This is a genomic window from Paenibacillus sp. FSL M7-1414, from assembly GCF_038003195.1.
Taxonomy (GTDB): domain Bacteria; phylum Bacillota; class Bacilli; order Paenibacillales; family Paenibacillaceae; genus Paenibacillus; species Paenibacillus amylolyticus.
On record NZ_JBBOOS010000001.1, the window covers coordinates 3,402,619 to 3,517,961 of the forward strand.

Here is a 115,343-nt window from a genome sequence, read left to right on the forward strand (position 1 = left end):
AAAAAGATTGGCATGAGGCTGCGAGTTGGTCTTCCGGCACATTGCAAGATCTGTGTGTTCGACTGTCCAAGCAACTTTCCCAGTCTGAATTGAAGCAAAAGACGGGTACGGGAGGGCTGGTTTCAGAAGCAGTGAATGAATTGAAGCAGCACTATCGAAGTAAAATTAAATTACAAGATGTAGCTAATCGTATTCACGTGAATTCTGCCTACCTGGGTCAACAGTTCAAGCGGGAGATGGGGGTCAGTTTCAGTGACTATGTGCACCAGCTTCGTGTTGAGGAGGCCCGTAAACTCCTGCGACGTACCAATATGAAGATCACTGACATTGCATTCAGGCTAGGATATCATGATGCTGAATATTTCACCCAAAAGTTCAGAGCGCATACAGGGGAGCTTCCGTCAGTCTATAAAAACAAAAACCAAGGGTGATTATATGCGTCATAAATTCTGGATGTTCAGTAAGGTTAATGATATTCCCCTCCGATCCAAATTTCTGCTTATTTATGTACTTAGTATTCTCCTTCCTGTAATAACGATTAATATCTTCTTTTATGAACGAACCTCTGCGGATATCAAGATTAGAGAACAGGAAAATCTACGTAAATCCATCGACAGGGCTGCGGGGGAACTGCTAGGAATGATTGATGAGAGCGTTGCCCTGAGCCGGATTATTGCAGCAGACGATTCGCTCTATGAGGCACTGGATCGGACCTATCACTCCCCCGTGGATTATTACAACGTCTACCATGCATTCCTGCGAGATAAATTAACACGGTACATGTCAGCGAATATTCTGGAGGTGCGTATCTATACGGATAACGATACCATTCAGACGGGTAGTCATTATATCGTGATGAAAGACAAGAATGTACTCCCTGGATTGAAACAGCTGAAATCCACCAGTGGAGGCATTCTAGTGGTTGATTATATTGAGCCATCCGGATTTAACGCGGGAAGAAGAATCAGTGTGATTGGCAAAATGGATACCTATACTTCCTATGCCAATTACAACAAGTATTCCAAGATTGATCTGGAACTTAGCCGGGTGTACAGCATTTTAAATCGTGAATCAGACAGTCTTCAGTTGCGTCTGGTGGACAGCAACAATCGAACTGTCGTTTCAAGTGGGGAGTTCAGCGAAACCGACTTATCCCCCCTTGATAATGAATCAATGCTCAAGGAATCTGGAGATTCTGCTTACACGCTCGAAAAATCGTTGGGGAATCTAGCCTACCTAAAGGGTTGGAAATTGATTGGAGTTGCCGATACGCGTCACCTTGACCACCTTTTGCAAGAAGCCTTTAAATCAATTCTGGGGTTGCTCGCATTAAGTATCGTGGTCCCCTCTGTATTGATCTACATTATTTTGCGTTCCTACCACTATCGGATTCGCAAGTTGTCCAGACATATGGAGAAGGTTCGTAACGAACGATTCGATCTGATTGAAATTCACGAAGGCCGCGACGAAATTGGCGGGCTTATTCGTACATTTAACATCATGATTGGTAAAATTCATACGCTGATTAATGACGTATATAAACTGGAAATCCGTCAAAAAGATCTGGAGCTGGATCAAGTGAGGACTGAATTGTCCATGCTCCAGAGTCAGATGAATCCCCATTTTTTATTTAACACATTGAATGCCTTGCTGGTCGTTAGTACGAAGAATGGATATACGGAAGTAATTGAGATTATTAAAAGTCTGTCCAAACTGATGCGACAGTTGCTCAGTCATTCTGACAATCTGATTCCTTTGCAAGAAGAGCTGCAATTTACGAATCTTTATCTCCAGATTGAGAAGTTTCGCTTTGGAGAGCTGTTTGATTACACCTTCGAGGTTGATTCTGATGCAGCTTCGTTGCTTATTCCCCGCATGAGTATTCAACCGCTCGTCGAAAATGCCTGCAAACACGGCTTGCAGGCGCGAAAAAATGGAAGACAGATCAAGATAACGGCGAGTCGAAACGCTTCTGAACTGGTTATTCAGGTGATCGATAATGGAATCGGTATGGATGCAGGGAGATTAACCGAGCTCCTGCGAGATATTCGTTCTGAAAGACCCAGGAACGGCGAGCATGTAGGACTCCGCAATGTCTACCGCAGGTTGGAACTCTTTTATGAAGGAAATGCGATATTTGATCTAAGCAGTGTACCTGGAAAGGAAACCATTGCAGGGTACCGTATACCGATCTCTAAGCTGGAACAGAGGAAATAGGAGGTAAACTCTCATGTATAAAGTGCTATTAGTCGATGATGAACCTTATGCCATTGAAGGGTTACAGCTTCTGATCAATTGGGAAAAATATGGTTTTGAAATCAGAGGTGTGTGCGCCAACGGTGAGGAAGCCATTCGGATCATGGAACAAGATCGACCTGATCTCGTGGTGACAGATATTCGTATGCCTGTGATGAATGGGCTGGAACTTGTAGAAGAAGCACGACGATTGGAACATGAGTCTGTGCTGTTTGTCATCACGAGTGGATACAGTGACTTTAATTATGCCAGACAAGCTATTCGATTAGGTGTCTCCAACTATTTAACCAAACCGGTTGATAGTACAGAAGCAGAGGATATGTTGGTCCGTCTCCGTATGCAATTGCAGGAGCGTGAAAACCAGGAGCGTATAAGGGAACATGCAAACGAGCAAAGGATCAAAGCGTTTTTGTCTGCACTGATTAAGGATAAGCAAAATATATCGGAGGAGGAGATGTCAGAGATACTTCCTCGTTTAAACAAGTCCCATTGGGCATACCTGCGGATAGCCTTTCAGGGAGATATTCAGGAAGTCTGTTCAGTAGTCGAACAAACGGCTGAAGAATCAACTTGCTGTTATGTGATTGACAGAACAAGAGACTCATTGGGACTTGTATGGGGGGAGGAAACGAATGATAGAAATGAGACATTTGAAGCAATTAAAGCTTTTACCCAGCGGTTGATGAACAATATGCAACATAACGGCTGCGAAGAAATTCATATCGCGGTTGGATTAACGGTCAACAAACTGGAGCATTTATCTGAATCCTTCCGCTCCGCTCAGGAAGTTGGGCGTTATTTGTTTTTTAATCAAGAGCGTCTTTTGTTTGCCGAAGATATTCAGCTGGAGAATTGGCAGTTTGATCCGGAAACGCTGTCAGAGGTGGACCATATTTGCGATTTACTTGAAAACGGTTCTGTGGAGGAACTCTCGTCTGCGATTCGGAGTGCTTTTGAACTGTTTATACAGATGAAGGCTGCGCCAGAGATTGTACATATTTTCTCTACCCATATTATATTCCGCGGATTGTCCCTGTGCAGAGAATTAGGAGGAGAACCTAATGCTCTAATGAACGAATTGGCGAGCGGAATTCTGGAGAAGGGCCATCGAAATATAGAAGAGGTTGCTAACAATCTGGAACATTTCTGTTTGCAATGCAAGTCAGAACTGGCAATTTTCCGGGAGAGGCAAATGGGTGGCATTCAGGCGACGGTTGCTGAATATGTGCAGATGCATTACAGAGAGACATTTACGATCCAGGAGCTCGCAGAACGATTTTACGTGAATCCTGTCCATTTAGGGCAATCCTTTTTGCGAAAGTATGGTAAGGGTGTAATCGAGGTAGTACATGATCTAAGAATGGAAGAAGCGAAGCGTCTGCTCCAGCAGACGAATCAAACATCAAGTGCGATTGCAGAGCAAGTTGGGTACCGCAGTTACCAGCATTTTCTCAGACACTTCGAAAAACGAACAGCCATGAAACCAGTAGAATACAGGCAAAAGTATGCGAATTGATCCATGAAAAAGAAGAACCCCTCCTGAATAAGACCTACAATTACAGGGGGGTAGACCTTAAATGTATATATTTTGTAACCGCATACATTTATTCATACTAAAAACAGTAAGACATACCACTTCCAAGGAGGGCAAGTACATGGGGGGACTTAAGAAAAAGAAGCTTTGGGGTTCCGTATCACTCGTTCTGGCTTTGAGTTTGGCACTGGCAGGATGCAGCGGTGACAATGAGAAAGCAACTACAAAGGATGGGAAAGAGGTACTGAACATCTCGGCCTTTATCGGAACGCCAAATCAGGCGCCAGCTAAAGATAACCGAATCTACAAGAAGATTCAGGATGAACTCGGCGTTAATCTTGAGATGGAGTTTCTAGTAGGTGATCTTCAACAGAAGTTGGGCGTTATGATTGCCGGGGGCGATTTCCCGGATCTGATCACAGCAGACACCAAGTTGGTCTCAGCGGGTGCGGTTATTCCGCTCGAAGATCTCATTGAAGAGCATGCACCTAATCTGAAGAAACATTTCGGTAAAGACTGGAACCGGATGAAAGATTCCAGTGACGGACATATTTACTGGTTGCCTAACTATGGAGTGTATACAGGAGAGTTCATTAGTAACTATTATTCTGGTCCTGCATTCTGGATCCAAAAGTCCATACTGAAGGATGCCGGGTACCCAACTCCTAAAACGTTGGATGATTTCACAAAGTTGGTCCGTGATTATGCAGCCAAGAATCCAACTATCGATGGTCAACCAACGATTGGTTTCACTACATTGGCTTCAGACTGGCGGACGTTCCCTTTGCTTAACCCACCTGAACATCTTACAGGTCACCCCAATGACGGGGGCGTAGTCGTAGATGATAGTGGAGTCGCAACCGTTTTTGCCGACAAAGATATCTCCAAACGGTATTATAAGGAACTAAACAATCTGTACAACGAGGGATTGCTGGATAAAGAAGCCTTTGTTCAGAACTACGATCAATATCTGGCCAAAATTTCTTCAGGACGTGTGCTTAGTATGTTCGACCAGCACTGGAATTTCCAAGCCGGCGAAGACCCACTCGTAGCACAGGGGAAAATTGGCCAGACATACGTAGGCTTCCCGCTTGTCTATGATACAAGTATCACAGATCATTATCTGGATCGTCCGGTCATTAACTTGAACAATGGTTTTGGTATCAGTAAAGATGCCGAAGACCCTGTCGCACTCATCAAATTCCTCGATAAGCTTATGGACGAGAAGTACCAGAAGCTCTTGTCATGGGGTGAAGAGGGTGTAGACTATCAAGTGAATGAAGAGGGAAGATTCTATCGTACACCAGAGCAACGGACAGAGCAGGATGATCCAGCATGGAGATTGGTTAACAAAGCTGAAGGTTTCTACGCTGCTGCACCGAAGCTCGAAGGAACATTTGAAGATGGCAATGCAATTGGAGCGATCAACCAACCTGAGGAATTCTATGACAACCTCAAACCGGAAGATAAAGAACTTCTGGATGCATACGGCTTCAAAACGTGGAGTGATTTCTTCTCTCCTGCACCAGAAAATCCAGTGTACTATCCAGCATGGCAGGTCGATCTGAAAGAAGGCTCTGATGCTGCGGTAGCGAACAAACAAATGACAGACACTTCATTGAAATTCTTGCCTAAAGCAATCATGTCAAAACCAAATGAGTTCGATAACATTTGGACTGAATACGTAGACGCTTACAAGAAGATCGATGTTAAATCCTATGAAGATCGGATTAATGAACAACTGAAATGGAGAATCGAGAACTGGTCTGTTAAATAAAAAAATGCGGCAATGATTCTCTCGGAAGGTATCAACCAAGGGATTACTCAGGCGAGTGCCTTCCGGGGACATCATGCTTAAAGTCGCTGCAAGCCAATAGGAGGAGTGAAAGATGGCGAACACGCCTGGAGCCATACCAGAGCAAACCACCCGTACAGTCGTTCCCAAAGCACCACTGTTAAAACGATTGCGCGGACAAAGACAACTCATGTTCATGTCATTGCCCATCGTTGCGTACATTCTCGTATTCTCGTATTATCCCATTTGGGGCTGGGTTATGGCCTTTCAGAATTACAGTCCTGCGAAGAGTTTCACGCAGCAGGAATGGGTCGGGCTCAAACACTTTAAGTTTTTGTTAACAGATGATGCATTTCTTAACGTGCTTCGTAATACCATTGCGATGAGCGTCATCAATATGGTGCTCGGATTTGCGACAGCAATTATATTTGCCATTTTACTTAATGAGATCAAACATAAGTTATATAAACGAACCATTCAAACAATATCGTATTTACCTCACTTTCTCTCATGGATTATTGTGACAGGTATCGTAGCAAGTTCACTATCTGTAGATGGTGGTATTGTGAATGTGGTACTCATGAAGCTGCATATCATTCAAGAACCTATCATGTGGCTTAGCGTTCCGGAATACTTCTGGGGCATTGTAGGCGCATCCCATGTATGGAAAGAAGTTGGCTGGAATGCCATTATTTATTTGGCGGCCATCACGTCTATCGATCCTTCCCTCTATGAAGCGGCAGAGATTGATGGTGCGAACCGATATAAGAAAATGCTGTATGTGACCTTACCCGGAATCAAATCCATTGTTATCATTTTGCTGATCATGAATATGGGCTGGATTTTGGAAGCTGGATTCGAGGTTCAGTATCTGTTAGGTAATGGTGTGGTTGTCGACTGGTCACAGACGATAGATATATTTGTCCTGAAGTACGGACTACAGATCGGGAATTATTCTTTGGCTACTGCGGCAGGTATCTTCAAAACAGTAGTTAGTATCACGCTGATCTTTGCGGCGAATTCAATTTCCAAACGGCTCGGGGAAGACCGATTAATATAAGGGGGACTAGAGATGGGAATCAATAAATCTCGGCTTGAACCGATTGTCTTCCATACGTTAAATGGTATACTGATGATCGCAATCGCGATTGTTACCCTGTATCCGTTTGTGAATACACTCGCCGTATCATTCAATGCCGGTAATGACACCATCCGGGGTGGGATTTATCTGTGGCCTCGGGTATGGACAGATCAAAACTACAGAGCAGTATTTGCAGGAGGGACCATCTTCAGCGCCTTTGGTATATCTGTGGCGAGAACGGTTTTGGGGACAGTTTTAAGTCTATTCTTAACCTCCATGCTGGCTTACACACTAAGCCGAAAAGATTATATATTACGAAAGCCCATTACCATTACAGTTGTTCTTACGATGTATTTTAGTGCAGGTCTTATTCCAACTTACTTCCTAATGAAAGATTTGCATTTGTTAAACAACTTCCTGGTGTACATTATTCCTGGGCTGATCAGTGCTTTTAATATGATTGTTATTAGAACTTATATCCAGACACTACCCGAGGGATTGATCGAATCCGCCAAAATCGATGGTGCTGGAGATTTCAGAACATTCATTTCCATTATTCTACCGCTGTGCCAACCGGTTCTTGCTACTGTTGCACTGTTCATTGCAGTCGGTCAATGGAATTCTTGGTTTGATACGTTTCTGTATGCATCTTCCAAACAAAACCTAAGCACGCTGCAATATGAGTTGATGAAACTATTATCATCTTCTATGAATTCCAACAGCAGTGCAGCCGTTGCCAATGGTGCAGATCTTGGTGCTGCGCGTAACATGGTCACACCTGTATCTATTCGGGCAGCGATTACGATTGTTGCGGCATTACCCATCTTAGTCGTATATCCATTTTTGCAGAAGTATTTCGTTCATGGCTTGCAGCTTGGAGGGGTAAAAGAGTAAACTTAATGCAGTTCCAGATAACCGATCAAAAACGGTCACTAGGTGACCGTTTTTTTATGTTTTTTTAAACGGCGGGCCGTAGTATGTCAATTGCACACGAATCTAACTTATTCAATAATGTTGTTGACAATTAAATTAAAGTTACTATAATTTATATTTACTTGATTCACCAGTCAGTCTCTTTTCAGGGTGCCACTGCGCGCGAAAGCCCTATATCAAGAACTGTCCACAGCGCCTGACCATCCCGAGCCCTTACCACTTTATCAAGGAGACTGAAGAGAAAATGAAAGTATTAATCGTGGAAGACTCCATTTTTGTACAGAAATTGCTTACAAAGCTGATTGTTGATCATATTCCAGAATGCGAGATTCAGATTGCCAATAATGGAGAGCAAGGATACAACCTATTCAAGGAATTTCAACCTGATTTTATAACCACCGACCTGCTAATGCCTGGTTTGAACGGACAAGAAATGCTTCGAATGATTCGAGAAACGGATAGCAATGTCAAAATTATTATCTTATCCGCAGATATTCAGAAGACAACTAGGGATGAAGTTGAAATGTTAGGCATTTCTGGTTTTTTGAATAAACCGTTAACCGCAGAGAAGGCAACTACCATGATTCAACTGATTCAGGCGGCCTATCATGCTGAATGATTTACAGAAGGATTTGCTTACTGAACTAGTGAACGTTTACGTGGGACAAGCGGCTAACATGTTGTCAGAGATTGTAGACAAGCGTATCGTTTTGAATATTCCGGAAGTGGAACTAATCTCCATATCCGATGTTGATCCTGGAGATCGAAGATACAACATTTTCTTTAGTGAAGGTCACCTGTTTAGGTCATCCTTACAGTTTGGATACGAATTTCAGGGAAAAGCATTTCTGATGTTTCCTGTTGAGCAGGCTAAAGTATTGGCAAACATCTGTCTTGGAGAACTGGGTGAGAGCGTTATACCGAACGATCCGAACCTGATGGATACGGATTTGGACGTTTTGAAGGAAGTTAGCAATGTCCTGCTTAACGCCATTATTGGAGAATTCGGTAATTTCCTGGAGATCAAACTGGAATACGTCCTGCCTGATATTGAACTGATCTATGTCACCAATTCCGATCAACAAATATTGCTTCAGAATGAAGTCTATGTTCTGGTTTTACATACCTCGTTTTTACTTGCTGATACGGATGTGACAGGTATCATTGTCATAGCATTAAGTATGAATTCCATATCAAGCCTGCTGGCCAAAATGGACGCTTTGTTGGAGGCGGACAATGGATAATCTTATTTCACAAGCTTTGAACAAAGCCCATATGGGAATAATGATCGTGGACAGGCATTTGAAAATTGTTGTGTGGAATGCCTGGTTGGAGCGCTTTACTGGCAAGAATGTAGAAGAGGTAGTAGGCTTGAATCTGCTTGAGGTCTGCCCACGGTTTAAGTCGAACATGTATTTAAATATTTTGCAAAATGCGCTGTATCATGGACAGAGCAGATTTTGCTCAAGCACGTTACATAAGGCATTCATTCTTCCTAATGAAGGAGAGGATGAACAATTATTCAGACAAAATATGCATGTTGAACCGCTCTATCATGAAGATCGGAGTTATGCCCTTATTCAGATTACTGACATGACTAACACCAATACCAGGGTATATAAACTTAAAAATCTGATCAAAGAACTGGAGACGGAGTACGCCAAAATCAAAATCTCCGAGAAAATCAGCAAGCATTTGTCTTTGCATGATCCACTTACAGGTCTGCCTAATCGTCTTGCTTATAATGACCGTCTTGCCTGGGCCATCAGTAATGCCAAAAGAAACCATAACAAACTAGCCGTCATGTTTGTGGATGCTGATGGGTTTAAACAAGTGAATGATACATATGGACACCATGTTGGCGATCAAGTGTTGCTGGAAATGGCAAAGCGATTAAGTGAAACAATTCCAAGTGCGGACACTGTAGCTCGGCTTGGCGGGGACGAATTCATCATTTTAAGCCATCTGAAAGATGATCACGATGCTGAAGTCATCGCCAAAAGATTGGAAGCTGCATTCAGTACCCATTTCAAAATTGCCGGAAACTATATCAACCTTTCGATGAGTATTGGTATCAGCCTATTTCCCAAGCATGGACAGGAGCCTTCCGAACTTCTGAGACATGCGGATGGAGCCATGTACAAGATTAAAAAGAATGGCAAGAATGGTTACGGAATCTATGAACCTGAAAATGCTTAAGAAATCTAAGAGTGTCATTTAATAAAGTTGCTATAATAGCAACTTTATTTGTCTATACAATTAACATAAGAAAAAATATGTTTTTTCTATGAATAATATTTTTTTACATATGAAGATGAGAGAGTAGTTATTGAGTAATGTAGTAATCATTCAGCCAGTAATACTTATAAAGGAGTGTGCATATTGAATGGAATAGATGGGTCGATAATCGTACTTTTGCTGTTCAGTTTCTATATTCTATTACTGTACGGAATGCCGATTATCTTAATCATAGTGGGGTATTTCATATTTAAAGGGTACAAAAAGCGCAGGGGTGTGAAGACGAACGATAAGTCGGTGGCTCCTGATGGTCAGCAAGCTAATATTAAACCATAGATTAATGGTTGATACCACGATATTGAGCGGGACCAGAGTAAGGCCCGATGGAGAGCCGCTATATTAGCGGCTTTTTTGGATTTTATTAAATAAGAAGAAGTCTGAAAGAGGCAATAGTCAACACAACAATAGGGATCACAAAACCTAATGTCACATTCAACAAGATAGAATTAATCACTCCCTTGTGGATGGTTTCACTATTGTTGACTGAAATACATCTTATAAATATGTCTTTGATGTTAAGGCAAGAAAACTAGCGAATCTATTTCAAAAAAACTGGAATAGTGCTATGATATAAAAGGAAAATAAATCTAAATATTACAATAAATTTAATATATTTACAGAGAGGGATTAAAGATTGAAACTATAATCCAAATATTTTTTATTATGAGGAGGATAAACTATGAATAAGAGAAAAACGAAGAAAGTTAGTACGGTAATGATTTGTATTCTATCGTTATTTTTGGCATCTTCAACAGTCCTGGCTAATACTGCATCTTCACCGTATAGTACACCCAAAATTAAGGGACACACGTACACTTTCACATCTGAAGTATGGACTCGGAATTTTACTACAGGTACGACTGCTGAAGCCGTTGCATCAGTGAAGGCTTCAGCAAGTGTTCCAAATGGATATATGGGAGCTATGGCTAGATTGTACACATCTGGCGGAAGCTTAAAAGCTTCAAGTTCCATGACATATAATACGTCGAAAACCTCTAGTTTTTTTGTCTACTCTCCAAGAATAACGACTAAAACGACGTATTATGCTCAGAACGTTGGTGAATTCTATAATGGGAATGGATACACTCGGTATACTGGATACAAATCGCCACACTTAAAGTTATCGAACGTAAATTCATCAAATGTTTTATTTGAAAACAACACTGAAACATCGGAAACGATTCACGAATTATTGCTTCAAACTAAATATTATGTCAATTCACAGGGCGATACCTATGGATCAGCATTATCTGAACCAATCATTGGGGTTGAACCCGATTTGATTGCTGCAATTGGCACCAATGGAATCGAGGGTTATCTAAAAGCTGAAGATCTTACACCTAAAATCACTACCATCGAAGAAGCCTTGGCACAAACACAAGTGAATGGTACTGTTCGAACGATTCATTTGTATGATGTAGAAGGAGACAATATTATTGGAGAATTTGATGTAGTTACTGATTATAAAGTAGAATAGAAATTTTTCAGAGTAAAAAAGCCGCTAAATTGCGGCTTTTTTGGGTTAAGCTATCCATTTCAATTAAGTTGCTTAGCCGTATTCTTTTCCAAAGTCCTCCATCTTGTCAAGGATCGGTAGTAACTTCATTCCCTTGTCTGTTAACGAATACTCAACTCGCGGAGGAACTTCCGGATATACATCACGTTGAATAACACCATCATTCTCCAACTCTTTAAGCTGCTTTGTGAGGGAGCCTTGAGACAAATCTCCAAGGAATTTTTTGATATCCGTATATCGACGTGTTTCGTCTTTCAGGTACCATAAGATAAAATATTTCCAACGCCCAGAAAGGACATTCTGAGTAAAAGCTATGGCGTACATGTCACTTTTTCCATCTATAAACTCTTGTTCAAATCCTTCGTTGCAAACTCTCATTCATATCACTCCTGATCCAAAGGTACAAAAAGATGTACTATGTTCATTTAAATTGCCCTCTTTGCTAATAAAACAAATACACCTATGATGGTGTCAACACCAAAACAATTTTAGTTTACCTAAAGTGTGAAAGAATAATTAATGTTATCTCGATTGAATAGTTAGCAAGCTAAATAAATATATCATAGAAATGAGTGACTGATAAGGGCTGGAGACAAACCGATATTCGATCATACTGTAAATTTTAACAAGGGAGATGTTTAACAATGAGTAAAAAAATTCGTACAGGTATCATAGGGGCATCCATTAATAACGGGTGGGCGAGTGGAACACATATTCCAGCTATTCAGCATTTGGATGAGTTCGAGCTTACAGCGGTTGGGACAAGTAATATGGTGAGTGCAAAGGCAAGCGCAGAAGCTTTCAATGCAGATCACGGCTTTGATAATATGGAGGAGTTGGCTCAGCATCCTGATGTGGATATGGTCGTTGTCAGTATTAATGTCAAGGAACATTATAACGCCGTTAAAGCCGTCGTGCCTGCTGGCAAACCAATTTATTGTGAATGGCCACTGGGGTCGAATACAGAGGAAGCGCTTGAAATGCAGGAATGGATAACGTCCGCACAACTGCCAAATGCGATTGGATTACAGGCTAGACAAGCCCCGGCCGTTCAATATGTTAAAGATTTATTGGCAGAAGGTTATGTCGGTAAAGTGTTGTCTGCCAACCTGAAGATCTCCATTGATGGCATGGGTGGCGTTGGTGACAAGTCGAGTGCGTACTTGTATGACCGGAAAGTTGGAGGGAACTTGCTGACCATTGTAGGTGGACATAATCTGGATGCCTTCACTTACATGCTTGGGGACTTTACAGAATTGTCTGCCACCACAGCTCAACAGTTTCCAGAAGTTGAATTGGTAGATATTCAGAAAGTCATCAAGAAAACAACGGATGATCAGATCATGATTACAGGAAGATTGACTAATGATGCAGCAGCCAGCGTTCATATTCAAGGTGGAGTCAAACATCAGACAGGACTCACACTTGAAATTTTCGGAGACAATGGCACGATTGTGCTGAGCGCCCCGGCATCCATTCAATTCGGATCACACCAATTACGCGGTGCAGGATCTACGGACAACGAGCTTTGTGAACTACCCATTCCCGATGCCTATTACTCGGCTCCACATTCTTTATATAACGACTCCGGAATTGTTCTGAACATGGCTCAGGCTTATCGTAAGTTTGCCAAAGATATTCAAGAAGGTACTACCTTAGCACCTAATTTCGCGGATGCGGTGAAACTACATCAGTTACTGGATGCCGTCGAGAAATCAGCCCAGACCGGTGAACGTCAATATCTATAACCCTCACTCAACGGAACAAAATCCGATCCATCCAGATACTTAGCATGCTAAATATATTCGCATTATTGTAAGGGCACACATATCTGTGCCTGTCCAGAACGAAGGAGAAAATCGTATGAAAAAAAGAAGTGAAATGCAACTGGCTTTACAGATGGTTTCGGGTTATGGAGCCGAATTTAGCGCATGGAGAATGCCTGGCACGGATCCTGCAGCTTACACCAATATGGATAGTTATGTAGAACGGGCTAAATTAGCTGAACAAGGAAAATTTCAAATGATTTTCATCGCTGACACTCCAGGCTTATCCAATAATTTAGGCCCACAGACACCTATGTTTCCTATGGACCCCATGTTGGCACTGATGGCAGTAGCAAGAGAGACACAACACATCGGGCTTGTGGCTACCCTCTCTACAACATTTAATTATCCCTACAACATTGCACGTCAGTTCAAAGCACTGGATGTTATCAGTCATGGACGTGTGGGATGGAATGCGGTTACCACATCCGACCCCCTAGCGGCGGCTAATTTCGGTGCCCGGGTTGAAAATCGCCAAGAGCGCTATGACAAGGCACATGAAAGCATACAAATTGTTCAGGCCTTGTGGGGGAGTTGGGAACCAGACGCTTGGACGTTAGATGTAGAAGGAGGGGAATTTGCGGATATGGACAAAATCCAGCCTATTAACCTTCAGGGTCAATATTATGCATCTCGTGGTCCTTTGCCCATTCCGCCCTCTGAGCAAGGGCAGCCAGTGATTTTCCAGGCAGGGGGAGGAGGTGAAGGATTAGAATTAGCTGGGAAATATGCTTCGGGAGTGTACGCCAATCCTTATGATATTACGTCTGCCCGTGAACACAGACAAGCCATAAGGCAAAGTGCTGCCCGTTTTGGTCGAAACCCCGATGATATCAAAATGTTTGCAGGTTTTATGTTTTCTCTGGCTTCAACGGAGGAAGAAGCTCTGGATCGTCGGAAACAGCTTATGAGCTTTAATCCCCAGGAAATCCCCAGCAGGGTAAGTTACCTCGGATCCATGGTTGGTTTACCCTTATCGGTAAACTCCGTAGATATAGATCAACCTTTAGCGGCAGACTTGTTGAAAAATGCATATGCCAACCCCATGGACCCACGTTCTCCGAGAGCCTTAAAGTTATTAAAAGAAGGACTCTCTGTAAGGGATGTTCTCGCTCACGGGGTCATCAACTATCATCCGGTTGTTGCAGGCACCCCGACACAGGTTGCTGACTTCTTGGAAGAATGGTTTTTGGCGGAAGCATGTGACGGATTCTCAGTCGTGCCCGATGTATCTTTTGATGGCGTTGCAGATTTTGTGAATCAGGTAGTACCTATCTTGCAGGAACGCGGTTTGTTCCATAAGGAATATGAAGGAAAAACACTACGCGAGAATATGGGCGTTCCTTACGAATACGGATTGCAGGAACATGGAATCAACGAATAAAGGAGAGCGTTTAATGAATAACACACTCGAATTGCTTCATAACCATACATCGTTTCGTTCTTACACATCTCAACCCCTAACTGAGGAACAAATAGATGCAATATTTCAGGCAGCAAATCAAACTTCATCGTTCAGTCTTCTGCAGGCGGTATCCATTATACGCATCACAGATCCAGTACTTCGAAAAAAACTCAGACATCTGTGTGTCGATCAACCCTATATTGAAGAAGCGGCCGAATTCTGGATCTTCTGTGCAGATTTCAACCGAAATCATGAAATCGCTCCGGATGTGGATATTGAATATATTGAATTTCTGTTGATTGGTTCTTTCGATGCTGGCCTGATGGCACAAAATGCGTTAACTGCGGCTGAATCGATGGGACTTGGCGGAGTGTTCATTGGTGGGGTCAGAGCCAATATAAGCGAACTATCTGACGCATTGGACTTACCTAAATATGTTATCCCTCTGGTGGGGCTATGTATCGGTAATCCAGCGGGAGATAAGCCGGAACTGAAACCTCGACTCCCTCAATCCATGGTATTGCTTGATAATCAATACCAACCAATGGATCAAGAGAAATTAGCAATCTATGATGAGACCATGCTGAAGTACTATGAAAATCGTCCGACGAGAGCCCCTTTCACCGTAAAAAAAGTAAAAGGATGGAGTGACCATATCCAGGATCACCTCGAGAGAAGTATTCAACCGCAAATGATGGCCTATTTGAACAAGCAAGGTTTTGCCAAAAAATAAGGACTAAACCAATCTTTCGGGTGAACCTTGGATAGGAAAAGGCCCTTAAAGACGATACTAAGGTGAATTGACACCTATATATCTCCATGATACATTTAGTCTGCTAAATATAATTCGGATGTAGGGAGGGATCGTTCATGACAGATACAGTAGATTGTGAAATTCGACAGTCTTTAGATCGAATTTCCTCCCAAATGCGTCGAAATTATAGTGAATCTCTACGGGAACTTAATCTCTATGTAGGACAAGATAATTTGTTGTATCGGCTGTGGTTGGGTGATGGGGTAACCCAGATGCAACTAAGTGAACATATGAAATGCGAACCACCAACGGTTACAAACATGGTCAAATCACTGGAACAGAACGGATTTATATATCGCAAACGTGATGTACAGGATGCAAGGATCATGCGTATCTTTCTAACCGATAAGGGCAAAGAATTAGAAAAACCGGTTGAGCATAAATGGAGAGAGCAACAAGAGAAACTACTTCAATCCATTTCTTCGGAAGATCGGCTGATATTGAGGCAATTCATGCAACAAATGGAGCGAAATATCTTATAAATTACTCCAAGCTTCATGTAAACTAAATGAAATGAACGAAACAAAGCCGCTATTATAGCGGCTTTTTTTATTGCCAATAGCTATGCTTCCTTGCCCAGAACAAGAATTTGTACTGTCCGTTTCAGAATTTACGATTACACCTCTAATGCTGGGATAAGATTGTGATAATTCAAGTTAACTTTGTTCATTTAGATGCTTAAGAGATTACAGTACACTGAAAGAACATACAACCGGAACACACTAAACATGAAAATGTGAGGAATTATAATTCGTTGGAGGTTTTAACGTGAAGACCAAAAATATCTGGTTTAATCAACCTGCTGGAACATGGGAAGAGGCATTGCCTATCGGAAATGGAACTCTTGGAGGCATGATTTTTGGAAAAACACAGATCGAGAGAATTCAGCTTAATGAAGATAGTCTGTGGTATGGTGGTCCGATGCAGCGGAATAATCCTCAAGCACTTGAATCTTTATCTCAGATCAGAAGCCTGATTTTTGACGGTAAGATTAGGGAAGCAGAAGAACTCGCAGCAGATACTTTGGTAGGTGTTCCTGATGGGCAAAGGCATTATGAGCCATTAGGGGACTTCTATATCGCTATGGATCACAGTGAACATGAACCAAATGAATATCAAAGACATCTCGATCTGGAACAAGGCAAGGTAAACGTGCATTATACCGCAGATCAATCCATTTACAGCCGTGATTATTTTGCTAGCTACCCGGATCAAGTGCTCGTTGTTCATCTCAAATCTAGCGTGCCTGGAAAGTTATCATTCTCCACTGTTTTTGGCAGGGGAGCTGTTCTGGAATCAACATCCTATTCCGATATTCTTAAGCATCCTGTTGGTTTCCAATCCTATCTGGACCGGATCGAGAAGCGTGGAACGAATGACTTGATCATCCGGGGAAGAAGTGGGGGAGAAGAAGGAATCCGATTTTGTTGTGCGATTCGCCTTATATCTGAAGGAGGGCAGGTTCATTATTCAAGCGGTCAGCTTTCTCTGAAGAATGGTGATTCAGCGACTATTCTAATCACGGCTCGCACGGATTTCCGAGTACCTAAGGAACAACTCGAAGTGGAGTGCCTCCGCAGGATTGATACTGCTTCCGCAAAACCATATAGCGAACTGCTCGCCGATCATGTCTCGGACTATCAATCCTTATTCGAAAAGATGGATATACATCTCGAAGATGAAAATAAAGATGTGATATGTTCCGAACTTCCAATCGATCAGCGCCTTGAGCGGCTTAGAGCTGGTCAGCATGATCCGGAACTGCTGAGTCTATACTTTCAATTTGGTCGCTATCTGCTTATCTCAAGTAGTCGTCCAGGTTCTTTACCGGCAAATCTTCAAGGGATATGGAATAAAGACATGCTTCCTGTATGGGATAGCAAATATACGATTAATATTAATACACAGATGAACTACTGGCCTGCAGAAAGCTGCAATCTGTCTGAATGTCACGTTCCATTATTTGATTTTATAGATCGACTGCAAGTCCGGGGAAAGGAAACCGCTAGAACCATGTATGGATGCAAAGGGTTCGTTGCTCATCACAATTCGGATATCTGGGCAGACGCTGCTCCGCAGGATGTATGCATGACATCGACCTTTTGGACTATGGGAGGAGCATGGCTTTCATTACATCTATGGGACCACTACGAATACAATAAGGATGTTCAATTTCTCAAAAAAGTTTACGCCACGATGAAAGATGCGGCTATGTTTATTCTGGATTATCTAATAGAGGATCCTACCGGCAATTGGGTGATATGTCCTTCGTCCTCACCGGAAAATCGCTATATATTAGATAATGGAGAGTCGGGGGCTTTATGTTTTGGTGCTTCAATGGACAATCAGATTATTAGAGAACTCTTCACGCGTTGCATTGAAAGTACCCGAATATTGCAAGAGGATCAGGAATTTGGAGAATTACTCCGTGGTGCTTTAACCAAAATACCGGAGACCTCCATTGGCAAACATGGCCAGATCCAAGAGTGGAGTAACGATTATGATGAATTGGAACCTGGTCACAGACATATTTCCCATTTATTCGCTTTGCATCCTGGAACGCAAATTACGTTGCAATCAACACCTGACCTGGCCAAGGCAGCTCGTGTAACACTCGACAGAAGACTGGAACACGGTGGTGGACACACAGGATGGAGCCGGGCGTGGATTCTCAACATGTGGGCACGATTAGAGGAGTCGGAACTTGCACACGATAACATCGTGGAACTTCTACGTTCCTCCACGTTACCCAATCTGTTTTGTGACCATCCTCCATTTCAAATTGATGGGAACTTTGGAGGTACTGCAGGGATAGCAGAGATGCTTCTTCAGAGTCATAACGAAGTAATCAGATTGTTACCTGCTTTGCCATCAGCTTGGCCAAAAGGATATATTCGTGGTATTCGGGCTTGTGGCGGATTTGAAATAGATCTGGAATGGAATAATGGTCGTCTATTCAATACCAGAATTCGCTCTATTGCAGAATCAAGAGTAACCGTATCCTATCTGGACCAAAAGATAGAATTAACCTTTCCTGGCCCCAATTCAATAATTGAACTAAGAGGATACGACTGGAATAACAAATAAGAACTTACTGATTACCTGAGCGAATGCCGGCTGACAAAACTGCCGGTCTTCGCTCTTTTTTTTGGCTGAGATAATATAAGATATAGGCAAGAGTTGGCGTGTTTTGCTTAATGCAATGTTTAAAGAAGACTTCCATATTTAACAAATTTACCAGGTGAAGTGCCTACCTGCTTGGTGAAGCTGCGAATAAAATTGGCATAATCTCCAAAACCGGATTGATAACAGGCCTCTGTAATACTTAAACCTTCGATTAAATAAGATTTCGACAGCTCTATACGGCGACTAAGAATGTATGCTCGAATCGTGAGTCCGGTATGCTTTTTAAATTGCCGACTAATATAGCTGCTATTCGTGAACATAGCCTCTGACAATTGTTCGAGCGTCAGTTGCCTCGTCAGATTACATTCAATGTAATCCATCGTGTTTCGAACTAGTTCAGGCATAATATCCGTTGCAACAAAATCCGTATTTTGAAAAGTTAGATTCGTTAGAAGAAGTAGCTGTGTAATCAAAATATTCCTCAGAATATCCGCTCCATAGTCACTTGATGAGAGACACTGTTCAAGCTCGCCAGCTAATTGTAGCACTCGTTGAAGTTCGTCCTCTTCAAGATGTACGATATTACCCTTACCCTTGGGACGGTAGTCGAAACATGCGGATAAGTTGGTGCTTGAAGTAGACAAGCGGTTCAGATATGACTTTTTCAGATTTATGGTGATTCTCTCATATTCGTTTTTGTCCAAGGCAAAGGAACGGTGCATCTCCTCCGGGTTAAGAACGAGCAGATCTCCACGTTGCAAATGGTAACAACGGTTCTCAATATAGAAGTTTACATTGCCACGAAGAAATAAGTAGAGTTCGTATGCATTATGTCGATGATAAAACGTTCCCATATTATACGTGGTGGTGCGATGAAGGTACAACAGCTCATTCTGGATTGGATCAAACAGGTATTCTGAAGTCTCATTCATATCAGATATATGACCTCCTTGTCGTTTCGCGCAATAAATATAGCCGTTTGTGCAATGAAATTGCAGACGTGAACCTATAAAATGTAACCATCCTAGCATGATGGATACATAATTGCAAGCGTTTCCACTCAGGTGTGTACAACGCGATTGGAGGAAAAGATGGATCTGATTTTCACGGCTAGAAGTAAAGTGCAGGACACCGTAGAATACACGGCACTGGACAAGCATGCTCTCAAAGCTAGCGTAAAAGTAATAAGCGGAAACGGCAGTGCAGAAGCTCCATGGCAAGCCGACATTCAGATTTACAACGAGGGACAGAATGCCTGGGCAGGGGTTATTCATGTGGAAATGCCGTTGGACAAACAGAATCCGAGGTTTTTTTTACCTGCATTTATGTATGGCCGCAACCGGGGCGAAGCACCCCAGAATGTCCCAAATGAGTTCCCTAGACTAAGGGAGGGCAGTCCTTCTCGCCCTTCATCACCCTGGTGGATGGTCCGAAGCGATCGTCTGTCTCATCCGGCTGCACTTATCTATGATGAAGGTCGGATTGTTGGTCTAAGCGCAAGTCCCTACTGGATCAATACGGGAAACCAGAAGCAGCAATGGTATCCAGGAATGGAAGGAACGTTCGTGCAATATGGGGGATTCACATGTTCTATTGAAAAGGGTACGGTCGGATATACGCTGGGATATGAGAATGCTCCGTTGTTATTTATCAAATCCAGACTTGTCCATGAGCGAGCTGCCCTTGGAGAAAATTGTTTTGAACTTGCGGCAGGTGAATCGGTTGGGCTCACACTTGAACTATATAACTACGAGTCTGAATCAGAACTGGGCATCAATCCAGCACTGGAAACAATCTATAAGAGGTATCACGAAAAACCAAGAGAAGGAAGTGACATTCAGACAACGGTAACGGATTTGTCCAATGCCATCTATGAATATGCCTGGCTTCCGGAGGATCGTCATTATTCAACATTTGTATACGAAGATGCTGCTGAAACTGATGGCTACCGATACAACAAAATTATCTCAATCAGTTGGACAAATGGTATGACCATCGCTGCTCCAATGCTTATGGCCGCACTGCGCCTGAATAATGAGCCTATGCGACAGCAGGCGTTATCCTGCATTACCAATATTATCGAGAATGCCATGAATTCCGAATCCGGACTTCCATACGATGCCTATCAGGATGGGATATGGAGTGTTAAAGGCTGGTGGTTCGACGGTATGCGTACCCCAGGACATTCCTCTTACCTTGTAGCTCAAGCGATGTTCTACATTCTGAAAAGCTACGATTATGAGAAGCGCATTCGAAATGTGAGACACGATGATTGGCTGGGTTACGTCAAGCAAGTGCTTGATCGTCTGGAGTGCACGAAAAATACGGATGGAGAATATCCCACCATTTTGTCAGAGCAGACAGGAGCAGGTCTTGAATATGATGCCTTTAGCGGGGTCTGGTGTCTTGCCGCCAAGGCATATTACAGTTGGTTAACCCATGATGCCTCTTCTCTGGATGAGCTCAGACGAAGTGAAGCCCACTATTACAGCACCTATGTCCAACACATGGAATGTTACGGCGCTCCGTTGGATGCGGATAAAGCTGTTGATTCGGAAGGCATTCTGGCTTACATCAAAGCTGTTCGGTTTCTGCACGCGTTGACCGGTGACGAGCTGCATCTAGATCACATGAGAGATGCGATCAGTTATGAATTCAGCTTCAAATTTTGTTACAACTCACCTATTAAGATTCCGCCACTCAGTACATTAGGCTGGTCCAGTTCCGGGGGAAGTGTTACTTCTGTAGCTAATCCGCATATTCACCCCATGTCCAGCAATCTAGTGGACGAGCTGTTGTATTATGTTGGACAGCGGGACGAGAATTATATTCGTCAACGTATGATGGATACCATCGAGTGGGGTTGTCAGACCTATAATCGTTATGATCAAGAATTCGGCTATGGCAAAAAAGGATGGATGTCTGAACGCTTCTGTCATTCGGAAGGACTGGTCACTGAAAAATATGCGGATGGTACGCCAGCCAGCACCTGGTTTTGCCTGATGCCATGGGCCAGTGGATCGATCATTGAAGGCCTCGTTGGCGACTATTGGGATTATGCACGACATGAATGAATGTATTACGCAATAACTACAACAGTCACCATATTAGATTCATTCCGCCGATAGGGAGAGACGCTACCGGCGGTTTATTTTCGTTGGAGGAAAGGGGACACACGGATGTTAAAAGTATTACTGGTAGATGACGAGATGTATGTACGAAAGGGGCTGTATGAACTCATAAATTGGATTGATCTTAACATGGAGATTATCGGAGAGGCAGAGAACGGTGCAGAGGCATTAAATCTGATTGAATGCCTGCAACCAGACGTGATTATAACAGATATCCGTATGCCAATCCTGGATGGACTGGAACTGATACGTGCCGTAGAGAAAATACCACATCTGGAACCTGTGTTCATTATCATCAGTGGTTATCATGACTTCAAATATGCACAGCAGGCAATCAGGTACGGCGTTCATGACTATATCCTGAAGCCTATTGATGATGAAGAACTGACGGCGACGTTGCAGAAGTCAGCTAATCTGATTTGCAATAAAAGAAAACATATTCTTTTGGCTGAGGGACAGGCCAGTAACATCATGCTGGAGGATGTGATCAAGGGCCATGTACAGATGGAAGATGAACATCGATATGCCGAGATGCTTGGGATCAATCGTAACTCCAGTCTGCTCATGACTTTGATCGAACTTCAGACCGGATTAGATGCAATTAAAATTACCATTGAACAGCTACGTGAAGCAGTACATTCTCTGGAGAGTAATTTATGCAAAATGTTCATCAGTGAGCAACAACGCGGCATGTTTGCATTATTACTGTTGTGGCCTGATCATCATCAAGGGGGCTCGGCGTTACAGGATAAACTGCATAATATTCATATAACACTGAGCAAAAGGTTTAACCTGGATATCGGTCTTTACGCAGGAACACTTGTCAAAGAGATTGGTGATGTCACACAATCCCTTATGGCGGCTGAAGAAGCAGCCAAGCATAAGTATGCTGAAACTGGAGGTATCGTACGTTATACGGAGATCAAGGACAAACCGCTGTTTGTTTTCAATGTATATCAAGACGAGGTGGATCAATTAATTTTGAGCCTGGAAGAGGGGAATAGGTCAGCTTATCACAAGATTGTAGAAGAGAAATTCAAATTGTTTCATATGAATCGATTTTCTCCTCAGGCTGTATCGGGTTCTCTTTTGCGTTATATAACGGGTATTCTCGCTGTGGTCCATGAAATGGGTGGTAATGATGAAGGGTTACAGCAGCTGAAGAAGCTAGCACAACAAAGTCATGACGGTTGGAATTTACGACTATTGAAGAATGCATTTCTCACCGCGCTGGAGGAAGCCGAGGATTATGTCTCTCATCTGCGGATGGAACGATCCAAAGGGGATATCAGCAAGATCAAACGATATATTGATGCAAATTATACCGAGAACATCAATCTCAAAAGCATTGCTGCGCTCTTCTACATGAATCCCGTTTATCTAGGGCGATTATTCCGCAAAAGTTACAATCAATACTTCAATGACTATCTGCTGAACCTGCGGATTCATGAGGCGAAGAAGTTACTGCGCCAAACGGATCTGAGAATGTACGAGGTCGCTGCACGTGTAGGATTTCAGAATGCGGATTATTTTGTAACCCAGTTTGAGAAATTGGTTAAGTTATCGCCTACAGAGTATCGCAATCTCCTTATGGGAAATGAGCAGCGAGGTGCACAATGCCAAGATGGAACCTGAATTACATGAAGCTTCGAGATAAGCTACTGCTCATGTATGTCTTATCTGTGTTTATTCCCATCGTTGTCACCAATGTGGTGTTTTACAATGTCACATCCGCCAATATTCGTAGTCAGAAAACTCGTGATGCCGGCATGGCCTTGAACAATCTGAAGAACGACCTTCGGGTAACCATTGATCAGGGCGTCGGACTCTCTTATTCGTTATATACTGACCCTGTATTCAATGACACTATTTCCCGTTCATTTCAAAGTCATTTTGAGTATATTGACGCTTATAATTCCTATCTAAAAGGGCAATTCTCCGGTCAAATGAATCAGGGAATTCGCTGGTATCAAGTGTATACCGATAATTCTACCATTTTATCTTCCGGTTATATTGATCGTTTAACTGACGATGTCCGCAACTCGGACTGGTACGTTCAATTTCAGGCATACTCCGCCCCTTATCCGGCATTGATCTCATCGGATCAGATGTTAAGTCTGGTTCAAAGGCTCGACAATCTGGACACTGGGGGGAGAGAGCAGTTACTTAAAATTGACCTGAATATGGATATGATCAAGCAGTATTTCCACAACAGCGGATTTGATGGAAAAGTGTATCTTCTTGATCCGGGGGGACACATCCAATTTTCAAATGATCCTACAGCAGAAGAAGCTCAGATAGGGAAACGTTACAGCGAGATCCAGTTTCCGAACAAAATGATTCCCTTTGAACTTACGTATACAGGTATTAACTATCTGGAAGGGTGGTCCCTGCATGGAGTGATGGATGAAGAAATTGTGTTGAAGGAGGTGCGGAAGTCCCGTTCTTTCGTCGTATGGCTGGCTTGCATTAATTTTGTCCTGCCTTCTATTATCATCGCGGCGATGTCCAGATCCATCCATGTCAGGCTGGTGCGTATTCTAAAACATATGAAAAAAGTAAAAACACAGAATTTCCAGACGATTCCGCCTGAAGATGCAAGAGATGAAATAGGTCAACTCACGATGGAATTTAATCGAATGACCGAGACGATCCATAACCTGATTCATGAGGTATATCTCGCCGACATCCAAAAGAAAGACCTGGAGTTGAAGCAGCAGGAAGCACAACTTCATGCGCTCCATAGTCAGATCAACCCACATTTTTTGTTTAATACGCTGGAGTCGGTACGTATGCGGAGCCTCATCAAAGGTGAGAAAGAGACTGCCAAAATCGTGCATAATATGGCCAAGATGTTCCGCAAGTCGATTAGTTGGAATCAGAATGATGTGACAGTGAAGGAAGAATTGGAACTCATCGAGAGTTTTTTGCAAATTCAAAAATACCGCTTTGGAGAAAAACTCCAATATACCATTGAGGCAGATCCTGCGGTACTGATGTACCGAATCCCCAAGATGGTTATCCTTCCCTTTGTTGAGAATGCAAGTATTCATGGAATTGAGTCATCTCCGGGAGTAGGCATCATTCAACTCTTCGTTTCAATGGAAAATGACCAGCTCCATATCAGACTAACGGATAACGGTATAGGGATGTCACAAGCAAAATTGGAAGAGTTGTTAAGTTACCTGGATCAAAACACCGATATGGGAGAGCATGTTGGCATGAAAAATGCGTATAGTCGCTTAAAACTTTGTTATAAAAATGACTTTACATTCGACATCCAGACATGGGAAGGAGAAGGTACGCATATCCAAATTAAGCTCCCACTTGATCCATCAGCCATGCCAGGCGACTAAATACGAGGGATATACTTTTCAAAGTAGGAGGTACACTTTCATGGGTAACTTTGAAAGCGCTATCTTGATATATTGAGAAGGCTTAAAGACACAAACAATACTTTAAGGGGGCATTTGCTACATGTTTAGAAAAAAAAACATTATAACAGGTCTGGCCATTTTACTGGCTGTAACCCTGGCAGGTTGTAATAAAGCCAGCCCGGAAGCCTCTTATCCTGACAGTAATGACAACACCCCGGTCACCTTTAAATATTTCACGTTTGGCGGTGGCAAGAAGGACATTCTGGCAAGCAACACGACCATTGGTAAGAAGCTACAGGAACAAACAGGCGTTGACTGGAAGATGGAATATCTGGTCGGTGACGGTGCAACCAAGGCAGGTGTAATGATTGCGAGTGGGGATTACCCCGACATCATCGACTCCAGTGGTGAAATGGCCAAATTGATGGATGCAGGATCTTTTATCCCGCTGGATGAACTGATCGATCAATACGGGCCTAACATCAAGCGGGTATACGGGTCTTATATGGACAAATTCAGACAGGAGGATGGAAAGATATACTTCTTGCCATACACTGCCAACATCGGTTATGTGTCAGAGCCTAATTTTCAGACCGGCTTTTATATTCAGCGTGCTGTGTTAAAAGAGTTTAACTATCCCAAGATCAAAACGCTGGACGAATATTTTGACTTGATTGAGCAATACAAGCAAAAGCATCCGCAGATCGATGGAAAAGAAACCATCGGCTTCGCCACACTTGCTGGTGAATCGGGCAGCTTTTTCACCCTGCTAAATCCGGCTATGCATCTGGCAGGTTATCCAAACGATGGCAGTGTGATGGTGGATATGCAGAGTCATGAAGCCAAACTGGTAGCCGGATCTGATTATCAGAAACAATGGATTCAGAAGTTGAACGAGGTTAACGCACAGGGGATGTTTGATCCAGAATCCTTCACAATGAACCAGGATCAGTATCTCGCCAAGTTGACGTCCGGTCGGGTGCTGGGATATTTCAGTTACTCCTGGCAAGTTGGAGATGCAACGAACAACCTCAAGAAGGCTGGTATTGACGATAAACGATACGTATCTCTCCCGATCGTATTTGATGACAGTGTCAAAGACCAGTATGTGGACCCGCCAGGTTTTGTGAACAACTACGGTGTCGGAATTACCGTAAATGCTAAAGATCCCGTGCGAATTATTAAATATTTTGATAATTTGCTCAAGGAAGAAAACCAGATTCTGGTTCAATGGGGTGTTGAGAACGAGACGTATAGTGTGAATGATGAGGGTCGCTTTTACTTTGAAAATGATGACCAACGCAAGGCACATGAAGATCCAGAATTAAGTCGTAAATTCGGCTTTGACTATTTTAATTACAGCTGGCCTCGTTACGGGAATAACTCCGTGCTGGAGGATGGCAACGCCTATGGACCGGGCAACCAACCAGAAGTGGCTACCTTTAGTTACACGGACGGTGACAAGCTGTTGTTAGAGAAATATGGCGTGGAGACATTCACAGAACTATTCAGCACACCGGATGAGCGTCCTTGGTCTCCTGCTTGGTCTATTGCACTGGAGCAGGGCTCTCCTGAACAGATTTTTATCACCAAGGCAGAAGACCTCCAGAAGAAATATTTACCCAAAATGATTATGGATTCGCCTTCCACTTTCGAGAACACATGGAATGAATATATGAGTCAATTGAATCAACTCGACAAGAAAACATACGAAGCTACGATAACACAGGCAGTTAAGGATCGTGTAGCTGGCAAATGGTGAGTGTAATCCACGAGAGAAAACACGGAACGGGGGAATATTCACATGTTAAAACCAAAATTTAGAACAGCGGGTTTAGCTGTATTACTAACAGCTTTGCTGGCTGGGTGCAGTCAAAACAGTTCGTCATCAGCGCCTTCAGCCACAGGTGATGATGAGAACAGTCTAGTCACGTTCTCGTATTACATGTTCTCTCCAGGCAAGAAGGATGTTCTGGCAAGCGAAACAACCATCGGTAAAGCGTTGCAAGAGCAGACGGGTGTGGACTGGAAGATGGAATATCTGGTAGGTGATAGTGCTACAAAAGCCGGTGTCATGATTGCCAGTGGAGACTATCCTGATGTCATTAGCTCCAGTGGTGAGATGTCCAAGTTACTGGATGCCGGTGCCTATATTCCGCTGGATGATCTGATTGAGGAATACGGTCCTAATATCAAAAGGGTGTATGGACCATATTTCGATAAAATGAAAAATGCCGAAGATGGAAAAATCTATGCCCTGCCTTATACGGCTAATCAGGGTGAGTATTCAGGTAGTCCAAATGTGGGCGGAGGAGCTTTCTGGATTCAACGATCTGTGCTCAAAGAGTTTGATTATCCCAAGATCACTACACTGGATGAATATTTTGATCTAATTCAGGATTATAAGGAAAAACATCCAACTGTCGACGGTGCAGACACAATCGGATTTGTGTCACTTGCGGGTGTGGCTAATAACTTCTTCACACTGCAAAATCCAGCGATGCATCTTGCCGGTTATCCGAACGATGGCAGTGTCATGGTCGACATGACTACCCATGAGGCAAAAGTTGTCGCCGGAACAGATGCCCAGAAAAAATGGATTCAGAAGTTGAATGAAATCAATGCTCAAGGCATGCTTGATCCGGAATCCTTTACGATGAACAAAGACCAGTATTTGGCCAAGCTGACTTCGGGTCGTGTGTTAGGATACTTCAATTATGGCTGGCAGGTTGGAGATGCGTCGAAAAACCTGCTCTCGGCAGGCATTGATGAGAAACGTTATGCACCACTTCCGATTGTGTTTGATGAAGGAATTAAGGATCAGTATGTTGATCCTCCGGGCTTTGTCAACAACTATGCAACAGGTATCTCGGTGAATGCCAAAGACCCTGTTCGTATCATTAAATATTTCGATAATTTGCTGAAGGAAGAGAATCAGGTTCTGGTGCAATGGGGAATCAAGGACGAGACGTACAGTGTGGATGATAAGGGCAGATTTTATTTTGCAAATGAGGATCAACGCAAAGCCCATGATGATCTGGAGCTGAGCCGTAAATTCGGGTTCACTTACTTCGGATCAGACTGGCCCCGATATGGCGGTGAATCTACACTTACCGATGGTAATGCTTATAGCCCTGGCAACCAGCCAGAAGTAGCCGCTGCATCTTACACCGAGGGAGACAACAAGTTCCTTGAAGCCTACGGTATCCAAACCTTTAGTGAATTGTTTAACAAACCGGAAGAGCGGCCTTGGTTCCCGGCATGGTCCATCGCATTGGAGCAAGGATCACCTGAACAGATCTTCACGACCAAATCGGATGATTTGCAACGTAAATACTTGCCGGAAATGATCTTGGGAGCACCATCGAATTTTGATAAATTGTGGGATGCCTACATGGCTGAACTGAACAAATTGGATAAAGCTGGTTATGAAGCGACCATTACCAAAGTTGTGAAGGATCGTGTTGCAGGAAAATGGTAATACGAACACTTTAAGTGCGTGTTCAATAAGACCGGTTTTCAGTACCAAGAAGATGGGATGAAGCTAGAAATGGAGTAGCGGAGCGTAGGGAAAACTACGTGAGCAACGGACATTTCGGCTGAATTCCATATTCGATGCTGATGATGCCGCAAGGCGTCTTTCGTAATCAAAAGCGGACTTTTTGAACAACCTCTTTAAAACAAACTGTTACATGCGCTGGAGAAGACGAAAGAGCATAAACTCCGGTTTCTCCTCGCATGAATAACAGCACAGGAAAGGAGCAGGTTCACCGTGGAGAAACCTAATGTCTCCCTTAACTCTATGCCTCCAGCCTCGAGTCCGAAGGGAACCAGAGCACACTCGTTCTTTAAGCGACTTGTGCAGCAACGAACGCTTGCCTGGATGTGTCTTCCTTTTGTCATCTGGGCTTTTATCTTCAAGTACCTGCCGTTATGGGGATGGACCATGGCTTTTCAGAATTTCAAACCGGCAAGGTCCTTCTCGGATCAGCAATGGGTAGGTTGGCAACATTTTAGTACGTTATTTGAAGACAATACCTTCTACCGGGTGCTGCGAAATACACTCGTTATGAGTTCCATTAAACTGGTGTTGGGATTTGTGACAGCAATTACGCTGGCTCTCTTGTTGAATGAGCTGAAAAATGTCATATTTAAACGTTTTGTGCAAACCGTCAGTTATCTGCCTCACTTTATCTCGTGGGTTGTTGCTTCCAGCATTGTATTAACAGTCCTGTCACCAGACGGAATTATCAATCTGCTGCTGATGAAGCTTCACCTGATTGACAGTCCGGTACTATGGATGGGGAAAGGAGAATACTTCTGGGGTATTCTGGGGGCAACTGAGGTCTGGAAAGATGTCGGTTGGAACACCATTATCTATCTGGCAGCAATTACGGCAATTGATCCGGCGCAATATGAGGCTGCCGAGATTGATGGAGCCAGTCGCTTCAAACGGATGTTATATATCACCCTGCCTGGCTTGAAACCGGTTATTGTGATCTTGTTGATCATGAACATGGGAAGTATTCTTGAATCCGGATTCGAACCGCAATATCTGCTGGGTAACGGGATGAATATGGACTATTCGGAGAATCTGGACATCTTTGTACTCAAATATGGATTAGGGATGGGGAACTTTTCCTTAGGTACAGCAGCTGGCATATTCAAAACGGTGGTCAGCTTCATCTTCCTTTTCTCAGCGAACTATATAGCGAAAAAAATGGGAGAGAGCAGACTATTCTAAAAGGAGGCCTATGCCATGCGTAAAGGAAACACATCCCGCTTGCGGAATAGCAGCACCGGGGATCGAGCGTTTGACACCTTTAACATCATCTTCATGGTATGTCTGATGATTGTGACGATCTATCCCTTTGTTAATATGATTGCCGTATCCTTCAATAATGCAAACGATGCCATTCGGGGTGGAATATATCTATGGCCTCGTGTATGGACACTGGACAACTACAAATACATTTTTGGCGAATCCGATATCTATCACGCAACTCTGATCTCGGCGCTGCGTACGATCATTGGAACCGTGGTGTCCGTCTTCTGTACAGCCATGCTCGCGTATACGGTTAGTCGTCAGGAATTTGTGCTTCGCAAGTTTGTTACGATGTTTTTTGTATTCACCATGTACTTCAGCGGGGGGTTGATCCCCGGTTATCTGCTGATTCGAGACCTTGGATTGATCGGTTCCTTCTGGGTATATATCATTCCGGGTGTAATCGGAGTCTTCAATATGATTGTCATCCGTTCATTTATTGAAGGTCTTCCTGAAGGCATTCTGGAGTCAGCCCGTATTGACGGGGCAGGGGAGTTCACGACATTTATCCGCGTTGTCCTGCCGCTAACGATTCCCGCAATGGCAACCGTATCACTCTTTGTAGCCGTGGGACAATGGAATTCCTGGTTCGATGTATTCCTGTACAACTCTTCCAATAAAGAATTAAGCACATTGCAATATGAGTTGATGAAGATTCTGCAAACTTCGACGACCTCAGCGACTTCATCAGCAAGTGATGCTTATCAGTCTGCCGAGAGCAATGCAACGGCGGTCACACCAACCTCGATTCGAGCGACCATGACCATTATTGCGAGTGTTCCTATTCTGATGGTGTATCCGTTCTTACAGAAATACTTTGTACAGGGTATGACGATTGGCGGTGTAAAGGGTTAGTCATGAACTGCATATAACTTCATTGAATTTGTGAAAACGCAACAAACTGTACCGTAGCAGCGTCTATTCATCCATAGAACACAACAGGAGTGAAACAAATGCATGTAAAATGGATGACAATTATTGGTGCCGTTGTTGGCTCTATGCTTATAGGGGTGGGAACGGCAGCTGCAGAAGAAACGTTTGTTGATCTCAAACATTCAAAGTGGGCAGAGGATGGCATCACGTATATGGCGAAACGGGGAACAGTAGCCGGATATGGCAATGGGATCTTCAAGCCAGAGGCACTTGTGACAAGGGCACAAGCCGTCACTTTTATGGTGCGCGAGCTTTATCCAGATCAGCTTCAAAGAGCAGTGGAAGGCACAACTTATTCCGATGTTCCAACTACACATCCTTTCCATCGAGAAATCATGATAGCTGCTAAAAATGGACTTGCAAGTGGTTTTCCTAACGGAACTTTCCGTCCGGATGCACCACTTAGCCGCGCAGAGACTGCGGCCTTCCTTACACGGGCATATGCACTCGTGGAAGGTAAGAACGCCGCAAAATGGACAGACACGGACAGGCATTGGGCAGCAGCACCCATTCTTATTATGAGTTCAAACGGCTTGGTCGGCGGTTATTCAGATGCCACCTTCCGTCCGAACCAAGCTGTCACGCGCGCTGAATATGCCGTATTTATGGCGAGAGTAATTCGCTTCGAACGTGAAGTGGCCATTCGGACACAAGATTGGGACAAACTGATATCCTATATGACGGTGAGCGAGCAAGTTGGTCAGATGCTTATGCCTGACATTAGGCAATGGAATGGTAAAGCGACAACGACCGTTAATGAGGGGCTGAAACGAACTATCCATGATCAGGACTTGGGCGGACTTATTCTTTTTGACAAAAATATTGTAGACGTGACGCAGCTTACAACGTTCACACATGATATACAAAGAGAAGCAGGTGACATTCCTCTATTTCTTAGCATCGACCAAGAAGGAGGCGTTATTAAACGAATACCAGGAGGTACGAACCTTCCCGGTCAGATGGCGCTTGGCGCAACTGGAGATGCAACACTAGCCGAAGCAGCTGGTCAGCTGACAGGAGAGGAGCTGAAGGCACTGGGATTGCAGATTAATTTTGCGCCAGTGCTGGACATCAACAGCAATCCAGATAACCCCATCATTGGTATACGGTCGTTTGGCTCGGAGGCGGATTTGGTGACACGGCTTGGTCTGGCAACAATAAAAGGGCTACAGCAATCAGGGGTGATGGCGGCAGTTAAGCATTTTCCGGGACATGGAGATACAACGGTAGATTCCCATCTTGGTATGCCTGTGCTTGCCCATAACCGAGAACGGCTTGATGCGGTAGAATTAAAACCGTTTCGGGCTGCAATCAAAAATGATGTGGAGATGATTATGACCGCACATATTGCTTTCCCTGCCATAGACAACGAACATGTCACTTCGCTCAAAGACGGTGAACGTGTGCCGATTCCTGCCACCTTATCGAAAAAGGTACTGACAGGACTTCTTCGCGGAGAGCTTGGATACGAAGGTCTCATTGTGTCTGATGCCTTTACCATGAATGCAATTGCAGAACATTTTGGGGAGAATCAATCGGTAGAACGCGCCGTTTCCGCAGGTGTTGATATCATCCTTATGCCAAAAGATTCAGCAGCGGCCCATCAAACGCTGGTGAACGCGGTGAACAAAGGAACGATCAAGGATGAAACCATACATGCATCTGTGAAACGAATCTTGGAGATGAAAGCGAAATATGGTTTATTTGAACGCAGTCAAACTCTTGCGCAAAAGCTAACTCAGCTTAACGGTATCATCGGATCAAAGGCACACAGAGCAGTGGAGCAGACAATCGCAGAGCGAGCGGTCACTGTACTCAGCAGTCGCGAAGGTGTGCTTCCTGATCCAATGAAGCAAGGCGACCGGGTTGTTATTGTCGCAGCCGAGCAGGAACAGGCGAAACAGCTTGAAAAGCAACTGTTGCAAGCCGCTAACAACCTGTCGTTAAAGACTGAAATATCACTTGTTGGTCAAGGCAACATGAATGAAACACTTCAGGCGATTAGCAAAGCCAATTATGTGATTCTTGCTTCTTACCAATTCCGCAATGTGGCCAGCCAGTTCGGGTGGAGTGATTATCAAACCTTGATTAATGCGATGAACGAGAGTAATCAGCGATACACGTTGTTCTCACTCGGTAACCCATACGAGATGATCTATTTGCAAAACGTGCGCTCAGGAATTGCTGTGTATGGAAAGCAGGAGCCAAATACGTCTGCCGGGATCAAAGTATTGCTTGGTCAACTAAAAGCTGGAGGACAGTTGCCCGTGTTAACGGATTAACGCTTAATTAATGAAAAAAACGGATTCCAGCATACGGAATCCGTTTTTTATTTCAAACTTTTGTTTTATCGATCCATGTACCATGCCATCACTCGGGTATTTCTTCGCTACAAACAAAATGAAGCAGCATCTTCACAAATTGCTCCGTCATCCGCATATCCAATGAATTATCATGAGCACCACGAATAGTTACCATGCGCTGGAGCATGCCCATCATCGTTGTGAAGATAAACTGAGCCAGATCCAGCGGAGGAGACGGATTCTTAATACTGCCGTCAACAACGCCTTGGGATAAAGCGTCCAACAGGAAATGATTTTCTTTCCCGTTCTGGTTGAACTTATCATACTCTTCTCTTAATTCAGGGCTAAAATCATACATCTCATAGTTGATATCAAACAATTGAATAAACCGGATGTAGTCTGGATGATTCTCGGCATAAACAACCCATGCATTCAACATAACCGTGAGTTGTTCCCGCCCGTTTAAGTCCTTCGTTGAAGCACGGCTAACCTCATCCGTTAAATGTTCGATCAGTTGCATCTGAATGGCTAGAAGAAGTTCATCCATAGACTGGAAATGTTTATAAAAGGTCACTCTACTAAGTTCAGCTTTTGTACATACATCCTTAATCTTCACCTGGAGCAATCCATATTTCAAAAAAAGCTCCTTACCTGCTGCAATCAAATCATCACGATGTTTATTTCCCAATTGTTGATGCCAGTTTTCATTCACTTGTATACAATTGTCCTTTCTTCGAACGAAATGCGTTTAAGGTCAGTCCGAGAGAAGCGAGCAGCATAATTGCACCAAAAATATACGGGAAGTTTATGTTTTTGTCAAACAATAGTCCTGCGATCAGCGGCCCAATCACCGTGCCGAGACTGGAAAATGTAGTATTCAGACCCGATGCATAACCTTGCCGATCTCCTGCATTTTTGGATATTAACGTGCTGACCGAAGGTCGCAAAAACGAATTAAAGGCAAAGAATAACGCAGAAGCGAACAACAGAAACACAAGGTTGACCTTAATTAACATTAACAATAAAGCTATGGGTGTGACTATTAAAGATAGACGGATCAACTTAACTTCACCGATTCTCTGTACGAACCAATCCAAAAGCCAGATCTGCACAACGATACCGATAATCGCGCCCAAAGTAATAATGATGGAGATTGTTGCAGCGTCGAATCCGTATTTTTGCTCTGCGAAAAGCGCGAATACTGTCTCATAACTCATGAGACCAAAGGTCATGACAAGCAACACAATCAAGTATTTGAAATAGGGGACTTTAAAAGAACTCCAGATTTTCTTGCCCAAGTGATCTCCTTTTTGAAGACGGATGGAGACCGTTCTTTTCTCGGGGGGAAGTGTCTCAGGCAATAGCAGCGTCATTAGGGCCGCAATCAGTCCCAGACCCGCTGCGAAGAAATAGGGCATGCGAATGCCCATCTCGGCGATGAGACCGCCCAGACCAGGTCCGAGAACCATCCCCAAATTCATAGCTGCGCCGAAATAGCCCATACCTTTTGCACGTGTCTCTGGCGTTGTAATATCGGCGACATATGCGAGGTTGGCAGGAACCATTAAACCGAGACTGATTCCACCGATAAACCGTGCGACATAGAGGAACGGCAATGACGTCGACAGCGCAAATATGATATCTGAAATGACAGACAGAAACATACCTGCGATGATCAACTTTTTGCGTCCAAATCGATCAGACAGTTGTCCCCCGAGAGGTGAAAAGAAGAATTGAGCGGCACCGAAGGCTGCAACTAAAAATCCTGCTACTGTGCCTCCCGCATGAAAAAGCTTCAAATACTCCGGCAATATGGGGATGAGCATCCCTTGCCCCAATAAAGCAATAAACAGATTTAACATCAGAATGAACAGTGGAAAGCGAACTGATTTTGGTAATGTACTCATGTACGTCATTAACCCCTTCATTTACAACTTGTTAACCTTTACATTGTGTAAACTATTTTAAATGATTTGAAGGAAATATGTAAATCTTTTTTTTAGTGAAGCAGTCTAATGAGTAGAGTTATAATTGTCCATATATGGAGGTGAGAATACGTGAAATTAGAGGAATTGTTTACGGTACATGTGAACATCGAAGAATCATTTGATTTACAGAATAGCGAAGATGATTCGGTTGTCATGATTACTTTTACAGGCAGCGTAACTGGAAAGTACTTTGAGGGAATTGTGCTGGGTGGAGGAGTGGATACGCAGATCATAGGGAAGAATGGTGACCCGCATACGCTATCGGCAAGATACATGCTCCAAGGGACCGACAACACAGGTCATTCCTGCAAAATTTATATCGAAAATAACGGAAATATTGATAAAACGCTGAAAACTGCTTTATTTCGTACTTCCCCCAAAATGATTACAGACAGCAAAGCCTTATTCTTCTTGAACCGTGAGACACTTATTGGAGAAGGTCATCCGACGGAGTCAGGGATAGATATAAAAATATATAGGGCGCTATGATAATGCGAGACATGTGATAACTATTTTGTTCATGTGTCTCGGAGCAAGGTAGCCTGTTATGCTGATTCAGAGTCGCTAAGGAGCGGCTCTTTTTGTCGTATGAGACTTTACGTCAATATTTATATGTACTCTTTTACAATTAATTAACATAGGATGGATACGGCGCAGACACTTCTCACCTATAGTATGATGAGCGAAAATAAACCAATATCAGGCGGAATAAGGAGAAAACTATTCATTATGATGATCAGAAAAATCGGAATTTCAGTAGCATCACTCGCCATCTTAACGTCTGTAAGTGTGTTTGACGTATATGGCGCAGGCTCCAAACGCATGATCGAAGTTTCTGAACAATCGGCTAATGTTGTTGTAAACGGTCAAAGGGTGGAAGGCGAATCATTTCTCTACAATGGGGTCACTTATGTACCTGCAAGAGCGATTGGTGAAGCCTTGGGGCAAGAGGTAGACTGGGATAACAACACCCAATCGGTGTTTGTTGGACAAAAAATGAGCGATCAGCAGGGGTACCGCGGTACCAAAACGCCATATCCTTTTAAGGAAACAAGTTATACAAAAGCTCCTATTGGATATGAACCCATATTTATTAACTACATAGGGAGACATGGTTCCAGACATCTATCCAGTTCCAAGTACGACAAGACGTTATTTGAACTGCTCGACATCGCTGAAAAGGACGGGCAGATCACTAATCTGGGCAAAGAGCTGAAGAAGGAAATTGGCAATCTGATGAAGGTTGAAAAAGATCATTATGGATTGTTATCCACTACGGGTGGAGAAGAACTGAAAGGAATAGGGGCCAGAGTTGGGCAGAATTTCAAAGAACTCTTTACATCGGATAAAAAAGTGATTGCACAAGCAACCTTCAAAGATCGAACGCCGCAGAGCAGAGATCAGTTTATTGACGGGTTAAAGGAAAGCTTGGGAGATAACAAGGTAGACATTCTGGCTTCAGCTTTTGAAGAAGGGAAAGACCCCTATCTACGGCCCTACGACTTGGCTACGAAGTATAACGAGTACGTAGAAGATGGAGACTGGGTTAAGTTATACGAGGATTATGTCACACAGAACACTGGAACGCTTTATGCAAAAGAGGTCCTTCTGCAATTTTTCTCTGAAGGCTTCTATCAACGGCTGAACGCTGGAGAGTTTGAACTGAAAGATGAGAAGGGAAAAGTGAAGCTCAGCAACCCAACCGAGGCTGCTTCTAATCTATATGAACTCTACATCATTTCTTCGAATATAAAAGGAGAAGGTGACTTCGAATTCGGGCGGTATTTCACGGCTAATCAGTTAAAATGGTACGAGAGCATTGACAATATCAATGATTTCTATGAAAAAGGTCCATCTTTAACCTCAACGGATCTGCCGCAAAATATCATTGCACCTCTGGTCAAAGAGTTGATCCTGTCTACCGAACAGTCCATTCGGCAGAAAGACACGGCTGGTATATTTCGTTTTGCTCACGCAGAAACCATCATTCCACTATCTTCATTCCTGGATATCGCAGGAGCTAATGTGAGTATCGACAAACCGCAGGACGTGACCCAAAACTGGAATGGCTCGGTTATCTCACCGATGGGAGCAAATATCCAATGGATTCTGTATTCCAATGGTAAGGATGTTCTCGTGAAAATGCTTAGAAATGAAGAAGAGATCGCGTTCCCGATTGAAACAAAGACCTATCCATACTATAAATGGGAAGATGTGAAGACATATTACGAAAACAAACTGCAGAAGGTAGGCGTAAGCTTGGACAGCAGTTTGGAAGACAACATTGAGCTTTTACAGAAGAAATTCTAATCGGTGAAACGATATGCATTTTATATGAAAATAAAGACGAAGATGAAGAAAGCAACTCCTTTTCATGGAGCTGCTTTCTTTTTTTGCATTTTGAATGAAATGGACCAGTAAAAAAATCCTAAAACAAAATGTGACCAAATGCCGTCCGTAAGAGTGTTAGAGGTATAAAGGAGGGCATACCAACCATGCAGCGATCAGTGCCCCAGCTGGGCGATCATGTGATGAAAGTCTATGAGACATACGCGGATACGCTGTTCCGGATTGCCATGGTGCACCTCGGCAGACGAGAAGACGCGGAGGAAGCCACTCAGGATACCTTCATCAAACTAATAGAAAAAGCCCCTACGTTCAACGATGCGGAGCATCAAAAAGCATGGTTGATTCGGGTCATCACCAATCATTGCAAATCCTTATTAGGCAGAGGCTGGCGCAAACGGGAGGTCAAGCTGGAGGGAGTCGATCCTCTTACAACAGACAACCCTGAAGATCACGCGCTGATCGAACTTGTACTGTCACTGCCCGTCAAGTATAGATCGGTGGTTCATCTGTATTATTACGAAGATTATCCGATCCGAGAAATCAGCGAGATCCTGGAGATTAGCGAATCAGCAGTGAAAATGAGATTGAAACGAGGAAGACAGCTGTTAAAACTGGAGCTGGAAGGAGAGGAACTGTAATGAACGAAGAACAATTCAAACAAAACTACAAGAAAGCGGTGGATCATATGAAAACAAACGAACAAATGAAAAAACGGGTAGAGCAATCCTTAAACACGCAACATCAGGGACCAAAACGTCAACGTAAACCACTATACATTGCAGCAAGTGTTGTTATCGCTGCTAGCATTGGATTGGCTGCGCCAAGTGTATGGCAACAATTCAATGGACCAGCCACACCAACACCACAGGTGGCAGCGGTGACTCCAGGCGCGTCGTTTGACCCGATCGTGATTCCGAAGATGGAGTTGCCGAGTTCACAGGGCAAAGGCGCGATGGCTGATATGATGCAACTGGTTGTATATGGAGGAAGCGTATATACACAGTCCCCAACATTGTTTGAAGGTGCAAATGCACTCAGCCTGCGGGGGGATAAACTGGGTACCACCACTGGCGGCATTGATGAGCTGAGCGGCCAGGATAAATATACGGAGCTTGCTTCCAACATTGGCGAAGCGGACATCTATGCGGTCAATGGCTACGACAAGGATTTCCGCATCATGTCTTACACCGAGATCGCTGGTCAGGTGTATGCTCAGTTATTCGACAAGAACAACGGGATCACCATTGGTACTGGTGCCGACCTGATCGGCAAGCTTCATCTCGAAGGCAACATCGCCTCGGCGCAATGGGAGACGTTTAATAGCTGGAACAATGGATTGCAGCAGCTTCAACCGTTAGCAGCGGATGAAGCACTGGACAGCTTTATCTCATCGCTAAATGCTGCCAAACCGATCGCAACGAGCCCGGAGTTGGAAGAGAACCTCTACGGGAAGGAAGATCGCAAGATCATCTATCTCACGCTGGAAGACAAAACGCAGGTCCCACTGGTTCTGTTTGGTGAAGAAGGTCTAGTTCGTTATGGTAATGTTCCGGCATTCCTGGAAGTGGAGAAAGGCGCGTTCCAATCATTCTGGGACAGCTTGGGCGAGTAAGGCGAAGACAGTAACATGGCTGCACCAAGAAGAGCGAACAGGGCACGCAAGTGCTTTGTTCGCTTTTTTCATCAACAAACATTTATTTGATAGGATTAGGCAATAAAATGATATGAATAGGATATGGATTCTTTCCCCTTTCAATGTAAAATGGGTACACCTAGTTTTAACTAAAAAGAAACAGGAGGTTAGATGAATATGAATCGAATCGAAAAGAGCCAAGAAACATATAAAAGACTATTCGGCGAGGGAGTTCCAGCGGCATATGCTACTGATCCTGAGTTACAGGACATATTAAGTCGCTTCATATTTGGTGAAATTTTTGATCAAGGTACTCTTGACGATAAGCAACGTGAGCTTATTACTTTGGTCGTACTGGCTACTAATCAAACGTTGCCACAGCTCAAAGCACATACTCGTGCAGCGCTAAATGTTGGGTTGACTCCAACGGAGATCCAAGAAGCAATCTATCAATGCGCACCTTATTTGGGATTCCCCAAAACCTTAAATGCCATATCGGAAATGAATGAAGTGTTCAAAGAGCGAAATATTGCACTGCCTCTTGAAAGTCAAAAACGGGTTGAAGAAGATAATCGCTTTGACAAAGGACTTGGTATTCAAAAAGAGATTTTTGGCGATATTATTGAGAAAAACCGGGAAAATGCCCCGTCAAATCAGAAGCATATCCAGGACTATCTTTCAGCATTTTGCTTTGGTGACTTCTATACCCGCGGTGGTCTGGATCTGAAAACACGAGAGCTGCTTACTCTTTGTATACTAAGTGCACTCGGAGGTACGGATAGTCAAGTCAAAGCACACGTTCAGGGTAACATCAATGTTGGCAATAATAAAGAAACCATGATCACCGCTCTAACTCACTGCCTTCCCTACATGGGATTTCCTAGAACACTTAATGCTTTAGCCTGCGTTAATGAAATCATTCCAGAGAAATAATCTTCTTTATTTGAAACAACAGACAGTTGATTATCCCAATCAACTGTCTTCTTCTGGTTAACAGGAAGGTATAGTAAAGAAATGAATGATTCAGAAGACACTTAAATGAACGTAAATCAGGAGGAATTATGGAGTTAAGAGTACTTCGATATTTTTTGACAGTAGCTCGAGTAGAAAATATCACACATGCTGCAACGATCTTACATGTGACACAGCCAACGTTAAGCAGACAGTTGGCTGATCTGGAAAAAAATTTAGAAACTCAATTGTTTATACGCGGGAAAAGTAAAATAACACTTACAGATGCAGGCATGCTTCTACGTCAAAGAGCAGAAGAAATTCTCACACTTGCGGATAAAACAGAGAAAGAGTTTAAAGATCAGAACAACCTGGTTGGAGGAACCATATCGATCGGGAGTGTTGAATCATTAACGTCCAATGTTATTTTACAATTATTAAAAGACTTCAATCTGGAGTATCCGCAGGTTAAATATCACATCTATAGTGGAACGGGGGATGATATAAAGGAGCGAATCGATAAAGGACTGCTCGATGTGGGCATTTTGTTAGAGCCCATTCACATTGAGAAATACGATTTCATCAGACTGCCCCAGAAGGAACGCTGGGGAGTCCTTATGAAGACCTCATCACCTCTTGCACAAAAAGAATATGTCACTTCAACCGATTTAGCCGGAGTGCCTCTGCTCATATCCAGCCGATCTGTCGTACAGAATGAGATTGCAAGCTGGTTTGCCGATGAGTATGCACATTTAAACTTCGTTGCGACCTATAATTTAATATCTAACATACTTAACCTCGTAGAGGAGGGGTTAGGGACGGCCATCTGTATTGAGGGTGCGCTTGCAATGAAGCAGTCTGACACATTATGCTTCAGACCTTTTCAACCGGAACTTCAGTTTCCAACAGTGATTGTCTGGAAAAAACATAAGGTATTCAGTCAAACGGAGGTACGTTTTTTGGAACATATCAGGCATGCCTTTCAGGCATAATAAAGTATGAATTATAGGTATTGGCTATAGCTGTTTATCAGATGATATTTTAAAGGTGTAATGAATGCAGCCTTTATGTATTTCAGATAAATAGCTTTTTTTATTGCAAAGAGAAGTTATTTAGAGCGCTTTTGGTCTCATTCATTTAGATGGCAACAACAAGAGGGGGCATTATTGGATGAGCAAGAAATACGAGAAGTTGGCTCAAGATATTGTAGAGAAAGTGGGCGGTAGTGAGAATGTATCCACTCTGACTCACTGTATGACTAGGCTTAGATTTGCACTGAATGATACTAATAAAGCAGATCAAAAAGCGCTTAAATCGTTTGATGGTGTTATTGATGCGCTTGAGAGCGGCGGACAATTTCAAGTCGTCATCGGCACACATGTTGAAGACGTTTACAAAGAAGTGATCAAGCATCTTCAACCTAACGTGAGTTCATCGGGTGAACCAACTCAAGCTAGGAAAGTTAGTATTTTGGGGAAATTAATCGATTTTGTCTCGGGGACATTTAGTCCGATTGTTCCTGCTATAGCTGGGGCTGGTATGATCAAGGCATTACTCGCTCTACTAATTTTGTTCAACTGGATTTCAAAAGATTCCCAAACCTACTATGTCGTAAGTCTTATGTCAGATGCTATTTTCTACTTTTTACCATTCTTGTTGGCGTTTTCAGCTGCAAACAAACTAAAATGCAGTCCTGTCTTAGCACTCGTTTTAGCCGGTGTTTTACTCCATCCCAACTTGACACAATTGCGTTTGGATGGGTCTGACGTAAGTGTTTTTGGAATCCCGCTAACTCTTGTATCTTATAGTTCTTCTGTAGTTCCAATTCTCTTAATCGTTTGGTCTCAATCATATATTGAATCGTTGTTTAAAAGGATCATTCCGAATGCAGTGAAAGTTATTTTTGTTCCCATGTGCACTATTTTAGTAACGGGAATTCTGGCCTTAACCGTGTTGGGACCACTGGGGTCATTTTTCGGAACGTATTTAGCGATGGGCTTTGAATTCTTAGGCGCACATGGTAGCTGGCTGGTTATTTTCCTGGTTGCAACCTTCTGGCCAATACTGGTTATGTTTGGGCTGCACCATAATATTGTGCCTCTATCCATTGCTCAAATCACCACATCAGGTTATGAGAATATCCTCGGTCCTGGGGCGATGATCAATTGTATAGGTCAAGGTGTTGCGGCATTAGTTGTAGGGATGAGAACCAAGGATAAAGCATTAAAACAAATTTCAGCTTCCAGTGGGATCACCGCGTTGATGGGAATCACGGAACCAGCTCTTTACGGCGTAAACTTACCGAAGAGATACCCACTTGTCGCGGGTATGATTGGAGCTGCCAGTGGGGGACTCTTTGCAGGGCTAATGGATGTTTCTCGTTACGCAACAGGCGCTTCAGGAATCCCGGCGATTCCTCTGTACATTGGTGAAAATATCTGGAATCTATATAACATTTTGATCGCACTTGTTATAACAACTGTCGTAACTGCTGTACTTACCTATTTGCTCAGTTTGAAATATGAAAAAGATGCACCTTCACAGAACACTGTTTCAAATGCAAACGAAGTGAGTGGGGTTGCGGATGAAGTCATTACAATTAAAGATTCTGTTATTGCAACTCCACTTAAAGGTCAGCTTATTCAACTTCAGGATGTACAAGATGTAGCGTTTGCCTCAGAGGCAATGGGTAAAGGAATTGCTATTGAACCTAGCGAGGGGAAAGTTATTGCTCCATTTGATGGCATGATTGTATCTCTATTTCCTAAAAAACATGCTATTGGACTATTATCCGATGAAGGAGTCGAAATTCTTATTCATGTCGGCTTAAATACGGTAAAGCTGAACGGAAAATATTTTGAAGCGTTCGTTGAAGAAGGTCAGAGAATTACAAAAGGACAGACCTTGCTGACTTTTGATCTGGACAAAATTAGACAAGAAGGATATGTCACTCAAACGCCCGTTATTGTAACCAATTCGTATAGTTACTCGGATGTGATCGCAGAGACTAGTCCCCAAAATATTGATTTTAACAATACATTGTTGGTTGTCAAAGCTTAACAAAACTACAGGTTAGGAGTGTGTTTTAATGACTTTAAGAAAAGACTTTTTGTGGGGTGGGGCAGTTGCTGCTAACCAATGTGAAGGTGGATATGCAGAAGGCAACAAGGGACTATCCACAGTTGATGTAATCCCGGCAGGGAAAGATCGTGTTCCTGTCATGCGAGGACAGTTAAAAATGTTGGAGTGTGATCAAGAACATTTTTATCCGAGTCATGAGGCTATTGATTTTTATCATCGGTATAAAGAAGACATTGCTTTATTTGCAGAGATGGGCTTTACGTGTTTCCGTTTATCTTTGGCATGGACTCGGATCTACCCTAATGGAGATGACGAGTTACCCAACGAAGAGGGTTTGAAATTCTATGAAAATGTATTTGACGAATGTTTGAAGTATGGCATTGAGCCGTTAGTCACCATTACCCATTTTGATGTCCCTATTCATTTGGTGAAAACTATTGGATCGTGGAGAAGTCGAAAAATGGTGGATTATTATGAGAGACTGTGTGAAACGATCTTCACCCGTTATAAAGATAAAGTGAAGTATTGGCTTACCTTTAATGAAATTAACATGCTGTTGCATCTACCTTTTGGTAGCTCAGGCCTAGTGTTTGAAGAAGGTGAGAATGAGGATGCTGTGAAGTATCAGGCGGCTCATCATCAATTGATCGCAAGTGCAAAAGCAACTGAAATTGCGCGTAGAATTAACCCGGAAATTAAGATTGGCTGTATGTTAGCAGGTGCCAACACTTACCCGTATACATGTGCACCAGATGATGTCTGGAAAGCCATGACAAGAGATCGCGAGCACTACTTCTTCGTCGATGTACAGTCCCGAGGAGAATACCCAAACTATGCCAAGAAAATGTTAGAACGAATGAATATTCATTTAGCCATGGAAGACGGGGACGAGGAATGTTTGAAAAATAATACGGTTGATTTCGTTTCGTTCAGTTATTATGGTTCGCGGTTAACTAGTGCAGACCCGGAAGTAAACACTCAAACGGCAGCTAACCTGTTTCCAACACTGCGCAATCCTCATTTGAAAACAAGTGAATGGGGATGGCAAATCGATCCTGTAGGTCTAAGAATTACAATGAACTCCTTGTATGACCGATATCAAAAGCCACTATTCATCGTTGAAAATGGTTTAGGAGCGATAGATACTCCTGATGAGACGGGATATGTTGCTGATGATTATAGAATCGAGTATCTGCGTCAACACATCCAAGCTTTCATAACAGCAGTGGAAGAAGATGGCGTAGAGTTGTTGGGTTACACGTCCTGGGGTTGCATTGATCTAGTAAGCTCAAGTTCTGGAGAGATGAGTAAACGATACGGTTTCATACATGTCGACAAAGACGACACTGGAAATGGTACGTTGAAACGCAGCAAGAAAAAATCTTTTGAATGGTTCAAAAAAGTTATTCAAAGTAACGGTAAAGAACTCTAATCGACTGAGCAGTAACGTATGAAGTCATCGACTTATGCGTTACTGCTTTATCCATTTATCGCAGCATCAAGGCTAACTATCGGCCATATGGAGCAAATACAAACATTAGGAGTTGGTTTTTTATAATATCCATGGAGAAGCTTAAAACATATTCGTTATTGTCCGTTGCGTTATTAATTTCTTCAGGTCCAGTGATTGCCGCTAACATTCCTGCGATAACCAATGATTTTCCAGAGATATCGGTAACACATGTAGGATTATTAACGACCATACCTTCATTATTTGTCATTCTTGGTGTGTTAATTGCTAATCGACTTGAACTTCTTATTGGGAAGAAAGCAACTATACTGACTGGATTAGGACTTGTTCTCATTGCGGGAGTATTCCCTGCATTGTATCATGACCTTTTTTCGTTGCTGTTCATTTCTCGCTGTTTGTTTGGGTTAGGTGTAGGTTTATTTAACCGGCTCATCATTCAGATGATCAGTGATATGTATCATAAAAATCCAGGTAAACAAGCAACCGTAATTGGCTTAGAAAGTGCCTTTGAGGGATTAGGAGGCATTTGTCTAACACTACTCGTTGGTCAACTATTGAAAATGGGCTGGCACACATCATTTTATGTCTACGCCCTGGCACTTCCTATTTTCATTGCATTCCTGATTTTCGTTCCTTCTGATAAAAAAGAGCTTAATAGAAGAGAAGAGATCACAACGAATCCAAGCCACACTAATAATAAAAAAGCCCTTCAAGTCATGATTGGCTATGGTCTCTTATTATTTGTAATAGTAGCTATTTTCATCAATTATAATTTACAGATTACTCCTTTGATTTTGGAAAAAAATATCGGAACTGCGACAAACGGAAGCAATATGATTGCATTTATAGGTTTGGGAGCTTTTGTTGCCGGCTTTTCTTTTGGGAAAGTATACAAAACACTCGGTAACTATATCGTTCCATTATCGATTCTGTTACTTGGAAGCTCGATGTTCGTTACGACCATCTCGCAAAGTATCATGCTTACTACCGTTTGTTCAATGATCATCGGGTTTTCATTCCGCTGTATAATGCCCTATTTATTGCATACTTTTGCTCAACAAATGGCCAAAATGGCAAAGTTGGGTACCACCATTGTTCTGATCGCGTATAACTTGGGAGCCACACTTTCACCGTATGAAGGAAGGTTAATTACGCAATTATTACAACTAGATACAGTGCAATCATTAGTCTCAAGTAATGCAATAATTCTATTATGGATTTCAGCAGTTAGTTTGGGAGTAGTAACTCTTCATCGCAAAAAGAAGAATATTCAACAAACATAGAAAACAGGGAACTTCTTGATATGGAGTTCCCTTTTTTTAGATTGAGTTGTATGAACTTTTTAAATAGAATTTTTGTAATACACCAAGTGATCGGTCCACTCATTATTTTCGTGTATAAACCCTTTACGTAGACATTCAAATTCCATACCAACACTCTCTGCCAGTTTCATGGAAGTGGTGTTATCCACATTAATATGAGCTTCTATGCGGTGGAATTTCAGATGTTCGAATGGACTCCTCTGGACTGAATTTATGCTCATGGCATAGCACTGAAATAGTCCATAACCACGCTGCGAAACTCTAAAGCGGCTTTGGAAATATACCTGTTTTTATGCGAAAGTAAAGCGATTTTCCGAACGAGTTGGTGCTCCTCTACCTGAAGATATTTAATGCGCTCATGGGGGTTTCTGGCTGTGCTAGGTATAAACGCGAGACCGATCTCCGCCTCCACAAGGGCGGTTAATCTTGCAGGCTCATCACCTTCATATACATACTTCGGTAGGAAACCAGCGGATTGACATACGGAATCTACCATATCACGAACCCCATACCCTTGCTTCACCCCAACAAACCACTCGTCCTTAAGCTCGGATAATTTAATGCTACTTCGGTCTGCATATCGATGACCCATAGGAATAGCGACTACAATCGGATCGTCATATAGTATCTGACATTCGATATCGTCACCTTGAATCGGAGGGGAGGAGAGACAAAAGTCCACCTCGCCCCGATGTAGAAGTCTGGACATGTATTCTAACGAAACCATTTGCACATGGAACTGAATATCCGGCTTGTTTTTTCGGAATTCCCGGAGTATACCTGGCAAAGTACTTGCCGTAGTCACCGCCAATTGCAGTGTACCCTGATCCGGGTTGGAGAGGTCAGCAATTTCCCGCTTTCCTTGTTCCAATTCAAATAAGGCTTTTTCAGTTCGCTGAAGAAATATTCTTCCAAAGTCGTTTAGTCGTAGTTTTCTCCCGATTCGATCAAATAAAGGGACTCCCAGGTCGTCCTCTAATCGTTGTATCGTTTTGCTCAGGGAGGATTGCGTGACATGCAGCTTTCCCGCAGCTTCCGTAACATGTTCGCATCGGGCCACCGTCAGGAAATATTTTAGTTGAAGAAGCTCCATTTGCACCATCCCTTCATTCCTTCTAGTTCATCAAATCATAACATATAATGCGTTGGAATAAATGAATACGTTCAAGTAAGATAACAGCAGAAGAGAGAGAGGTGCACCAATGAACGTTCGAAATAAAGGATTGATGTTAGCTGTTGGACTCGGAATTATGTTGAATCCGTTGAATTCCTCCATGATTTCGGTGGCAATCTCCAGGTTACAACAAGTGTATCAACTTAATTTTACAGCCGTTTCGTGGATTATTTTATCATTTTACATTGCCAGTGCTGTCGCTCAACCCGTCATGGGCAAGTGTAGTGATTTGTTTGGCCGCAGGAAGATCTTCCTCATGGGTCTTGTTATTGTTTTTGTATCGTCCATGTTAGCTCCGTGGTCTCCCAGTTTTTCGTGGCTCATCGTATTCCGGATTGTTCAATCAATTGGCACAAGCATGATGGTGGCCGTCGGAATGGCGATTGTCAGAATGAACGTGACTGAAAAACAAGCCTCCGCCTTGTCCACCTTGGCTATATTCCTTTCTGGAGCGGCTGCAATTGGACCTTTTATTGGTGGAGTATTGATTCATTGGTGGGACTGGCACAGCATATTCTTCGTTAATATTCCGTTAGTCTTGGTGAGTTTTTGGTTCGCCTGGAAAACAATCCCGAAGGACGAGCAATCTCCGTCTATCTCTGGTCACATGTCCATTCGGCAATGGCTTGCGTTAATTGACGCACCAGGTATCCTGATGTTTACGGTAGCTTTGGTGACTCTGCTCATCGGTTTACTTTCAGTAAATTCCACAGGAGATATTTCAACATGGCATCTGCTGACAGGGGGGATCGGGTTAATCGCACTCGTCATGTTCTTCCGACATGAATTAAAAACAGCCACGCCTTTTATCCCTCTGCGAACGTTTGCCTCATATCCGGAGATGACTTGGGTGAATGTGCAATACATGCTGGTGAACATCCTGTTTTACGCACTTTTTTTTGGAGTTCCTACGTATTTGAAGCAGGTACGTCATCTCAACGAAGTTCATACAGGAATGAGCATGCTAGCTTTGGGGTTATGTTCAGTCATTATTGCTCCGATCGCAGGACGCTGGATTGACAGATCAGGATCACGGCCAGCTCTGATCGTATCCGCTTCTTTAATGACATTTGGATCTATATTGATCGTTGTTATGAATGAAACTTCTCCAATCTTCATAATCATTGTTGCCTTAGCTTTATTTGGCATAAGTAACGGCCTAAACGCGGTCGGTATGCAAGCAGCTCTGTTCAAAAGCACACCCAAAGAAATGATTGGAGTCGCATCGGGTATTTTTAATACATCACGCTATCTGGGGACCATTTTATCGTCGTTATTGATTGGAATTGTTATGGGGGATACATTCAATGTGACAGGATTTCAGATGCTTGGAATCATCCTTACGGTATTAGCTGCATCACTGATCATGATGAGCATACGTCGCGAGGCAGGTGCGGTGAGTCCGGAGAAAGTAAAATAGAGAATCTTCCGTGCAATAACACGTTTACACCCAATGAATCAATAGCTCCATTGGGTGTATTTTTTGATTTTCACCAAGTTGTCAGAAAGAGTTGATCCTTTCTTGAACGTTTAGGGTAGAAGCCGTGTCTTTGATTGAATTAGGTAAAAATAAAGATATAATAATTTTGATTAATAGGCTTGGTTAGTACTTTAAGTGCATCAATATCAGATTTTAATAGGCATCCAATGCTTGTTATTATCGGGGGCCTACAGGAGTAAACGCATTATAGGTGTGGCAAGATATCGTCATACCTAACTTTGTGAAATTTTTCGCAATTCTGCATTGAGCTTGGCCAAATCTGATATTGAATGTTTCTAAATTGAACAGAGTTTGAAAGGAGGCAACACAAAGAATGGCTATTGATACGGTTTTATGGAGCAGGCTAGTGACTGGTTTGACGCTCGGGTTCCACGTGATTTTTGCAACGCTTGGTGTCGGCGTACCTTTGATGATTGCTATTGCAGAGTTCATCGGCATTCGGAAGAAGGATCACCATTACATACTTATGGCAAAGAGGTGGTCCAGAGGGTTTGTCATTTCTGTCGCGGTTGGTGTCGTGACAGGCACAGCGATCTCACTACAGTTGGCCTTGGTATGGCCGAATTTTATGAAGCTGGCCGGGAATGTCATTGCACTGCCACTATTTATGGAAGTATTTGCATTCTTTTTTGAAGCCATCTTCCTGGGAATTTACTTGTATACGTGGGATCGGTTCAAAAATCCGTATATCCACTGGTTGCTGACTATTCCGATTGTCGCCGGGGCAGGCATGTCAGCTGTTTTTATTACAACAGTGAACGGATTCATGAACCAGCCTGAAGGTTTTGTCATGGAAGCAGGTCAATTCATGGCAGTGAACCCCGTACAAGCGATGCTGAATACGGCGACGTTCTCCAAAGTGTTCCATGTATTAAGCTCGGCTTATCTGACAGGAGCTGCCCTGTTAGCAGGAATAGCAGCCTTTGCGATGCTGAGAAAAGGAGTGTCGGCCTACCACAAAAAAGGCTTGAATCTCATGATGGCCGTTGTGCTGGTATTCAGTTTGTTAAATTCTTTAGCTGGAGATGTGTCTGCCAAGTTTTTGGCTGAGCATCAGCCGGAGAAGCTCGCAGCTGCCGAGTGGCATTTCGAGACGGAAAGTGGCGCGGATTTGATTTTTTTGGGATGGCTGAATGCAGAACATGAAATTATAGGCGCTCTTCATTTGCCGAAACTGCTCAGTTTCCTTGCCTTTGGAGACTTTAACGCCGAGGTAACCGGGCTGAACGAATTTCCACCAGATGAACACCCGCCCTTACTTGTGCATTATTTGTTTGATCTAATGGCTGGTATTGGATTCGCTCTGCTTGCTATATCAAGTCTGTACTTCCTGTTTGTATTCTGGAAGAAACGTAATCAGTTTAACAAGTGGATGCTTCGTATGGTTGCACTCAGTGCACCGCTTGCTTTTCTAGCCGTTGAGATGGGTTGGTTCTATGCAGAGATCGGGCGGCAGCCATGGATCATCCGAGGTTATATGCGGGTAGAAGAGGCCGCTACTTCTTCACCGAGTGTGAGAATTTTATTTTTCGTCTTCTTGCTTCTCTACATCCTGCTAGGCGTTATGTGTGTCGTCGTACTGAGACGGTTGTTCAATAATAATCCTGCTGAACTCGAGATGGAGAAATGGTTGAAGGAGAAGCATGATCAATCAGCCAAGAAAGGGGGTCAGGCATAATGAGTTATGAATTAATTGGTATTTCGGTACTCTGGCTGTTCTTGTACGGCTATCTTATTGTAGCTTCCATCGATTTTGGAGCAGGTTTCTTTGCCTTTTACGCACGCTTGACGAAGCAGGATCATCTGATTAATCGTCTGATCTCCCGTTATCTATCACCGGTCTGGGAGATCACCAATGTATTTTTTGTCTTTTTCTATATTGGTATCGTCGGATTTTTCCCGGACACGGCCTATTATTATGGCTCCGCGCTGCTTGTTCCAGGAAGTATTGCCGTCATTCTACTTGCCATTCGTGGGTCGTTCTATGCTTTCGAAAATTATGGTTCCAAAAAAAGTATCGTGTATTTGTTCTTATATGGAGCTACGGGTCTACTTATTCCGGCGTCATTGTCAGTGGCACTGACCCTTTCTGAAGGTGGCTTTATTTTGAAGCAGGGAGATACCGTTTCCCTGGATTACTGGGCGCTATTTACGAATCCATTATCGTGGAGCATCGTTGGACTGGCGATCGTGTCCGTATTGTTCATTAGTGGGTCATTTCTCACATTTTACGCTTCTCGCGCAGAGGACCATTCGGCATTGAAGCTGATGCGGAACTATGCTTTGTTCTGGAGCACACCGACCATTATTCTCGCGCTGACTGCATTTATATATTTGGGTCAACACAATGAGCGTCATTTTCAAAATATGATGGATTTATGGTGGCTGCTGGCGCTTTCCGTTGCGTTTTTCATGATTGCCATGTGGCTGTTATATAACGGACGCCGTTATGGTTTAGCTTTTATATGCATCATGCTGCAATTTCTCACAGCCTTTTTTGCTTACGGGATTGGGCAATATCCTTACATTCTCGATCCATTCATCACCATTCAGAGTAGCGCGACACCACCAGCGATGGGTTTTGCACTCGTCGTTGTGTTTATCGGTGGTCTGTGCCTGTTAATTCCTTCTCTTATTCTGGTCTTCAAACTGTTCCTGTTTGATGCGGATTATGTGAAAGGGAAAAAATAAAGGAGGAGCGTTCAATGAAAAGGAGAGGCAAATCCAATCTGATCTCGCAGCAAATGTCTTTACAACGAAAAAACAGACTTCTCCTTGCGATCATTTCGCTGGCCCTTGGTGTAGCTATTATAAGCCAGGCCACCTTGGTGGCTGAAGCAGTCCAGCGAATCTTTGTAGAGAAAGCTTCCTTTTCATCAGTGATCCTGTTGCTTGTCCTATTATTGGCTGTTATGGCCGTACGCTCACTGTTGTCGTATGGTAATGGGAAAGTGGGCTTGCATATGGCAGCACGCGCCAAGACAAATATGCGAGCATCTGTGTTGCAGAACCTGACCCGCGCTTCCATGCCTTCAACCCTGAGTGGACAGACGGGAGGAAAGGTCAGTGTTGCTTTGGATGCTGTGGATGAGGCCGACAGTTATTTCAGTCAGTACATGCCGCGTATGATGGAAGCTGCGATGATCCCGATTCTGATTCTGGTTGTTACGTTTACGCAGCACTCTAACACAGGCTGGATTATGCTGTTTACGGCACCGTTTATCCCGCTGTTCATGATCTTGGTTGGGCTCAAGACAAAGAACAAATCAGAAGAAAAATACGCGCAACTGGCTGAGTTTTCCGGTACGTTTCTGGATTCGCTTCAAGGGCTGGTTACGTTAAAAATATTCGGACGGGCTAAACGTCAGCAGCAGGAAATTGAACGTAGCAGTCTGGGGTATCGTGATGCCACCATGGGCATTTTGAAGATTGCATTTACAAATACGTTTATGCTGGAATCGATCGTGATGTTAAGTATTGGTATTGTCGCGCTTGAACTGGCTATTCAATTACTGGTTTTCAAATCGATGAGCTTCCACACAGCCTTTCTCGTGTTGTTACTCGTCCCTGAGTTTTACAGTCTGTTGAAGAATACAGGAACGGCTTTCCACAGCGGGCGAACCAGTATGGGGGCCATTCGCAAGGTGGAACAGATGCTCGCGGACACTAGTGTCAAGAGCACACAAACGGAGCGGGAAGAAGGATCGGATCAAAGCGTATTAACCAATGTCGATACAATTGCAAGGACGGAAGAGCTTCGTACAGCTCGTACAGAGTCGATAACAATGCCACCAACCATTGAACTGAACGATGTCCGATTCCAGTACACACCTGATTCCTTTGGACTTGAGACAGGACAGATCTCAATTGGACCAGGAGAACAGATTGCTATTGTAGGCAAAAGTGGCTCAGGTAAAACCACGCTGATTCATCTCATTGCCGGTTTACTGAAACCAGATTCGGGAGCGGTTCTGGTTAACGGAAGCCAGCTTTCGCAACATGATGAGGCTGCATGGTTCGAGCGTGTTAGCTACATTACACAGCATCCGTATATTTTTGCAGGTACATTTGCCGAAAATATTGCGATTGGGGCGGGGCGGAACGTCTCCAGAACTGAAATTGAGCAGGCGGCAGAGGAAGCAGGACTTGCTGGCGTTGTTGCACAATTGGAACAGGGCTTAGATACCTTTGTTGGTGAAGGTGGCCGGGGGTTATCTGGTGGGGAAAAGCAAAGACTTGCCTTGGCACGTGCTTTTCTGAAGCGACCAGCTGTTATTTTGTTCGATGAACCCACCGTTGGTCTGGATCTACACACCGAGCGGGTATTGCAACAATCCATTGCGGCATTAGCCAAAACGGCAACGATGATTACGGTGGCACACCGTTTATATACAATTCAACATGCGGACAACATTTTGTTTATGGACAATGGGGTATTGGTGGATTCAGGACATCATAACGAACTTCTTGCACGCTTGCCGCAGTATGCCGAGATGGTTGATGTACAACGGAAAGGAGGGTTAGCATGAATGAGCTGACGATTCTGTCAAAAGCGATGATTCAGGAGCGCAAGGATATCTTGCTTTCGATATTGGGCGGATTTATCGCCGGCATAGCAGGGGTAGCTCTCTTTTCCGCGAGTGGGTATATGATATCGCAAACGGTATTTGCGCCACCGCTGTACACCTTAATTGTACTCACTTCCATGGTCAAACTGCTGGGTTTCCTTCGAGCGGCGAGCCGCTACGGAGAACGATTGTATTCCCACAGGGCAACATTCTCCATGTTGAGCCGCTTGCGGACGTCCTTTTTTGCCAAACTGATCCCGGTAACGCCAGGTATATTGAATAAAAACCGAAGCGGGGATCTGCTTGCACGGATCGTGGGTGATGTGGAAAGCTTGCAAAATTACTTTTTGCGGGTCGCGTATCCACCCATCATGGTCGTTATGGTGTTTTTGGCTACCATGCTGTTCACTTCGGCCTTTTCGATCTGGATTGCGTGTTTGTTAGTACTAGGTATGCTGATTACGGCATTTGTTGTACCAGGTATTGTCTTGTTAGGTCAGCGAAAAATACACGGACGTGTCCGCCAGCAACGGGCCTTGCTGTCCACGGAAGTGACCGAAGTATTGTATGGTTTCCGGGATTTGAAAGTATACGGCCAATTGGAACAGCGTGAGCAACAGCTTCAGCAGGCTTCCGCTGCATTGGCAACGGAGCAGAAACAAGCCGCTTCGCACCTGTTGCGCGGGCAGTCCATGCACGTTTTTGTGACGTATCTCGTTACATGGGGAGTGCTAGCACTCAGCGCTTTCTTAATTGTGAATGGAGCATTTGCCGGTGTATTTCTCGCCATGCTGATCCTGGCCACGCAGACCGTGTTCGAAGAAGCTGCCGCAATGGCTATATTGCCTCTATATAAGCAGGACAGCGAACACGCCGCTCAGCGACTGGCGGAAACGGTGCCAACCTCCGATGTACAACCTGTACAGCCAAGCGGTGAAATTTCAGCCGATCAGGCGGTTTCGATTGACCTATCCGGTGTTAACTTCCAATATGAAGGGGAATGGAGACCGGCGCTGAGGGAGCTATCTCTACAACTTGCAGCAGGCTCCAAAACAGCGATTGTCGGGCCGAGCGGGTCAGGCAAGTCAACGATTATTGATTTGTTACTCAAGTTGCGCGCACCAACGTCTGGCGATATACGATTAAACGATGTTTCGGTGAAGGAACTGAATGAAGAGAGCATTTGGCAAGGGACGAATGTCGTGTTGCAGCAAAGCCACTTCTTCCGGGGAACCATCCGGGACAACCTGTTGCTGAATGGAGAAGAACATTCGGGTGAACAACTGTCGGCTGTGCTGGATAAAGTCCAACTGCCGAATAAGTTGTTGACCGACATGGTCTATGAAAAAGGGGAGAACCTGTCGGATGGTGAGAAGCAGCGGCTGGCTCTCGCACGGGCCATGCTGCGCAAAGGACGGTTATGGCTTCTGGACGAACCAACTTCTTCACTAGATTACGTCACAGAACAACGTGTGTTGCAGCATCTTCTGGCACAAGCTGCCGAAGATACACTTCTCCTGATCTGCCATCGGCTGACGGGATTGGAAGAGATGGATCGGATTGTGGTCATGGACCAAGGCAAGATTGTAGAATCAGGTTCCTTCTCCGAGCTGATGGAGCAAAAAGGCTATTTTTATGAAATGAAACAAATTGAACGACAAATGATTGGAGACGCCGGGGCGTGAAAGGAATTTCAGTCTACTCAAGGTGTCGATAGTACTTTCATAAAAGACTAAAGAACGTTACTGATGTTATCATCAATTAGTCGTTCTTTAGTCTTTTTGTCTATCTATTGAGAAGACTCGTTAAGCAGCAATGTAATTTAGCTTTTACATAACAGCAGATGACTCAGCCGTTTTATTTTTCTTCGCAAGCGGTTTTTTCCTTAGTGTCCTATCATACAGATACGGTTTTCCGTGATATTCCCGTGCATGCTTTTGTTTCTGCTTTTTATGTATATCAACCTTGATCTCCAGATTGGCAACGTTATTCTGGAATTCAGAAGCAACTCGTTTGCACCATTTCAATCCACTTTCTTCAGATGCACTGAAATGAACACGTAATAGATATCCGTTCACCGTTAATTCAAACTTGTATAAATTCATGATATGTATCCTTTCCAGGCGGGCATGTTATGTTACACCAAATACGATAATCTGATTATAACAGGAACGTATGTTCTGTAAAAGTATTATTTATGATACCCGCACTTCAATAAGGTTCGCTAGACATCTTTGCAACGGTTCGTTTAATGGTAAAATATCTAAAAATGGTTCATGTTGGGGGATACGCATGTATAAACTGATGATCGTAGATGATGAATTGCTCATGCGGGTTGGAATTCGTTCCATGCTGAATTGGGAAGAGTATAATTTCTATGTTGTTGGAGAGGCAGGAAATGGAAAAGAGGCATTAAGCCTTGCGCTTGAAGTGATGCCTGATCTAATTATTACAGATATCAAGATGCCGATTATGGATGGGCTCCAGCTTATACAAGAGGCCTCCTGCGTATTGAAAACCTGTAAGTATGTCATTCTGAGTAATTTTGACGAATTTCATTATGTGAAAGAGGCGCTAAAACTTGGCGCTTCAGATTACTTGATTAAAAGTGAGATCACCGAATCCTCCCTTATTGACCTCCTGAGCACTGTTGGACAGAAACTGCAAAGTGAACATGTTCACCCAACCAACACACCCTCTATAACACAGGACTATTCCAAGAGCCTAAGATATCTAAAGGATAGTTTCTTCCAAGATATTGTAAGCGGATTCATTAGTGAGGAGGATATCGTCACCAAAGCGGAAGAACTACATTTTCGTATACGTTCGGACCAGTTGGTTGTCATGAAGTTCATCGTGAACTATTACGAGGATGCAAAGCGGAAATATGTAGAGAAGGGGGAAAAGCTGCTCCGATTTTCGATTCTTAATATTATGGAAGAGATCATTCCATCGAAGTGGGAGAAAGAGATTTTTGTTGAAAGTTCCTCTGAATATTGGGTGATCGTCAACGTACTTCCTGAGAGCCAATCTGTACACGCCGACTTAAATAAACTATGTAATAAATTGCTGTCTTCGATCAAGGATTTTATGAATCTATCGCTCACGGCTGGGGTAAGTAGAATGACTTCCGGTTTCCTTCACATCAGGACGGCCTGCCAAGAGGCAGAAACGGCTTTACAACAGAGTTTCTTCACAGGAAGCAACCAGGTGTTGTATTACGATGATATGGTTCAATCCCCAGATCGACATGAAGTAAAGGGGGCTTTAAGCCCGCAACAAGAACGAGATTTGTTGAAGTTATGGGTAAGCAAAGACAACCAAAAGGCGGAAGAGTTCCTTGAAGGAATCCGATCCAATCTGGAACAGCTGCGAGCAGATGAGAATAGCATTCGCAAGCAATATATCATGGTAATGGAAACGATACATTCCCATCTATCCCGAGCTACGGAAAGAGGTGCACCTTCTTTAACAGAAAAATCGCCATATGAAATCGTTCTAAAGGGGGAGTATTGGGAGGATATCCACCAGGATATGCTTGCTCATATTGCGTATTACTTCCAAACCGATTCCCAAATCAAACAGGAAAGCACTTACACCGCTCTCGCCACTGAATTGATCGACAAGTATTATGCGGAAGATATCTCACTACAAAGTATCGCTAGCCAAATCAGTGTGAATCCGTCGTATCTCAGCCGTGTGTTCAAACAGGAACGAGGAGAGAACTTTATCACGTACTTGACCCGAGTTCGAATTGAACATGCCAAGGCGTATCTATTGAGCAGAGGAATGAGAGTGTATGAAATTGCAGAAAAGGTGGGCTACCATAATTACACGTACTTCAGTAAGATTTTCAAAAAATCGGTAGGGGTCACTCCGGAGGAATATCGAGAATTACAGCAGGGATGAATGTAATCGGTGAATAGAGGTGCAGCATATGAAGCATGTTCGGCCCTTCCGAATCAAGTACAAAATTATGGTGATCTGTATGACGGTCATTATCCTTCCGGTATTGGTGATGACAATCAATTCGTATTACTCCTCCGAGCGGTTATTGGCACAGAACTATACGACGTTGCTAAACGATCTTGCCAAACAAACGAATATTCGCATTGACGAGTTCCTCAAGGAGATTGAGAAAATTTCGCTGCTAGCCAGCAATGGGCTTAGTGACAATCTGTCTGCGACTCATGAAGGGAGTTTTCCGATCCAGGATTTCCTGCGAGAGGGTGATGAACAACATGAGATTGCCGCATACAATATTCTGATGAATTATATCATGATGAAAGATCGCGTATTCTCCATCTACCTCTACAATATGAATGGGGGGCAAGACCTTTTTGTCAGTCCACATCAACCCATTGATCCAAACTTCAAAGTAGCAAACGAATTGTGGTTTAAAAAGTTCATGCATGATAAGGATCGAACCATTACCCTCACAACACGAATCGACGAGCAATTGGAGAATAAAATACTGGCAGTGTCACACGCTCGCAAAATTCATGATGTGACTAGTGGAAAACTGCTTGGCGTGATTGTTGTCAGCATTGATATCAAATTCATCGAAATCGTCAATCGAAACTTGCAGGAAGGGTTGCGCTCCAGGTTCATGATTGTTGATGAGGATGACAAGATCGTATATAACGTGAACGAACGATTAATCGGGACACTGTTCCGTGACAACGTTCGTCCGCCTGAATCACTAAATGTCGTGGTGACCAGTCCCCTTAGTCAGCAAAAATGGACAACTTACTTATATATGCCTTTGGATGAACTGACTGCTGATGGCAAAATATTGGGCCGTAATCTGGTGACGCTTGCCATAGTCATTGTTCTTTTTGCTGCCGTCATATCCATATTTTTATCTCACGTGATCACAACTCCCATTAAAAAATTGCTGCGGAATATTGCTCTAGTGGAGAAAGGTCAGTTCGAACAAGTTGTACCTATTGGCTCCAGAGATGAGATTGGACATTTATCCATTCGGTTCAACAGAATGTCACATGAATTGAAACGGTTGGTCGAACGGATGCAGCAGGAAGAGATAGAGAAAGCCAAGGCCGAGATGCGTGCGCTCCATGACCAGATCAAGCCTCATTTTCTGTATAACACCCTTGGGTCGGTGAAATGGATTGCCTCGATGCAGCAGGCTGATAAAATCGTGGAAATGACCGATGCACTAATCTCGATGCTTCGCTATACAACAAAATCTGATGGAACCCTCGTAACCATTCGTGAAGAACTCGATAATATAGCTAATTACGTAACGATTCAGAATGTCAGGTACTATGATTGTATTCAAATGAGATATGAGGTTGAGGATAGACTGCTGGATTATCGCATGCCCAAAATGATTCTACAGCCCATTGTAGAGAATGCGATATTTCATGGACTCGCTGAACTCGAAGAAGACGGAATCATTACCATTCGGATTCAATCAAAGCTGGATGAAGTTGTGATCGAGGTCTGCGATAATGGCGTGGGTATGGATCATCATACGATGCAGAATCTATTGGAAGAAAAGTCCGGTGCACGTACGGGAACGAATGGGATTGGATTGCATAATGTGCAGCGGCGGATTCAACTTCATTTTGGTAAACCTTATGGAATTCAGGTGGAGAGTAAAATAGGTGAAGGTACCATTTTCTCCATTCTGCTGCCTGCCATCCTAGAAGCCAAATAGTCATTCATGCTTTCACTTAGCATCTCATAATGCGGTACAGCGATCATAAACATAAGTTTAGATATAAACAAAGGGCTCGCAGTATGAACTGCAAGCCCTTTTGTTCACCCTTTGACGCTACCTAACACCAAACCTTTGGTGAAATATTTCTGCAAGAATGGATACACAAGTAAAATCGGAATGGCACCCAGGAACATCTGAGCGGCGCGCCCCGTTCTGGCGTTCATCATGGACAACAGCTGTGTATAATCTGACCCAGATTTCAGCATGATTTGCTCAAAGCTTTGCAGGAGGGTCTGCAGGTAGCTTTGTAATGGATAATTGTCTGGATTGTTCATATAGATAATGCCATCGAACCACGAATTCCAGTGAGCAACAATACTGAACAAACCAACCGTAGCGAGAGCGGGCTTGAGAAGTGGGAGTAGAATACGAAGCAATACCTGTACAGGCCCAGCACCATCGATAATTGCTGATTCTTCAATCTCCTCGGGCAGCCCCCGAATGAAATTCATGAGGATAATCATACTGAATACGGGGAGGGCCCCAGGCAGGATCAGAGACCAGATGGAATCGATCAGTCCCATTTTGACGACCACGAGATAGGTTGGAATTAGACCTCCACTGAATAACATGGTTATTATGAAAAATCCCATATAGATATTACGCCCCATCAATTTTTGTTTGGATTTGGAGAGGGGATAAGCGGTGAGTACGATCAGAACCAGATTCACCACCGTTCCGATAACGGTTCGTTGAATGGCTACCCAGAGAGAGGAGAAAAACGATCCTCCCGTTAATGCAAATTCATAGGCTTTTGTCGTAAATTCCACAGGCCAGAACGTAACACTCCCCGCAGATACAGCCGCGCTGCTGCTGAATGAAACAGCCAGCAGGTTGATAAACGGCAGGATACATAGGAGAGAGATTAGAAGCAATATGGTGTAGTTTATGATAAGAAATACACGTCTGCTCATACTTTTATCATAGATCATAATGTAAGTTCCTCCTTCTTAGAAGATACGATAGCCAGCCACTCTGTAAGCCAGGATGTACGATACAGCAACGAGAACACTGGAAATGATCGATTTGAATAACCCGACAGCGGTACCAATTGAATACTGTGCTTGTTGAATTCCTAAACGGTAGACATAGGTATCAATAATATCACCGGTCTGATAAACAACAGGGGAGTAGAGATTATAGATTTGGTCAAAGCCAGCATTGAGTACGTTACCAAGTGAAAGTACGGTCATTAAAACAATGGTTGGCATGAGGAGAGGCAACGTAATATAGATGGTCTGCTTCCAGCGTTTGGCTCCGTCGATCACTGCGGCCTCATAAAGTCCCGGATCAATACTGGTCAGAGCTGCCAAATAAACAACCGTGCCAAATCCGAAACCTTTCCATATGTCACTCACAATCATCGTCCAAGGAAAAATAGAGGGTGTGCCGAGAAAGGAGATCGGTGCAATCCCAAATACACTTAAAAATGTATTGATGATGCCGTCGGAGCTAAGGATATCCAGCATGATGCCAGCCATAATGACCCAAGAGAGGAAGTTCGGAATGTAGACAAGTGTTTGAAATGTACGTTTAATTCCACTGTGTAGTACCTCGTTAAGCAATAATGCGAAAATTACGGGTACGATTATACCACCGATAATCTTAAAGACAGACATGTACAATGTATTCCAGATCGTTCTTACGAAGTTCGGCTGATTAAATATGTGGGTAAAATTATCCCACCCTACCCATGGCGAGTTGAATCCGAGGCCCGGATTGTACTTCTGAAACGCAATAATAAGTCCGTAGAAAGGGATGTAACAAAAGATGAAGACCAAGACCAGGCTTGGGATCAACATGAGATGGTAAGGACTCTGCTGCTTCCATTTTCTCAACATACATATTCCTCCGTTCCTTGTACGCCAAATGTAATCGCTATCAAATAAAGGGGAGAGATCACCCTCATCCCCTCTTTGTGACAAACGAGATTATTTCTTCCCGTAGGCTTCATTAACTGCCTGAGTTGCGTCATCGCCCCCGGCTGCACGCCAATTTTGGACAATAACATCGAAATAATCGATACTTTCGCTACCCATAATGATCTTGGTGAAACCTTCGGTCAGGATATCATCCAAGGTTGTGCCGTAGCTTGAAAGTATTTCTGGCGTAACACCCCATAAGGCCGTCTTTGTATAGTTCTCGCTGTCCAGTACTTTCTTGGCAAGACCATACGCGTTCTTTGGAGCCCCTTGTTGCAAATAATCACCAACTGCTCCTGGGGTTGCATTCTCTATGAATTCCAAACTGTTGTTATATTTTTGCCACATACCCGAAGTCGTGAGTCCACTGGTATCCTTGGATTGAAGGGCAGCGGAGACCGCCTCAAATTGCTCGTAATCGGAATTCGGATTAAGTACACGGAACGCTCCAACAACATGGGCAATATCGTTGTCCAGCAAGGCGGATAACGTTTCTGTGGATTCCTTGCCATTGCCTTCATCCACAATATAAGCATAGTCGTTCAAAATTTTGATCACTTCTTCAGGACTTTTAAATCCCTTTTTCATGACGATATAATTGTTGTTAGCGAAAAAGATGGATTGTTTGGCTTCTTTCCCATCAACGGTAGGGATGATATAAGGGTAGAAGATGGCGTCCTTACCCAGATTGGATACCGTATCGACACCCGGATTATAACCCCACCATTGGTAATAAGGCTGCATTCCCACTTTGCCGGCTACGATATCCGCGTTCATCGCATTAAAGTCTTTGATTGCAAATTCCGGATCAATGATGCCTCGCTTGTACCATTCTGACCACTCAGCCAGCGCATTTTTCATCTCAGGCTGCACGGAGCCGTACACGAGTTTTCCAGTGCTATCCTCCATCCACATATCCGGATGCGCATTCCATGCAATGGCCAGCAGGTTGAGGTAATCCAACGATTGGTCTACCGCTATACCATAACCACCGTGCTTTTCCATGAATTTTAGTGCGATATTTTTGATGTCTTCCACAGATTTCGGATCTTGGACTCCCAATTCTTCTTTCCAGTCGTTCCGAATCCAGATGAAGTCTGGTTGTTCAATTAATCCCCAGTGCATCTGTGGTATCCCGTATAGCTTACCGTCTTTCTTTCCAGATTCGTAACTGTCTGCATCTGCTTCCATGTAACCTTTGAGACGATCTGAAGCGTGTTGATCAAATACCTCGGTAAGGTCCATGACCATATCTGCTTCGACTAACTGTCTCAGTTGTGATGGATTAACTCTGAATACGTCAGGAAGATCGTTCGATGCGATAGCCAAATTGAGTTTTGTATCGTACTCATCGCTAACCCAGTCTGTTTTGACGTTGATATTAAACTTCTCTTTGTATCGCTTAATCCATACATTGTTGGTGATATCGTCGCCCTTTGGATATTTTGCAGAAGAGTATTCTGATGTTACGGTATGAATGGTTGTTGTTCCAGCCTCGTTGGAATCCGTGTCCGTTGTTGAACCTTTATCAGCACCGCTTCCATTGCTACAGGCTGCGAGTAATAAGGTTGACATGCACACAGACAAGACTAAAGCTTTCGTTTTCTTGTTCATTTCTTTTCCCCCTTATCAGTCGTATTTCAATAACGCTTACTTGAAAATATTCTAAACGAGAAAGGGGGAATGTGATATAAAGGTTATTGACGAGAACCCGTATCTTTTTTTACTTTTGAGTTATAGCGAAGAAAAGAGAAATGAGCTTTGTGCACTTTTTTTACTTTGTACTCCTTCTTTTTTTACTCATGTCTCCAAAAATTGCTTTAGATGACGATCGATAACGAGTGAATCCTCTTCGTTTGCTCCGATTCCAAAGCAGTGTCCCCACTTGGACTCTACAGGTTGATACACCGCGTTTGGCATATGCTGAGCATCATACGAACTGTCTTCTGGCGTGAAAAACAAGTCACTTGATCCTGGCATAACGAGTGCAGGAGCAGCGATCTTGCTTAACGCCTGTTCGAAGTTGCCGTCATCTACGGGATTATCGCTAATGTCTCCATAGATTCCTGTACGCAACATGGTAATCAAGTCGTTAGCATCGAAGGGAAGAAATACTTGATCCCAGTAATCTTCTACATAAGATTTCAAAGAGTCGTAACCCTCAGATTGGTACAATTTCTCCAAATAGTACGCCTGCGAGAACCCCCATGGAGCATAAGCTCTTCCCATCGCTGCGAGACCGGCAACCGGAGGGCGCTCATATCTACCATTTTTATAATTCGAATCTGCCTGTAACGCCGCGATCATTGCTTCGAATACCAACTGTGTATGGGGTCTGCTCTTTGCCGTTCCGCCAAAGGGGGCAATACGCTCAACCATCTCAGGATAACTGGTTCCCCATTGATAAACCTGCATGGCTCCCAGAGACCACCCCACAACAAGTTTGATTTTGGAGATACCGAATTTTTGAGTGATGAGTTGATGTTGGGCACGCACATTGTCATACATGGAGATGAGAGGGAAGTTGTTCTTATCATATGGGGCAGGGGTATTACTTGGAGAGGAAGATAACCCGTTACCCAACATATTGGGCACAACGATAAAATAACGACTGGGGTCCAGTGCTTTGTCCGTTCCAATTAACCATTCATTATCTGTGTGAATTCCAGCAAACCATGTTGGGACAACAATAACATTGTCCTTTGCCGCATTTAAGTTTCCATAGGTCTTGTAAGCGATAAAGGCTTGAGGGAGCTGTTGCCCCGATTGAAGTAATGTATCTCCAAGGTTATATGTTTCATAATCGTTCATAGATTGATTCTCCTTATAAAATAGTAATAACTTGATTTCACTCTACAATACGTCTATTATCAATTCAACGAAACGTTATCGAACATATCATTCATTTATTTTGAACTTAGGAGGTACCTGACTCATGGAAATACGCCAGCTAAAAACCTTTTGGACACTTGCATCGACCTGCAGCTTTAGTCAAACTGCTGAATTATTGAGCTATGTACCGTCTACCATAACCATGCAAATCAAATCGCTGGAAGAAGAGCTTGGGGTGAAATTGCTGGATCGATTAGGCAAAAAGGTCGTGTTAACGGATGCTGGCCAACAGTTTCTGCCGTACGCCACTAAGATATTAAACGACGTAGAGGAAGCAAAGTGTATATCCAGTCAGCACGGAGAATTGGCGGGAACGGTTGTGATCGGAGCAGACGAAGTGCTGTGTGCATATCTTCTTCCAGCCTTGTTCAAACGCTTCCGAGCAGACTATCCTGGTGTGCGGTTATTGTTCCGCCCCTTGTCCGGGCAAGAGCTTAAATCAAGTCTGAGAGAAGGGCATGCCGATGTCGTTTTTGTATTGGATGAGCCTATTAATTCCAGAGACCTTCATTCAGAGTTTTTAAAGGATGAGACCTTTCAAATGGTGGTTTCTCCCGATCATATGTTAGCATCGCGTTCCGAGTTGGTCATTGATGACTTCCACAAACAGCATTTTTTACTGACCGAAAAGAACTGTTCGTATCGCACTTATTTTGACCAATCCATAACGAAGAAAGGTGCAGATGCTCTGACAGAGCTGGAGTTTCATAGTGTAGAAGCCATTAAACAATGTGTTGCGGCTGGTCTAGGGATCGCTTTATTACCTGAAATGGCTTTGAAGAAAGAGTTGAGCGATGGGGAAGTGGTTGCTCTGCCGTGGGATTTATCAGATATATCCTTTTCTGCGCAAATGCTCTGGCATCGGGAAAAATGGATCTCTCCGTCCATGGCTGCTTTCATGGAGGTCGCCAAGAGTGAGTTGATTTGATTGTTCAGAATTTGTTTAGATGTATGTGTTAAAATACTCTTCATGGAGATCGTGAGGTTAAATGGAATCAACCTTCAACAACATGATACATATATATATGGGGGATTAGCAATGGAGAGAAAGATTAGAAATTCTGCAAAAGCATTGATCATTAAAGACGGGAGAATGCTTGCAATGAAGCAGGATGATAATGATGAAGTCATCTACATTCTGCCTGGTGGGAGCCAGAATGCAGGTGAAACCCTGACGGATGCTGTGAAGCGTGAAGTTGCGGAAGAAATCGGAATAGATGTAGAACCGTTATCACTGGAATTTGTCATTGAAGGGGTATACGGTGAAGCTCTTCATCGTGTAGATTTTGTTTTTTTATGCGAGTACATAGGTTTGATGGACCAAGATAATTCTATTCTGCCAAGTGACGAAAATCAGGTGGAATTTGAATGGCTTGAAATTAAAAATATATACGAACTACCTTTATTTCCTTCAAAATTACGAAAGCAGATCATTAGATTGGTTGATGGAGAAAAAACGGTTATGTATTTAGGAAATGAGGAAGATGACGACCTGAATAGTTAGATGTGCACACGTCGTAAACAAGCGGCCGTCTTGTATTTATAAAGGAAAGGCTATTTCAAAGGACATGATGGTCCAGTGAAATAGCCTTTTTGTCGTTGAACAAAGTGTACAGAGCGATTCAAAAATGAACATCTATGATAAGGGGTTACAATAGGCCAGGAGTTATATATCTTGTTGCTTCACGCCTGCTGTCATATTTTTCTGACCCCATATTACCATGGATTCAATTAAAGGAACCAATTCCTTGCCTGATTCTGTGAGTGAATACTCCACTCTCGGTGGCACCTCGTTATATTGCTCCCGATGCACGATGCCGGAATGAATCAAATCCTTCAAACAGTTCGTTAACATCGTTCCGGTAATGCCAGGTAGTCTTCTTTTTAATTCATTGTAACGTATACAGTCATTTTCACTGAGGATTGCCAGAATCGGAAGATTCCACTTGCCTCCAATGACCTGAAATGCATAAGTCGCTGGACATAACTGATCGAAATTAAACTCGTATTTCACTTGATACCCTCCAATAGTATACTTTTTGATACTAAGTCAGAAAAAGAATCGTACTTGTTCAGAAGATTGTAGATATTATAATCAAACTAACACAAGAAAATCAATTCATAAGACAATATAAAGGCGGGATAACGTGAGTAACGAATCTATGATGTGTGATCTGGAAACAGGCGTATGTGGTGTGAACGAAGAAGAGGCGATGCAAGAAATCAATCTGAATCACGTTGAGAAAAGAATAACTCTTTATTACGCAACAGATCCGATCTGTTCTCACTGCTGGGCGCTTGAGCCTGTGCTTCATCGGTTTATTGAGGAATACGGCCATTATTTTACGCTGCAAATCAAAATGGGTGGGCTATTGGCTAACTGGAATGGTTTCTCGGATGGCGCTAACGGGATTCAGAAACCTTCGGACGTTGCAGAGCATTGGAAGGAAGTGGGTGAACATTCACGCATGCCCATCGACGGTTCCTTATGGCATGATAATCCAATACTTTCTTCCTATCCGCCATCTCGCGTATTTAAGGTCATTCAGAGTACACACCCTGGTAAAGAGCAGGACTTTTTAAGACGTGCGCGTGAAGCCGTGTTTGCATTTAATCGAAATATTGGAGAAGATGATGTGCTGATGGATATCGTCAATCAACTGGGCTTGAATGGAAAAGAAATAGTTGAGGCGGCTGCAGAGCAATCTGCACAAGAGTTATTAGAGGAAGACTTTGAGAATGTCGCTAGTTTGGGAGTTAGAGGTTTCCCATCTATTATCATTGTGAATGAAGAGAACCAGGGTATAAAAATTGTCGGAGCCCGTTCTCTTGAAACATATGTGCAAGCACTTCAGCAGGTGCTTGGTGGTGATCTGAAACCCAAACAGATAAACTCGTTGGAGCAGAAAATCAATGAGGGACACCTTCTTTTTTCTAAAGAAATTGAGGTCTTGTACAGTATTGAAAAGAGTGATATTGAATCATATGTGAAATCTGAATTGGCAGAGCACACATATCGTATGGGTCATATTTTGAATGAGATATATATTGAGCATATCTGAGACAGGAGCCATGTCAGAATCTTCCTGCTTTCGGCACACGGATGTGTTATTCGCACAGGCAAGTCGTCCACCCATTGCGTAGACTGAAGTAGATCAAGTCAAGTGAGGTGAATTCCATGGCTAAAACCAATGAAATACACGTCCGGGTGAAACGGCTCAAGGATCGCCCAGTCTGCGTGACTCTTCATAATGGCGAGACGTACGTCGGGTACATCTCTGGTGTTAACAGCGAAGGCGTAGTGCTTACCGGGGGCGGAAAGCTTACTCAGACCGCAATCACAGCACCCTCATCTGAAGGCAGTGCTCGCAAAACCAAACCTAAAGCAGGGGCTACGAGAAAAACAGCATCCTCTCGAAACCGTAAACGGGTGAACAGCACACGTAAGTCGCAAGTACGATCCCGGTCGATGTCTCGTTCAACGTCTAGGCAAGCCCAGGTATCATCTTTCATGCCTATGCTAGGCTCACTGTTAGGTGGCTTTGGCGGTGCAGGGTCGATTGGAGGTATGTTAAGCGGTGGCATGCGGTTGTTTGGCATGATCCAGCGGTTTACACCTGTGGTCAAAATGGGGTATGGCATGATTAAGCAGATTCAGCCATTTATGGGAGCAGTTCAAGGGCTGATGACTCCAGCAAGCCAAGCAGCTCAGGCTGAAACCGAAGGTGAAGAGGAAGCACAACAAGGATAATACTTGAAATGAAAATCGTGAAATAGAACACAACCTTCGTTGCATTTGGGAAGGAAGCATTGCTAGTGTGTTGGGTGATTTGATCTCTTTCTGATCTGTTCTGTTCCTTATCTTCTTCTCTGTTCTGTTTCAGCTTCTTCGCTAGATGCTTCACTGCAAGCTGCTCTCCGTACGCCAAACGGAGGGTGGCTTATTTGCTTATGCTGTATATGAGGTTCGAACCAGCTCGATTTCGCATGCTTGCTCAGCGCTAACGAACCTCAGAAACCGTATTCGGGTCAATATCAAGCCGTTAAAATTCTAACGAACATGACAAACCCTATTTGCTGCAAAATGTAAGATATAGTGTGATAAAGGGGCAGATTCTGCAGCATAGCTTCCTCTGTGTTCGTTAGAATTAAAATTCGCCCGAAACGGGTTAAATAAGACTCCCTGTGTTCGTTAAATTCGTTCGTTGCGAGGAATAAAAAATGAGGTTTCAAATACGCGCCACACTTCTAACTTTGGAACTATGTAGTTGGGCCGTTTGCCATCATACAGCAAAAAGCACCGCGCGCAGGGAGCTACACGCGGTGCGGAAAACAATGCTGATGTTGCAGAGTAAGAGAGAATTCTATCCCGCTCTTATTATTTATTATGCCTGTTTGGTTTTGAGGCGAATCACGTTCCATGATGCTTTGTTCAAGACTGCTTGCACTTTACCCTGGTCAACCGTTGTATATCCACCGTTGTGAGGAACAACGTTACGTGGGTTTTCTTTGGTATTGGTGGCTTTCAAGTCGTTGTTCTCCAATACAATATGCTCCACAAATGTCGTTTCTCCGAAGGAACGCAGATCCACATTCAGTTCCAACTTCTCATCCAAATGTCTGTTCACCGCAAAGATTGTGATCGTGCCGTTCTCTTCATCATGCACACTGATCGCTTCGAGATAAGGCACATCTGTAAAGTCTTTGGAATCATATTTAGGTGAAGTTGTGATGGATCGCAACACCGTACCACGGCCGAAGTTGGATGCGTGCATGAATGGGAAATACGTCGTCTGGAACCAGATTGCTCCGTTATTTTCCGTCATGATTGGTGCAATGGTGTTAATCAACTGAGCAAGGCAAGCCATTTTTACACGGTCGGCGTGCTTGAGTATGGTAATCAGATAACAGCCCACAGCTAGTGCATCTTCATGTGTATACACATCTTCAAACTCTGGAGGCGCAATCTGCCACCGTTCTTCCATACGGCTTGTGCCGATGGATTTCCAGACATTCCATTCATCCAGAGACAGCATTAATTTCTTTTTGCTGCGTTTCTTGGCTTGTACAAAATCACAGATTGAAGCCACACTATCAATAAATTGATCCAGATCCAGCGATGTCGCCAGAAAGTCATACGTGTTGTCTTTATTATTGTTGTAGTACTGATGCAGGGACAAGTAGTCCACATTTTCATAGGTGAGATCCAGCACAGTTGCTTCCCAATCTGCAAATGTACTCATGTCACGGCTGGAGCTGCCGCACGCGACGAGTTCAATATCCGGATCAACCCATTTCATCGCTTTAGCGGTCTCATTGGCAATACGGCCATATTCATATGCAGTCATTGCACCAATCTGCCAAGGGCCGTCCATTTCGTTGCCTAGACACCAGGTTTTGAATTTATGCGGGTCTTTGTAACCGTGAGAGATACGCAGATCACTCCAGTATGTGCCAGATGGGTGGTTGCAGTATTCGATCAGGTTTCTGGCCGCATCAATACCGCGAGTACCCAGATTTACAGCCATCATGACTTCGGTTCCAACCAGCTTGGCCCAATCTGCAAATTCGTTTGTTCCTACCGCATTTGTTTCAATCGTCCACCAAGCGAGTTCAAGTCTGCGTTTACGCTCCGCTACCGGACCAACGCCGTCCTCCCAATTGTAACCGGATACGAAATTGCCGCCCGGATAACGAACGATGGGTACATTCAAAGCCTTGATCGCTTCAATAGCGTCCTGACGGAAACCTTGAGCATCTGCGGTGGGATGACCTGGATCATATATGCCGCCGTATACGGCCCGTCCCAGATGTTCTATAAATGAACCATAGACACGCGGATCTACTTCAGCAATCTGAAAGTCTTTATCGATAAGCATTTTGGATGTAAGCATGGTATGTACCTCCATTGGATGAATTCATATTTTTAAAAGAATTAACAGTGGTATTGAATTCGCTTAAAAGCAAAATCAAATCATTGATTTGTTATCTAATATGTATCATAATGCTTATATATTGAGCAAGTTCATTTTTATGAGTTCGCTAAATAACGAATCCTGAAATTGAAATAGATCGATTTTACTCAAAAAGGAAGTGGACATCATGATGCTTGGGACAGATGCAGCTTCATTGCTAATTTACGAGGCACTGGCAAGTGAAGCCCGTTTAAACATTGTGCGCCTGCTGCTACAAAACAGGGAAATGCATATCAATGCGCTTGCCCAAGAGCTTTTTCTGAGCAAAGCTATTGTAAGTACACATGTAAGCAAGCTGCAAAAAGCAGGAATTGTCGGTAGCCGAATGAAACGGGAGAACGGTGGAACCTATAAATACTGTTTTATCGTACGAGAATTCATGACTATTAACCTGTCACCAGAGCCTGTTGACGCTCCTTACCATGAAATATCCATACCGGTAGGTCAATATACAGATTATGAAGCATGGCCGACCTGCGGGATTGCGACAACTACGCAGATGATTGGACAGTACGACACGCCTGCCTGCTTTATGGACCCGGATCGGGTGAACGCGGGAATCCTTTGGATGGCACGAGGTTTTCTTGAATATAAGATTCCCAATTATCTGAATACAGAACAGCATCTCCAGGAAATTGAAATTTCACTCGAACTCAGTTCGGAAGCACCCCAAGTTAATGAAAACTGGCCTTCTGACATCCGTTTTTCCCTTAATGGTCATCACCTCGGAACTTGGACAAGCCCAGGGGATTTTGGAGATCGGAAGGGCAAACATACACCGCTATGGTGGAAATTGGACGTCAACCAGTATGGTGTACTGAAGGTGCTGCGTATTAACGGAGAAGGGACGTTTATGGATAGCCAGCGCATCTCAGATGTGCGTATCCATGATCTGGAGCTGGATTCATCCACTTACTGGACGTTTGGATTAAGACCGGAAGAAGGGGTGCCCGGTCGAGGCGGACTTACGTTGTTCGGGAAAGGGTTCGGCAACTACGATCAGGACATTTTGATAAGGTACTATTACGAGGCTGCTGAGTTATAAATTTGGCTAGTAAAATGTGGAATATTAGGATAAGATGTAACCATCTGAACAAAAAGGAGCGTTTTTAAATGTCTAACAAGGTGATTTTGCTTTAGGTTCACAGAAGGATATTTGCGTTACAGATTCCTTTTGTGGACATTGCACTGCGGGAAACCGTCCAAACAATGTTTACTGGAGGAGATTATTATTAATTTTAACGAAGCTGTTAACATCAGCAATACACATGTACTGACGCTGGTACCCGAGTTGTTTCATCTGGAGGGTTACAATATTCAGCTTATTCCGCCTCATGAGGGTGGACGTAATGTCGTTTACACTTGCGAGCAAGAGGGGCGTGAATCGCTAATTCTACGGGTGTCTTTTTTGCCTGACAGAAAGCGGGAAGATTACATTGCCGAACTGGAGTATGTCCGGTATCTGTTTGAGCACGGTGCAAGTGTCTCGAATGTAGTTAGCTCGAAAAAGGGTCATCTGTTAGAAGAGATCACTTATAATGAGCATACGTTCTTTATCTGTATGTTTGTAAAAGCCAAGGGGAAGTTGCTGGTAGAAAACCATTATCAGTACCGTGAAGGGGTCCCACTTAGCGAATACTATTATAATAGCGGAAAAGTTCTGGGCAGGATGCATCAACTATCGAAAGGCTACACTCCCGTCCATCGCCGGCATCATTTGATTGACAATTACAGCGGTGAATATATCGATAATCTGGTACCTGAATCATTCCCTCTGCTTAAGGAGAAGATGGTTGAGCTCCTGAATACCTTACAAGGTTTGGATACAAACCAAGAGACATTCGGCATGATCCATTTTGATTATAACGATGGAAATTACTCGATCGATTTTGATACCGGTCAGATCACTGTGTATGATTTTGATAATTCATGCTTCGGTTGGTATATGTATGATCTGGCAGATCTATGGACGCACGGCGTCGGCTGGATTCAGTTTGAGCCAAATGCGGATAAACGCAAACAGTTCATGGATGACTATTTCCAAACCGCCCTCGCTGGATATACTTCCGAAACCAAGATCGAAGATTCGATGCTGGAGAAGCTGCCTTTATTTATTCAAGTCACTCTCTTGGAGAATATTCTAGGTCAATTTGAGGAAATGCTGCGTGCTGGCGAAGAACCGGAAGCTAACGAAGAACTGCTGTATCTCATTAAATGTCTGGAAGAGGATATACCGTATAAAGGATTTTTCCATGAAATGTATTCCACTGAAGCTCCTTTTGAGTATGAGGGACGCTGAAGGGACCTGTACGTAAACTAAACCCTGAATAACCAAGGATTCATCAAGTGGGGAGGCAGCCGGATTGATCGGTTGCCTCTTTCTTTGTCTGCGGTATGTTATTCAAATTTGGAAGGGGGCACGTTGTAGAATTTTTTGAATGCTTTGGAGAACGTAAAGGGATCGGGATAACCCAGAAATCCGGCAATTTGCTGGATCGTATATTTTTTCTCGTACAGATAGTCTCTGGCCCGGTTCATTTTGATCTGATTGATATACTGCCCCGGTGTAATACCGAGAATTTTTTTAAACAACGAAATAAAATATTTCTCAGAGACGCCAGCAATGTCTGCAAGTTCGTTAACTCGGATGGCACGATGCAGATTTGCATCCACGTATGGGAAGACATTCTGCAGAACTTCCAGACTTCCTTCGATCTTCCTCGGTTTTCGGTCTTTCAGAAACTCACCCTGATACAGCCCTTGCCTATGTAATTCCAAAATTTTGGCGATGACGAGAAGTAGAGAGGCTTTCAAATAAAGTGGACTGGCGGAAGCGCCGCTACTCTGCTTGAATCTTCGATAGGACGAGGTGAATAGCGTTGATTCCTCTTGAATCAGATTGCCAGGTACGATGCCCGGGAGCTGAAACTCGCCGAGAATTCGCTTTTGCTCAGCGATGCTGAAATCAAAGTGCATGTATACGAATCGGCACATCTCTCCGGTCGTGGAAGCAATATAGGGCATATCCGGATAAAAAAACACCACGTCACCCGGGCCTGCGATATGCTCGATTCCATCGATGGTAATCTGGACGGAGCCTGCTGTAATGAACCACAGATCATAATCGGAATGAGCCTTGTGCTCCGTCCAATTACTGTCGTGCGTTTGTTCCAAATAAGAGCTCATGCGAAGTGTGATATACTCCGAAAGTTCGTCGATTATACTCATATTTACAGTTCCTGTGTGCATCTAATCCAACTCATTCCTCTCTACTTTATGACATCCTTCATTTTTCACTATCATAACAAAGGATTTATCTCTTGTTAACTATCGTACGATATGACATGTTTTGAAAACTATCACACATTCCGATTCCAGCTCACTCACCTATAATGAACTTATATCGTTAAGAGGAGGGGTTATTGATGAATGCTACAAGTACTCAGCATCCAAAGGTAGTTGTTATTGGGGCGGGCAGCCTGTTTTTTGGTCGGCAGTCCATCTGGCAGATGGTACACTCCCCATATTTGAATCAGGGAACGCTGGCTTTGGTGGATACGGACGAGGAACGGCTTTCGAAAATGGTAAAACTAGCGGAAATGGTCGCCAAGGAGAACAACGTATCCCTAAAGATTGAGGGTTCGGTGGATCGAAGACAGGTGCTTCCGGGAGCCGACTTCGTTGTACTCAGCTTTGCGGAGCAATCGGTGAAGTATCGGGGCATCGACTGCCAGATTTCTCTAAAGTATGGGATTCGCATGTGTTCCGGCGATACGATTGGCCCTGGAGGAATCTTTCGCGCGATGCGGGAACTGCCGGTTATCATGGAATGCGCCAAAGACATAGAGGAGCTGTGTCCAGATGCGTGGGTGATCAATTATATTAACCCGTCTACCGTTCATGGCATCGCATTACATCGATATGCTCCGAAGCTTAAATCGTTTGCGCTGTGCGATAGTCATCATATGCCGCATAAGAAAGCCTATTATGCCGTACGAGCCGGAATCATCGAAAATACAAGCCAGTTTACCGCAGGAATAGACCAGAAATTCGATCTTCGTATCGCGGGTGTTAATCATTTCACTTGGCTGCTCAAAGCCGAGTATGAAGGAAACAATGTGATGCCCACAATCGCAGAAGCCATGCGCAAGATGGCAGGTGATGAAAATAACGGCGGTGATCGCGGCGCAAAAGCTCTGTATAACGATGCAATTACCTATGAACTATATGATATTTTCGGAATCATTCCTACTTGTACGGCGCATACGAAGGAATACGTTCGGTATTGGCAGGGTCTTGGCAAAACTGCGGACACCATTCCGCCATTATCGATCTGGGAGACAGAGGACAGGTATGAGCGTCATGACGAAATGTGGCGTCAGGTGGATGACTTTCTTGCAGGGAACATTCCGATTGCCGATTACATGAGCACCTTCGGACCAGATCATGCGACCGACATCATTGAGAATATGGTAGGGAACTTGGGCAAAAAGTTCTTCATCAATACGCTCAATCAAGGAGCGGTAACCAATATGAATGCGGATTCGTTCCTGGAACTACTGTGCGATGTAGATATGGATGGGGCGAAACCACTCCATGTAGGCGAGATGCCGCGTGGGATAAGAGGGATGCAAGAACTTGTACTGGATACGCATGAGCTTACGGTTGAAGCTGTTCTGGAACAGAGCTACGAGAAGCTGAGAAGGGCGATGCTCACCGACCCGCTCGTGAGTTCCATCAGTGACGCGGACAAGATCATCCATGAATTGTTGGAACTGGAGCGTAAGATGATTCCGGACGTTTGGTACAAGGATAGACTGCAGTATAGCTAAGAACGATAACGATCAAAGACCACATCGGTTCCTTCAAAGGGACTAACGTGGTCTTTGTTTTTATCGTTTGTCATGTATCAAGAAATCCTACTCCACTTTAAACAATCCAGCATGGTCTTCATAGTACGAAGTAATAAAATCACGAAATTCTCCAACAGCAGGAGATAACCGTTTTTGTTTGACCCAGGATAGGCTAATGGGATATATAGCTGAATCATCAGCAATTTTTACATAACGTAACCCCAGTGCTCTACATACGGAGATCGGAATTAATGCAACACCTTGATTAAGGCTGATAATTTCAAGCAGGGTATGAGAATCGACCTCAAATGCATGATTGGGGAGGAAACCTGCTTTTTCACAGAGCATAGTTGTAAAGTGGCTGTACTCCTTATTATCGGCAAGGGAAATAAAGGGCTCATTTGCAACAACACTTAATGAAATGCTTGTTTCTCCGCCGTATGCATGATCCGTGGGCACAACAAGAACAATGTCCTCCTCAACAAGAACAACACTCTCAATCTCCTCATCCTGAATCGGATGCCCCGTAATGCCCAGATGCATGTCACCTTTCTTCAAACCTGTAATAATTTCACTGCGGGTCCCAATACCCTGATGAAGCTTGGTTTCAGGGGAACCGTTGATATAGTCACTAATGAGACCAGTGAGAAATCGGGTATTCGTAATCGAGATCCTGATCGTATTGGATATTTGCTGTTCCTCCGCTTTAATCTCCATCTCTGCATTTTCAATTTCAATAAAAATCCGGTTTACATGCTTCAATAAAATCTCACCTGAGGAATTCAGTTGAATATTTCGTCCTCTCCTATGAAATAAGGGGGTACCCAGTTCATCCTCAAGTCTTTTAATCGTTAAGCTTAGGGAAGGTTGAGCGATATTCAATTGGGCAGCTGCCTTGGAGATATGTTCAGTATAGGCAACGGTTTGAAAGTATTTGAGCTGAAGCAATTCCATCCATTCGCACTCCTTATTTATTCTGATAAATATATATAGTACTTATTATGTATTATATTAAATTTAAATATTGATGTAGAATTTTTTTATGAGATACAGATCAAATTTTAAATACCAAAAACCTGACTATATAAGTTGAACTAATTATTTACACAATAACGGAGAGGAAAGAAAAAACCTGAAAAAGCAAAGCGTTCGCCTAAAAGCTTTCTGAAAGAAAGCTACATCGGAAGCATAACCTATCACCGGATTTTCCCCTTTAGAAGGGGAATCGAAAAATCTGGGGATAACAGCGATTGGAAGGTTGTTCTGTCATCGTAGTGTCAGTGTGAATGATCTTGAGTTCAACTTATATAGAAACAAAACATAAGGTAGGTGTCTTTGATGAAAATCGATGTGAATAACATAGCTAAAAATCTGAATACACCCCTAACAGCTCCTGCATATCCAATGCCACCGTACAAATTCGTGAATCGTGAATATTTGAATATTATTTACCGGACCGATGAAAAAGCGTTACGGGCAGCCGTACCAGAGCCTCTGGAAATTACTGAACCTTTGGTTAAATTCGAAGTGATGTGGATGCCGGATGTTTCTGGACTGGGTGCTTATACAGAAGCTGGACAAGTTATCCCTGTTCAATTTAATGGGGAGGAAGGCGATTATGTGCATTCGATGTACGTAGACAATTTCCCCGCGATTGCGAGTGGTCGAGAGCTCACCGCCTATCCGAAAAAGCTGGGTGCGCCCAAGCTGTATACCGATTCAGATACACTTGTCGGCACACTTGATTATGGAACGCTGCGTGTAGCCACGGCAACGATGGGATATAAACATGTGGAGATGGATAAAGAGTTCGCCAAACGTGAAATATGCCGACCTAATTTTATGATTAAGATTGCTACCGACTATACCGGGAATTTAAGAATATGTGATCTGATCCGTACTCAAATTACGGACATCGAAGTGAAGGAGGCTTGGACAGGACCTGCCCGGCTTCAACTGTTCGAACATGCGTTGGCACCTCTTGCAGATCTGCCTGTGTTGGAAGTTGTGTCCGCTTCTCATATTCTTACCAACTTAACCTTAAACGCTGCACAACCTGTATACAACTACCTGGAAGAGAAATAAGGAGGAAAAATATAATGAGAATTGCAATTGTAGGAGCAGGATCTTTGGGAACCATCGTAGGCGCATACCTTGCGGATGGCGGACTGGACGTTGAGTTAATTGATGCATATCAGGAACATGTAGATGCTTTAAATCAGACGGGTGCTAAAGTGACGGGTACCACAGAGTTTCAGGCCAAAGTAAAAGCAATTACTCCCGATCAGAAATCAGGACAGTATGACCTTGTTTTACTTTTAACCAAACAACTCTACAACGATTCCATTCTTCAGGAATTACTTCCATTCTTGAAAGAAGAAAGTATGGTGTGTTCGTTGCAGAACGGGATTCCGGAAGAAAAAGTGGCGTCCATTGTGGGTGAAAAACGTGTGATTGCTGGCTCCGTTGAATTTGGCGCTACGCTCATTGAACCGGGTGTGTCGAGCCTGACCATCGAGTACACTCAATTTAAGCAGTATGCTTTTCAGATTGGTGAATTAAATGGTGAAATCACCGAACGAATTCAACGTGTCAAATCGGTGTTGGACCTTGTGGGTGGAACACATATTTCCGATAACCTGGTTGGAACCAAATGGTCCAAATTGTTGATTAACAATGCATTTAGTGGTTTATCAGCTGCATTGAATGGGGAATACGGGGATATTATCGATCATGAAGCCGGCATTGTAAGTGCAGCTCATATTGCGGACGAGACGATTAAAGTTGCTCGTGCCAATGGAGTCACATTGGTTAAAATGAATGGATTCGACATCGCTTCACTCGAACTGAACAGCAAAGAAGATATCCCTGAACGGGTGAAAACATTACGTTACGTGATGGAGCCCTCCAGATTGCTCAAAGCAAGCATGCTTCAAGATCTGGAGAAGAACCGCAAAACGGAGATTGATTATATTAATGGGGTTGTTTCAAGCAGAGCAGAAGGTACCGGAATTGCGACACCTTATAATGATTTAGTAGTAAAACTGGTCAAATCTGCTGAAGAAACTCAAACCGTTCCTGATTTTGACACGAACATAAAAGCTTTTGAAGAACTATTAAGTGGACAATAATAAATTCAATTATTTCAACTGAAAGTCGCTAATATAGCGGCTTTTTTGTTGTATCAGTAAATCTAATCAGGCTTGATTTTGCGACAGATAGAATATTCTTCGTGATTTTTGTTTCCTAAGATTATACAAAAAGGGGAATTAAATTTGATATAATATAGACTTGCTGGTTATTTTTCTATTAGAAGGAGATTCATTATGAGGTACTCTTGGTGGGAATTCGGGTTTTATTTGGTTGTATTGATGTTTGTCTTGTTTATGCAAATAAACGAATATCCTCTATTTCTGATTGTGGGGGTTGTAGTCGTTACCATTCTTATCGCATTTATTAAGCATGTTTTTTATCCTTTAGTATTTGATAAGCGTATAGATCGGTTAGAGTCCTTTTTATCCAAGCAGCAAAATACACCTGGGACATACATTATTTACGTTCTTGCAAACAGACTTGATGATGAGGTAGAACTAGTTATGGAGCAGATTATGCAGAAATATAAGCGAAGAACAACACAAGCACAGTTCAAGGCAGCTTACGGATTATATCGCAAGGATATGTTTGCCATTCGGCAAGCTGTACCTCATATCGGCTTATCGGACTACCGTACATATTACGAAACCATTCTACTCTTGGAAGACGGGAAAAGTGAAGATGCGCGTGAAAGACTTCAATCCATTAAAAAACAGTGGATGCGATCAACATTGCTCGCGGGTATTGAACTCAAAGCAGAAAACCGCGATACCGCTATTCAGCACGCGCATGAAGCACTTAACTCTTCCAGAGGTGTTAATCGTTATGTTTTATATAAGGAATACGAAAGAGTATTACCAGAGGTTGTTGGACACATATCGTAAACTCGACATTATTATTTGCTTGCTCCAGCCACTGGTTAAGGAGGAATGATAAAAAAACAGCTTGCTGTATAAGAAATTAATAACCTTTGGATAATAATGACATTGACAACTGCAGGTTTTTCCAAAATAATAGTATGTAATTGAATACTGGTACCTTTAATTCAGTCCAGAGAGGCTGGCAAGGGCAGCGGATTTCATAATCACGCGAGAATCAGGGCTTATCCCGTCATGGGATGCTCTGTGTCTTCGCGCGGATTATGATGCAAAAAGAGGCTACTTGTCAGTGTATAACTTGACGAGTAGCCTCTTTTTTCTGCTTTTTTTGGTATCAGATACACTTTACGTTGGGGGTATTCTGATGAGCAAACAAGATCAAGAGTTTTCATGGCAAGCTGTGCCGAAATCACAAAGAAACCACTTTTGGAAGACGTTATCCGTCATGCTCGGTTTCACATTTTTCTCAGCAAGCATGCTGGCAGGAGGCACGTTGGGAGTAAGCTTGACGTTCATGGAGTTCATTGGCATCGTGCTTGCGGGTAATCTGGTGCTCGGTATCTACACAGGGGCACTGGCACATATCGCTGCCAAAACGGGCCTGTCAACACATTTGCTCGCTAAATATGCGTTCGGTGCGAAAGGGTCGTATCTGCCTTCATTCCTGCTAGGCTTCACACAAGTCGGATGGTTCGGAGTAGGCGTAGCCATGTTCGCGATTCCAGTCGCCAAAGCCATGGATTGGAACGTGTACCTGCTAATTATCGTGTTCGGACTTGCCATGACGGCATCAGCCATCTTTGGCATGAAGTCACTCGTCATTCTCGGATATATCGCGGTTCCTGCGATTGCCATTCTCGGTGGTTACTCCATGTTCGAAGGTGCAGGTTCGCTGGGTGGTCTGCAAGGGTTGCTTGATTACATGCCGACTCAATCGCTTACCGCGGCGGCAGCATTAACGATCTGTATCGGATCATTCATAAGCGGCGGAACGCTGACACCCGATTTTGCCCGGTTTTCCCGGACATCGAAACAGGCAGTTACCGCAACAGTGATTGCATTCTTCCTGGGTAACTCACTCATGTTTCTGTTTGGTGCAGTTGGTGCAATGGCATATAACTTGGCCGATATCTCGGAGGTCATGTTCCTGCAAGGATTGATCATCCCGGCAATTATCGTTCTGGGCCTGAATATCTGGACGACCAATGATAATGCACTGTACGCTTCGGGTCTTGGTTTTGCGAACATCACCAAAATCTCAAAGAAATTCTTCGTCGTCGTAAACGGTATCGTGGGTACCGTATTCGCCATGTGGATGTACAACAACTTCGTCAGCTTCCTAAACGTACTGGGGGCGGCGGTACCATCGATCGGGGCTATTATTATCGCAGATTACTTCATTGTGAAACGTAGAAACTATAAGCCATTTGCCGACATGTCATTCAAAAATGTAAACTGGGTAGCGATGGTGGCTTGGGCCATCGGCGTGGCATTCGCTCAACTGGCTCCTGGCGTAACACCATTGAACGCACTGCTTGGTACAGCAGTGGCCTATATCGTTTTGATGCTGATTGTTCCTGCGAAAGAAACCAAAGAAATGGGGAAAATAAATGATTATACAGAACGCAAAATTGCGGGGTAAAGAAGGACTATGGAATATCGTTGTGAAAGACGGAAAGTTCGAACGAATCACACAATCGCTGGAAACGACCGAGAATGAAGAGATCCTGGATGTCAACGGATCGCTTGTGCTGCCACCGTTTATTGAGCCGCATATTCATCTCGATACAACGCTCACTGCAGGTGAGCCGGAGTGGAATCTAAGCGGAACGCTGTTCGAAGGCATCCAACGCTGGTCAGAGCGCAAGGCTTTTTTAACACATGAAGATGTCAAAACACGTTCCAAAACGGCACTGAAATGGCAATTGGCACAAGGTATCCAGCATGTGCGGACACATGTGGACGTTACCGATCCAAGCTTGATCGCCGTTAAAGCCATGCTTGAAGTAAAAGAAGAAATGGCTCCATATATGGACATCCAGCTTGTTGCTTTCCCACAGGAAGGCATTCACTCTTATCCAAACGGTGCAGAATTGCTGGAAGAGTCGTTGAAAATGGGCGTTGACGTGGTAGGCGGCATTCCACACTTCGAATTCACACGAGAATACGGTGTTGATTCAATGAAGGTCGCGTTTGATCTGGCCGAAAAATACGATCGTCTCATCGATATCCATTGCGATGAAATCGATGATGAGCAATCCCGTTTTGTTGAAGTCGTTGCCAAGGAGGCTTACGAGCGTGGACTGGGTTCACGAACAACGGCAAGCCACACGACAGCAATGGGGTCATATAATGACGCTTATACGTACAAATTGTTCCGTTTGCTGAAGATGGCTGATTTGAACTTTGTCTCCAATCCGCTGGTTAACATTCACCTGCAAGGACGCTTCGACACGTATCCAAAAAGAAGAGGGCTGACGCGTGTCAAAGAGTTGCAGGAAGCAGGTCTAAATGTTTGCTTTGGTCACGATGACATCTTCGATCCATGGTATCCGCTCGGTACAGGCAACATGCTGCAAGTACTGCACATGGGGATTCATGCTTCGCAGCTGCTTGGTTACGACCAGATCGTGAATTCGATCGACCTCATTACGAAAAACAGCGCAAGAACGTTACACATTGAGGATGTATACGGTATTGAAGAAGGTAAACCTGCTAACTTCATCGTACTTGAAGCAGAGAACGAATATGAGGCTGTTCGCAAACAAGCCGGCGTACTTTATTCCTACAGAGGTGGCCGCAAAATTGCGGAATCGAAGCCGCGGGACACATCCATCATTTTTGAAGGCGGTACAGAAAAGGTTACTTTTAATAAATAATGAAGAAAATATACTCCCATTAAAGTCGCTATTTTAGCGGCTTTTTTTACTGTCTACACACAATAAGAACCAAACATTCAGCTTGTCTTACGTGCTTCACTAGAAGCCTGCTTCCCGCCTTTTTTACGAACAAAACTAATGATCAGCAGTAGCAGCGGTAACAAGCCAAATAAAAAAATGGACATATTGCCAAGAAAATCACCCAAAGCTAACGTTTCCTCCAGGTTTTTAGGCAAGTAAGCAATTACATACAAGACTGGCAACATGGCGAATTGTATGCTCGTAATATTTTTGAGACGAAACAAATCTCGGATCCCGATTGCCGCAAAATAGTGTTTAAAAGCATAGGTTGCAAAGATCTGCATCAGCCAAAACACAATGAACAGCGATTCATAACGCTCAAAAAGAAACCCCTCAATTTCAAAACTTCGAACCATGTCGAACGTTGGCCACATTCGTGTTTGAATTCCTGGCAAAGATAAGTTTCCTACAACGGTAACAATCGTGACCAAATATATGATCGTACAACTAAGTATGCTGTATATAGCAGCTTTATTGCTCGCTTTCACGTCCACCATGTAAGCTGTGATGATGAGTAAAACTTCATATCCAGAATAGGAGAGACACGAAGGTTTAAGACCTTTCAACACAGGCATGAATCCATCGCCCAGGAGTGGTCTGAGGTTATTAATTTCAAACATCTTGCTGCTTAAAAGGAAAACCAGCGCTAACAACACAAGCGTAACGGGCAACACGATTGAAAAGACCCGGATGATGACCTTAAGACCACCCGTTAACATATAAATACCAATCCACAAACTGACCATAATGGTGACCCAAGTAGGCGTGCGCTCAAGGATGTACATACTTGTAATTTCGGCCATGACTCTAACTTCGAATGAACAAAGAACAACAAAATATACGATAATTAAAAGTCCCAATAGATAAGCAATCCACTGACCTGTGATTTCGGGTATAAATTCGAATACCGTTTTACCGGGGAATCTACGACACAAGGTTACAAGAAGGATGCTGATTGTGGTTACAATTAATCCTGATAAAATGACAGAAATCCATACATCTGGTGTCCCTACTGCTTTACTAATTGTGCGAGGGAGTGTTAGAATTCCAGCTCCGAGTATTGAATTGATAACTACAATAATGACCTCGGAGGTATTAATATTAGTTGTGGATTTCTTCATTGGCCTTCGCTCCAAACCGGAGAATATATTTCTAGGTAGTATCGCCCAACGAAGTTGTTTTATGTAAAATATGCTGTACTGATATAATGTAGAGATATCCAATAATGATTTGAAGATGAGGATGCAGGTTATGCCAAAGAACGATAATATGTTAGCCATTCTATGGATGCTGAATTCAGGCACCAAAGTAACTGCAAAACAGATGTCCGAAAAGTTAGAAATCAATATAAGAACCGTATATCGATATATTGATGCTTTATGTGCCAGTGGAGTACCGATCATTTCCGATACAGGTCACAACGGCGGGTATAGCTTGCTGAATCAGCATATCAAGGCACCTCTGTTATTTGATATTGATGAAAAAAAGGCACTTCTCCAAGCTGCTGTTTTTGCAAAAGAAGCTGGATATCCTTTGAGTGAGGCATTGGACAATGCAACATCCAAATTGAAAATGTATACAAATCAGGATCAGGAAAACACACTTCGCCGTCATTTAGCCGGGTTTAACGTTATCAATCGCATGGGAGATCCATCGGTTCAGCCGATCTTGGCGGAATTGGAGCAAGCCGTGGCTAATCATTGCTCTGTCGAAATTGATTATCTCAGAAGCCGAGATGAACAACCCAAGAATAGAGTAATAGACCCGTATGGAATGGTTTACTGGAATAATAAATGGTATACCATTGCGTTTTGCCACTTGAGAAATGAGTTCCGCAGCTTTCGGGCAGATCGTATTCTGCGAATCAAGCTTACTCCGCTCCGCTTTAAGCGTTCGGAAGCTTTTTCTGCTCGTGAATTTTTTCTGCAAAATTTGTTACCTGATGTAGGAGGGAAAGAGGGGTTAATTTCCTTGGTTATCGAAGGCCGATCAGAGGCATTGGATGACTTGGGGCTGCATTGGTTTATGGGACATTATCTGAAAGAGCGGACTTCTAATCAAGCCATCTTTTTATTTGATGAAAAATCAATTGATACATACGTCCCCTATTTTCTCCTATCCTATGGGAAGTCCATTCAAGTCATCGAACCACAGCGTTTGAAGGACAGACTTGTTGCTGTTGTATCCGAGTTAATGGAATACTATCAACTTTAACAACTTCACTGACAGCATTTGAACTCATCGGATTTTGATCAGGGAACTTGATAAAGAACTTGATAAAAAAGTTGCGAAGCTTTGCTGCTTTGGATATGATTATCTAATGTTCGATTAAAAAAATACTTATGTAATCATTTAATGATAAAAGACAGTGAGGTAGAAAAAATGATCGCAAGAACTGAAGAAGATTTTAATGGCTTGAAGGAAATTGGCAAAATTGTGGCTTCTATTCGAGATGAATTGGTTCAAAGAACCATCCCAGGCATAACGACTAAAGAGCTTGATGATTTGGCAGGAGAGCTTTTTGAGAAAGCTGGCGCAGTTTCTGCTCCAAAAAGTGAATATAATTTCCCGGGATTTACTTGTATTAGTGTTAATGAAGAAGTGGCACATGGTATTCCGGGAGATCGGGTTATTCAAGAAGGGGACATCGTCAATATTGATGTGTCTGGCTCCAAGAACAGTTATTTTGCAGATACGGGACTCTCGTTTGTCGTAGGCGAAGGTGAAGAAGTGTTAACGAAAATATGCGACGTTGTTAAACTGGCATTTGAAGCAGGTCTTAAAAAAGCAAAACCAGGCTCCAAAAAAAGCGGAATCGGGAAAGCCGTATTCCAAACTGCTAGACAGCATGAATTAACGGTTATTAAAAACCTTACAGGACATGGTGTTGGACGTGGAATACACGAAGCACCTGACCACATCTATAATTATAATGATCCATCGGATGATGAATTGTTAAAAGAAGGTATGGTTATCGCATTCGAGCCATTTATCTCAACTTCAGAAGAAGAAGTGGACCAAACAGGGGACGGCTGGACCTTTGTTACTAAAAACAGCTATGTAGCTCAAATAGAACATACGATTATTCTTACTAAAAATGGTCCAATTATTGTCACTCTTTAAGGTGTTCAAACTGAAAGTCGCTAAATATAGCGACTTTTTTTGTTTTATTGGTACGTCAAAATAAATCAAAATATAAACGTCCGCTTATTAATTTATGTTGAAATTATGGAAGGATTTAACGTATATTTAGATCTGATCTTTATGTTATAGACAGAGGTGATTGATTGAGCACATCAAAAAAGCGCGTTCAAGTCATTGATGGACTGCGTGGATTCAGTCTGGTCGGCATTGTGCTGGCGAATATGCTGGCTTTCCAATATGGAATGTATGGCCAGAGCAAACCCCAACTGTTCGGGATTGGCGGAGCAGATCAGGCTTTCCTCTCATTCCTGCTGATCACTGTGGTGGGAAGTTTTATGCCGATTTTTGCATTTATGTTTGGCTTTGGAATGGTTAAGCTCTCGGAAAGCCTAAAATCACGAGATTTACGACCAAAGTGTCATCTGGCACGCCGTTTTCTACTACTGTTTGGAGTCGGATTACTGCACATCATCTATCTGTGGGAAGGGGATATCCTTACATTTTATGGTGTACTCGGTTTCTTCTTGCTCATGTTCCTTAATCGGAAACCCAGAACGCTGCTCATATGGGCGGTACTGCTACTCATGGGATCGGGCATACTTGGTCTCCCGGCATCTAATCCGATGAACCCGCTGGCGATTGAGTCCATTCATATGGAGAACTACATCATTCAAAGTCAGGATGTATACGGCAACGGCACATACGCGGAAATCAGGAATTTCAGTAATAACGGCGATCCATTCGGCGGGGATTTGGAGCTGTCATTTGCCCTGATAGCCCTGATGTTAGCACCACTCATGACGGTGCCGATGTTCCTGCTCGGCATGCACGCTGCCAGAATAGGCACGTTTAGCGATCCCCAAACGATGCGAGCTATGTATCTTCGCCGGGCATCATTATTGATTCCGGTAGGTTTGATACTCAAAGCATACGGTGTATTGGCACCACAATTGGGTGCGGAAGGTTGGCTCGGAATAGGAATCGGGGGGACGCTTGGAGGAGCGTTGCTTGCACTCGGATACATATACGCATTCGCGCTGTTGTATGCTGGAAACCGCCGTTTCAGCCTGATGGGCAGGTTCGAGGCGGTCGGCCGTCTCTCGTTGACGAATTATCTGATGCAGAGCGTAATCTGTACAACAATTTTCTATGGATATGGCCTGGGACTGTTTGGAAGTGCTGGCGTGTTTATCGGAGCAATTATTGCGCTTGCTGTCTACGTTATTCAACTGTGGCTCAGTCCGCTATATCTTAAGAAATTTAGCAATGGACCTGTCGAGTATATCCTACGGATTTGGACTTATCTGTCCTGGAAAGGGCAGCCAAGAAAGAAGAAAAGATCGAATTTAACTACGAATGAAAACGCGCCTGGTGTTCAGTAAGCATAAAGTGTTATCGTGAAACGCAAAAAGAAGCTCGTTCCACCAAAAGAAAGGGCTTCTTTATGCCGTAACGATCATCTTCCTAATGTTTCCTGTTATAATTAGTAATTATTTATAGATTCAACATATCAACCCTAATACATAAGCTAACTAATATAGTGCGGGCAGTGGTAAGGTAATGCGAAATGAAAGATGAAGCATATACATTCAACTGTTTCCACTCAAGCTTGAAAGGATCATTATTGTGCTAAAAATAATTAATTTTCTTCTTTTCTTGCTGATCATATGGGTAGTTATCTTTTATCCTTTTCGTTTTGCTTGGTTTGAAGGTTTGAAACAGATTCCTGCAGATCTTCATGGTGTTTATTTACTTTTCTTGTTCTTTGGATATCTGATCTGTTCATCGGCTATGGGACTTATGGTTGGCAAGATGTTTTTTAAACGAAAAGAACAGTGATTAATCTAAAGTATTTTAAAAAGAGAACGCACTCCTTTGGACTGTTCAGAAAATTGGAACACGTAATCCCTTTTTAGTCGTACCGATGAATTCTTTCTTTAGCAGATAGACAACGAATTGAAAATATGAAAGAAGTGAATCTTTATTATAGTGAAGTGATGTATTATTTAGATGATCCTGTACAACTTGTAGGCAAAACAGTCACCAGTGCTTGCAAACGAAAACTAGAGAGTACTTAGTTAATGAACTCGTAAAATAAAACAGGCTATGAAAGGAGAGGAAAGTTTGAAAGTTAAAGAGTTGGAAGAGTATATCCGGTCAGAGTTAATGAAAGTTGATGGTGACGAGCTTGCCTTTATACAGTTAACTGGTAAGGAGGAAAGATTGATTAGGGACAAAACCGCCTATGCAATGTATAGAGATGGAATGGTGGTTAAACGAGAGCATAAATACATAGATATCGTGACATTCCAAGATGACAATTACTCTGACTTAATAGAATTCAGTTTATTTTATACGTGGGATTTGCTCCAAGAAAAAATGTATATGAACAAGAATGGTATTTTTGCCAAGCTCACCAAAGACAAAACAAAACTAGCTAATTTCCCGATTGCGGTTAATAAATTTATGGTACTCTGCATCTTACATCCTCGAAGAGACAAAGAGCTAGAGCTTTTCGAGAAGGAAAATCTGTTCTCTTACCCACAGTTTTTTGATAAATTTTTGATGAATAAATATGATGAAATACCTTTAATTGGTTTTAACAGAATTAAAAACGATTTCTATCACAATATCCCGGATGAAGCAATTAGCCATTTCAAAATGGAATTTGGAGTGTATCGAGCAACACAGCTAAACATGTATTTTTGGATTATTCCTATAATAAAGTGACATGAGCTCATGGTAGCAACTCCTCAAGAAAACAAAAAAACACTCCCATGAAATTAGTTTAAGAACTATAACGTCAAACTTCACACCTTTATTTCTTAATGAGTGTAACTTCCTTTCGTTGAGAAATGGCTACACATGATTCATAATTGCTTTCTTGATAATACATACAAAGTGGAAAGGGCCAAAGTAACCGCTTACTATCGAACCTAAACGTAAGATGAAACAATCAAGTATGCTCAGAACAGAAAAAAAATATAACACAGCAAGGATAGTAAACTGTCTCAAATTTTCATAATAAGGACCTTTACTATACTCTGATATATGAAAGGAAATGTGCTATTGGAACAGAATGACTATAAAGAAACTAAATTAACATTTATGTTCAATACTAGTTTTAGAGAATACCTTTCCCAATTTTTCGAGCAAGTGGCTGACAATTTTGCTAAAGTTCTTAAGGAATTTTCTTCTAAAACAGATTGGATTTTAGATCCTGAAATATTTGTGCATACGAAGGTATTGAACAGTGTAATGACGCACCTTGGTAATAACGATATTTACAATGCACAAAAAGTCTACAGGCGATATATGTTTAACCATTATACTGTAGAGAAAATTCTTGAGATTGAAAAAGTATGGATTGCTAACCCTACATTAAATAATCGAATCAATATTCTTAAACAGGTTTTAGAAGCCCACAACGGAGGAAAGTATTTTTTATCTGTACCGGTCCTTCTCACTCAAATTGAAGGATATGTTTATGATTCTTTTAAATTTAGGGAACACCTTAAGCAGAAAGCTCTAATTAACCTCATGAAGGATAAGGAAAATTTTCTTATCTACGCTGAATCAATTAGTGACTATTGTGAGAATATGATTTACACTTCTTTTAGTCCAGGAAATCCAATCGAATCTAAAATCAGTAGACATGCTATCTTACACGGTTTCGATCTTAACTACGGAACAAAAGAGATTTCTCTAAAACTGATCATCTTAATGAATGTAATGCAGTACTTAATCCCGATGACAATACAGATTGAAGATTAAAATGGTTTATAGGTTTATCTATCCCCTACTAAGAACCGCTTTTTTTGAATTCAATAATCACAGTCACTCTATAACCGAGAAAGTCATGAAGCATGTTTGTATTATGTATTAGGATGAAACTATCCTGCTAAAACATAGAACCAGCTGTGAACATATACTGACGAAATACTCTATCGAATATGTTAGTACTAGCGTTGATCTAAAAGATGAAGATGTTCCAATTTTGTATTTGTCTATTGAGGACATAACAGAAGCGTTAACAACTTAAAAAGATGGACTGAGGTTATTTGAGCAGATTTCCTCATAATGGAGCTGTGGTAAATAGCAATCCATCGATACAATAGAAGAGGGAAGCAACCATTGGCCGGCTGTGCATCGTCTTGACGCCGCGCATCTATATTGCCTGGCGTTAGAAAAGGCATCCACTGGTTCACGACTAGATGGGGTCGCAGATGAAGGAGTACCATTTTGCGACATCGCGAGTGCTATTGGTGAGCAGCTGAACGTACCTTTAGTCAGTATTTCACGCGAAGAGGCAGATGCCCATTTTGGCTTTCTCAGAACACTCGCAGCGCTCGATATCCTTAGATCAAGCGTTGTAACTCAGGAACTTATGGGATGGCGGCCAGTGCAACCTTTACTGATTCTGATCTTAAACAGTCTAATTACTTCAACAATTGATTGGAATTTTCACACCTTTTAAAAAAATAAAAACCATTAAAAGTCGCTATTCAAGCGGCTTTTTGTTTTAGCCATGTAAGTTTCCTATCTCAGGAGTTGAGGGAAAAAACTTATTCCGATGGTCGATTAGATAATTATGCATATTGAATTCGTAACTTGTGTATTTAAATAAAAATCAAATTATCTATATATAAGCCTGCAGATGTTAGGCGATGCCTCCAACTTTGGCAACCCGGATCCCACGTTGTTCTTTGCATCGATCGCTCGTGAAATGAAACGGATCGGACTTGTTACGACGATCTCTACCACGTCTAATCCTCCGTATGTTGTAGCCAGACAACTCCTGTCTTTACACTGGCTAAATAATGGACGTGCAGGCTAGAATATTCGTCACTTTCTATTGGAGGGGCATTGCTCTGGCTAATACGATTAGGTGAGGAGTATGAAAATGAATCCCAATATACAAAGAAAAATTGAGTACTTGGAGAATATTGAGAGGTTTCCAGCAAAGGAGTTATTTGAGTTTATACAGCTTAATAAAGAGGAGGAACTATTAGACCTTGGGGCTGGCACAGGTTATATAAGCTTTGCTTTTGCTAATTACGTGAAAAGAGTAGTTGCATTGGGTTAAGATGCTGATATTTTACAGTATTTAGAATTAAAAGATAAGGAGCAGGGGTTGCCAACATTGAAACCACTGCCGCAAATTTTAAAGAGATGCCACTCGCGAACGAAAGATTAGAAAAGGGCGTTGCTTCCATATCGTTACACGAAGTTCAACCTCTTTCGTCCGTACTGCTTGAAATCCATAGCGTATTAAAAGACAAAGGGATCTTTGTGTGCATTGAATTAGAGGAGTCAGAGATGCCTACTGGTCCAAGAGTTTCACCCGAGAAAATGGGAAATTGTAAAGGCAGGTTTCTCAGTTATTAATACGATCCATTCACCGACGCAAGTTGCTAACCAACCCGTCTATATCATCATTGCACAGAAGGATTAATAAGAAAAATACACCCGTACGTATTTAGAATGTATTAAAATTCCGTATTTACATCCGGCTTTATAATCAAATTTGATGAGCACCGTGATTGGATTACTGAAAACTTCCATGGGAATTTACAATTGTAGCTGATAAATAAACGGAAAGTGCTATCCAGAGAAGAGAAACACTCCTTTGCAGGAGTGGCTTCTTTGGATCATACGGAATAAGTGAATTAGTAGACAGTTATATAACCTGAAAATAGTTCAATTACCGACAGGTAATCCATCTCCAATCGTTAGACTACCGCCGACATTAGATAATCGCCTTGCTTCACTTCCTGTTCAGTAGTTTTTAACACGTCCAAGTAGTTGGCGGAGTTGGTAACGATGACTGAGGTGGCAGTGATGTAACCGGCTGTCCGGATTTGCTCCGCGTCAAACTCTACAAGCAGTTGCCCGCAAGAAACCCGATCGCCCTCTTTAACTTTTTTCTCAAAAAATTGTCCTTTTAGCTTTACCGTATTCACTCCAATATGGATCAGAAGCTCCATGCCACTGTCCGTGGTCAGACCGAGCGCATGACCGGTAGGGAATACGGTGGTTACGACACCATTGATTGGCGATACCAAAATTCCATCAGTGGGTTCAATGACAAGCCCCTGTCCCATGGCACCTGAAGAGAAGGCGGGATCAGGCAAATCTTCAAGTAGCTGAACACTGCCTTTCAGCGGACTCACAATGATTTCCTTTTTTAACCGAGATTCACTTGGCTCAATCGCTTGTTTTTCCTGTCCAGAAGTTTCAATCTGCGGCTCCTCAACAGTAGCCTCAAGATCCTTGAATCCAAGCAGCAACGTGAGTAGAAAAGCCAGGACAAAAGATACGGAAACACCGATCACAACCGAGGCGAACCCCGTTGTTACGTAAGTAGGAAAAGCGAGCAGGCTGGGAAGTGAGTAAGCGACTGCCCGACCACCCCCGACTCCGATAATTGCGCCCCCGATCGCTGCGGAAATACATGCGTAAATGAACGGTTTTTTCAATCGTAAAGTAACCCCGTAAATGCCTGGTTCCGTAATTCCGAAAATTGCAGTAATCGTAGCAGATCCGGAAAGGGTTTTAAGCTGTGAATTGCGGGTTTTCAGCATAACGGCGAGCAAAGCACCGGCTTGAGCCAGCACGGCTGCGGTCAACATCGGCCGCATTAAGTCATAGCCTATTGTCGCCAGATTATTAAGTGTAATTGGAAGAAAAGCCCAGTGAAGTCCAAAGATAACAATGACCTGCCAGAAACCACCAGTGACTGCTCCCGCCAACATTGGGCTGAATTGCATGAGTGAGGTAAAACCGCTAGCTAACCCCTGACTAACACTGTTGCCGATCGGTCCAAAAGCAAGAATGGTAAGCGGGACGACAATTAGAAGCGACAGCATCGGCACAAGAATATTGCGGATAGACTGGTGAATAATCGAGTTGAACCATTTTTCTATATGAGATTGAACCCACACCGCCAGAAGGATTGGAAACACGGTGGAAGTGTACATCACAAGCACAATGGGGATGCCTAAGAAATCATAAGTTTGACCGCTATTAAACGCAGCGGAAATGGTCGGAAAGACCAGGGCTCCTGCAATAGCCAAGGATACGTTCATATTAGCTTTGAATTTCCTTGCGGCAGTAACTGCCAAAAATATGGGCAAAAAGGTGAATACACTGCTTGATGCCGCGTTTAAAATTAGATAAGTTCCTGAGGTGTCATCTAGCCACCCGAGCGCGACAGACAAAACAACCAGACCTTTGAGCAATCCAGCTCCAGCTAGCGCACTGAGCAGCGGGGAAAAAACACTGGAAATAAGATCTACGGTTTTTCCAAATATTCCTGTTTTTTCTGCATTCTCTTTAGTATCCGTTTTGCTGCCGCCATCTTGAAGGTTGGTGTGCTCCATGATTCCTTCATAAACCTTGGATACGTTATTACCGATGACGACTTGAAATTGACCGCCGCTTTTCACAACGGTGATGACTCCAGCTGTATTTTTCAACGCCTGTTCATTCGTTTTTGTATGATCTTTCAGGGTGAATCTAAGCCTGGTTGCACAGTGATATACATCATTCACATTAGATTCACCGCCAACAAGTTCAATAACACGTATGGACAGTTCTTTGTCTTTATTACTCATAGCATATTGCCTCCTTCATGATGGGTAATTGATCTCAGGTTGTGAGCTGTTCGTTCCTGATGTGCCGGCTTACATCGTTTCACTTCCAAAAAGCAGCAAAACCTGAACTCGTGGCAAAATAAAAAGAAAAATCATTTTGCCATCAGTCCAGGTTTTGCCTGCTTTACCAGTCACAATCCTTTATCCTAATGTGTTGTATATGAAGTTTTAGCTTGAAAGAAATAGGCTATAAAGTGCTTCGTTCAGTAAGCCGCTGGATATGAATGGTTAAGTAAACGAATTCATCTTTGTTTAAGGACTGTACATACGTTTTTTCTAAGTACTCGTTGATCTTGCAAGTGCAGGAAAAGGCTTTGACATAAGTCTTTTTCACCTGCTGATATAAAAAATCTTCGCCGCTTTGGTGAATCTCGTGGCGCAATAAGCGCATGGCGAAATATTGAAGGTGTGTTAAGAAACGCGAATAATTTAAGCTCGATTCATCAAGAACAGTGCCGTAATGGTACGTGACGATTTTCAAAATTTCATTGACAATTTCAGTCATCTTTATCGTCAATTTCATTTCAGTGCCGTCAAGTCGGGCATTGACGACATGTAAGGCGATAAAACCAGCCTCATCTTCCCCGAGCGAAACCCCAATCATGTCGCTGATTAACTGCAGAGCATCCAATCCGATACTGAATTCCGTTTTATAGAAACGTTTAATTTCGAACAGCATGGCATTTTTAATCTCCATACCTTTGTTCTTACGTTGGATGGCAAAACTAATATGGTCGGTTAACGACAGATAAATATTGTCGCTGAGATCAGTACCAAGGACGCGGTTGGCGTGTTTTACGATCTCGTTCACAACTTCGAAATGAACGGCGGGTAATTCATGAATCAGTTCAGCCATTTTTACAGCAAAGGCATGCTCGGCTAAATGGAAGATTTTATCGATCTTGTGTTCATCGACCTCATCACCTGCACTTTTTTGGAAGGAGATGCCTTTACCCATAACGATGACTTCCTTCCCCTTTGTATTGCGGGTCAGCAGAAGGTTATTGTTTAATACTTTTTCAATAATCATGTGCATCGGCTCCTTGTTTTCTGCAATATGCATAAAAAAAACCTAAGATAGTTCAAACGCCGCCAATTGGTTAACGGCATTCAAACTTTCTTAGGTATTGCCCGAATCAACGGTCACAATCCTTATTTGAGGTAACTATAGCACAAGTGATAAAGCGGTTTCAAGTTACAAATTAATCCCATTTAATCCCATCAAAAAAAGTGCTTGACATGTAATGCATTACACAAGATAGAGTCCAAATTGAGAACAAAATAGAACAAGGAGGACTTCAAAATGAAAAAAGGATTAAAAATTGTGACGATTGGCGGCGGATCGAGTTACACCCCAGAATTGATTGAAGGTTTTATCAAACGGCATCATGAACTTCCAATACGTGAATTGTGGCTGGTAGATATTGAAGCAGGAAGAGAGAAACTTGAAATTGTAGGAGCCATGGCTAAACGGATGGTAAAAGCGGCGGGAATCGACTGTGATATTCACTTGACGCTTAATCGAAGAGAAGCGTTGGCCGATGCTGATTTTGTCACCACCCAATTCCGGGTCGGTCTTTTGGAAGCTCGTATTAAGGACGAAACGATTCCGATTAGCCATGGGATGATTGGTCAGGAAACCAACGGAGCAGGTGGGATGTTCAAAGCATTCCGTACCATTCCGGTCGTTCTTGGAATTGTTGAGGACATGAAGGAACTTTGCCCAGATGCTTGGTTAATCAATTTCACGAACCCTGCGGGAATGGTAACTGAAGCTGTGCTCCAATATGGTAAATGGGAGAAGGTCATTGGTTTGTGCAATGTTCCGATTATTTCCTCCAAGAATGAAGCTGCTGTTCTGGAAAAAAATGAAGAGGAGCTGTTCTTCAAATTTGCCGGTATTAATCACCTTCACTGGCACAAAATTTATGACCGAGATGGTAAAGAGCTAACTAAACAGGCCATTGAAAAGCTCTACGGTCCTGATGCCGAGCCAGAAAAAATGGTCGAAAATATAAAAAGCATGCGTTTCTTGTATGAGCAAATTCTCCAACTGGGTATGCTGCCTTGTCCTTATCACCGGTACTATTACATGACCGACAGCATGCTTGAAGAGGAAGTAGAAGCGGTCAATGGCGAAGGAACTCGCGGGCAGGTTGTGAAACGCCTGGAGGAAAGTTTGTTTGAACTTTATAAAGATCCTAACCTGAATTACAAGCCTAAGGAATTGGAAAAACGCGGAGGTGCTTATTACAGCGACGCAGCTTGTGAAGTTATTAATTCCGTATATAACAACAAGGGAACGCATATGGTAGTCAACACACAGAACCGCGGAGCAATTAGCGATCTACCATATAACAGTGCCATCGAAGTTACAAGTATCATTACAGCCCATGGTGCAGAGCCTGTTCACTTTGGCGCATTCCCGTCCGCACAAAAAGGGCTATTGCAGGTGATGAAGGCAATGGAGGAACTGACGATCGAAGCAGCGGTCACAGGAGATTATGCAACCGCTCTACAAGCATTCACACTTAATCCGCTCGTTACCAGCGGTGACATTGCTAAGGTAGTTTTAGATGAAATGTTGGAAGCGCATAAAGAACATCTTCCGCAATTTCACAAATAATTTATTTAGAGATTGAAGTCATTCAGGCCTGTCCCTCATATAGGGACAGGCCTGAATGTTGTTCGTTCATGAAGTTTAACGGGATGGAAGAGAAAAGAACTCATGATCTCAAATGGGCTCTTTTCTTCGTTTAAAAGGATGGATGTTGTTTTATGTAGATTTTCGTTCAATCAGTCTAAACTGAAGAGGATGAAGATTGGATGCCGAATTTTCCAGCATACTCATAATAATATTAAAGGCATTCTCTGCTTGTTTATCCACGGGGTAATGGATCGTTGTCAGATCCAGCAGGTGAGCGCTGTCTGTATTATCAAATCCCATGATTCCCACATCATCCGGAACCGAAAACCCCGAGCGTTGAATCTCCGTTAAAATACCTGCTGCTACCTCATCAGTCGAACAGGAAATGGCATCCGGCTTGTCCGTTTGTTCTATCCACCATCGCGCTATTTCCTCACCATCATGAATGGTGACTTTATTATGAAATTGCGGAAAGCCAGTGTTCTTCAACCCATGCTTCTGTACAAAATCCTCATAAGCTCTTATTCGCTCCAAGGTATTCTGTCCTTTGGACGAATACACGTTCAAAATTTTACGATAACCTCTGGCATACAGATATTCGAGACCCAGCGTATAACCTTGATATTGGTCCATAAATACGGACGGTATGGTGTCGCTGGTAAGACGCTGCCATGTTACAATTGGCCCATATTTCGTATAGGATTCGATGATATCCCACTCAATCGTCCGTACCAGACAAAGAAGGGCATCCACCTGTTTACTGCGTAACATTTCAAGCGCTACAAGCTCCTTATCACGATCTCCGTCTGTCATAAAAAGCATAATGTTGAATCCGTATTTTTGGGATATCATGTGGAATGAACGGACAAGTGACATCAAAAGGGGATTGTAAGTAACACCCATAACACCGATGACTTTTGTCGCTCCATTTTTTAAGGACTTTGCATTCGAATTAGGGACATAATCCAATTGCTCAATGATGTTCAAGACTTTTTCTCTTGTTAAATCGCTTACATAAGGATGTCTATTAATTACCCTTGAAACGGTTGCTGTAGAAACGCCTGCAAGACGTGCAATCTCTTGAATATTTGCCATCTGATCCACCTCATCATAAGGATAGCACGATTTTAATTGTTTACAAGGTAGAGGCTATCATCTCGATATGTGACCAGGTAATGGCATGTTAGATGTTGAGAACAAAAACTTAAATCCTCGCAATGTGACACGTATTTTTCATTAACCTTCTACGTTGGTTGAAAAACCGAAACCACGTTTGTTAGAAGCTCACCTTTAACAAACGTGGTCGAGAGGGCAGCTAGATAAGACGCTAAGAGCTTGAGTTTGTCCTTTCCGCCAGTTTAGTAATCAACTCGATATCTTGTTCGGTTAATTGTTCAAAAAAATGTTTGCGTATTGCCTTGGAGAGGTAGGGACGGGCATCATCTAACATTGATTTTCCAGAAGAAGTGATACTGACTTGTACTCCACGATCGTTGTCTAATGGTTTCTTCATCACGAGTCCACGTTTTTCCATACGCTTCAGATGATGAGATAATCGACTTTTATCCCAGTCCATAGAGTCGGCTAATTCCTGTTGGCGAAGGCTACCATCCCCAAAAAGGACTAATCGGTCCAATACTCCAAAATCACCCTCTGACAATCCTGAGTGATCGGCCATATCTTTGACGATACGACCGAAGATGGTCTGAAAGGAACCTTTCCACATATGCCATATTCGCATTTCTTCTTCGTTAAGTTCATTTTTATCCATAGGAGCATAATAACATGGTTGACGCGTCAACTTAGTTCATATGGACCCACCAATCACAAAAAAAGGAGATTATAACTATGCAAGATAAACCTGTCGCTCTGGTCACCGGGGCTAATAAAGGTATCGGCCTTCAAATTGCGAAGGATCTCACGAAACAAGGATTCACCGTGCTCGTTGGATCTCGCAGCCTCGAGAATGGAGAAACTGCCTCAAAAAGCATCGGTTCAGATTCACACGCTCTCCAGCTCGACGTTACAGATGAAAACTCCATCGCTGCTGCTGCAGAACGTATTCGGAACGAATTTGGTCGTCTCGATGTACTCGTGAACAATGCGGGGATCTCGCACGCAGGCAGATCGGGTGAACCATTTCCGAATGGTGGCGCAACGAGTGGTCTTTTGACCGTTGCTTCGCTTGAAGATATTCGTACAGTTTATGAGACTAATGTTTTTGGAGTTATTGCTGTTACGCAGGCGATGTTGCCACTTTTGCGGGAGGCCCCGGCAGCACGTATCGTCAACATAGGCAGTACCGGCGGCTCCCTTAGCTGGAACTCTATTCCCGAAAACTCGCATCGTGCGATGTTTGGTGCCTATTCGGCATCAAAATCAGCTGTTCATGCGGTGACACTTGCCTTTGCATTTGCGCTTGAATCAACAAACATCAAGGTCAATGCGGCATGTCCAGGCTTCACATCCACTGCGCTTAATAATTTTGCTGGTACTCGTAGTGTTGAACAAGGGGCTAGTGAAGCGGTCCGGCTGGCGATGATTGGAGCGGATGGCCCAACAGGAACATTCTCAGATGAGGATGGACCCATTGCTTGGTGATCATAGTTATACAATGAGGGTGAGTAACTTAAGGAGGATTTCATGATGCGCGTTTTCGTAACAGGAGCAACAGGCTACATCGGTTCCGCTGTCACCAGCGAACTTATTGAAAGGGGGCATCAGGTCATCGGTCTCGTGCGTTCAGACAGTAGTGCTGCGAAACTAGAAGAGTCCGGGGCCGAAGTACACCTCGGTGACATCAACGATCTTGACAGCCTCCGTAGTGGTGCAGCTGCTGCGGATGGCGTCATTCATCTGGCATTCCATCACGACTTTTCGAACTTCGCTGGAGCACTCACAACAGATCTGCATGCCGTAGAAGCGATGGGGGCGGCACTTGAAGGATCTGGCAAGCCGTTTGTAATCACCACACATGTGAATGGAGTGGCAACGGAGAACATGGTGTTAGCGCTGGCAGGGCGTGGAGTGCGTACATCGATTGTAGAGCTTTGTCCATCGGTACACGGTGAGGGTGACACAGGATTTGTGCCGAGCCTGATCAATATTGCCAAGATTAAGGGCTTCTCAGCCTATGTGGGAGAGGGGAACAACCGCTGGCCGGCTGTGCATCGCCTTGATGCCGCGCATCTATATTGTCTGGCGTTAGAAAAGGCACCCGCTGGTTCACGACTAGATGGGGTCGCAGATGAAGGAGTGCCATTTTGCGACATCGCGAGTGCTATTGGTGAGCAGCTGAACGTACCTGTAGTCAGCATTTCACGCGAAGAGGCAGATGCCCATTTTGGCTTTCTCAGCACACTCGCATCGCTCGATATCCCGAGATCAAGCATTGCAACTCAGGAACTTATGGGATGGCGGCCAGTGCAACCTGCACTGATTCCCGACCTTAAACAGTCTCATTACTTCAACAACTGATTGGAATTTTCATGCCTTTTAAAAAAAATAACAACCATTAATAGAAGCCACTCCATTCGTCAGGGGTGGCTTCTTCTTTTGCTAATGTATTCTTAAGACATGGGAAAAATAGGTTCTTGAATTTCTTTCCCGATGTACAGCCGAATCCGAGATTGTGATAGGCTGTATCTACAAAAGTATTACACATTCTAAATGGAAGGGGATGATTTACCTGGATCAGGAACTTGCGACCACGATTGCTATCGAATTTAAGAACAATCAGAAGGTGTTGAATGCGATCGGTGACGAAACCCGGCAAGCCATCCTCATAGCCTTGATTCAAGGGCCGCAAAAACCCGGCATGCGCGTAGGAGAGATCAGGATGAAAACTCATCTTTCCCGACCGACCGTATCACATCATCTGAAAATATTGAAAGAATCACAGATAATAAGTGTTCGTAAAGAAGGAACTCTCAACTATTACAGCCTTGACTCCGGTAGCAAGTTGAAATTGTTGAAAAACCTGGTGAACGAGATAGAAAAGTTGCTAACGCAATGTGAAGAACAAGCATCGGAACAACAATTAGAAAAAACGGGGAGGGGGAGTTGCGAATGAATCAGACAGTCGCAGCGGCAAACGGAGTGGACATTCCTCAACTCGGGTTCGGCCTATATAAGATCAAAGACGGGGGGACCTTCGAAAGGACTGTCGAGGAGGCTATTCGAATGGGTTATCGCCATTTCGATACGGCCAAAATTTACGGTAATGAAGCGGCGCTAGGTCGGGTCATCCAAAACAGCGGCATTCCCAGGGAGGAGTTCTTCATTACCTCCAAGGTATGGACGACAGACCTGGGGTACCGTGCGACGAAAAAGGCGTTCGAGCAGACTTGCCAGAAGCTGAACGTAACATATCTCGATATGTATTTGATTCATTTTGCCGGTCCTCAATACGTGAACGCCTGGAAGGCGATGGAAGAGTTATACGACGCAGGTAAAATCAAAGTTATAGGTGTAGCCAATTTCGAGATCCGGCATCTGGAGCATCTGAAGAAACATTCCCGGATTTCGCCGATGGTAAATCAGATCGAGACCCATCCGGAATTTCCGCAACACGAATTGCATGATTATATGGTTCGACATCGGATTCTGCATGAGGCTTGGGGACCGTTGGGGCAGGGAAGCAAAGCGCTGCTGGAGCATCCGGAGCTGGTGGCAATTGCCCTTTGCCATCAGAAATCGGTTGCGCAAGTCATTTTGCGCTGGCATCTGCAACGCGGAATTATTGTCATCCCCAAATCATCGAATCCTCAACGGATAAAAGAGAACAAAGAAACATTCGACTTTGAGTTGAATGAGAAGGAAATGGAACAAATACGACGGTTGGACACGGGTAAGAGATATTCCGTAAGTCCAAATGGCTACATGGTCAACCCGTTTTATATCAATTTGATGAAATTATTTATTCGTTCTCATTGATGGATCATATTTCTGCGGTACTGGTAGGGCGTAACTCCATATTCCACTTTGAACAACTGGATAAAATATTGATTTTTTCGGTAACCAACCATCTGGGCTATATCGGCTACACGGAGTTCCGAATCTTGAAGCAGTTGAGAAGCCTTCTCTAACCGCTTCCTGGAAATGTAGTTTGACACATTTTCGCCCGTCTCTTGTTTAAACAGTTTGGAAAAGTAGACGGGATGGAGATGTGCAACTTTCCCCAGTTCGTCCAAGCTAAGGCCATGTGACAGATGGTCTTCGATATACGTTTGTACTTTGTCAACGATGGTTTGAATGGACATCTGTTTGTTGTTTCTGATCCGACTGACCCGATCCATGAGAGTTGAGGATAGTTCATCAGGATACCGTAACTGGTTAAATATCCACTCCACGGTTTCAGAGGGATCGCGATCCTTATCCGTCAGATATACATATAGAATGGTCTCCATGAGAAAGATTGTTTTTTGCTTATGGAGATGGATTTGATCATATTTTTTAATGATATTTCCCGCCGACTCCCAATCACCGCATGACGGAGAATAGTTGAATATGCCATTGAAGTCTTCTAAGTGTACGTCCTCATTAAGAAAGAACCTGTAGAACATCTGCCGGGTCACGTTTCGGTCGGTCAATGAAACGGGAGGAGACGCGACTGATTGCTCCAGTTTGATGGTCAGTTCCCCAGCAGCTTCTTCCGGAACAAGACCGAACAGTCCCGTTCCCGCAGCCCACACGAGACGATCCAGTTTGTCTCCGACAGCATGTTTTATAGCATCCTCATGTTCCTGTGTGAAACCCTCCAGCTTGAAGCAGCACATACGACGATGCCCTAAAAATTCAGTATACGCATCATATTCCTTCCTTAATGTCTCATTGTGACCAAGCAGGGAAAGCAGATACTCCAATCCATCGAAGTTCTCCCATGCAACAGATTGAGCGGGCCGAGTCTTTGTAATATTGTTGATGGCTTTGGACATGGCTTTCTCCACATCATCTTTGTCGACAGGTTTGAGCAAGTAGTCGAGCGCACCTAAACGAATTCCTTGTTGCGCGTATTCGAACTCAGAGTAGCCGGAAAGGATGATCACTTTGGTTGGCAAGTTATGTTGGTGGATATGTTGAAGCAGATCAATACCAGACACCTCAGGCATTCGGATGTCAGTAATCAGAATATCGATGTGGTTTTGAGTCAATATATCTCGGGCTTCAAACGAATTGGTCATCGTCTCGATCTGATCAATGCCAAAGGTGTTCCAATCGAGTAAGTGCTTCATATATTCAACGACATAATGTCCGTCATCCACAATTAATAATCGCATTAGCTATCTCCTTTCTCCTCGGGAATGCTGATGAGCAGCAGGACGGACAAGCCGCCCCAATTATTAGTAGTAAAATGTAACCCGCTACGTTCGCCATACGTATTTTTCAGACGTTGATTTACATTCCAGAGCCCTACGCCTTTAATTCCTTCAGGCGGGGTATCACTCTCAAGCCGAGCCTCCAGACTACGGATATCATCCAGCGAAAGACCTTTACCGTCATCGGAGACCTTGATCGTTATCGCAGTCTCCGCCTGTTTTACTTCAATCGTCACCCGATGGGCACCTTGATGTCCTTCAATGCCATGTTGAATCGCATTTTCAACCACTGGCTGGATGATCAGCGGCATGAGGGGCAGGGAGGACAGTTCTGGCGGCAGATCAATGCTGTACTCCATTTTTTTGCTAAGAGCCATAATGATCAAGAAGTGTTCCGCAAACTGAAGCTCGCTTTCCAGCGTAACTTCATGCCGGTCCAACTTGGTTAAATAACGATAATATTCAGCCAGATGTTTGCTCATGCGCATGACAGAATCAGGTGAAAACTGAGCCACCGACATGATGAAAAACAAACTGTTGTATAAAAAATGAGGGTTAATCTGAGCTTGAAGTTGTTGAAGTTCCGCACTTCGTCTTAGTTCCGTTTCGGTTTTCAAAGATACGAATAGATCCTGGATCTCGGTAACCATATGATTAAAACTTCTAAACAAGCTGTAAAACTCTCTATCCGTATTTTCGGTAATACGTGTATTGTGATTGCCTTGTTCAACCTGTGAAAACTTCCGCTCCAACAAACGAATATTACGGTAATAGTTCCGGTAAAACGTAAAGATCACAACCAGACCAAGTGTGAAAACGGCTAAAATACTGGCAAAAAAAACTTTACGGTTGCGGTCAATCGGTTGCAGAAAATCATTCGTCTGTGTATATGTAATCAGGTAGGCGTCGATTGATTCAATATATCGGGAAAGAACATAGTAATCGTCCGACTTGGTGTGATAATCATATTTTAAAGTGATTTCCGGCTGTGGAGAAAGCATATCAGTAACCGCTTTCAATAGATCGTTGTCGACTTTTTTCTCACTCCATAACTGATGGGAATTAAACCAAAAAAAAGCGTTTGAGCTGTCGTTGTTCACAGCCTTTTTCAGCAGATTTTTCAAATAATCAGTATTCAGCTTTACACCAACGACGTACTGAGTCGGTTCATTTTGTCCGGATTTTTGGATGTAAGGGTAGAGGGCAAAGTAATACAAGCTATTGCCGACGATTTGCCATCCCCGTTGATGAACATCCTTGAACGGAAGTCTGGCCTCCGGCGTACTGTTGGTGGACAGAAACGTTTCTTCAGACTTCCAGTAAATGCCGATCGATTCAATCGATCGACTGGAGAGGAGTGTTTGCCGCAAGCGATCAACAATATCGTTTTTCTTCATTTGGGAATCGTAATTGCTCAGCTCGATAACATGCCTCTGGTAAAACCGGACATCACTGTCTGCCGCATACTGAACCCCATACATATTGGCTTCGTATATAATCCCGTCAAGAATGCCTTTCACATAATCAAGCTGGTTTTTGGAAGCGCCAATCAGATTTTCTTCAAGTGTCTTGGAGCTTAATCGGTTCATCACGAAAAACAAACTTAACGTCAGCAGCAGAAAAAAAACAAAGAAATAGATGAAACGCTTCATATACATTTTTCTGATCATATGTGTTTCCTTTCATATCGTCAAACGCAGAAGTTTAAACTCCAGATCGGATTAACTTTAATATAAGCCAAACCTTAGAAAAGCGGAAGGGCAGCAACGGCGATAAATGAAAGCGGTTTTAAAGTGATTCAGGGTGGGGTGATGATCTTGAAATTTTGGCATTTTGGAGTGAAAGCGCTTTTGTTAAGCTTATCTTCAAGGATCGCTTTCGAAGAATCATCATAGAGGAGGTATGCAACATTAACGAGATTGTACCCGCCAGATCCGCGAAAAAAACAAAAACAAAGCTATCCCAGCGGACTTCATTCAAAAAGGAAATCAAGAAAAGCTGGCCTTTGTACGTACTGTGTATTCCCGCATTTGTGTTTGTCTGCATCTTTTCTTATGGCCCGATGGTAGGTTTGCTCATGGCATTTCAGGACTACAAACCATGGCTGGGCATCACAGGTTCACGGTGGATCGGGTTAGATAATTTCGAACGAATTTTCCAGTACAAAGAAGCCACACAAGCGATTGTTAATACATTAATTATCGCCGTTTCTAAAATTATCGTTGGTATTATCGTTCCAATCGTCATGGCTATCCTGCTGAGCGAGATTCGAAATATGGGCATTAAGAAAAGTGTTCAGACACTGGTGTATCTGCCGCATTTCTTGTCCTGGGTAACGGTCGCGGGGTTGATGATCGACATTCTGGGATTAGACGGAGGAATCAATCACATCTTGACACGTATTTTCGGGAACGATCCCATTTACTTCTTGGGTGATCCTGATCTGTTTCGATTTACGGTTGTGATCAGCGATGTGTGGAAGAGCTTTGGCTTTGGCATGATTGTTTATCTGGCGACCATTGCGGGAATTAATCCATCTTATTACGAAGCGGCCGAGATCGATGGTGCCACACGCCGGCAGCAAATTCGATACGTAACTTTGCCTAGCATGTTGCCCATGATTATCGTCATTTCTACGCTGAGTCTGGGCAATATTCTGGACGCGGGCTTTGATCAGGTTTTCAATCTGTACAATCCGCTTGTCTACAGTACGGGAGATATCATTGACACCTATGTCTACCGTTCATCCTTGTTAAACGGGCAATACGGCTTCGGGACCGCTGTAGGACTGTTCAAATCGGGAATTAGCTTGATCTTGATCGTTGTCTCTTACAGGCTGGCCTATAAGTATGCCAATTACAAAATATTCTAACAAGGAGGGAGAGGGATCATGTACCATAAAACGACAGGTTATAGAGTATTCTCCTATTTTAATTACGCGTTCATGATACTGGCGGGTCTGGCGTGTTTTCTTCCACTGCTTCATCTGTTGGCGCAATCTCTAAGCAGTAAAGCGGCCATTAGCGGTAATATGGTTTCATTTTGGCCGGTGGGGTTCAACGTGGATGCCTATGTAAAAACGTTCAACAACTCTAATTTCAACGGTGCCATGCTGACATCCATCACTCGAACCGTATTGGGTACAACCATCAGCATGTTTATCCTTACCTGTGCAGGATATGCCTTGTCCAAAGAATTCCGAGGACGCAATGTGCTCATGTGGTTTTTTATCTTTACCATGCTCTTCTCGGGGGGATTGATACCTTCTTACATATTGATCACAGCCCTTGGATTAAAGGATACCATCTGGGCGCTTGTGTTACCGGGCGCTTTCGGTGCTTATAATTTGATTCTTCTCGTCAATTTTTTCAAAACGATTCCCAAAGCCCTGGAAGAAGCAGCTTTCATTGACGGAGCGTCCTTTTTCGTAATTCTCAGCAAAATATATTTACCATTATCTCTGCCTGGCATAGCGACCGTATCCTTGTTCATTATGGTGGGGCACTGGAACTCCTGGTTTGACGGGATATTGTACATGTCGGATGCAAGTAAGTATCCGCTGGCTTCGTTCTTACAGACCGTTGTCGTGCAGAGCAATATGCAAAATATGGCGATGAGCCAGTCTGAGGTGGCAGCCATGTCCGAACAGAGCATCAAGGCAGCGCAAATTTTTGTCAGCACGCTACCGATCATTTTGGTCTATCCGTTTTTACAACGATATTTCGTGAAGGGAATTGTACTAGGAGCCGTCAAAGAATAGTTAGGATGACGAAAAATTGGATCGTTATATAAGTTTAACTAAAATTTACACGATAACGGAGAGGACAGAACAAGCCTGAAGAAGCGGAGCGTTCGCCTTTATTACCAGAATTTCACCTTTGTAAAAGTGAATCAAAAATTCTGGGAATAACAGCGATCGGAAGGTTGTTCTGTCATCGGAGTGCCAGTGTAAATATGAACTTATATAGAAAACAAATTGAGAATGAGTGAAGGGGGCATATTTCCATGAAGAAAAGAACTGATTTATGGAAAATGGTAAGTATGGTTATGCTGTCGGCTATTCTTGTGGCTGGCTGTAGCAAAGGGGAGAGTGCTTCCGAGACCGCACCGGCATCGGTGCTTAAGGACGGAAAATATGATCCACCGTTTACGATCACCATCGCCAAACAACAGGATGAAAATGCTGGAAAGTACATCAACGGTGAGACGTTGAATGACAATGTATTGACTCGCTGGGGCGAACAAAATCTGGGTATCAAAATCCAAACCACCCTGCTGGGAGGTGATGCTTCACAATATAATACCAAGCTACGGTTGGCGTTGACAGGTTCCGAGAAGTTGCCCGACGTTCTGCCCGTCTATGACACCATGCTGGTCAATGATCTGATCGATTCGGGGCAAGTCAAAGAGATAACGGAAGACATCTCAGCCTACATGCCTGACCGGATAAAAGAAATATACAAACAATACCCAACCACCTTCAATCCAGTGGTTAGGGAGGGCAAGGTCTACGGGATGGCGATTGCGCCGAATCTGACGGAAGGCGAAGTCATGTTGATCCGCCAGGACTGGTTAGACAGGTTAAATTTGAAAGCGCCAACAACGATTGATGAGTTTGAACAAGTCATCGCGGCGTTCACCAATGAGGACCCAGATGGGAACGGCAAGAAAGACACATACGGCTTTACTTTTTCAGGTAAAGATTCCTACAATACGGGCTGGGTCAGCGATCCGGTCATGATTTTCAGCGCATACACGGGCAAATATCTTCCAAGGCAATGGCATAACGACAATGGCAAACTAACCTATGGATCTGTGGCTCCTGGCAACAAAGAGGCACTTGCCAAGTTACGCGATTGGTATGCACAAGGGTACTTGAACAAAGAATTGGCCACCCAAGGGGCCTGGGATGCACTGTCTGATTTTACGGAGGGGAAAGCTGGTATCATCATTGGTCGTCCTTGGCTGTACGACAGTGTGAAGGACGTAGAGAAAAATGTGGAGGGTGCAAAAATTAGTGCTTATCCGACCATTCAAGGCGTGAACGGTGATAAGACCTATCAATCCGCCCAGTTGAACGATGGTGTGTTCATGTTTAACAAGGATTTTCAGAACATGGAAGCCTTCTTCTTGTACTACGATAAAATGTACGATGCGGCGTTCAGCACCGGGGATTTCAAGTACGGGTACGCTCAAGGATACGATTACGATATCGTTAACGATGAAGTCACTTTTGATCCAACGAAATTCAATACACCATTAGAGGCTGTACAAGGCGTTGGGAAAATGGCATTTACCAAAAATACACCGAGTGTTGATGGTCCCGGCCAATCCTACTACGATCTGGCGAATGGAGTTAAAGCCGACACGGGTGTCCTCATTCAGAGCGCCTCGAAGGATCAAACAACACAGGACGGATATCGGATTTCGTATGAAAACAGAGATGTTTTACTACCAAATGAGTTTAACGGTCCGCCAACGCCAACGATGCAAAATGTGTGGGAACAGTTGACCACCATGGAACAAGAGACGTTCACCAAAATCATATATGGCAATGAGCCACTTGAAGCATTTGATACCTTTGTGAAACAGTGGCATGAAAAGGGCGGAGACACCGTGATCGAAGAAGTTAACGAATGGTACAACCAAGCCAGCGAGACGGATGTAATGACACTGATGAATTTGAAATAAAGTCAAGTTTCACCTGGATCATCCTTCCTACAACAGGAAGGTTGGTCTTCTAAAAAAGGAGATGATGAGACATGATCAAAGGTAAATCGTGGATGGCTATCGTCATTGCATTGATGTTGTTAACAGTGCATTTAACGTCCTCAGCTCAAACCGTTCACGCTGCTGCTGGTGAAGAGACCAAGATCGCCGCAACACTGTTTGTCCTGAAGAATGAATCCGAAGTATCCAATGCCAAAATTCATTGGGCACCTGTCCAGGGAGCGACTGCATACGAGTTATACAGATCAGAGAACAATGCGCCTTATACGTTATTACAGACCTTAACAGGTACAACGACGGATGATTATGAACTCAATATAGGTAACACATACAAGTATCAAGTGAAGGCATATGGCGAAACTTCCTTGTTAACCTCCGCTGTCTCGCCAGAATATACCCCTTACAGCCTTCCAGAGGACCTCACAACTTTTGATAACACAACGCAATCAACGCTTATGCTCCCGAATGAACTTAAAGTTGGAGACACCTACTACAGATTTAATTTCGTGCAAAAGTCATCAGGCGGTTTTGGCGAAATGATTCAACAGACATCAACGGATGACATCACATACGGTAACGACAAAGTGGTCCTGTCCTACACGGATCATCCCGATCTGGCCAACTCTAAATTTGAAGGGATCAATATCCTATATCACGCGCCCACGAACAAATTTGTTTTTTGGGCTCACTATGAGAACAGTACAGACTACACACTTGCCAGAGTATCGGTGGCTTCGGCCACGCCTGGAGAAGACTTTACATTTCACAAAAGCTTTCGACCGGAAGGGAACCAATCCCGGGATATCTCCATTTTCAAAGATGATGATGATTCGGCGTATCTAATCTCTACGGCCAATAATAATTCGGACACCATCCTATATAAGTTGACCTCCGATTGGCTGGATGTGGATCATCAAGTTTCAGTTATCTATCAAAATCAACACAGGGAACTGCCCAAGATGATCAAAAAAGATGGCATTTATTATTTGTTCTCTTCCCAAGCGGCAGGCTGGTATCCGAGCATACCCTTGTATTCTTCAGCAACAAGCATAGACGGAGATTGGTCTGAATTACGGACGATTGGTAACACGTCAACCTTCTCGGCGCAGTCGGGTTCCGTCATGCGGGTGAAGCCAGATACGGGTAACAACGTGGTTATGGTTGCATATCGCTGGATGTTCGGCTGGGCAGGCACGCAAAATGGAACAACGGAGGAACGTTTGCTTCCCGTTTGGTTCTCCGATGGTTACGCATTTTATGATTATTTTGATCAAGTCCTGTATAACACAAGCGATGATGTTGTCGTTCCCGTTCAGAATGGAAAACTGCTTTCACAAGGTAAACCTGCAACAGCCCAAACGGCTACTGGAACAAACCCGGCAAGTTATGCTAATGATGGTAACTATCAAACTGAATGGGTCGGCACAGGCAGTTCTTGGCCATATTGGTGGAAGGTCGATCTCGGCTCTGTTCAGCAGTTAAATAATGTGCAAATCTCCTGGTGGATGCAAAAAGGCTCCGAAGGTTATTACAAATATAAAATAGAGACCAGTACGGATAATGTAAACTGGACCGTGGCATTGGATCGAACCAATAATACATCTTACGGTTTCACATCAGATACGCTATCGAGCACTGCTGCCAGGTATGTACGAATTAATATGCAAAATGCGGCACTTCATAACAATCCCAACAATTGGTACACGCCAAGACTATGGGAAGTGAAGGTATTTGGATTGGACACCAATTAATGTTGTTCTTAAAAGAAGAGAGGTAACGGTGTGAATAATCAATTAACCAATGGTGGCATCTGGAATGATTCAAGCGGTCAGCCGATCCATGCCCATGGTGGACATATGTTATTCCATGACGACTATTATTACTGGTATGGCGAAGATCGGAGAGACGATATATATGTGAGTTGTTACCGTTCCAAAGATCTAGTCAACTGGGAGTTTCGGAATCATATCCTGACGACATCTACGCCAGCTGCCCCCATTCGAGTTCGGACGAATCTGGCATTAGTTAATGACAAAGGCGGAAAGGTAAATCTCGAACGGCCTAAAGTGCTTTTCAACGCGGTGACCAAAAAGTTTGTACTCTGGGTTCACTATGAGAATGGTAACCATTACAACGATGCCGCATGCGCCATTGCCACATCGGATTCTCCGGATAGTCATTTCGTGTATCATGGCAGCTTTAATCCGTACGGGTATATGTCGCGTGACTGCACGCTCTTTCAGGACGATGACGGGACAGCTTATTTTATTTCGGCTGCCAGAGACAATGCGGACCTGCACATCTATCGCCTGCAGGAGGATTATCTCAATGTGGAAAGTCTTATCGGAAAGCTGTGGCAGGGGGAGTATCGGGAGGCACCAGCTGTCTTCAAGCGGAACGAGAAGTATTATATGGTGACCTCATTTTGCACGGGTTGGGCTCCCAATCAAGGGAAATACGCGATGGCTAATACGATGGATGGTCCATGGGGGATGCTCAGCGATTTTGGCGATGAAACGACTTACCGAACGCAACCAGCATTTGTGCTGAAGCGGTCAGAAGAGGAGTACCTATACTTTTCGGATCGCTGGAACGGATCGGATTATTTTCAGTCCAGCTATGTGGTCCTGCCCATTGAGTTCAATGGGGACATTCCTATTCTGAATCATTATTCCACGTTATCTTTGCGAGAGGACGCACATCTGATTCATTTTGAACGATAATTTGAACGATAAAACGACTGATGAGAAAAGACTTTGATCCTACAGCGAATGCAGGTTCAAAGTCTTTTTGAATGAATTTTATAATTTCAAATCTAACGAATAGCGATCGCGAAGTACTGATAAGTGGTGGAGCTCATGCCCAGCGATAACAAATGCAATCGATCGAGCTGAAGCAGGATTATCACTGACGATCCCTCTACAGAGCCAAGCTTCCGGCGTAAGGCGACGAATCATAAGAATGGTTGAGCGGCGTGTGATGGCATATTCTTCGCTCAAATCGGCCAGGGTATACGAATCGAAAGGGTGGGTCTGCATAAGCACGTCCTGATCGTAGCCGGGATGATTCGCTTGGTCACCTCTGGCGATGCGAAGCAATCGGCTGCTCATGATGCGTTCATTATCCAAAAGGTGTCCGATGACCTCTTTAACACTCCATTTGCCTTCGGCGTAACGATAATTTGCTTGCTCTTCTGTTAATGAAGAGAGCAAAGTTGGTATGATGTTGGCTTGCAGCTCTAAGCGTTCGATGATGTTCCCTTCAGGAACAAGCTGGATGTACCCTTCATAATAAGCTGCATATTCCTCTGTAGTTGGTCTTTCAACCATGGTAATGCCTCCTTTGTGATCATAGATCTGGAATATATTGTAGCATAAATCTTACTTCCAGCTTTAAATTGGCCCTTCCGCTTGATAGGTGGAAGGGCTGCTTCATGTAAATGGAGCAGTCTTATAGCGTTTGGTTATACCACTTCTAATCCGTATGTCGTATCCTTTTATTTTGGACAAACTTCTCTAAAACCTCAAAATCCTCCGTCACTTTTTTGAACGGCAACGTGTCCAGCACTTGTTCCCGATAACTCTTTTTAGCCGCTGCGCTGAGACGGGAGTCAAGTATGCTGAGTATGCCAAGGTCCGTTTCACTACGAATCAAGCGTCCCGTTCCTTGCCGTAACCGAAGAAGCATGTCCGGTACAAACACCTCCATGAAGGGATTCTCCGTTACAGATGCCTTATATTCATATACAGGATCCGATGGAACAGGGAAGGGCAGCCGGAAAATAATGACCTGTGACAGGTCAGACCCCTCGATATTCACACCTTCCCAGAATACACCGGTACCAAGGAGTACACCTTTGCTTTTCCTGAAATCGGCGATGACACTGTCCTGTGATGAACCCTCTTTTTGAACATGGACTGACCATGTGTATTCATTAGCCCTTGAGATCAACTTTTTGTGAATGTACTTCATGTCCTCTTTTGCTGAAAAAAGGACGATGGTTCTTCCCTGAGTTAGATTACAGAGTTGAACTACTTCGTTGTACGCTGCTTCAAGATAGTTTTCGCGCTGATCGTGGTGGTAATAGGGAACTTTGTTCGAAATATACATCATGGCATGGTTGGTGTAGTCAAAAGGGGAGGGTTGGCGCTCTAGGAAATCTCCCTTATAACCGAGGGAGTGCGTCATATAAGAATATTGTTCCTCCAGCGTATCCCCGCCATGGCACAGCGTTGCTGATGTTAGGATTACAGGTACCTTGCCATTAAATAAAGCGTATTTCAGAAATTGGCTTATATCTTTGGGACAGATGCTGATTGTGGTTACTCTAAGAGGACTGCTTGCCCATAAAAGATAATTGTCCTCAATTTCAGATAAGACACGAATAAGGGTAATAAGCCCGTTGATGGCTTCAAAAGCGTCATCGATTTCCCGCTCGTGACGGGAGGTCAAAATGGAAAGGCGCAGACTGAGATCTTTTAAATCGTTTAAGACTTGGTTTAACGGTATTCCTTTGATTTCCGACACTTTAATTCGGTCGTTATCCTGCTTGGCATGGTGGAGCAAATCCGCGTTTACCTGTTTGAAGATGCGCTCAGCGCAGTTTTTGATGAACTTGGATTGTGAGAAGAGACTTTTATCCCCGGACTGCTTCGTTAGAAGCTGCACCGTGGTATCCAGAATGCGGCAAATTCCCAGATAAGTGAACTCAAGTGTTCTGGCATCCCGAACTTTTGTTTCCAGATTATGCGCTTCATCAATGACGATCAGAGCAGGCTGTTCCGAGATGATGCTTTTAGTTCCTTCTTTTTTCTTCATCAAATCCCGTATGAGCAAGTCCTGGTTCACGATAATAAAATCAATCTCGTGAGCTTTTGCATTCAATTTCGCTCTCATATCGTAAAACAAACATGCAGTTTTATGATGACAACGTTCAAATTTGCAATCATTCACGGAAACGTGGGACCATTCGGCATCACTAACCCCAGCTTTAATATCGGCTCTTTCATCAATTTCATAATCTAATATGCGCTGCGCAAGGGTAGACACGGAGGAGTTAGCATCATCAAGACTGATCCATTCAGCTGCTCTACTTCGGCAGGCATACTGCCCCATGCCTTTTCCCACCACGGAGCGAACCGTTGAGAATCCCAACCGGCTACCAATAATCCTTAAATCTTTATGTATCTGTTCCGAGAGCTGAATGGAGGATGTCGCTATAATGACTGGTTTCTGAGACATTTGATTCGTGAGCAGACTTGGGATCAGGTACGCAAAAGACTTACCGATTCCGACACCAGCTTCAATCATGGCGTTATGTCCATGGATATAAGCATCGGCGATATCGAGGGACATTTCTTGTTGTCCGATTCGTTCTCTAAGGCCAATTCGGGGGAACCGGTCATAAATTCGGAAGATGGCGTTCACCAAAGAACGTTCGATTTCCTTGTCCGGTTCTTGCTTATTTATTTTATAAAGTTCATTTAACCAATTCATAACGATCGCCCCTCTTCCGAATGATGATCTTCTTGTACTACATTTTGGAGACGATTCACCTCACAATGCAGTTGTAACGGCATTTTTTAATCTGGATACGCCTTCCTGTAATTGTTCATCTGACAAATGTGCAAAAGATAAATAGATACCATACTTCATACCAACAGCCGTTGAACTGCTGACTTCTGAGTATACCACACCTTGTGACCGAGCTGATTCCCGAAAGGCCTCATAAGTGGACACATTACCTCGCCACCAGCCAAACACGTGTAGACCCGCTTCATTCTCCACCCAATCAAACCATGTAGAGAGGTGTTTGTTCAAAAGTTTGAGTAACAGATGGAATTTGCGACTGTATAATCGATTCATTCTGCGCAGATGACGCTCATATTGACCGCTTGTCATGAATGCAGCTAATGCCCGTTGTTCGATCAGGTTGACGGGTCTTGGCTCGTATAATGCCTGTGCCTTTCTAAAGGTATCTGCTAAGGTAGGGGGAAGAACCACATAACCAAGTCGTACTTCTAAAGGCAAGGTTTTGGTAAAGCTACCCAGGTAGATTACACGTCCTGCTTTATCGAGTGTTTTCAGTGGTTCAACATGCATTCCGCGATATCGGAATTCACTATCATAATCATCCTCAACAATCATGGCATCATTTCGCTGTGCCCAGTCCAGCAAGGTTTGTCTGCGTTCCAGACTGAGCATTTCACCGGTAGGAAATTGTCGTGACGGCGTGACAAACAACATACGTGCTTCCCAGTCCTGGGGCACAACTCCCTGACCATCGAGATTAGCTTCAATCAACTTTGCACCCGCAGCCAATATGGCTTTAGAAATCCCCACATAACAAGGACTTTCTGTCACGACATAATCCCCAGGATCTGCAAGTAATTGAGTGAGTAGAGCTATAGCTTGCATGGAGCCTGCAGTTACTGCAATATGATCCGGATCAACTTGAATGCCCCGCATCCTCCGAAGATAGGCAGCAATGGCTTCTCTCAATTTTGGATCCCCGGTTGAACTAACCATAGCAGAGGTTGTTTGCAGGTGATGCTCACGATTCCTTATCTCTGCATACAATCGATTATTCCATTCATCGTAAGGAAACTTGGAGAAATCAGGTTGATATTTGCTAAAGTCGATCACTTCGTCGTTATTCATTCTGGAATCATGTGTATGAGCATTGGCTGGTGCATTTCTTTGAGTCGTCTGCTGTTCAAACTGCTGAATACGATTTCCCCAGGCGGATAAGTGATGGGTACAAGCTTTCTCGGTGGACGTATTATTGTTCAAATCCAACTGGTAAGCAACAAAGGTTCCTCTTCCATGCTCTGAATGAATGTAACCTTGAGCAGTCAACGTATCATAGACCTGATTCACGGTTCCTCTGGAAATGTGATACGTTGCAGCTAACTCTCGAGTAGAGGGTAACTTCTCGCCATGTATAAGATTACCTTCATGAATTGCATCACGAATGGCATGATAGAGGGCCTTCATCTTGGTATATTTTCGGTTCAAATATGAACTGTAAGCTACATGAAATTGCATAGGACCTCCAGAGTTATCATTGAAGTGGTACAATAAAAACCAAAAATATTGGATCTTTTTATATGACCATTCTCATTCTATACTAAATCATAGATTAGAGCGATGCCTTTATTGAAAACCACCAAAAGTTAATTAGGAGGACTACAATCATGCAAACAGGTACAGATCGTGTAAAAAGAGGAATGGCTGAGATGCAAAAAGGTGGCGTCATCATGGACGTTATGAATGCAGAGCAAGCTAAAATTGCTGAGGCGACAGGGGCAACAGCTGTTATGGCTCTTGAACGGGTACCTTCCGATATTCGCGCTGCTGGCGGTGTAGCTCGTATGGCAGATCCAACCATCGTTGAGGAGGTTATGAAGGTTGTATCCATCCCAGTTATGGCTAAAGCACGTATCGGTCATTACATAGAAGCCAAAGTGCTTGAATCCCTAGGTGTGGACTATCTCGATGAAAGTGAAGTTCTTACACCTGCGGACGAAGTTTTCCATATCGATAAACATGAGTTTACTGTACCATTTGTATGTGGAGCCAAAGATTTGGGAGAAGCTCTTCGCCGTATTGGTGAGGGTGCATCGATGATTCGTACAAAAGGTGAGCCTGGAACGGGCAACATTGTTGAGGCAGTTCGTCATATGCGTCTAATTAACAGCCAGCTCCGTAAAGTGCAAAACATGTCCAAAGACGAGCTGTACGCTGAAGCCAAAAATCTGGGTGTAGCTTATGAGTTGCTGCGCGAAGTTCATGAAAACGGAAAACTTCCTGTCGTTAACTTTGCAGCAGGCGGTGTAGCTACTCCGGCGGACGCAGCATTAATGATGCACCTGGGAGCAGACGGTGTGTTTGTAGGATCAGGTATCTTCAAATCCGATAGCCCTGAGAAATTCGCTCGTGCAATCGTTGAAGCTACAACACATTACACGGATTACAAACTGATTGCCGAAGTATCCAAAAACTTGGGCGCCCCGATGAAAGGGATTGAAATTTCTAAATTGGCTCCAGAAGAGCGCATGTCCAACCGCGGTTGGTAAGATAACAGGGCATTTAGTTGAATAGATAGTTTGAACATTTATATTGAAGAGCCGATCAATTGAACCTTAATTGATCGGCTTTTTTGTTCTTACTGTTTAGCTTGTTGATATCTTCAAAATGCTGTGGCTATAATAATCGGTATGAAGGAAGGTGCAGACAATTCGCTATCTATATGAGTTTATTCAACATCAGGACGATCTGCCTATGAAACTCTTCGTGAACTCGGTAAAACATATTGATTTTCATTGGCACAAGGAAGTG

Annotated in this window: 94 protein-coding genes and 2 pseudogenes (2 of these 96 only partly in view); 71 read left to right on the forward strand and 25 right to left on the reverse strand. The window is 43.4% G+C overall.

Translation table 11 applies throughout. The features are described 5' to 3' along the window. The 10 genes from MHH92_RS14820 to MHH92_RS14865 all read left to right on the forward strand — a co-directional run. Positions 1-431 carry the final stretch of a response regulator transcription factor gene (locus tag MHH92_RS14820; RefSeq protein ID WP_340904589.1) on the forward strand. Its footprint begins 685 nt before the window's first position, so only the last 431 of its 1,116 coding nucleotides appear in the window; its start codon lies beyond the left edge, outside the window; the stop codon is at positions 429-431. 208 nt (positions 432-639) lie between these two features. Next, on the forward strand, positions 640-2,217 hold the full coding sequence (locus MHH92_RS14825) for a sensor histidine kinase (RefSeq protein ID WP_340904591.1): 1,578 nt from the start codon (positions 640-642) through the stop codon (positions 2,215-2,217). Positions 2,218-2,230: 13 nt separating this feature from the next. Then, entirely contained in the window at positions 2,231-3,772 is a 1,542-nt protein-coding gene (locus MHH92_RS14830) for a response regulator (RefSeq protein ID WP_340904592.1), read from the forward strand. Between the two features lie 139 nt (positions 3,773-3,911). Then, complete coding sequence (locus MHH92_RS14835; protein ID WP_047842971.1) at positions 3,912-5,567, forward strand: extracellular solute-binding protein; 1,656 nt, start codon at positions 3,912-3,914, stop codon at positions 5,565-5,567. A gap of 112 nt (positions 5,568-5,679) precedes the next feature. Then, positions 5,680-6,645 carry an ABC transporter permease gene (locus MHH92_RS14840; protein ID WP_017688458.1) on the forward strand — a complete coding sequence of 322 codons (966 nt, stop codon included), beginning with the start codon at positions 5,680-5,682 and terminating at the stop codon, positions 6,643-6,645. A gap of 12 nt (positions 6,646-6,657) precedes the next feature. Then, positions 6,658-7,560 (forward strand): carbohydrate ABC transporter permease, encoded by a 903-nt coding sequence (locus tag MHH92_RS14845; protein ID WP_017688457.1) that lies wholly within the window; start codon positions 6,658-6,660, stop codon positions 7,558-7,560. 283 nt (positions 7,561-7,843) lie between these two features. Then, the gene (locus tag MHH92_RS14850; protein ID WP_036615858.1) at positions 7,844-8,218 is read left to right on the forward strand and encodes a response regulator transcription factor; all 375 of its coding nucleotides are present in this window, start codon (positions 7,844-7,846) and stop codon (positions 8,216-8,218) included. Continuing rightward, positions 8,208-8,843, forward strand: a complete 636-nt coding sequence (locus MHH92_RS14855) for a hypothetical protein (RefSeq protein WP_017688455.1) — start codon at positions 8,208-8,210, stop codon at positions 8,841-8,843. Before MHH92_RS14850 ends, MHH92_RS14855 begins: the two co-directional genes overlap by 11 nt. Further along, positions 8,836-9,798: a sensor domain-containing diguanylate cyclase gene (locus tag MHH92_RS14860; RefSeq protein ID WP_340904594.1), complete on the forward strand. Its 963-nt coding sequence runs from the start codon at positions 8,836-8,838 to the stop codon at positions 9,796-9,798. The genes MHH92_RS14855 and MHH92_RS14860 overlap by 8 nt, the downstream gene beginning before the upstream one ends. 778 nt (positions 9,799-10,576) lie before the next feature. Then, entirely contained in the window at positions 10,577-11,374 is a 798-nt protein-coding gene (locus tag MHH92_RS14865; protein WP_340904595.1) for a peptidase, read from the forward strand. A gap of 72 nt (positions 11,375-11,446) precedes the next feature. On the opposite strand, the gene MHH92_RS14870 is transcribed toward MHH92_RS14865, so the two are convergent. Then, entirely contained in the window at positions 11,447-11,791 is a 345-nt protein-coding gene (locus MHH92_RS14870; RefSeq protein ID WP_340904596.1) for a winged helix-turn-helix transcriptional regulator, read from the reverse strand. 266 nt (positions 11,792-12,057) lie between these two features. On the opposite strand from MHH92_RS14870, the gene MHH92_RS14875 reads away from it, so the two are divergent. The 5 genes from MHH92_RS14875 to MHH92_RS14895 all read left to right on the forward strand — a co-directional run bounded on the left by MHH92_RS14875 (position 12,058) and on the right by MHH92_RS14895 (position 18,545). Continuing rightward, positions 12,058-13,161: a Gfo/Idh/MocA family protein gene (locus MHH92_RS14875; RefSeq protein WP_340904597.1), complete on the forward strand. Its 1,104-nt coding sequence runs from the start codon at positions 12,058-12,060 to the stop codon at positions 13,159-13,161. A 115-nt stretch (positions 13,162-13,276) separates the two neighbouring features. Further along, positions 13,277-14,623 carry an NtaA/DmoA family FMN-dependent monooxygenase gene (locus MHH92_RS14880; protein ID WP_340904598.1) on the forward strand — a complete coding sequence of 449 codons (1,347 nt, stop codon included), beginning with the start codon at positions 13,277-13,279 and terminating at the stop codon, positions 14,621-14,623. 13 nt (positions 14,624-14,636) lie between these two features. Next, a complete protein-coding gene (gene nfsA / locus MHH92_RS14885) occupies positions 14,637-15,377 on the forward strand; it encodes an oxygen-insensitive NADPH nitroreductase (RefSeq protein WP_340904600.1) in 741 nt (246 codons plus the stop codon). A gap of 137 nt (positions 15,378-15,514) precedes the next feature. Further along, the gene (locus MHH92_RS14890; protein ID WP_036671145.1) at positions 15,515-15,940 is read left to right on the forward strand and encodes a MarR family winged helix-turn-helix transcriptional regulator; all 426 of its coding nucleotides are present in this window, start codon (positions 15,515-15,517) and stop codon (positions 15,938-15,940) included. A gap of 286 nt (positions 15,941-16,226) precedes the next feature. Beyond that, positions 16,227-18,545, forward strand: a complete 2,319-nt coding sequence (locus MHH92_RS14895; RefSeq protein ID WP_340904602.1) for a glycoside hydrolase family 95 protein — start codon at positions 16,227-16,229, stop codon at positions 18,543-18,545. Positions 18,546-18,664: 119 nt separating this feature from the next. Here the strand turns inward: MHH92_RS14895 and MHH92_RS14900 are convergent, their stop codons facing one another. Then, complete coding sequence (locus MHH92_RS14900) at positions 18,665-19,516, reverse strand: AraC family transcriptional regulator (protein ID WP_036671148.1); 852 nt, start codon at positions 19,514-19,516, stop codon at positions 18,665-18,667. A gap of 159 nt (positions 19,517-19,675) precedes the next feature. On the opposite strand from MHH92_RS14900, the gene MHH92_RS14905 reads away from it, so the two are divergent. The 8 genes from MHH92_RS14905 (at position 19,676) to MHH92_RS14940 (ending at position 33,132) form a co-directional block, all read left to right on the forward strand. Then, positions 19,676-21,658: a hypothetical protein gene (locus tag MHH92_RS14905; RefSeq protein WP_340904603.1), complete on the forward strand. Its 1,983-nt coding sequence runs from the start codon at positions 19,676-19,678 to the stop codon at positions 21,656-21,658. A gap of 105 nt (positions 21,659-21,763) precedes the next feature. After that, complete coding sequence (locus MHH92_RS14910) at positions 21,764-23,350, forward strand: response regulator transcription factor (RefSeq protein WP_340904604.1); 1,587 nt, start codon at positions 21,764-21,766, stop codon at positions 23,348-23,350. Next, positions 23,332-25,071: a sensor histidine kinase gene (locus MHH92_RS14915; RefSeq protein ID WP_127548552.1), complete on the forward strand. Its 1,740-nt coding sequence runs from the start codon at positions 23,332-23,334 to the stop codon at positions 25,069-25,071. The genes MHH92_RS14910 and MHH92_RS14915 overlap by 19 nt, the downstream gene beginning before the upstream one ends. A gap of 121 nt (positions 25,072-25,192) precedes the next feature. Beyond that, the gene (locus tag MHH92_RS14920; RefSeq protein ID WP_339187322.1) at positions 25,193-26,854 is read left to right on the forward strand and encodes an ABC transporter substrate-binding protein; all 1,662 of its coding nucleotides are present in this window, start codon (positions 25,193-25,195) and stop codon (positions 26,852-26,854) included. 42 nt (positions 26,855-26,896) lie between these two features. After that, a complete protein-coding gene (locus tag MHH92_RS14925; RefSeq protein ID WP_340904605.1) occupies positions 26,897-28,573 on the forward strand; it encodes an ABC transporter substrate-binding protein in 1,677 nt (558 codons plus the stop codon). 321 nt (positions 28,574-28,894) lie between these two features. Further along, positions 28,895-29,836: an ABC transporter permease gene (locus tag MHH92_RS14930; RefSeq protein WP_340907683.1), complete on the forward strand. Its 942-nt coding sequence runs from the start codon at positions 28,895-28,897 to the stop codon at positions 29,834-29,836. 15 nt (positions 29,837-29,851) lie between these two features. Continuing rightward, positions 29,852-30,772, forward strand: coding sequence for a carbohydrate ABC transporter permease (locus MHH92_RS14935; RefSeq protein ID WP_036615816.1), 921 nt, complete (start codon positions 29,852-29,854; stop codon positions 30,770-30,772). Positions 30,773-30,870: 98 nt separating this feature from the next. Next, positions 30,871-33,132: a glycoside hydrolase family 3 N-terminal domain-containing protein gene (locus MHH92_RS14940; RefSeq protein WP_340904608.1), complete on the forward strand. Its 2,262-nt coding sequence runs from the start codon at positions 30,871-30,873 to the stop codon at positions 33,130-33,132. Positions 33,133-33,220: 88 nt separating this feature from the next. On the opposite strand, the gene MHH92_RS14945 is transcribed toward MHH92_RS14940, so the two are convergent. Together MHH92_RS14945 and MHH92_RS14950 are read right to left on the reverse strand one after the other, a co-directional pair. Beyond that, a complete protein-coding gene (locus MHH92_RS14945; RefSeq protein ID WP_101313779.1) occupies positions 33,221-33,865 on the reverse strand; it encodes a TetR/AcrR family transcriptional regulator in 645 nt (214 codons plus the stop codon). Further along, entirely contained in the window at positions 33,858-35,060 is a 1,203-nt protein-coding gene (locus tag MHH92_RS14950) for an MFS transporter (RefSeq protein ID WP_101313780.1), read from the reverse strand. The genes MHH92_RS14945 and MHH92_RS14950 overlap by 8 nt, the downstream gene beginning before the upstream one ends. Positions 35,061-35,210: 150 nt before the next feature. Between MHH92_RS14950 and MHH92_RS14955 the strand changes: the two genes are divergently transcribed. From MHH92_RS14955 to MHH92_RS14995, 9 genes are all read left to right on the forward strand, one after another. Beyond that, positions 35,211-35,630: a DUF3237 domain-containing protein gene (locus MHH92_RS14955; protein ID WP_340904609.1), complete on the forward strand. Its 420-nt coding sequence runs from the start codon at positions 35,211-35,213 to the stop codon at positions 35,628-35,630. 240 nt (positions 35,631-35,870) lie between these two features. Then, positions 35,871-37,451 carry a histidine-type phosphatase gene (locus MHH92_RS14960; RefSeq protein WP_340904611.1) on the forward strand — a complete coding sequence of 527 codons (1,581 nt, stop codon included), beginning with the start codon at positions 35,871-35,873 and terminating at the stop codon, positions 37,449-37,451. Positions 37,452-37,636: 185 nt separating this feature from the next. Continuing rightward, positions 37,637-38,128 carry an RNA polymerase sigma factor gene (locus tag MHH92_RS14965; RefSeq protein WP_036615805.1) on the forward strand — a complete coding sequence of 164 codons (492 nt, stop codon included), beginning with the start codon at positions 37,637-37,639 and terminating at the stop codon, positions 38,126-38,128. Further along, positions 38,128-39,102, forward strand: a complete 975-nt coding sequence (locus MHH92_RS14970) for a hypothetical protein (RefSeq protein WP_340904613.1) — start codon at positions 38,128-38,130, stop codon at positions 39,100-39,102. The genes MHH92_RS14965 and MHH92_RS14970 overlap by 1 nt, the downstream gene beginning before the upstream one ends. A 198-nt stretch (positions 39,103-39,300) precedes the next feature. Then, entirely contained in the window at positions 39,301-40,056 is a 756-nt protein-coding gene (locus MHH92_RS14975) for a carboxymuconolactone decarboxylase family protein (protein WP_340904614.1), read from the forward strand. Positions 40,057-40,184: 128 nt separating this feature from the next. Beyond that, a complete protein-coding gene (locus MHH92_RS14980) occupies positions 40,185-41,066 on the forward strand; it encodes a LysR family transcriptional regulator (RefSeq protein ID WP_076253067.1) in 882 nt (293 codons plus the stop codon). Between the two features lie 178 nt (positions 41,067-41,244). Continuing rightward, entirely contained in the window at positions 41,245-43,134 is a 1,890-nt protein-coding gene (locus MHH92_RS14985; RefSeq protein WP_340904615.1) for a beta-glucoside-specific PTS transporter subunit IIABC, read from the forward strand. Between the two features lie 28 nt (positions 43,135-43,162). Beyond that, positions 43,163-44,587 carry a 6-phospho-beta-glucosidase gene (locus MHH92_RS14990; RefSeq protein WP_340904616.1) on the forward strand — a complete coding sequence of 475 codons (1,425 nt, stop codon included), beginning with the start codon at positions 43,163-43,165 and terminating at the stop codon, positions 44,585-44,587. A 131-nt stretch (positions 44,588-44,718) separates the two neighbouring features. Next, complete coding sequence (locus MHH92_RS14995) at positions 44,719-45,909, forward strand: MFS transporter (protein WP_340904618.1); 1,191 nt, start codon at positions 44,719-44,721, stop codon at positions 45,907-45,909. 59 nt (positions 45,910-45,968) lie between these two features. Here MHH92_RS14995 and MHH92_RS15000 read toward each other — a convergent pair. Together MHH92_RS15000 and MHH92_RS15005 are read right to left on the reverse strand one after the other, a co-directional pair. Continuing rightward, positions 45,969-46,139, reverse strand: a pseudogene (locus MHH92_RS15000) (GNAT family N-acetyltransferase); the annotation flags it as partial. A 26-nt stretch (positions 46,140-46,165) separates the two neighbouring features. Then, on the reverse strand, positions 46,166-47,041 hold the full coding sequence (locus MHH92_RS15005; protein ID WP_340907684.1) for a LysR family transcriptional regulator: 876 nt from the start codon (positions 47,039-47,041) through the stop codon (positions 46,166-46,168). Positions 47,042-47,150: 109 nt separating this feature from the next. On the opposite strand from MHH92_RS15005, the gene MHH92_RS15010 reads away from it, so the two are divergent. From MHH92_RS15010 to cydC, 5 genes are all read left to right on the forward strand, one after another. Then, a complete protein-coding gene (locus MHH92_RS15010) occupies positions 47,151-48,542 on the forward strand; it encodes an MFS transporter (RefSeq protein ID WP_340904620.1) in 1,392 nt (463 codons plus the stop codon). A 394-nt stretch (positions 48,543-48,936) separates the two neighbouring features. After that, the gene (locus tag MHH92_RS15015; RefSeq protein WP_340904621.1) at positions 48,937-50,301 is read left to right on the forward strand and encodes a cytochrome ubiquinol oxidase subunit I; all 1,365 of its coding nucleotides are present in this window, start codon (positions 48,937-48,939) and stop codon (positions 50,299-50,301) included. Further along, positions 50,301-51,314, forward strand: coding sequence for a cytochrome d ubiquinol oxidase subunit II (locus MHH92_RS15020; protein ID WP_174806461.1), 1,014 nt, complete (start codon positions 50,301-50,303; stop codon positions 51,312-51,314). The genes MHH92_RS15015 and MHH92_RS15020 overlap by 1 nt, the downstream gene beginning before the upstream one ends. A gap of 14 nt (positions 51,315-51,328) precedes the next feature. Continuing rightward, positions 51,329-53,152: a thiol reductant ABC exporter subunit CydD gene (cydD, locus tag MHH92_RS15025; RefSeq protein WP_340904625.1), complete on the forward strand. Its 1,824-nt coding sequence runs from the start codon at positions 51,329-51,331 to the stop codon at positions 53,150-53,152. Beyond that, positions 53,149-54,876, forward strand: coding sequence for a thiol reductant ABC exporter subunit CydC (gene cydC / locus MHH92_RS15030; protein ID WP_340904626.1), 1,728 nt, complete (start codon positions 53,149-53,151; stop codon positions 54,874-54,876). Before cydD ends, cydC begins: the two co-directional genes overlap by 4 nt. Before the next feature lie 144 nt (positions 54,877-55,020). On the opposite strand, the gene MHH92_RS15035 is transcribed toward cydC, so the two are convergent. After that, entirely contained in the window at positions 55,021-55,296 is a 276-nt protein-coding gene (locus MHH92_RS15035) for a hypothetical protein (protein ID WP_047842994.1), read from the reverse strand. 187 nt (positions 55,297-55,483) lie between these two features. Here MHH92_RS15035 and MHH92_RS15040 point away from each other — a divergent pair, with 187 nt between their 5' ends. Beyond that, positions 55,484-57,100, forward strand: coding sequence for a helix-turn-helix domain-containing protein (locus MHH92_RS15040; RefSeq protein WP_340904629.1), 1,617 nt, complete (start codon positions 55,484-55,486; stop codon positions 57,098-57,100). 28 nt (positions 57,101-57,128) lie between these two features. Continuing rightward, positions 57,129-58,874 (forward strand): cache domain-containing sensor histidine kinase, encoded by a 1,746-nt coding sequence (locus MHH92_RS15045; protein ID WP_340904630.1) that lies wholly within the window; start codon positions 57,129-57,131, stop codon positions 58,872-58,874. A 104-nt stretch (positions 58,875-58,978) separates the two neighbouring features. On the opposite strand, the gene MHH92_RS15050 is transcribed toward MHH92_RS15045, so the two are convergent. The 4 genes from MHH92_RS15050 to MHH92_RS15065 all read right to left on the reverse strand — a co-directional run bounded on the left by MHH92_RS15050 (position 58,979) and on the right by MHH92_RS15065 (position 63,670). Next, a complete protein-coding gene (locus MHH92_RS15050) occupies positions 58,979-59,869 on the reverse strand; it encodes a carbohydrate ABC transporter permease (protein WP_100526293.1) in 891 nt (296 codons plus the stop codon). 18 nt (positions 59,870-59,887) lie between these two features. After that, the gene (locus tag MHH92_RS15055) at positions 59,888-60,778 is read right to left on the reverse strand and encodes an ABC transporter permease (RefSeq protein ID WP_036615758.1); all 891 of its coding nucleotides are present in this window, start codon (positions 60,776-60,778) and stop codon (positions 59,888-59,890) included. Positions 60,779-60,868: 90 nt separating this feature from the next. Continuing rightward, entirely contained in the window at positions 60,869-62,473 is a 1,605-nt protein-coding gene (locus MHH92_RS15060; protein WP_340904632.1) for a hypothetical protein, read from the reverse strand. A 186-nt stretch (positions 62,474-62,659) separates the two neighbouring features. Beyond that, entirely contained in the window at positions 62,660-63,670 is a 1,011-nt protein-coding gene (locus MHH92_RS15065) for an alpha/beta fold hydrolase (RefSeq protein ID WP_340904633.1), read from the reverse strand. A gap of 124 nt (positions 63,671-63,794) precedes the next feature. Between MHH92_RS15065 and MHH92_RS15070 the strand changes: the two genes are divergently transcribed. After that, positions 63,795-64,679: a LysR family transcriptional regulator gene (locus MHH92_RS15070; RefSeq protein ID WP_076253081.1), complete on the forward strand. Its 885-nt coding sequence runs from the start codon at positions 63,795-63,797 to the stop codon at positions 64,677-64,679. A gap of 111 nt (positions 64,680-64,790) precedes the next feature. Further along, complete coding sequence (locus tag MHH92_RS15075; RefSeq protein WP_340904634.1) at positions 64,791-65,255, forward strand: NUDIX domain-containing protein; 465 nt, start codon at positions 64,791-64,793, stop codon at positions 65,253-65,255. Positions 65,256-65,417: 162 nt separating this feature from the next. Here MHH92_RS15075 and MHH92_RS15080 read toward each other — a convergent pair whose 3' ends face one another. Then, positions 65,418-65,765 (reverse strand): winged helix-turn-helix transcriptional regulator, encoded by a 348-nt coding sequence (locus tag MHH92_RS15080; RefSeq protein WP_076253083.1) that lies wholly within the window; start codon positions 65,763-65,765, stop codon positions 65,418-65,420. 133 nt (positions 65,766-65,898) lie between these two features. On the opposite strand from MHH92_RS15080, the gene MHH92_RS15085 reads away from it, so the two are divergent. Both MHH92_RS15085 and MHH92_RS15090 read left to right on the forward strand, forming a co-directional pair. Beyond that, positions 65,899-66,813, forward strand: a complete 915-nt coding sequence (locus tag MHH92_RS15085) for a DsbA family oxidoreductase (protein ID WP_339187282.1) — start codon at positions 65,899-65,901, stop codon at positions 66,811-66,813. A gap of 116 nt (positions 66,814-66,929) precedes the next feature. Further along, a complete protein-coding gene (locus MHH92_RS15090; RefSeq protein WP_340904635.1) occupies positions 66,930-67,502 on the forward strand; it encodes a hypothetical protein in 573 nt (190 codons plus the stop codon). A 634-nt stretch (positions 67,503-68,136) separates the two neighbouring features. On the opposite strand, the gene arfA is transcribed toward MHH92_RS15090, so the two are convergent. Beyond that, entirely contained in the window at positions 68,137-69,645 is a 1,509-nt protein-coding gene (gene arfA, locus MHH92_RS15095) for an arabinosylfuranosidase ArfA (RefSeq protein WP_047843004.1), read from the reverse strand. 208 nt (positions 69,646-69,853) lie between these two features. On the opposite strand from arfA, the gene MHH92_RS15100 reads away from it, so the two are divergent. Together MHH92_RS15100 and MHH92_RS15105 are read left to right on the forward strand one after the other, a co-directional pair. Next, entirely contained in the window at positions 69,854-70,771 is a 918-nt protein-coding gene (locus MHH92_RS15100; protein ID WP_101313801.1) for an ArsR/SmtB family transcription factor, read from the forward strand. Between the two features lie 111 nt (positions 70,772-70,882). Beyond that, positions 70,883-72,025, forward strand: coding sequence for a phosphotransferase enzyme family protein (locus MHH92_RS15105; protein WP_340904637.1), 1,143 nt, complete (start codon positions 70,883-70,885; stop codon positions 72,023-72,025). A gap of 98 nt (positions 72,026-72,123) precedes the next feature. Here MHH92_RS15105 and MHH92_RS15110 read toward each other — a convergent pair whose 3' ends face one another. After that, positions 72,124-72,975: an AraC family transcriptional regulator gene (locus tag MHH92_RS15110; protein WP_340904638.1), complete on the reverse strand. Its 852-nt coding sequence runs from the start codon at positions 72,973-72,975 to the stop codon at positions 72,124-72,126. 176 nt (positions 72,976-73,151) lie between these two features. Between MHH92_RS15110 and MHH92_RS15115 the strand changes: the two genes are divergently transcribed. Beyond that, positions 73,152-74,558, forward strand: coding sequence for a family 4 glycosyl hydrolase (locus MHH92_RS15115; RefSeq protein WP_340904639.1), 1,407 nt, complete (start codon positions 73,152-73,154; stop codon positions 74,556-74,558). Positions 74,559-74,645: 87 nt separating this feature from the next. Here the strand turns inward: MHH92_RS15115 and MHH92_RS15120 are convergent, their stop codons facing one another. Next, positions 74,646-75,533, reverse strand: a complete 888-nt coding sequence (locus tag MHH92_RS15120) for a LysR family transcriptional regulator (RefSeq protein ID WP_340904640.1) — start codon at positions 75,531-75,533, stop codon at positions 74,646-74,648. A gap of 384 nt (positions 75,534-75,917) precedes the next feature. Between MHH92_RS15120 and MHH92_RS15125 the strand changes: the two genes are divergently transcribed. The 5 genes from MHH92_RS15125 to MHH92_RS15145 all read left to right on the forward strand — a co-directional run bounded on the left by MHH92_RS15125 (position 75,918) and on the right by MHH92_RS15145 (position 81,429). Further along, positions 75,918-76,664 carry an acetoacetate decarboxylase gene (locus MHH92_RS15125; RefSeq protein WP_082704226.1) on the forward strand — a complete coding sequence of 249 codons (747 nt, stop codon included), beginning with the start codon at positions 75,918-75,920 and terminating at the stop codon, positions 76,662-76,664. Positions 76,665-76,678: 14 nt separating this feature from the next. Further along, on the forward strand, positions 76,679-77,710 hold the full coding sequence (locus MHH92_RS15130; RefSeq protein ID WP_340904644.1) for a ketopantoate reductase family protein: 1,032 nt from the start codon (positions 76,679-76,681) through the stop codon (positions 77,708-77,710). 195 nt (positions 77,711-77,905) lie between these two features. After that, positions 77,906-78,556, forward strand: a complete 651-nt coding sequence (locus tag MHH92_RS15135; RefSeq protein WP_340904645.1) for a hypothetical protein — start codon at positions 77,906-77,908, stop codon at positions 78,554-78,556. Between the two features lie 358 nt (positions 78,557-78,914). Beyond that, entirely contained in the window at positions 78,915-80,192 is a 1,278-nt protein-coding gene (codB, locus tag MHH92_RS15140) for a cytosine permease (protein WP_101313809.1), read from the forward strand. Next, a complete protein-coding gene (locus MHH92_RS15145) occupies positions 80,161-81,429 on the forward strand; it encodes a cytosine deaminase (RefSeq protein WP_339187257.1) in 1,269 nt (422 codons plus the stop codon). Before codB ends, MHH92_RS15145 begins: the two co-directional genes overlap by 32 nt. Positions 81,430-81,506: 77 nt before the next feature. On the opposite strand, the gene MHH92_RS15150 is transcribed toward MHH92_RS15145, so the two are convergent. Next, the gene (locus tag MHH92_RS15150) at positions 81,507-82,631 is read right to left on the reverse strand and encodes a GerAB/ArcD/ProY family transporter (protein WP_340904647.1); all 1,125 of its coding nucleotides are present in this window, start codon (positions 82,629-82,631) and stop codon (positions 81,507-81,509) included. A gap of 130 nt (positions 82,632-82,761) precedes the next feature. Here MHH92_RS15150 and MHH92_RS15155 point away from each other — a divergent pair, with 130 nt between their 5' ends. From MHH92_RS15155 to MHH92_RS30585, 8 genes and pseudogenes are all read left to right on the forward strand, one after another. Then, entirely contained in the window at positions 82,762-83,724 is a 963-nt protein-coding gene (locus tag MHH92_RS15155) for a helix-turn-helix transcriptional regulator (protein WP_340904648.1), read from the forward strand. Positions 83,725-83,892: 168 nt separating this feature from the next. Then, complete coding sequence (gene map, locus MHH92_RS15160; protein ID WP_340904650.1) at positions 83,893-84,633, forward strand: type I methionyl aminopeptidase; 741 nt, start codon at positions 83,893-83,895, stop codon at positions 84,631-84,633. A gap of 164 nt (positions 84,634-84,797) precedes the next feature. Continuing rightward, positions 84,798-86,036: a DUF418 domain-containing protein gene (locus tag MHH92_RS15165; protein ID WP_340904651.1), complete on the forward strand. Its 1,239-nt coding sequence runs from the start codon at positions 84,798-84,800 to the stop codon at positions 86,034-86,036. Between the two features lie 742 nt (positions 86,037-86,778). After that, entirely contained in the window at positions 86,779-87,384 is a 606-nt protein-coding gene (locus MHH92_RS15170) for a hypothetical protein (protein ID WP_340904653.1), read from the forward strand. Between the two features lie 339 nt (positions 87,385-87,723). Then, positions 87,724-88,428, forward strand: a complete 705-nt coding sequence (locus tag MHH92_RS15175; protein WP_340904654.1) for a hypothetical protein — start codon at positions 87,724-87,726, stop codon at positions 88,426-88,428. 853 nt (positions 88,429-89,281) lie between these two features. Continuing rightward, positions 89,282-89,488: pseudogene (locus MHH92_RS15180) on the forward strand (LLM class flavin-dependent oxidoreductase); the annotation flags it as partial. Between the two features lie 69 nt (positions 89,489-89,557). Next, positions 89,558-89,740: a hypothetical protein gene (locus tag MHH92_RS15185; protein WP_053061555.1), complete on the forward strand. Its 183-nt coding sequence runs from the start codon at positions 89,558-89,560 to the stop codon at positions 89,738-89,740. 86 nt (positions 89,741-89,826) lie between these two features. Beyond that, the gene (locus MHH92_RS30585) at positions 89,827-90,042 is read left to right on the forward strand and encodes a hypothetical protein (protein WP_354437416.1); all 216 of its coding nucleotides are present in this window, start codon (positions 89,827-89,829) and stop codon (positions 90,040-90,042) included. Positions 90,043-90,386: 344 nt separating this feature from the next. Here the strand turns inward: MHH92_RS30585 and MHH92_RS15190 are convergent, their stop codons facing one another. Both MHH92_RS15190 and licT read right to left on the reverse strand, forming a co-directional pair. Next, on the reverse strand, positions 90,387-92,270 hold the full coding sequence (locus tag MHH92_RS15190) for a beta-glucoside-specific PTS transporter subunit IIABC (protein WP_340904656.1): 1,884 nt from the start codon (positions 92,268-92,270) through the stop codon (positions 90,387-90,389). A gap of 226 nt (positions 92,271-92,496) precedes the next feature. Continuing rightward, entirely contained in the window at positions 92,497-93,339 is an 843-nt protein-coding gene (gene licT, locus MHH92_RS15195; RefSeq protein WP_340904658.1) for a BglG family transcription antiterminator LicT, read from the reverse strand. Positions 93,340-93,612: 273 nt separating this feature from the next. Between licT and MHH92_RS15200 the strand changes: the two genes are divergently transcribed. Then, on the forward strand, positions 93,613-94,935 hold the full coding sequence (locus tag MHH92_RS15200) for a 6-phospho-beta-glucosidase (RefSeq protein WP_076253107.1): 1,323 nt from the start codon (positions 93,613-93,615) through the stop codon (positions 94,933-94,935). Positions 94,936-95,085: 150 nt separating this feature from the next. Here MHH92_RS15200 and MHH92_RS15205 read toward each other — a convergent pair whose 3' ends face one another. Together MHH92_RS15205 and MHH92_RS15210 are read right to left on the reverse strand one after the other, a co-directional pair. Continuing rightward, on the reverse strand, positions 95,086-96,051 hold the full coding sequence (locus tag MHH92_RS15205) for a LacI family DNA-binding transcriptional regulator (RefSeq protein ID WP_076253108.1): 966 nt from the start codon (positions 96,049-96,051) through the stop codon (positions 95,086-95,088). A gap of 232 nt (positions 96,052-96,283) precedes the next feature. Continuing rightward, positions 96,284-96,727, reverse strand: a complete 444-nt coding sequence (locus MHH92_RS15210; protein ID WP_076253214.1) for a MarR family winged helix-turn-helix transcriptional regulator — start codon at positions 96,725-96,727, stop codon at positions 96,284-96,286. Positions 96,728-96,804: 77 nt separating this feature from the next. Between MHH92_RS15210 and MHH92_RS15215 the strand changes: the two genes are divergently transcribed. From MHH92_RS15215 to MHH92_RS15230, 4 genes are all read left to right on the forward strand, one after another. Continuing rightward, entirely contained in the window at positions 96,805-97,557 is a 753-nt protein-coding gene (locus tag MHH92_RS15215) for an SDR family oxidoreductase (protein WP_076253109.1), read from the forward strand. A 45-nt stretch (positions 97,558-97,602) separates the two neighbouring features. After that, on the forward strand, positions 97,603-98,433 hold the full coding sequence (locus MHH92_RS15220; RefSeq protein WP_340907686.1) for an SDR family oxidoreductase: 831 nt from the start codon (positions 97,603-97,605) through the stop codon (positions 98,431-98,433). Between the two features lie 202 nt (positions 98,434-98,635). Beyond that, complete coding sequence (locus MHH92_RS15225; protein ID WP_047843023.1) at positions 98,636-99,028, forward strand: ArsR/SmtB family transcription factor; 393 nt, start codon at positions 98,636-98,638, stop codon at positions 99,026-99,028. Then, entirely contained in the window at positions 99,025-99,891 is an 867-nt protein-coding gene (locus MHH92_RS15230; RefSeq protein WP_076317853.1) for an aldo/keto reductase, read from the forward strand. The genes MHH92_RS15225 and MHH92_RS15230 overlap by 4 nt, the downstream gene beginning before the upstream one ends. On the opposite strand, the gene MHH92_RS15235 is transcribed toward MHH92_RS15230, so the two are convergent. Next, positions 99,885-101,234 carry a response regulator gene (locus MHH92_RS15235; RefSeq protein ID WP_340904661.1) on the reverse strand — a complete coding sequence of 450 codons (1,350 nt, stop codon included), beginning with the start codon at positions 101,232-101,234 and terminating at the stop codon, positions 99,885-99,887. The two genes, MHH92_RS15230 and MHH92_RS15235, sit on opposite strands and share 7 nt — an antisense overlap. Then, positions 101,234-102,943, reverse strand: coding sequence for a sensor histidine kinase (locus MHH92_RS15240; RefSeq protein WP_340904663.1), 1,710 nt, complete (start codon positions 102,941-102,943; stop codon positions 101,234-101,236). Before MHH92_RS15240 ends, MHH92_RS15235 begins: the two co-directional genes overlap by 1 nt. A 317-nt stretch (positions 102,944-103,260) precedes the next feature. On the opposite strand from MHH92_RS15240, the gene MHH92_RS15245 reads away from it, so the two are divergent. From MHH92_RS15245 to MHH92_RS15265, 5 genes are all read left to right on the forward strand, one after another. After that, entirely contained in the window at positions 103,261-104,145 is an 885-nt protein-coding gene (locus tag MHH92_RS15245) for an ABC transporter permease (protein ID WP_036616097.1), read from the forward strand. Positions 104,146-104,163: 18 nt separating this feature from the next. Continuing rightward, positions 104,164-105,033 (forward strand): carbohydrate ABC transporter permease, encoded by an 870-nt coding sequence (locus MHH92_RS15250; protein ID WP_017688372.1) that lies wholly within the window; start codon positions 104,164-104,166, stop codon positions 105,031-105,033. 245 nt (positions 105,034-105,278) lie between these two features. Next, positions 105,279-106,964: a hypothetical protein gene (locus MHH92_RS15255; protein WP_340904667.1), complete on the forward strand. Its 1,686-nt coding sequence runs from the start codon at positions 105,279-105,281 to the stop codon at positions 106,962-106,964. 71 nt (positions 106,965-107,035) lie between these two features. Further along, the gene (locus MHH92_RS15260; RefSeq protein ID WP_340904668.1) at positions 107,036-108,754 is read left to right on the forward strand and encodes a discoidin domain-containing protein; all 1,719 of its coding nucleotides are present in this window, start codon (positions 107,036-107,038) and stop codon (positions 108,752-108,754) included. Between the two features lie 30 nt (positions 108,755-108,784). Next, entirely contained in the window at positions 108,785-109,726 is a 942-nt protein-coding gene (locus MHH92_RS15265) for a family 43 glycosylhydrolase (RefSeq protein ID WP_340904669.1), read from the forward strand. A 78-nt stretch (positions 109,727-109,804) separates the two neighbouring features. Here MHH92_RS15265 and MHH92_RS15270 read toward each other — a convergent pair whose 3' ends face one another. From MHH92_RS15270 to pdxR, 3 genes are all read right to left on the reverse strand, one after another. Continuing rightward, positions 109,805-110,332, reverse strand: coding sequence for a DinB family protein (locus MHH92_RS15270; protein WP_340904670.1), 528 nt, complete (start codon positions 110,330-110,332; stop codon positions 109,805-109,807). A gap of 145 nt (positions 110,333-110,477) precedes the next feature. Then, positions 110,478-112,499 carry an ATP-dependent DNA helicase gene (locus MHH92_RS15275; RefSeq protein WP_340904671.1) on the reverse strand — a complete coding sequence of 674 codons (2,022 nt, stop codon included), beginning with the start codon at positions 112,497-112,499 and terminating at the stop codon, positions 110,478-110,480. A gap of 60 nt (positions 112,500-112,559) precedes the next feature. After that, the gene (gene pdxR / locus MHH92_RS15280; protein ID WP_340904672.1) at positions 112,560-114,050 is read right to left on the reverse strand and encodes a MocR-like pyridoxine biosynthesis transcription factor PdxR; all 1,491 of its coding nucleotides are present in this window, start codon (positions 114,048-114,050) and stop codon (positions 112,560-112,562) included. 146 nt (positions 114,051-114,196) lie between these two features. Here pdxR and pdxS point away from each other — a divergent pair, with 146 nt between their 5' ends. Further along, positions 114,197-115,081 (forward strand): pyridoxal 5'-phosphate synthase lyase subunit PdxS, encoded by an 885-nt coding sequence (gene pdxS, locus MHH92_RS15285; protein ID WP_340907687.1) that lies wholly within the window; start codon positions 114,197-114,199, stop codon positions 115,079-115,081. A gap of 205 nt (positions 115,082-115,286) precedes the next feature. Next, on the forward strand, positions 115,287-115,343 hold the beginning of the coding sequence (locus tag MHH92_RS15290) for a GH39 family glycosyl hydrolase (RefSeq protein ID WP_340904673.1). It continues 2,403 nt past the right edge of the window; 57 of the gene's 2,460 nt are visible here — the first part of the coding sequence; its start codon is at positions 115,287-115,289; the stop codon falls past the right edge of the window.

Coding starts and splice junctions, on each gene's coding strand:
- MHH92_RS14830 (WP_340904592.1), top strand. CDS start 2,231: ATGTATAAAGTGCTATTAGTCGATGATGAACCTTATGCCATTGAAGGG.
- MHH92_RS15115 (WP_340904639.1), top strand. CDS start 73,152: ATGAATGCTACAAGTACTCAGCATCCAAAGGTAGTTGTTATTGGGGCG.
- MHH92_RS15075 (WP_340904634.1), top strand. CDS start 64,791: ATGGAGAGAAAGATTAGAAATTCTGCAAAAGCATTGATCATTAAAGAC.
- map (WP_340904650.1), top strand. CDS start 83,893: ATGATCGCAAGAACTGAAGAAGATTTTAATGGCTTGAAGGAAATTGGC.
- MHH92_RS14900 (WP_036671148.1), bottom strand. CDS start 19,516: ATGAATGAGACTTCAGAATACCTGTTTGATCCAATCCAGAATGAGCTG.
- cydC (WP_340904626.1), top strand. CDS start 53,149: ATGAATGAGCTGACGATTCTGTCAAAAGCGATGATTCAGGAGCGCAAG.
- MHH92_RS14975 (WP_340904614.1), top strand. CDS start 39,301: ATGAATCGAATCGAAAAGAGCCAAGAAACATATAAAAGACTATTCGGC.
- MHH92_RS15190 (WP_340904656.1), bottom strand. CDS start 92,270: ATGAGTAATAAAGACAAAGAACTGTCCATACGTGTTATTGAACTTGTT.
- MHH92_RS15215 (WP_076253109.1), top strand. CDS start 96,805: ATGCAAGATAAACCTGTCGCTCTGGTCACCGGGGCTAATAAAGGTATC.
- codB (WP_101313809.1), top strand. CDS start 78,915: ATGAGCAAACAAGATCAAGAGTTTTCATGGCAAGCTGTGCCGAAATCA.
- MHH92_RS14860 (WP_340904594.1), top strand. CDS start 8,836: ATGGATAATCTTATTTCACAAGCTTTGAACAAAGCCCATATGGGAATA.
- MHH92_RS15275 (WP_340904671.1), bottom strand. CDS start 112,499: ATGAATTGGTTAAATGAACTTTATAAAATAAATAAGCAAGAACCGGAC.
- MHH92_RS15255 (WP_340904667.1), top strand. CDS start 105,279: ATGAAGAAAAGAACTGATTTATGGAAAATGGTAAGTATGGTTATGCTG.
- MHH92_RS15120 (WP_340904640.1), bottom strand. CDS start 75,533: ATGGAATTGCTTCAGCTCAAATACTTTCAAACCGTTGCCTATACTGAA.
- MHH92_RS15010 (WP_340904620.1), top strand. CDS start 47,151: ATGAACGTTCGAAATAAAGGATTGATGTTAGCTGTTGGACTCGGAATT.
- MHH92_RS14905 (WP_340904603.1), top strand. CDS start 19,676: ATGGATCTGATTTTCACGGCTAGAAGTAAAGTGCAGGACACCGTAGAA.
- MHH92_RS14970 (WP_340904613.1), top strand. CDS start 38,128: ATGAACGAAGAACAATTCAAACAAAACTACAAGAAAGCGGTGGATCAT.
- MHH92_RS14870 (WP_340904596.1), bottom strand. CDS start 11,791: ATGAGAGTTTGCAACGAAGGATTTGAACAAGAGTTTATAGATGGAAAA.
- MHH92_RS14910 (WP_340904604.1), top strand. CDS start 21,764: ATGTTAAAAGTATTACTGGTAGATGACGAGATGTATGTACGAAAGGGG.
- MHH92_RS15065 (WP_340904633.1), bottom strand. CDS start 63,670: ATGAACGATTATGAAACATATAACCTTGGAGATACATTACTTCAATCG.
- MHH92_RS15110 (WP_340904638.1), bottom strand. CDS start 72,975: ATGCACACAGGAACTGTAAATATGAGTATAATCGACGAACTTTCGGAG.
- MHH92_RS14835 (WP_047842971.1), top strand. CDS start 3,912: ATGGGGGGACTTAAGAAAAAGAAGCTTTGGGGTTCCGTATCACTCGTT.
- MHH92_RS14980 (WP_076253067.1), top strand. CDS start 40,185: ATGGAGTTAAGAGTACTTCGATATTTTTTGACAGTAGCTCGAGTAGAA.
- MHH92_RS15155 (WP_340904648.1), top strand. CDS start 82,762: ATGCCAAAGAACGATAATATGTTAGCCATTCTATGGATGCTGAATTCA.
- MHH92_RS14930 (WP_340907683.1), top strand. CDS start 28,895: ATGCCTCCAGCCTCGAGTCCGAAGGGAACCAGAGCACACTCGTTCTTT.
- MHH92_RS15070 (WP_076253081.1), top strand. CDS start 63,795: ATGGAAATACGCCAGCTAAAAACCTTTTGGACACTTGCATCGACCTGC.
- MHH92_RS15135 (WP_340904645.1), top strand. CDS start 77,906: ATGAGGTACTCTTGGTGGGAATTCGGGTTTTATTTGGTTGTATTGATG.
- MHH92_RS14875 (WP_340904597.1), top strand. CDS start 12,058: ATGAGTAAAAAAATTCGTACAGGTATCATAGGGGCATCCATTAATAAC.
- MHH92_RS14940 (WP_340904608.1), top strand. CDS start 30,871: ATGCATGTAAAATGGATGACAATTATTGGTGCCGTTGTTGGCTCTATG.
- MHH92_RS15230 (WP_076317853.1), top strand. CDS start 99,025: ATGAATCAGACAGTCGCAGCGGCAAACGGAGTGGACATTCCTCAACTC.
- MHH92_RS14960 (WP_340904611.1), top strand. CDS start 35,871: ATGATGATCAGAAAAATCGGAATTTCAGTAGCATCACTCGCCATCTTA.
- MHH92_RS14840 (WP_017688458.1), top strand. CDS start 5,680: ATGGCGAACACGCCTGGAGCCATACCAGAGCAAACCACCCGTACAGTC.
- MHH92_RS14850 (WP_036615858.1), top strand. CDS start 7,844: ATGAAAGTATTAATCGTGGAAGACTCCATTTTTGTACAGAAATTGCTT.
- MHH92_RS15055 (WP_036615758.1), bottom strand. CDS start 60,778: ATGTTGAGAAAATGGAAGCAGCAGAGTCCTTACCATCTCATGTTGATC.
- MHH92_RS15270 (WP_340904670.1), bottom strand. CDS start 110,332: ATGGTTGAAAGACCAACTACAGAGGAATATGCAGCTTATTATGAAGGG.
- MHH92_RS14915 (WP_127548552.1), top strand. CDS start 23,332: ATGCCAAGATGGAACCTGAATTACATGAAGCTTCGAGATAAGCTACTG.
- MHH92_RS15210 (WP_076253214.1), bottom strand. CDS start 96,727: ATGGATAAAAATGAACTTAACGAAGAAGAAATGCGAATATGGCATATG.
- MHH92_RS14950 (WP_101313780.1), bottom strand. CDS start 35,060: ATGAGTACATTACCAAAATCAGTTCGCTTTCCACTGTTCATTCTGATG.
- MHH92_RS14825 (WP_340904591.1), top strand. CDS start 640: ATGATTGATGAGAGCGTTGCCCTGAGCCGGATTATTGCAGCAGACGAT.
- MHH92_RS15185 (WP_053061555.1), top strand. CDS start 89,558: ATGAATCCCAATATACAAAGAAAAATTGAGTACTTGGAGAATATTGAG.
- MHH92_RS15130 (WP_340904644.1), top strand. CDS start 76,679: ATGAGAATTGCAATTGTAGGAGCAGGATCTTTGGGAACCATCGTAGGC.
- MHH92_RS15235 (WP_340904661.1), bottom strand. CDS start 101,234: ATGCGATTATTAATTGTGGATGACGGACATTATGTCGTTGAATATATG.
- pdxR (WP_340904672.1), bottom strand. CDS start 114,050: ATGCAATTTCATGTAGCTTACAGTTCATATTTGAACCGAAAATATACC.
- MHH92_RS14995 (WP_340904618.1), top strand. CDS start 44,719: ATGGAGAAGCTTAAAACATATTCGTTATTGTCCGTTGCGTTATTAATT.
- MHH92_RS15200 (WP_076253107.1), top strand. CDS start 93,613: ATGAAAAAAGGATTAAAAATTGTGACGATTGGCGGCGGATCGAGTTAC.
- MHH92_RS15260 (WP_340904668.1), top strand. CDS start 107,036: ATGATCAAAGGTAAATCGTGGATGGCTATCGTCATTGCATTGATGTTG.
- MHH92_RS15040 (WP_340904629.1), top strand. CDS start 55,484: ATGTATAAACTGATGATCGTAGATGATGAATTGCTCATGCGGGTTGGA.
- MHH92_RS14920 (WP_339187322.1), top strand. CDS start 25,193: ATGTTTAGAAAAAAAAACATTATAACAGGTCTGGCCATTTTACTGGCT.
- MHH92_RS15100 (WP_101313801.1), top strand. CDS start 69,854: ATGATGCTTGGGACAGATGCAGCTTCATTGCTAATTTACGAGGCACTG.
- MHH92_RS14845 (WP_017688457.1), top strand. CDS start 6,658: ATGGGAATCAATAAATCTCGGCTTGAACCGATTGTCTTCCATACGTTA.
- MHH92_RS14985 (WP_340904615.1), top strand. CDS start 41,245: ATGAGCAAGAAATACGAGAAGTTGGCTCAAGATATTGTAGAGAAAGTG.
- MHH92_RS14880 (WP_340904598.1), top strand. CDS start 13,277: ATGAAAAAAAGAAGTGAAATGCAACTGGCTTTACAGATGGTTTCGGGT.
- MHH92_RS15205 (WP_076253108.1), bottom strand. CDS start 96,051: ATGGCAAATATTCAAGAGATTGCACGTCTTGCAGGCGTTTCTACAGCA.
- MHH92_RS15020 (WP_174806461.1), top strand. CDS start 50,301: ATGAGTTATGAATTAATTGGTATTTCGGTACTCTGGCTGTTCTTGTAC.
- MHH92_RS15240 (WP_340904663.1), bottom strand. CDS start 102,943: ATGATCAGAAAAATGTATATGAAGCGTTTCATCTATTTCTTTGTTTTT.
- MHH92_RS15015 (WP_340904621.1), top strand. CDS start 48,937: ATGGCTATTGATACGGTTTTATGGAGCAGGCTAGTGACTGGTTTGACG.
- nfsA (WP_340904600.1), top strand. CDS start 14,637: ATGAATAACACACTCGAATTGCTTCATAACCATACATCGTTTCGTTCT.
- MHH92_RS14925 (WP_340904605.1), top strand. CDS start 26,897: ATGTTAAAACCAAAATTTAGAACAGCGGGTTTAGCTGTATTACTAACA.
- MHH92_RS14965 (WP_036615805.1), top strand. CDS start 37,637: ATGCAGCGATCAGTGCCCCAGCTGGGCGATCATGTGATGAAAGTCTAT.
- MHH92_RS15050 (WP_100526293.1), bottom strand. CDS start 59,869: ATGATCTATGATAAAAGTATGAGCAGACGTGTATTTCTTATCATAAAC.
- MHH92_RS14990 (WP_340904616.1), top strand. CDS start 43,163: ATGACTTTAAGAAAAGACTTTTTGTGGGGTGGGGCAGTTGCTGCTAAC.
- MHH92_RS14865 (WP_340904595.1), top strand. CDS start 10,577: ATGAATAAGAGAAAAACGAAGAAAGTTAGTACGGTAATGATTTGTATT.
- MHH92_RS15145 (WP_339187257.1), top strand. CDS start 80,161: ATGATTATACAGAACGCAAAATTGCGGGGTAAAGAAGGACTATGGAAT.
- MHH92_RS15035 (WP_047842994.1), bottom strand. CDS start 55,296: ATGAATTTATACAAGTTTGAATTAACGGTGAACGGATATCTATTACGT.
- MHH92_RS14855 (WP_017688455.1), top strand. CDS start 8,208: ATGCTGAATGATTTACAGAAGGATTTGCTTACTGAACTAGTGAACGTT.
- MHH92_RS15220 (WP_340907686.1), top strand. CDS start 97,603: ATGCGCGTTTTCGTAACAGGAGCAACAGGCTACATCGGTTCCGCTGTC.
- cydD (WP_340904625.1), top strand. CDS start 51,329: ATGAAAAGGAGAGGCAAATCCAATCTGATCTCGCAGCAAATGTCTTTA.
- MHH92_RS14890 (WP_036671145.1), top strand. CDS start 15,515: ATGACAGATACAGTAGATTGTGAAATTCGACAGTCTTTAGATCGAATT.
- MHH92_RS30585 (WP_354437416.1), top strand. CDS start 89,827: ATGCCACTCGCGAACGAAAGATTAGAAAAGGGCGTTGCTTCCATATCG.
- MHH92_RS15150 (WP_340904647.1), bottom strand. CDS start 82,631: ATGAAGAAATCCACAACTAATATTAATACCTCCGAGGTCATTATTGTA.
- MHH92_RS14935 (WP_036615816.1), top strand. CDS start 29,852: ATGCGTAAAGGAAACACATCCCGCTTGCGGAATAGCAGCACCGGGGAT.
- MHH92_RS15090 (WP_340904635.1), top strand. CDS start 66,930: ATGGCTAAAACCAATGAAATACACGTCCGGGTGAAACGGCTCAAGGAT.
- MHH92_RS15045 (WP_340904630.1), top strand. CDS start 57,129: ATGAAGCATGTTCGGCCCTTCCGAATCAAGTACAAAATTATGGTGATC.
- MHH92_RS15225 (WP_047843023.1), top strand. CDS start 98,636: ATGATTTACCTGGATCAGGAACTTGCGACCACGATTGCTATCGAATTT.
- arfA (WP_047843004.1), bottom strand. CDS start 69,645: ATGCTTACATCCAAAATGCTTATCGATAAAGACTTTCAGATTGCTGAA.
- MHH92_RS15250 (WP_017688372.1), top strand. CDS start 104,164: ATGTACCATAAAACGACAGGTTATAGAGTATTCTCCTATTTTAATTAC.
- MHH92_RS15125 (WP_082704226.1), top strand. CDS start 75,918: ATGAAAATCGATGTGAATAACATAGCTAAAAATCTGAATACACCCCTA.
- licT (WP_340904658.1), bottom strand. CDS start 93,339: ATGATTATTGAAAAAGTATTAAACAATAACCTTCTGCTGACCCGCAAT.
- MHH92_RS15005 (WP_340907684.1), bottom strand. CDS start 47,041: ATGGAGCTTCTTCAACTAAAATATTTCCTGACGGTGGCCCGATGCGAA.
- MHH92_RS15060 (WP_340904632.1), bottom strand. CDS start 62,473: ATGAACAAGAAAACGAAAGCTTTAGTCTTGTCTGTGTGCATGTCAACC.